The 105,942-nt window shown below is 47.4% G+C and carries 99 protein-coding genes and 1 pseudogene; 30 read left to right on the forward strand and 70 right to left on the reverse strand.

Going from position 1 to position 105,942, the window contains the following annotated elements:
- Nucleotides 1-139: 139 nt before the first annotated feature.
- Together AAC052_RS23210 and AAC052_RS23215 are read right to left on the reverse strand one after the other, a co-directional pair.
- Nucleotides 140-1,033 carry a hypothetical protein gene (locus tag AAC052_RS23210; protein WP_339815641.1) on the reverse strand — a complete coding sequence of 298 codons (894 nt, stop codon included), beginning with the start codon at nt 1,031-1,033 and terminating at the stop codon, nt 140-142.
- 49 nt (nt 1,034-1,082) lie between these two features.
- Entirely contained in the window at nt 1,083-1,520 is a 438-nt protein-coding gene (locus AAC052_RS23215; protein WP_339815643.1) for a MarR family transcriptional regulator, read from the reverse strand.
- Nucleotides 1,521-1,615: 95 nt separating this feature from the next.
- On the opposite strand from AAC052_RS23215, the gene AAC052_RS23220 reads away from it, so the two are divergent.
- Entirely contained in the window at nt 1,616-2,557 is a 942-nt protein-coding gene (locus AAC052_RS23220; RefSeq protein WP_339815644.1) for a glycosylase, read from the forward strand.
- Nucleotides 2,558-2,637: 80 nt separating this feature from the next.
- Here the strand turns inward: AAC052_RS23220 and AAC052_RS23225 are convergent, their stop codons facing one another.
- The 18 genes from AAC052_RS23225 to AAC052_RS23310 form a co-directional block, all read right to left on the reverse strand.
- Nucleotides 2,638-4,164, reverse strand: a complete 1,527-nt coding sequence (locus tag AAC052_RS23225) for a M20/M25/M40 family metallo-hydrolase (protein WP_339815645.1) — start codon at nt 4,162-4,164, stop codon at nt 2,638-2,640.
- Between the two features lie 96 nt (nt 4,165-4,260).
- Nucleotides 4,261-4,959, reverse strand: coding sequence for a ribose 5-phosphate isomerase A (gene rpiA / locus AAC052_RS23230; RefSeq protein ID WP_339815647.1), 699 nt, complete (start codon nt 4,957-4,959; stop codon nt 4,261-4,263).
- Between the two features lie 204 nt (nt 4,960-5,163).
- Nucleotides 5,164-5,847, reverse strand: a complete 684-nt coding sequence (locus AAC052_RS23235; RefSeq protein WP_339815649.1) for an SGNH/GDSL hydrolase family protein — start codon at nt 5,845-5,847, stop codon at nt 5,164-5,166.
- A gap of 35 nt (nt 5,848-5,882) precedes the next feature.
- Nucleotides 5,883-6,086 carry a helix-turn-helix transcriptional regulator gene (locus AAC052_RS23240; RefSeq protein WP_339793359.1) on the reverse strand — a complete coding sequence of 68 codons (204 nt, stop codon included), beginning with the start codon at nt 6,084-6,086 and terminating at the stop codon, nt 5,883-5,885.
- The gene (locus AAC052_RS23245) at nt 6,076-6,540 is read right to left on the reverse strand and encodes a hypothetical protein (protein ID WP_339815651.1); all 465 of its coding nucleotides are present in this window, start codon (nt 6,538-6,540) and stop codon (nt 6,076-6,078) included. Before AAC052_RS23245 ends, AAC052_RS23240 begins: the two co-directional genes overlap by 11 nt.
- 111 nt (nt 6,541-6,651) lie before the next feature.
- Nucleotides 6,652-9,663: a glycoside hydrolase gene (locus AAC052_RS23250; RefSeq protein ID WP_339815653.1), complete on the reverse strand. Its 3,012-nt coding sequence runs from the start codon at nt 9,661-9,663 to the stop codon at nt 6,652-6,654.
- 53 nt (nt 9,664-9,716) lie between these two features.
- Nucleotides 9,717-10,127, reverse strand: a complete 411-nt coding sequence (locus AAC052_RS23255; protein WP_339815655.1) for a hypothetical protein — start codon at nt 10,125-10,127, stop codon at nt 9,717-9,719.
- Between the two features lies 1 nt (nt 10,128).
- Nucleotides 10,129-10,923, reverse strand: a complete 795-nt coding sequence (locus AAC052_RS23260; protein ID WP_339815657.1) for an SDR family NAD(P)-dependent oxidoreductase — start codon at nt 10,921-10,923, stop codon at nt 10,129-10,131.
- A gap of 103 nt (nt 10,924-11,026) precedes the next feature.
- Nucleotides 11,027-11,869: an AraC family transcriptional regulator gene (locus tag AAC052_RS23265; protein ID WP_339815659.1), complete on the reverse strand. Its 843-nt coding sequence runs from the start codon at nt 11,867-11,869 to the stop codon at nt 11,027-11,029.
- A gap of 21 nt (nt 11,870-11,890) precedes the next feature.
- Entirely contained in the window at nt 11,891-12,319 is a 429-nt protein-coding gene (locus tag AAC052_RS23270; protein ID WP_339815661.1) for an SRPBCC family protein, read from the reverse strand.
- Nucleotides 12,320-12,454: 135 nt separating this feature from the next.
- The gene (locus tag AAC052_RS23275) at nt 12,455-12,805 is read right to left on the reverse strand and encodes a type II toxin-antitoxin system PemK/MazF family toxin (protein WP_317490605.1); all 351 of its coding nucleotides are present in this window, start codon (nt 12,803-12,805) and stop codon (nt 12,455-12,457) included.
- Nucleotides 12,795-13,025: a hypothetical protein gene (locus AAC052_RS23280; RefSeq protein WP_317490606.1), complete on the reverse strand. Its 231-nt coding sequence runs from the start codon at nt 13,023-13,025 to the stop codon at nt 12,795-12,797. The genes AAC052_RS23275 and AAC052_RS23280 overlap by 11 nt, the downstream gene beginning before the upstream one ends.
- Nucleotides 13,026-13,178: 153 nt before the next feature.
- Entirely contained in the window at nt 13,179-13,652 is a 474-nt protein-coding gene (locus AAC052_RS23285) for a hypothetical protein (RefSeq protein WP_339815664.1), read from the reverse strand.
- A gap of 175 nt (nt 13,653-13,827) precedes the next feature.
- On the reverse strand, nt 13,828-14,301 hold the full coding sequence (locus tag AAC052_RS23290; protein ID WP_339815666.1) for a hypothetical protein: 474 nt from the start codon (nt 14,299-14,301) through the stop codon (nt 13,828-13,830).
- Nucleotides 14,302-14,348: 47 nt separating this feature from the next.
- The gene (locus AAC052_RS23295) at nt 14,349-15,173 is read right to left on the reverse strand and encodes a DUF4349 domain-containing protein (protein WP_339815667.1); all 825 of its coding nucleotides are present in this window, start codon (nt 15,171-15,173) and stop codon (nt 14,349-14,351) included.
- Nucleotides 15,174-15,228: 55 nt separating this feature from the next.
- Nucleotides 15,229-15,723: a hypothetical protein gene (locus tag AAC052_RS23300; RefSeq protein WP_339815668.1), complete on the reverse strand. Its 495-nt coding sequence runs from the start codon at nt 15,721-15,723 to the stop codon at nt 15,229-15,231.
- A 120-nt stretch (nt 15,724-15,843) separates the two neighbouring features.
- A complete protein-coding gene (locus AAC052_RS23305; RefSeq protein WP_339815670.1) occupies nt 15,844-16,461 on the reverse strand; it encodes a Uma2 family endonuclease in 618 nt (205 codons plus the stop codon).
- A gap of 327 nt (nt 16,462-16,788) precedes the next feature.
- Nucleotides 16,789-19,728, reverse strand: a complete 2,940-nt coding sequence (locus AAC052_RS23310) for a glycosyl hydrolase (RefSeq protein WP_339815672.1) — start codon at nt 19,726-19,728, stop codon at nt 16,789-16,791.
- A gap of 178 nt (nt 19,729-19,906) precedes the next feature.
- Between AAC052_RS23310 and AAC052_RS23315 the strand changes: the two genes are divergently transcribed.
- From AAC052_RS23315 to AAC052_RS23350, 8 genes are all read left to right on the forward strand, one after another.
- Entirely contained in the window at nt 19,907-20,149 is a 243-nt protein-coding gene (locus AAC052_RS23315) for a DUF1059 domain-containing protein (protein ID WP_339815674.1), read from the forward strand.
- Between the two features lie 88 nt (nt 20,150-20,237).
- The gene (locus AAC052_RS23320; RefSeq protein ID WP_339815676.1) at nt 20,238-20,591 is read left to right on the forward strand and encodes a VOC family protein; all 354 of its coding nucleotides are present in this window, start codon (nt 20,238-20,240) and stop codon (nt 20,589-20,591) included.
- 101 nt (nt 20,592-20,692) lie between these two features.
- Complete coding sequence (locus AAC052_RS23325; RefSeq protein WP_339815678.1) at nt 20,693-21,013, forward strand: metalloregulator ArsR/SmtB family transcription factor; 321 nt, start codon at nt 20,693-20,695, stop codon at nt 21,011-21,013.
- A 10-nt stretch (nt 21,014-21,023) separates the two neighbouring features.
- Nucleotides 21,024-21,485 (forward strand): SRPBCC domain-containing protein, encoded by a 462-nt coding sequence (locus AAC052_RS23330; RefSeq protein WP_339815679.1) that lies wholly within the window; start codon nt 21,024-21,026, stop codon nt 21,483-21,485.
- Nucleotides 21,486-21,534: 49 nt separating this feature from the next.
- Nucleotides 21,535-21,936 carry a DoxX family protein gene (locus AAC052_RS23335; protein ID WP_317490617.1) on the forward strand — a complete coding sequence of 134 codons (402 nt, stop codon included), beginning with the start codon at nt 21,535-21,537 and terminating at the stop codon, nt 21,934-21,936.
- 242 nt (nt 21,937-22,178) lie between these two features.
- Nucleotides 22,179-22,757, forward strand: a complete 579-nt coding sequence (locus tag AAC052_RS23340; RefSeq protein WP_339815732.1) for a YdeI family protein — start codon at nt 22,179-22,181, stop codon at nt 22,755-22,757.
- Between the two features lie 4 nt (nt 22,758-22,761).
- A complete protein-coding gene (locus AAC052_RS23345) occupies nt 22,762-23,322 on the forward strand; it encodes a DUF4256 domain-containing protein (RefSeq protein ID WP_317490619.1) in 561 nt (186 codons plus the stop codon).
- Between the two features lie 227 nt (nt 23,323-23,549).
- Nucleotides 23,550-24,239 carry a heavy metal transporter gene (locus tag AAC052_RS23350; protein ID WP_317490620.1) on the forward strand — a complete coding sequence of 230 codons (690 nt, stop codon included), beginning with the start codon at nt 23,550-23,552 and terminating at the stop codon, nt 24,237-24,239.
- A gap of 72 nt (nt 24,240-24,311) precedes the next feature.
- On the opposite strand, the gene AAC052_RS23355 is transcribed toward AAC052_RS23350, so the two are convergent.
- Both AAC052_RS23355 and AAC052_RS23360 read right to left on the reverse strand, forming a co-directional pair.
- On the reverse strand, nt 24,312-24,596 hold the full coding sequence (locus AAC052_RS23355) for an antibiotic biosynthesis monooxygenase (protein ID WP_339815680.1): 285 nt from the start codon (nt 24,594-24,596) through the stop codon (nt 24,312-24,314).
- A gap of 73 nt (nt 24,597-24,669) precedes the next feature.
- Nucleotides 24,670-25,350, reverse strand: coding sequence for a DUF3667 domain-containing protein (locus tag AAC052_RS23360; protein WP_317490622.1), 681 nt, complete (start codon nt 25,348-25,350; stop codon nt 24,670-24,672).
- A 305-nt stretch (nt 25,351-25,655) separates the two neighbouring features.
- Between AAC052_RS23360 and AAC052_RS23365 the strand changes: the two genes are divergently transcribed.
- The 4 genes from AAC052_RS23365 to AAC052_RS23380 all read left to right on the forward strand — a co-directional run bounded on the left by AAC052_RS23365 (nt 25,656) and on the right by AAC052_RS23380 (nt 31,710).
- Complete coding sequence (locus AAC052_RS23365; protein WP_339815682.1) at nt 25,656-28,694, forward strand: amidohydrolase family protein; 3,039 nt, start codon at nt 25,656-25,658, stop codon at nt 28,692-28,694.
- A 25-nt stretch (nt 28,695-28,719) separates the two neighbouring features.
- Nucleotides 28,720-30,021: an amidohydrolase family protein gene (locus tag AAC052_RS23370; protein ID WP_339815683.1), complete on the forward strand. Its 1,302-nt coding sequence runs from the start codon at nt 28,720-28,722 to the stop codon at nt 30,019-30,021.
- Between the two features lie 264 nt (nt 30,022-30,285).
- Entirely contained in the window at nt 30,286-30,915 is a 630-nt protein-coding gene (locus AAC052_RS23375; protein ID WP_317490625.1) for a hypothetical protein, read from the forward strand.
- Between the two features lie 108 nt (nt 30,916-31,023).
- Nucleotides 31,024-31,710, forward strand: a complete 687-nt coding sequence (locus tag AAC052_RS23380) for a hypothetical protein (RefSeq protein WP_339815685.1) — start codon at nt 31,024-31,026, stop codon at nt 31,708-31,710.
- Nucleotides 31,711-31,769: 59 nt separating this feature from the next.
- Here AAC052_RS23380 and AAC052_RS23385 read toward each other — a convergent pair whose 3' ends face one another.
- From AAC052_RS23385 to AAC052_RS23460, 16 genes are all read right to left on the reverse strand, one after another.
- Nucleotides 31,770-32,204 carry a nuclear transport factor 2 family protein gene (locus tag AAC052_RS23385; protein ID WP_339815686.1) on the reverse strand — a complete coding sequence of 145 codons (435 nt, stop codon included), beginning with the start codon at nt 32,202-32,204 and terminating at the stop codon, nt 31,770-31,772.
- Nucleotides 32,205-32,224: 20 nt separating this feature from the next.
- On the reverse strand, nt 32,225-32,737 hold the full coding sequence (locus AAC052_RS23390; RefSeq protein ID WP_339815687.1) for a DOMON domain-containing protein: 513 nt from the start codon (nt 32,735-32,737) through the stop codon (nt 32,225-32,227).
- A gap of 41 nt (nt 32,738-32,778) precedes the next feature.
- Nucleotides 32,779-33,210, reverse strand: coding sequence for a MarR family transcriptional regulator (locus AAC052_RS23395; protein WP_317490629.1), 432 nt, complete (start codon nt 33,208-33,210; stop codon nt 32,779-32,781).
- Nucleotides 33,211-33,278: 68 nt separating this feature from the next.
- Nucleotides 33,279-33,902, reverse strand: coding sequence for a GyrI-like domain-containing protein (locus AAC052_RS23400; RefSeq protein WP_339815688.1), 624 nt, complete (start codon nt 33,900-33,902; stop codon nt 33,279-33,281).
- A 56-nt stretch (nt 33,903-33,958) separates the two neighbouring features.
- Entirely contained in the window at nt 33,959-34,522 is a 564-nt protein-coding gene (locus tag AAC052_RS23405; RefSeq protein WP_339815689.1) for an NADPH-dependent FMN reductase, read from the reverse strand.
- Nucleotides 34,523-34,602: 80 nt separating this feature from the next.
- Nucleotides 34,603-38,100, reverse strand: a complete 3,498-nt coding sequence (locus AAC052_RS23410) for an ABC transporter permease (protein WP_339815690.1) — start codon at nt 38,098-38,100, stop codon at nt 34,603-34,605.
- Nucleotides 38,101-38,165: 65 nt separating this feature from the next.
- Nucleotides 38,166-38,837 carry a DUF2461 domain-containing protein gene (locus AAC052_RS23415; RefSeq protein ID WP_339815691.1) on the reverse strand — a complete coding sequence of 224 codons (672 nt, stop codon included), beginning with the start codon at nt 38,835-38,837 and terminating at the stop codon, nt 38,166-38,168.
- 84 nt (nt 38,838-38,921) lie between these two features.
- Complete coding sequence (locus tag AAC052_RS23420) at nt 38,922-39,635, reverse strand: energy transducer TonB (RefSeq protein ID WP_317490634.1); 714 nt, start codon at nt 39,633-39,635, stop codon at nt 38,922-38,924.
- A gap of 187 nt (nt 39,636-39,822) precedes the next feature.
- On the reverse strand, nt 39,823-40,260 hold the full coding sequence (locus AAC052_RS23425) for a DUF5655 domain-containing protein (protein WP_339815692.1): 438 nt from the start codon (nt 40,258-40,260) through the stop codon (nt 39,823-39,825).
- A 6-nt stretch (nt 40,261-40,266) separates the two neighbouring features.
- The gene (locus AAC052_RS23430) at nt 40,267-40,842 is read right to left on the reverse strand and encodes a PhnA domain-containing protein (RefSeq protein WP_339815693.1); all 576 of its coding nucleotides are present in this window, start codon (nt 40,840-40,842) and stop codon (nt 40,267-40,269) included.
- A gap of 182 nt (nt 40,843-41,024) precedes the next feature.
- Nucleotides 41,025-41,504 (reverse strand): peptidylprolyl isomerase, encoded by a 480-nt coding sequence (locus tag AAC052_RS23435; RefSeq protein ID WP_317490637.1) that lies wholly within the window; start codon nt 41,502-41,504, stop codon nt 41,025-41,027.
- 117 nt (nt 41,505-41,621) lie between these two features.
- A complete protein-coding gene (locus tag AAC052_RS23440; RefSeq protein ID WP_317490638.1) occupies nt 41,622-42,377 on the reverse strand; it encodes a hypothetical protein in 756 nt (251 codons plus the stop codon).
- Nucleotides 42,378-42,766: 389 nt separating this feature from the next.
- A complete protein-coding gene (locus tag AAC052_RS23445) occupies nt 42,767-42,997 on the reverse strand; it encodes a DUF433 domain-containing protein (protein WP_317490640.1) in 231 nt (76 codons plus the stop codon).
- Between the two features lie 404 nt (nt 42,998-43,401).
- Nucleotides 43,402-44,211: a DUF4249 family protein gene (locus AAC052_RS23450; RefSeq protein WP_339815694.1), complete on the reverse strand. Its 810-nt coding sequence runs from the start codon at nt 44,209-44,211 to the stop codon at nt 43,402-43,404.
- 2 nt (nt 44,212-44,213) lie between these two features.
- Nucleotides 44,214-46,970, reverse strand: coding sequence for a TonB-dependent receptor (locus tag AAC052_RS23455; RefSeq protein WP_339815695.1), 2,757 nt, complete (start codon nt 46,968-46,970; stop codon nt 44,214-44,216).
- Nucleotides 46,971-47,405: 435 nt separating this feature from the next.
- Nucleotides 47,406-50,087: a valine--tRNA ligase gene (locus AAC052_RS23460; RefSeq protein ID WP_339815696.1), complete on the reverse strand. Its 2,682-nt coding sequence runs from the start codon at nt 50,085-50,087 to the stop codon at nt 47,406-47,408.
- Nucleotides 50,088-50,244: 157 nt separating this feature from the next.
- Here AAC052_RS23460 and AAC052_RS23465 point away from each other — a divergent pair, with 157 nt between their 5' ends.
- From AAC052_RS23465 to AAC052_RS23485, 5 genes are all read left to right on the forward strand, one after another.
- Entirely contained in the window at nt 50,245-50,991 is a 747-nt protein-coding gene (locus AAC052_RS23465) for a hypothetical protein (RefSeq protein WP_339815698.1), read from the forward strand.
- A gap of 235 nt (nt 50,992-51,226) precedes the next feature.
- Nucleotides 51,227-52,348, forward strand: a complete 1,122-nt coding sequence (locus AAC052_RS23470) for an MFS transporter (RefSeq protein ID WP_317490646.1) — start codon at nt 51,227-51,229, stop codon at nt 52,346-52,348.
- A gap of 58 nt (nt 52,349-52,406) precedes the next feature.
- The gene (fahA, locus tag AAC052_RS23475) at nt 52,407-53,681 is read left to right on the forward strand and encodes a fumarylacetoacetase (RefSeq protein WP_339815700.1); all 1,275 of its coding nucleotides are present in this window, start codon (nt 52,407-52,409) and stop codon (nt 53,679-53,681) included.
- 10 nt (nt 53,682-53,691) lie between these two features.
- Nucleotides 53,692-54,318: a GDSL-type esterase/lipase family protein gene (locus AAC052_RS23480; RefSeq protein WP_339815701.1), complete on the forward strand. Its 627-nt coding sequence runs from the start codon at nt 53,692-53,694 to the stop codon at nt 54,316-54,318.
- 1 nt (nt 54,319) lies between these two features.
- Nucleotides 54,320-55,219, forward strand: coding sequence for a flavin reductase family protein (locus tag AAC052_RS23485; protein ID WP_339815702.1), 900 nt, complete (start codon nt 54,320-54,322; stop codon nt 55,217-55,219).
- 106 nt (nt 55,220-55,325) lie between these two features.
- Here AAC052_RS23485 and AAC052_RS23490 read toward each other — a convergent pair whose 3' ends face one another.
- The 13 genes from AAC052_RS23490 to AAC052_RS23550 all read right to left on the reverse strand — a co-directional run bounded on the left by AAC052_RS23490 (nt 55,326) and on the right by AAC052_RS23550 (nt 67,249).
- On the reverse strand, nt 55,326-56,744 hold the full coding sequence (locus AAC052_RS23490; protein ID WP_339815703.1) for an HmuY family protein: 1,419 nt from the start codon (nt 56,742-56,744) through the stop codon (nt 55,326-55,328).
- 288 nt (nt 56,745-57,032) lie between these two features.
- Nucleotides 57,033-59,063 (reverse strand): TonB-dependent receptor, encoded by a 2,031-nt coding sequence (locus AAC052_RS23495; RefSeq protein ID WP_339815704.1) that lies wholly within the window; start codon nt 59,061-59,063, stop codon nt 57,033-57,035.
- Between the two features lie 2 nt (nt 59,064-59,065).
- Entirely contained in the window at nt 59,066-60,145 is a 1,080-nt protein-coding gene (locus AAC052_RS23500; protein WP_339815705.1) for a ChuX/HutX family heme-like substrate-binding protein, read from the reverse strand.
- On the reverse strand, nt 60,145-60,972 hold the full coding sequence (locus AAC052_RS23505; protein ID WP_339815706.1) for a heme ABC transporter ATP-binding protein: 828 nt from the start codon (nt 60,970-60,972) through the stop codon (nt 60,145-60,147). Before AAC052_RS23505 ends, AAC052_RS23500 begins: the two co-directional genes overlap by 1 nt.
- 10 nt (nt 60,973-60,982) lie before the next feature.
- On the reverse strand, nt 60,983-62,044 hold the full coding sequence (locus tag AAC052_RS23510) for an iron ABC transporter permease (protein WP_339815707.1): 1,062 nt from the start codon (nt 62,042-62,044) through the stop codon (nt 60,983-60,985).
- 27 nt (nt 62,045-62,071) lie between these two features.
- The gene (locus AAC052_RS23515; protein ID WP_339815708.1) at nt 62,072-62,989 is read right to left on the reverse strand and encodes an ABC transporter substrate-binding protein; all 918 of its coding nucleotides are present in this window, start codon (nt 62,987-62,989) and stop codon (nt 62,072-62,074) included.
- Between the two features lie 276 nt (nt 62,990-63,265).
- Complete coding sequence (locus tag AAC052_RS23520; protein WP_339815709.1) at nt 63,266-64,393, reverse strand: Fic family protein; 1,128 nt, start codon at nt 64,391-64,393, stop codon at nt 63,266-63,268.
- Between the two features lie 114 nt (nt 64,394-64,507).
- Nucleotides 64,508-65,149: a response regulator transcription factor gene (locus AAC052_RS23525; protein ID WP_317490657.1), complete on the reverse strand. Its 642-nt coding sequence runs from the start codon at nt 65,147-65,149 to the stop codon at nt 64,508-64,510.
- A 127-nt stretch (nt 65,150-65,276) separates the two neighbouring features.
- Complete coding sequence (locus tag AAC052_RS23530; protein ID WP_317490658.1) at nt 65,277-65,498, reverse strand: (4Fe-4S)-binding protein; 222 nt, start codon at nt 65,496-65,498, stop codon at nt 65,277-65,279.
- Between the two features lie 6 nt (nt 65,499-65,504).
- Nucleotides 65,505-65,888: an OsmC family protein gene (locus AAC052_RS23535; protein ID WP_317490659.1), complete on the reverse strand. Its 384-nt coding sequence runs from the start codon at nt 65,886-65,888 to the stop codon at nt 65,505-65,507.
- A gap of 5 nt (nt 65,889-65,893) precedes the next feature.
- Nucleotides 65,894-66,208, reverse strand: coding sequence for a GNAT family N-acetyltransferase (locus AAC052_RS23540; protein ID WP_317490660.1), 315 nt, complete (start codon nt 66,206-66,208; stop codon nt 65,894-65,896).
- Entirely contained in the window at nt 66,205-66,486 is a 282-nt protein-coding gene (locus tag AAC052_RS23545; protein WP_317490661.1) for a GNAT family N-acetyltransferase, read from the reverse strand. Before AAC052_RS23545 ends, AAC052_RS23540 begins: the two co-directional genes overlap by 4 nt.
- A 52-nt stretch (nt 66,487-66,538) precedes the next feature.
- Nucleotides 66,539-67,249: a pirin family protein gene (locus AAC052_RS23550; protein WP_317490662.1), complete on the reverse strand. Its 711-nt coding sequence runs from the start codon at nt 67,247-67,249 to the stop codon at nt 66,539-66,541.
- Nucleotides 67,250-67,506: 257 nt separating this feature from the next.
- On the opposite strand from AAC052_RS23550, the gene AAC052_RS23555 reads away from it, so the two are divergent.
- From AAC052_RS23555 to AAC052_RS23565, 3 genes are all read left to right on the forward strand, one after another.
- Complete coding sequence (locus AAC052_RS23555) at nt 67,507-68,184, forward strand: response regulator transcription factor (RefSeq protein ID WP_317490663.1); 678 nt, start codon at nt 67,507-67,509, stop codon at nt 68,182-68,184.
- Nucleotides 68,184-69,557 carry a HAMP domain-containing sensor histidine kinase gene (locus AAC052_RS23560; RefSeq protein WP_339815710.1) on the forward strand — a complete coding sequence of 458 codons (1,374 nt, stop codon included), beginning with the start codon at nt 68,184-68,186 and terminating at the stop codon, nt 69,555-69,557. The genes AAC052_RS23555 and AAC052_RS23560 overlap by 1 nt, the downstream gene beginning before the upstream one ends.
- A gap of 71 nt (nt 69,558-69,628) precedes the next feature.
- On the forward strand, nt 69,629-70,522 hold the full coding sequence (locus AAC052_RS23565; protein WP_339815711.1) for a hypothetical protein: 894 nt from the start codon (nt 69,629-69,631) through the stop codon (nt 70,520-70,522).
- Between the two features lie 86 nt (nt 70,523-70,608).
- Here the strand turns inward: AAC052_RS23565 and AAC052_RS23570 are convergent, their stop codons facing one another.
- Nucleotides 70,609-71,571 carry a hypothetical protein gene (locus AAC052_RS23570; protein WP_339815712.1) on the reverse strand — a complete coding sequence of 321 codons (963 nt, stop codon included), beginning with the start codon at nt 71,569-71,571 and terminating at the stop codon, nt 70,609-70,611.
- Between the two features lie 251 nt (nt 71,572-71,822).
- Here AAC052_RS23570 and AAC052_RS23575 point away from each other — a divergent pair, with 251 nt between their 5' ends.
- The 3 genes from AAC052_RS23575 (at nt 71,823) to AAC052_RS23585 (ending at nt 76,592) form a co-directional block, all read left to right on the forward strand.
- On the forward strand, nt 71,823-73,052 hold the full coding sequence (locus tag AAC052_RS23575; protein ID WP_317490666.1) for an MFS transporter: 1,230 nt from the start codon (nt 71,823-71,825) through the stop codon (nt 73,050-73,052).
- 154 nt (nt 73,053-73,206) lie between these two features.
- On the forward strand, nt 73,207-75,606 hold the full coding sequence (locus AAC052_RS23580; RefSeq protein WP_339815713.1) for an FtsX-like permease family protein: 2,400 nt from the start codon (nt 73,207-73,209) through the stop codon (nt 75,604-75,606).
- Between the two features lie 86 nt (nt 75,607-75,692).
- A complete protein-coding gene (locus AAC052_RS23585; protein WP_339815714.1) occupies nt 75,693-76,592 on the forward strand; it encodes a DUF4097 family beta strand repeat-containing protein in 900 nt (299 codons plus the stop codon).
- Between the two features lie 61 nt (nt 76,593-76,653).
- On the opposite strand, the gene AAC052_RS23590 is transcribed toward AAC052_RS23585, so the two are convergent.
- The 4 genes from AAC052_RS23590 to ssb all read right to left on the reverse strand — a co-directional run bounded on the left by AAC052_RS23590 (nt 76,654) and on the right by ssb (nt 80,016).
- Nucleotides 76,654-76,866 (reverse strand): hypothetical protein, encoded by a 213-nt coding sequence (locus AAC052_RS23590; RefSeq protein WP_317490669.1) that lies wholly within the window; start codon nt 76,864-76,866, stop codon nt 76,654-76,656.
- Nucleotides 76,867-77,101: 235 nt separating this feature from the next.
- Complete coding sequence (locus tag AAC052_RS23595; RefSeq protein ID WP_317490670.1) at nt 77,102-77,326, reverse strand: hypothetical protein; 225 nt, start codon at nt 77,324-77,326, stop codon at nt 77,102-77,104.
- A 36-nt stretch (nt 77,327-77,362) separates the two neighbouring features.
- The gene (locus AAC052_RS23600) at nt 77,363-79,591 is read right to left on the reverse strand and encodes a helix-turn-helix domain-containing protein (protein WP_339815715.1); all 2,229 of its coding nucleotides are present in this window, start codon (nt 79,589-79,591) and stop codon (nt 77,363-77,365) included.
- A gap of 77 nt (nt 79,592-79,668) precedes the next feature.
- Nucleotides 79,669-80,016, reverse strand: a complete 348-nt coding sequence (ssb, locus tag AAC052_RS23605; protein WP_317490672.1) for a single-stranded DNA-binding protein — start codon at nt 80,014-80,016, stop codon at nt 79,669-79,671.
- A gap of 210 nt (nt 80,017-80,226) precedes the next feature.
- On the opposite strand from ssb, the gene AAC052_RS23610 reads away from it, so the two are divergent.
- Nucleotides 80,227-80,601, forward strand: a complete 375-nt coding sequence (locus AAC052_RS23610) for a hypothetical protein (RefSeq protein ID WP_339815716.1) — start codon at nt 80,227-80,229, stop codon at nt 80,599-80,601.
- Between the two features lie 514 nt (nt 80,602-81,115).
- Here AAC052_RS23610 and tnpA read toward each other — a convergent pair.
- Nucleotides 81,116-81,577, reverse strand: a complete 462-nt coding sequence (gene tnpA, locus AAC052_RS23615; protein ID WP_339815717.1) for an IS200/IS605 family transposase — start codon at nt 81,575-81,577, stop codon at nt 81,116-81,118.
- 224 nt (nt 81,578-81,801) lie between these two features.
- Between tnpA and AAC052_RS23620 the strand changes: the two genes are divergently transcribed.
- Nucleotides 81,802-84,168, forward strand: coding sequence for an ABC transporter permease (locus AAC052_RS23620; protein ID WP_339815718.1), 2,367 nt, complete (start codon nt 81,802-81,804; stop codon nt 84,166-84,168).
- A gap of 3 nt (nt 84,169-84,171) precedes the next feature.
- Here the strand turns inward: AAC052_RS23620 and AAC052_RS23625 are convergent, their stop codons facing one another.
- From AAC052_RS23625 to AAC052_RS23665, 9 genes are all read right to left on the reverse strand, one after another.
- Entirely contained in the window at nt 84,172-85,002 is an 831-nt protein-coding gene (locus AAC052_RS23625; RefSeq protein ID WP_339815719.1) for a hypothetical protein, read from the reverse strand.
- Between the two features lie 178 nt (nt 85,003-85,180).
- A complete protein-coding gene (locus tag AAC052_RS23630) occupies nt 85,181-86,410 on the reverse strand; it encodes a hypothetical protein (protein ID WP_339815720.1) in 1,230 nt (409 codons plus the stop codon).
- A complete protein-coding gene (locus tag AAC052_RS23635) occupies nt 86,407-86,847 on the reverse strand; it encodes a Rieske (2Fe-2S) protein (RefSeq protein ID WP_339815721.1) in 441 nt (146 codons plus the stop codon). Before AAC052_RS23635 ends, AAC052_RS23630 begins: the two co-directional genes overlap by 4 nt.
- A gap of 2 nt (nt 86,848-86,849) precedes the next feature.
- Nucleotides 86,850-88,013 carry a di-heme oxidoredictase family protein gene (locus tag AAC052_RS23640; RefSeq protein WP_339815723.1) on the reverse strand — a complete coding sequence of 388 codons (1,164 nt, stop codon included), beginning with the start codon at nt 88,011-88,013 and terminating at the stop codon, nt 86,850-86,852.
- 154 nt (nt 88,014-88,167) lie between these two features.
- Nucleotides 88,168-92,430: a S8 family serine peptidase gene (locus tag AAC052_RS23645; RefSeq protein WP_339815724.1), complete on the reverse strand. Its 4,263-nt coding sequence runs from the start codon at nt 92,428-92,430 to the stop codon at nt 88,168-88,170.
- Nucleotides 92,431-92,441: 11 nt separating this feature from the next.
- The gene (locus tag AAC052_RS23650; RefSeq protein ID WP_339815725.1) at nt 92,442-93,257 is read right to left on the reverse strand and encodes an SDR family oxidoreductase; all 816 of its coding nucleotides are present in this window, start codon (nt 93,255-93,257) and stop codon (nt 92,442-92,444) included.
- A 3-nt stretch (nt 93,258-93,260) separates the two neighbouring features.
- A complete protein-coding gene (locus AAC052_RS23655) occupies nt 93,261-93,755 on the reverse strand; it encodes a dihydrofolate reductase (protein WP_339815726.1) in 495 nt (164 codons plus the stop codon).
- On the reverse strand, nt 93,752-94,663 hold the full coding sequence (gene fmt, locus AAC052_RS23660) for a methionyl-tRNA formyltransferase (RefSeq protein WP_317490682.1): 912 nt from the start codon (nt 94,661-94,663) through the stop codon (nt 93,752-93,754). Before fmt ends, AAC052_RS23655 begins: the two co-directional genes overlap by 4 nt.
- 9 nt (nt 94,664-94,672) lie before the next feature.
- Nucleotides 94,673-95,869, reverse strand: a complete 1,197-nt coding sequence (locus tag AAC052_RS23665; RefSeq protein ID WP_339815727.1) for a DUF1343 domain-containing protein — start codon at nt 95,867-95,869, stop codon at nt 94,673-94,675.
- Nucleotides 95,870-95,940: 71 nt separating this feature from the next.
- On the opposite strand from AAC052_RS23665, the gene AAC052_RS23670 reads away from it, so the two are divergent.
- Entirely contained in the window at nt 95,941-97,161 is a 1,221-nt protein-coding gene (locus AAC052_RS23670; RefSeq protein ID WP_339815728.1) for an ABC transporter permease, read from the forward strand.
- Here the strand turns inward: AAC052_RS23670 and AAC052_RS23675 are convergent.
- Nucleotides 97,158-97,901 carry a polyprenol monophosphomannose synthase gene (locus AAC052_RS23675; protein ID WP_317490685.1) on the reverse strand — a complete coding sequence of 248 codons (744 nt, stop codon included), beginning with the start codon at nt 97,899-97,901 and terminating at the stop codon, nt 97,158-97,160. The genes AAC052_RS23670 and AAC052_RS23675 overlap by 4 nt on opposite strands.
- A 102-nt stretch (nt 97,902-98,003) precedes the next feature.
- On the opposite strand from AAC052_RS23675, the gene AAC052_RS23680 reads away from it, so the two are divergent.
- Nucleotides 98,004-98,513 (forward strand): HAD-IIIA family hydrolase, encoded by a 510-nt coding sequence (locus AAC052_RS23680; protein ID WP_317490686.1) that lies wholly within the window; start codon nt 98,004-98,006, stop codon nt 98,511-98,513.
- 25 nt (nt 98,514-98,538) lie between these two features.
- On the opposite strand, the gene AAC052_RS23685 is transcribed toward AAC052_RS23680, so the two are convergent.
- Complete coding sequence (locus AAC052_RS23685) at nt 98,539-99,936, reverse strand: arginine decarboxylase (protein WP_317490687.1); 1,398 nt, start codon at nt 99,934-99,936, stop codon at nt 98,539-98,541.
- 569 nt (nt 99,937-100,505) lie between these two features.
- On the opposite strand from AAC052_RS23685, the gene rocF reads away from it, so the two are divergent.
- On the forward strand, nt 100,506-101,474 hold the full coding sequence (gene rocF, locus AAC052_RS23690) for an arginase (protein ID WP_339815729.1): 969 nt from the start codon (nt 100,506-100,508) through the stop codon (nt 101,472-101,474).
- A gap of 71 nt (nt 101,475-101,545) precedes the next feature.
- Here the strand turns inward: rocF and AAC052_RS23695 are convergent, their stop codons facing one another.
- Both AAC052_RS23695 and AAC052_RS23700 read right to left on the reverse strand, forming a co-directional pair.
- Nucleotides 101,546-101,710: a DUF1328 family protein gene (locus AAC052_RS23695; protein WP_152000934.1), complete on the reverse strand. Its 165-nt coding sequence runs from the start codon at nt 101,708-101,710 to the stop codon at nt 101,546-101,548.
- Nucleotides 101,711-101,915: 205 nt separating this feature from the next.
- Nucleotides 101,916-102,893 (reverse strand): DUF1593 domain-containing protein, encoded by a 978-nt coding sequence (locus tag AAC052_RS23700; RefSeq protein WP_339815730.1) that lies wholly within the window; start codon nt 102,891-102,893, stop codon nt 101,916-101,918.
- A 234-nt stretch (nt 102,894-103,127) separates the two neighbouring features.
- Here AAC052_RS23700 and AAC052_RS23705 point away from each other — a divergent pair.
- Nucleotides 103,128-105,942 (forward strand): annotated as a pseudogene (locus tag AAC052_RS23705) (hypothetical protein); the annotation flags it as partial.

A 105,942-nucleotide genomic window follows, 5' to 3' on the forward strand; every position in this document is an offset into this window, starting at 1 on the left:
AGGAACATGGAGGCAAAGTATTGCTGGCCACTTCTTGGATTACAACATAGAAGGGCTGGGGTGGAAAAACAGCTTTGAAAATAATTTATCTAATTTGTTTTAAATGCGCTTGCCCTAGTGGTTTTGTCAGGCCAACGGTTCAATTGCGTTTTTTTGGCGAAGCTCTGGCAAACAGCCACGCCATCACCATGCCAAGCACCACGCCTGAAAGAGAAGTTTCCAGAAGATGGGCCAGCCGCACAGGTTCGGGCATGATAGGGTTGGGTAGGAGCAGCTGACTGCAACCAACAATGCTAAGCAGAAGCGCAAGTACTATACCTTTACCCACCCAATTGCCCTTGATAGATCGAAACACAAGAAGGCCAATGAGTGTCCACAGTATACCTCTCAACATCTGAAAAGAATACAGATGTGAAGCGATATTCTCTTTCATCATGAACAGGAAGGAGGCTTTTTCGCTGCTGCCTGAATAGTAAATGCGAACCTCTTCAAACTGCCAGGCTATGAAGTAGCCGGCCAGAAAGTAGATCAAAGGCCAGATGACTATTGCCATCAGTGCTGTCATTGTTAAGGTGTTGGAAAGAGGCATCATCTCACCTTTTGACGCTAGTTGTTCCTCTTTTTTGAAGTTTCCTGTTACCCATACCGCAAAAACGGAAAACAGCACGGAAGAGATTGCGCCACCCGTCACCAGTGCCCAAATGCTGTTCAGTTCCATCTTGAGGCTGTCGTTGAACCAAAGCGTTTCAATTTGAGACATAAAATACTGAATGCTGAAAAGCGCAACGGCAAGAGTAAGCACCAGGTGCCAGCCCCGGCGGTGCGTGCGGTGAATAAAGTACATAATAGCGGCCGTATTAAGGCCGCAAATGAGTAGCATGATTGGCAGTCCATCATCTCCCGACCCGTTTGACGCATTCATCAGATCGCTTGGAAAGATGATATTGCCAATGATAAGACCTACGATCCAGAGCACAAGCATCAGGGTTGATAAGACGATCCAAATGGCAGTGGTTTTAACGTAGCTTTTCATAGACTATATTTGAAATAGTGGGTAATACAACTAATTGACTAAAAGAAAATCATTCAAAGTTTTTTGTTATTTGTTTTAACACCGACAGACTCACTGCTACGTCTTTTGCCGGTAAGCGCTGCATAGTTTGGACATAGACCTTACCTGAAGTAGCTACCATTTCTGTCTGCAATTCTTTTCCTTTTTTTGTCAGGTAAATGAGGTTGTTCCGCTTGTCGAGCTGGTCTGGTATTTTAACAATCAGGTTCCTGTTGATCATATTGTTAATAATTCGGGCAATGGTTGTCTTGTCTCTTCTCAACTCGTTGGCTATTTCCTGCTGATTGATGCCTTCCTTGTACCATAGCAGCGCCAGTATTGAAAACTGCTCAGGCGTTATATCGAACCCATCTTCCTCGAAAGCCATTGTGAGCCTCTTATGTAACAGCTTCGCCACTTCGCTGATCTGAAACAGTAGATTGTCTTCCAGGGAATTGGGTGCCTTCATATTAGTTGTATATGCATCTAATATAAAAGTATGAAAAAGAAGTTTATGGATCAATTATTCTAATTCACTCATAAAAATTAAATTCCTTGCTAATAATGAAGAAGATGAAAACTTATCAGCCATTGATTGCTATTGCCTGTGCGTTCTTGCTGAGTTGTGGCGGCTCAAATAGGCAACCAACAGAAGCCACCCAAAAGGAGGAGTCGCTAGAATTCCCAGCCGAACTGGTCGATTTCAGTGATTACCCTGACAATCCGATTTTTACCGGCACTGGCCAGCCCACCTGGGATGAGCACATCAGGGAACGGGGTTATATACAGAAGGAGGATAGCATCTACAAAATGTGGTATACAGGCTTCCAGACAGAGAACAAGACTTTGTCGCTTGGGTATGCCACTTCTGCTGACGGCATCAATTGGGATCGCTATCCTGGTAACCCAGTATTTGATGGGAGCTGGACAGAAGACATGATGGTCGTAAAAGCAGACGGCGTCTACCAGATGTTTGCTGAAGGCAGGGGAGATATAGCCCATCATCTTTCTTCGCCAGATGGTATTCGTTGGACGGATCATGGTTCGCTGGATATTCGGCAAGTGAATGGAGGGCCACTTAGTGAGGGGCCTTACGGCACGCCAACCGTTTGGCTTGAGAATGATGTGTGGCACCTATTTTACGAACGCAATGATTTGGGTATATGGCTGGCTACTTCCAAAGACCTTCAGGTTTGGACCAATGTGCAGGACGAGCCCGTGATAGAAATGGGGCCTGAGGTATATGATAAGTATGGTTTAGCGGTCAATCAGATTGTCAAGCACAACGGAATGTATTATGCCTACTACCACGGCACAGCCTTTGAAGACTGGCACGAGTGGTCAACCAACGTGGCGGCATCTAAGGACCTGGTGCACTGGACAAAGTATGAGGGCAACCCTATTATGGGGGAGAACCGATCCAGCGGTATACTGGTGCCGGATGGTTCAAAGTTTCGGTTGTATACCATGCACGACAAGGTGGAGGTGTTTTTTCCTAAGGATTAAAGAGGTTGGTCTCTGACTAAAGAGGTTACTCCGTGCAGAAGCGCAGAAAGTAACCTCTTTAATCTCTAACCTCTTTAATTTTAAAGCTCCATTGTCAAAATCGTCATGCACATTTTGATTCCCTGGCTGATATTGCCTATGCGGATGTTCTCGTTGGGGTTGTGTTGGTTGTTGTCCATGTTCACCATGGGCACAATAATGGCGGGGATGCCCAGGGTGTTAATCGCCGGAATGATAGGCACAGTGCCTCCCATGGTGCGAATGCTTACCGGAGGGGTGCCAAATTCTTTAGCGATAGCTGCCCGGAGCTTTTGACCGATGGGAGCCTCCATGTCGGTTCTGAAGGCATTGACAAAACCGTTGGTTTTGAAAGTGGCTATTTTTTTGTGAGTGAGCCGTTCTTCATCAGTCGGTGCCCGGTCCAGCACCAGAAATCCTTGTTTCTCAATATGCTTTCTGATCTTTTCAAGCTGCTCACCGCCGTCAGTTTCTGCCACGAGCCGCACATCGATATAAGCAGTCACTTGTTCAGGGATAATTGTTTTTAGGCCCGGCCCTTTCCAGGAGGTGTCGATGTGGCGGACGTTGAGAGACGGGTATTGCAGTGCCTCCTGATAATTATTCCCCACTTTCTCAGCTTTGTGTATGACCAATCCTTTTTGGATGTCATCATTGTCGTCGGGCACCTGGCTGAGGAGTGCAGTTACGGCTGGCGTCATTTCTATGCCGTCGTAATAGCCATCCACCAGCACTTTTCCGTTTTCGTCTTTCATACTGGCGAGCAAATGCGACAACGTAAAAATGGGATTGGGCACATAGTTGCCATAGTGACCGCTGTGCTGAGGCAGCCTGGCACCGTAGGTGGTAATGCTGCAAGTGGCGTTGCCCCGGCACCCGAAGGTTAGCGTAGGCTGGTTGGTAGGGTGAGCAGGCCCGTCCATGATGACCATATAGTCTGCAGCGTAATCTGCTTTGTACTGGTCGAGGGTGGAAAGAAAGGCTTCGGAGCCCGCTTCTTCCTGAGGATCGAAGATGATTTTGATGTTGACGCCCAATTTGGTTTTGGCCTTGTCGAGCAGCTCAACAGCAGTCAGCATCATCATGATAGGTGCCTTGTCGTCGGCTGCGGCCCGGCCGAAGATGCGCCACTCGGGGTCAATGGCACCATCCAGGTTTTTCCAATCGATAGTCGACCAGTTGCCCTGACTATCCAACTGTTTCAAAACCGGCGTAAAAGGATCTTCCTGGTCCCAGTTGGCGGCGTTGACGGGTTGCCCGTCGATGTGCAGGTAAAAGAGAATTGTCTTCGCTTTTTTGCTAACCGTTCGTTCTGCCAGCATGAGGGGCAGGGTGGAGGACTCCAGCATTTTCACTGTGAACTTCTGCTGTTCCAGTTCTTTTTTGACCCACTCATAGTTTTTCATGATGCCGTCACTGTCTGAGGCAACATTAGGCAGGCTAACGAACTCCCGGTGTTTTTTGAGGGTTGCCGGGAGCACTTCGGTGATAGCAGCGTCTATGCCTTTTTGAGCGGCCAGCTGAAAGTTTGCTGCGATGAGCAGGCATGCGCAAAATGCGGAGATAGCTGGAAAGCGGGATTTAGTCATGGGTTAGAAAGGGTCGGTTTCGGAAATTGAGCGTGTAAATTGGCGCTTTTTGTTCAAACACCCACTACTTTGATGGTCAACGGTTAACTATTGCTGTCAGGAAGAGACTACCTCAATATTGTATCCCATAAAAAGCCCGCTGTCCAGCACCCCGGGTATCAATTTGATCATCTTCTCAAGCCCTTCTCCAATATCGTTGAAGCGTACGTCCAAAATGAAGTTTCCGTTTTCGGTGATGACGGGCCCGTCTTTGCCGCCAGCCATCCTCAGTTGTATACTAACAGCCCCCAACGTTAGCAGGCTGCTTTCGACGCTGCTTAGTGCAAATGGAATCACTTCCACCGGCACCGGAAATTTCTCACCAAGCTTTTTCGCCAATTTGGAGGAATCTGCAAGGATGAAAGTTTTGGGTGAAGCAGCCATGATGAGCTTTTCTTTGAACATGGCTCCGCCTCTGCCTTTAATGAGGTTGCTCTTTGGGTCAATCTCATCGGCCCCGTCGAAGCACCAATCGGGCCGGGCGGTGTTGAAAGAAACAGTAGGGATTTGCTGTTGAGTGCAGGTGAGTTCTACCTCATGGGAGGTGGGGATGGCCTTGATCTGAAGGCCCTCGGTGGCCACTCGTTTTCCTATTTCGAGGATAGTGAGGTAGCTGCTGGAGCCGGAGCCAAAGCCTATGGTTTCGCCGTTTTTAGCTTTGGCAGCCACCATTGCCGCCAGGCTAAGCTTCGCCTCACGGTTATTCATGTTGGCACCGAAGTTCAGGTTGTTGATCAGTTTGCTTTTCCAGTCCATTCTATCTTTTTTATGTGTCGTACCTACGGCACTTGTCATGCGCCAGAGACCATGTCCTTACCGATATGCCGTCCCTATGGGACTGGACTGGTGCCTGAGCTCTCTGACCGATGTGCCGTCCCGATGGGACTTACTGTGACAACGGCAAGTGCCATAGAAGAGCGCTTTCAAAACAACCCAGGCCTGGTACGGTTGATGGTGCCACTACTTACTCTTCAAGGCCTTAGCAATCGCCGCCTCTGCCAGCGGTTCCATCACGTTATACCCTGCTTTCGTAGGATGCACGCCATCCCCGGCCAGTTCTTTAGGTAGTCCGTCCCTGTCATCGGCCATGGCTGAAAAGTAGTCTACATACACGATCTTGTTTTTGTCGGCATAGGCCTTGATCATTTTGTTGAGGGCCACGATTTTGGGCGCTGGTTCCATGCCTGGCTTCCACGGGTAGTCATAGGCCGGAAGCGTGGAAGAGAGCACTACTTTGATGCCATTAGCTCTCGCCAGTTCGGCCATGGAGTATATATTATCGGCAATCATTTCAAGGGTGGAAGGGCCTGTGTTGCCTGCGATGTCATTGGTGCCAGCGAGGATGATCACCACAGCCGGTTTCAGGTTGATAACGTCAGCCCGGAAGCGAACGAGCATTTGCGGTGTGGTTTGGCCGCTGATGCCCCTGTTCACATAGGGTTTGCCTTCAAAAAACTCTGGGTTCACCTTGCTCCAGCCTTCAGTGATGGAGTTCCCCATGAACACAACCCTGTTTTCCCCTTTGGCCGGTGGTGCCAGGGCCGCATTTTGTTCACGGTATTTGGCAAAGTTGGGCCAATCCTGGGCAAACGCCTGGGAAGAAAACAGCATGATGATCGTGAGCAACAGGGCATTGTTTTTCATAATATTGGTTCAGGTAGTTTTAGTGATGTCTCAATCTAAGCATCATTTTCGTCCAATTCCATAAAATCGTTGACAGGCGCTCCAAAAACTTTTGACATTTTCAATGATACCACTGTAGAGGGCACGTATTTTCCTTTTTCAATAGAATTGATGGTCTGCCTCGATACGCCAATTGCCTGGGCCAGGTCTTCCTGCGTGAGGTCTTTCTTTGCTCTTTCCACCTTGATGCTATTCTTCATCTTTGGCTAATTGATATTTGAAGTAACCATAGGTGGCATTGGAATACAAAAGCAATAGTGTAACAACAGCCAGATTTCCCCCGACCTCAGGAAAATGATAGGGTTGCCCGTTCCAAATGGTAGACGCCCACACCATCAACGGGAAAAGCAGCATGGCAGCGAAAGTAAATCGAATACCGTGCATCATCGCTTTGAACCTGAGCCCCAGAAACATCTCATCCTCATTCTTTTCTTTTGAGAAAAGCAGAAAAAACAGCCCGATGCTGAGAGGAACATGGAGAAAGAACAGGCCCCAGCCAGCCCAGAAAGCGGAAAAACGATCCAAGGCACCTGTCATCACAACGAGCGTAAAGATGAGCAGCACCAGGGGAATGCCTCCAATCAATAGTATCCAACCCCATTTTCTATAGGAGGGGGTTAATAAAAACGACTCAATTTGATCCAGATTTTTCATATTAAAGTAAAGTTAATTGAAATATGTAAACCTTATACGACCAAAAGTAAAGGTTGTTTTACATTTAGTAAAATTTTTATTTCTTTTTGTAAAGGCAGGTGATGGCTTGGCCTAGCGTATTTTGTTTGTTTTCTTAAATGCTGCCCAGTCGGCTGCCTGTTTGGCTACCACTTCAACATACTGTTTTACTGCTTTTGCCGTCGAAGTAGTGGGCGTCATATCATTTTCCTGAAGGATCGACATCAATCGGCTGAGTCTTCTGTCGGCTCCTATCATCTCCCGCTGCACTTGGCTTGCCGCAGCAGCCTGCGATTTGCTTTTTCCCTTGCCAGCTTCCAGGTTTTTACTCACCTTTTCCATTTCATCCAGCATAGCGAGACTCTTTTTCCTCGTTTCGTAGCAGGCCATCGAAAGGAAGAACTGCTTTTGCAGATCCACCTTAGAAGTTTTCACCCTGGGGTCCATTTTGATGGTAATTGGCTGACTGTACGATTTGCCGTCCACTGTTAGTTTCACGTTGTAAGTATCGGGCAGCACAAAAGGCCCGTCAGGTTCTGGCGCTGAGTTCTGATAGATGGCAGCGATGGAAAAGGAACCTGGTGTTTCAAGTTGAGTATAATGCATGTCCCATTCAAAACGGTTGAGCCCTGCCTTGCCGGAAAGGATTTTCTGAGGTCTCAGCCAGTAATGAGGGAAGTTCACCGGGGGCACCTCATAGGGCTTGTCGCTGCTGCTGTATTTTTTTACCAGCGTGCCATTCAGGTCAAAGACCTCCAGCGACACTTCTGATGCGTCGCCAGGCAAATAGTAGTTGATGATGGCACCGTCAGGTGGGTTTTGACCAGCGGGCTCCTCTTGGGGCAGCGGTGTGTCGGTATTCATGTTCCAGCGCACCCGGTAGGTGTCCTGGGGTTTGAACAGCACCGGCTGGGTTACAGCGGTAGTTGTCAACTGTCGCAGGGGAGTAATGTCGTCCAGTATCCAGAACGAGCGCCCGTGCGTGCCCACCACCACATCGTCGTCTTTGATGACAAGGTCACGAATGGAGGTGGCTGGCATGTTGAGGCGCAATGGCTGCCAGTTGGCACCGTCGTCGAACGACACATGCACCTGCGTTTCCGATCCAGCGTATAGTAAACCCTTTCTGATGGGATCTTCTCTTACCACATTGATGGGGTCGTTGGGCAAGCCTTTTACGATCTCCGTCCACGTTTTGCCGCTGTCGTGTGTTTTGAAAATATGGGGCTGCATGTCGTCGTTGCGAATGCTGTTGATGGCAGCGTAGGCTGTTTCCTTGTCGAAGTGGCCTGCGTCCATCAATGAAACCTTATCCCACGAAGTGACCTGAGGAGGCGTAACGTCTGCCCATGTTTTGCCGCCGTCTTTGGTTACGTGAATCAGCCCATCGTCGGTGCCTGCCCAAATTATCTCACCATCTACATGCGACGGGGCCAGTGTGTAGATCACACCCCGGCGGGGCATGGTTTTCATGCTTTCGTCGGTGTAAATGCCTACACTTTCCGGAATGTCCCAGGTGGCCCTTGTCAGATCGGGACTGATCACGTCCCAGCTGTCGCCACCGTTTTGGGTTTTGAACACTACATTGGCTGCAGAGTACAGTGTTCTTGGATCTGTAGGGGCAAAGAGAATAGGCATGGTACGGATGTAGCGATAGCCACCATCCCGCACAGGATCTGGCGACACATTTTGCACCTGCCCGGTATTTTTGTTGTATTTGCTTACCCGGCCGCCGTAAATGATGTTGGGATCAAGGGGATCGGCTGCCACGTAGCCATATTCTTCCACGCCCACGGGATGCCATTCCCTGAAAGTGATCTGGCCATCGTTGCCACGGCTGGCAATGCCCACCGAACCACTTTCCTGCTGACCACCGTACACATTGTAAGGAAAGTCGTTGTCGGTGCTGACATGGTAAAACTGTGCCGTAGGCTGATTGTACCAGCTGCTGAAAGTTTCTCCGCCGTTTACCGTGATAATTGCTCCCTGATCGGCTGCGATCAGGATGATGTCATGATTGATGGGGTTGATCCAAATGCGGTGGTAGTCGTCGCCACCCGGGGCTCCACGAAAGGCAGAAAAAGTTTTGCCGCCATCCACAGACTTCCATGTTACCACGTTAGCTGAATAGAGAATGTCGGGATTGGTGGGATCGACCTGGATTTCTGCGAAGTCATCTCCACGGCCCCATGGTCTTGGATCGTTGTTGATCAGGTACCACGATTCGCCTGCATCATCGGAACGGAAGATGCCACCTACGTCTGGAGCGTTCACACTGGCGTAGAGCCTTTTGTTGTCGCTCGGTGCTACCGAAATACCGATACGGCCAAGTCCTTGTTCATAAGTTGGCAAGCCTTTGGCCAGCTTTTTCCAGGTGTTGCCACCGTCGGTTGACTTGTAAAGCCCGCTGTTGGGGCCCTGCCAGGCAGCATTTTCCCATGGGCCCTGACGAGCCTGCCACATGGAGGCGTAGACTGTATTTGGATCTTGTGGGTCAATCAGCACCTGAATGGCACCTGTGTTTTCGTCCATGTACAGCACCCTGTCCCATGTAGTGCCGCCGTCTAGCGTGCGGTACACGCCACGCACCTCGTTGGGGCCGTAGGGGTGACCGAGCACTGCTGCAAACACCCTGTTTTCATTTTTCGGATCAATATCGATTCGCCCTATCTGCTGACCGTCTTCCAGCCCGAGGTGTTTCCACGTCTTGCCGCCATCGGTTGTTTTATACATGCCATTGCCTACGGAAAGGTCGGGGCGTTGCAAGCCCTCGCCAGATGCCACATAGAGCACGCTGGGGTTGGACGGTGAAACGGCAATGTCTCCCACAGATCCGGTAGGTTGGTCATCGAAAATCGGTACCCAGGTGCGGCCGTAGTCCGTGGTTTTCCACACACCACCGTTGTTCACGCCGATGTAGAACACATTGGGCTGCTGCGGCACGCCGACTGCACCCACGGTGCGCCCACCCCGGTGTGGCCCAATCATGCGCCACTTCATATCGCCGAATTTTTCCGGCTGATAAATTTGTGCGAACAGTTGAGCGTTCAGCAAGCAAAATATGCCCAGCAAAAGGGCTAGTATTGGTTTCGGTTGGTTTGACATGGCAGATTCGTTTAGTGTCGGAATCTACCAAAAAAGTTGAAAGTGTGGCAGCCTTAGTTGTTAAATGGCTTAGATCGGTATATCTGAATCATATTCAACAGCGTGTAGGCGAGCACCGCCAACGGAATGAAGGGTGGCTTTATCTTCAGCGGCAGCACATCGGCAGGTACATCGGGAAGAAGGTGAACATAGCATGCCACTATCATTATAATGCCTAGTGAGCCATGACCCACTAGCAGTGATACCTTTTTTGAGGCAGCAGAAAATGACAGGAGCCATGGCATGAGCAACAGCAATCCGGTGACGATTTCGCCGACAATACCCATGGGATAGGCAACAGAAGGCATTCCGGAAGTTTCTATTTGCGTGGCGTACCATGTTTGAAAGGGATCGATAAACTTCAGCAGGCCAAAGGCGAGGCTCATTGATCCGAGAAGGATGGAATTGGTTCTGATGGTTTTCATGCTAGTCGATATTGTTGTTCTTTTTAAACACTTTGGCCATCATTGCCCGTGAAAATGATGCCGGCACCACGGTGTTCATCATTCTGTACTTCAGGCCAGGCAACACCGAAGGCCGATTTTTCCTCAATCCCTCGAGTGCCTCACTTACGCATTGCTGCACCGACAGCGGTTTCATGGGCAGGTTGTCTTTTGTGAAGCCAAGCAACGGCAGCACCGGTGTTTCTGTGGGGCTGGTCACCAGCACAGTGATGTGGATGCCACTGGCCTTCAGTTCCGTGTTAAGGGCTTTGGCGAGGGCCTGCACCATCGCTTTGGTGCCCGACTCATTGGCCATGTAGGGAAGTCCATCAATGGCACCCATGGCTCCCGTGAGCAGAATCCCGCCTTTGCCTGCAGCCGCCATTTTCCGACCAAAATGGTGGGTCAATGCGATGTGGGAAAGCGCATTCAGTTGAATGGTGGCCATAAGGTGATCAAGACGAAATTTGAGGAATTTTCCGGGCTTGCCGGTTCCGGCATTTGATATCAGTAAACCGACGTTTAGACCATCGGTGCCTTCAATCACTTTTTCAACACCAGCCGTCGTGGAAAGATCAGCCTCAATTACCGTATAGTTGATGCGGTGTTTTTGTTTCAGCTCTTGTCCCAGGTTCTCAAGTAGCGGTTTTCGTCTGGCTACCAGGATCAGGTCAAATCCCCCGGCCGCCAGTTGTCTGGCAAACTCCTCTCCAATACCGGCCGAGGCGCCTGTGATCAGGGCCCATGGCCCGAACCGTTGTTTGTCTGTCTTCGTCATTGTTACCGTGAATTGTCATGTTCACAGCAAAAGTCCGGACTCTGCACCTGTTTGCTTTGTACAAAAAAGTCAATGAGTTGACTATTCCGGTCGGGAGAGCTGTTTAGGTTTTCGCTGAATTGCGGTAACCGGATGGGGATAACTGAAAAGCGGCTTTGAATGCCCTGGAAAAATGAGCAACGTCATTGAAACCGGTTTGGAACGCTATTTCGCTCACGCTTAAGGTACTTACACCGAGCAACTCTTTTGCTCGCTCCAGCCGCTTGGTGCGGATGTAGTTGGCTGGGCTTTGATGGAAGCTGGCCCGAAATGTTCGCTGGAAAGTGGATATACTCATGTTAGAAAGCCTGGCGAGGTCTTCCAGCGAAAGGTTAGAAAAAAGATGATTGTTGACCACGTCCCGGATGTTGACCTGTCGGGGGGTGAAAAGGTCGGAAAACAGCTGAAGCACCGAGTCGGCATTTTTAGTCTGTATCAGCAGCAGCACCAGCTCCTTTACTTTGAGTTCAAGCAGCTCATCGCTGACCAGGGAAGGGTTGTCGAAGTAGAAGTAAAGGTTTTCAATAAACTTCCCAATCAGCTGGTCAGGAATTACCTTTCTGAAAAACGAATTTGATTCCGAAGCCTTAACAAAAGACGGAATCTCATACTTATAAACGCTTCGGAGGATATCAGGATAAAGGTGCACAACAAGAATCTCGTATGTGTTCGAAGCTCCATACTTAAGCAAATCAGCAAAGTGGCTGCCGCACTTCAGCAGCACGGAGTCTTCCGGCTCCACAGGTAGCTGACCGGAGGGAGAATTGATCCTAGCTTCACCAGCGGAAAAATGGATAAAACAGGCTTCTTCGTGGAAGTCAACAGCAAATCGAAAAGGGGCCTGAATGACCACCTTTTCGATCAGACATTTGTTGCGATAGTCAAACTTTTCGTGACTGATGACCATCGTTATAGCTTAGCGAACTGCTTAGACACTTTCTGTGTGCTTCTTAAAGTTGTCAAGAATAGCCTGCCAGCCCCCTCTCTGCATTTCGATCGGGTTTTCTTTTTCAGGGTCAAAGGTTTCTACCACTTTGGTTTTATTGCCATCGGCAGTGAAAACAATGCTGACCTTGCGGCCGTCTTCCATGGTGTAGGCTATGCTTTCATGCGTTTTTACCTCGTCGTATATTCCGCCGAAGTCAAAGCTGAAGCTACCGTCCCTGGCGGCCATCGTAGTTTTGAATTTGCCCCCGGTCTTTGGGTCGTTTTCGGCAAAGGGGGCATGCCAGTCGTCGGAGGCATGGCACCATTGGGTGATGTGCTCAGGCTCGTTCCAGCAGGCCCAAACTTTTTCAATAGGAGCATTGACAACGGCTTCTATGGTGATAGGTGCAAGGGTTTTGTTATCGCTCATGACTTTTGTGTTTAAGTGAATGAATGATACAAATTTAGGCCATAGCTTCAAAGTGGAAGCTTGCTTAAACCGGCAAATTGGAGGGTGGATTGCGGCAGAAATCAAAATACTGAAGGAATATTAATTTGGAGAAAACTAGCCCCCTATATCAAGAACTATCTGCAAGTTTTTTTTAATCTCATTGATAACGCTTCCTGACAGGGTACCTAGTTTTTGCGTGAGCCTGTTATTATCAATAGCTCTTACTTGATCTATCATAACGTCGCTGTTTTTTTTGAGACCCGCATCGCCCTCTCTAAGGTGGACTCGTAGTATGTTTGCCTTTGGGCTAACTTGGCTGGTAATTGGGCATATGATAGTTGAAGGATGAGATAACTTGTTCAGCAAATTGGTTTGAACAACAAGAACCGGCCTGGTTTTACCGGCTTCAGTACCCATTCGTGGATTTAAGTCAGCCAGCCAAATTTCAAACTGATTAATCTCCATCTTCCAAATCTTCAAATTCCTTAAGTACCTTCATTGAGTTTTCCCTGACCAGAAAGGATTCTTTCGTAAGTGCTTTTTCAATAAGCAATCTCTTTTGAATGTGGTTGTAGTGATCTATTGCCTCATTGATGTAACGATTTCTGGGCAGCTTCAATTCGGATAGGATTTTCTCTGTTTCCATAGAGATATCATCATCAATTTTTAGTGAAACTGTCTTCATCTGGATTTTATTTGGTGTAGTAAAGCAAAGTCGGTTCTCTAGGTTTAGAAAGTCCCCCCTCTGGCATAAGCGGACGCTTGCGCTAGTTTGTATAACAAAAGTATATCATTTTAGTATATTAATTAAATATACCATAAAAGAGTTCAAGCCAGCTTACTCAATCACCACCATCTTCTTTTTGCCCTTTATTTTGAACTTTTCCCTGATGAATAGTCGGCCAATCAATCCTGCGCCAATCAGTGAGCCGCTGATGATCATGGTGTTTTTGTCGAACCGGCCTGTGTTGATCACATCGAGGGCCAGGTAACCAGCCCCGGCAATCATGGTTAGCTTCACAAACCTGTAGCCGAAAGCAAACCAGCCCCTGGTTTTCTGATCAGTATAAAGCACCTCAAAATCGTTGGGGTGCACCTCATAGCCATCGAACAATACCATGCCGTCTCTGAATCCTTTGATTTGGTCGGTTACTTTGAAGTCGTTGTCTTTGATGCGAAAAGCAATGACTTCGCCAGCAAAATACTGAGCCTCACGAGTATTGCTTTTATGGAACAGCAGGTAAGGCTGCTGAGCCCGGAGTGGGAAGCACAGGAGAGTAACGAGGGAGAGCAGTAGCAGAGTTTTCGGCATAGTTGGCAATGTAGCAAGAGATATTTATTGAAATGGCATTTCGATCCACTTGCCACCCATCGAAAGGACATTATCCTCCGGAAGCAGCCTTGTTGGTGTTTTACCGCTGACCTGCGGGCACGATTCCCACCAGGGCCAATACTATTTTCAGGGTGGGTGCAAGTGCCGGTGAATATCAGGCAATGACCACCAACTTCATTTTTCCCTTGATTTTAAAGACCCTTCTGAAGATGACATGACTTAAAACGCCGGCAGCAATCAGAGAGCTGCCCAGGATGATCGTGTTTCTGTCGGTTTCATAATTGTTCAGCAAATCGAGCCCCAGATAGGCAGCACCGGCAATAGAGCAGAGCCTCGACAGCTTGAACCGCAGGGCAAACCAGATAATGGTTTTGTCGTCCATATATAGGTGGGTGATGTCCTTTGGATCGACTTCATAACCATCGAAGAGTATCAGGCCGTCTTTAAAGCCTTTGATCTGGTCGGTTACCTTGAAATCGTTGTCGTTGATGCGAAAGGCGATCACTTCTCCTGCGTAATATTTGGCTTCCCTTATCCTGCTTTTATGAAACAACAGAAACGGCTGCTGGGCAAGGCATTCTGACGCAATGACAAATATAAAAAGCAGGGCAAGCAGGTGTTTGACCATGAGCCAAGACAAGATAAAAGAAGGGGAGCAAAAGCTCCCCTGTGGTTTTAAATATTTCGGCGCCCCCTTCTTATCCGCACTATGATTACGATTATGAGGATAATCAGCACAAAAGGCCATAACTCCACCGTCCAAACCATAAAGCCCAGGAACTTGGCCCAGCCTACGCCAAAGCCACTTCCTACTTTATAGAAAAAGCCAAAGCCCTCGGAGTCGGTCTGGTAGAAGTTGATCCAAAGTGTGGCAAACTTCACCCTGTTTTGCAGGTAGTTCATGCGGCCCTGCATCGATTCAATGTCCGTTCTCACCTGGCCCAGCTGTGCTTCGATGGCCACCATGTCGGTGACCGTTTTGGCTTGCTTAAGCAAATCGATATAGCGGGTTTCCAGCTCTTTTTTGGTTTTGAGCCGGGTTTCCACATCCACATACTCCTCTGTCACATCGATGGCGTTCACATTTTTGTTGTCCACCTTGCCGGCGTACGAAGAAATAGCCGCCATAAATACTTCGAACTTGTCGTCGGGAATGCGAACGGCCACGCTCTGCTCTATCATGCCTTCGTTCTTGTACATGTTTTCGTTGAAAACATAGCCGCCGTAAGCTGTGACTGCTGAGTCAAGGAATGTGCGTGTTTTTCCCACGTTTTCAGTTTTGAAACGCATGTTGCCTTCCCTGATGAGCTTGCGCTCAATGGTGTTGGGGGCGTCGCCAGAGTGCATTTGGGGAGCCTCTTCAGCAGCAGCCATCTTGCGATCGGCGGCAGGAGCCATTTCGCTGCTGAAACCCATGGGTTCGCCGCCGGAGTTGTTGTTGCCACATTGCGTGAATAAAAGTACCAGCGCCAGGCCGGTCAGTTTGATTGTGTTGTTCATCTTTATTTTGTGTTTGAGCAATCTCTGGCATTTTTCATGCCATGAGCCGTACCTTTTATTTTTTTATTTCCTCTGGCGACACTTCTCTCTGCACAGTGTATCCCCAGAAACCGATATTGCCAGTGCCTTCTTCCTGGCCTGTGTTGTCAAACCACCAATCCATGTCATTTTCTACGTCTTGAGGGCCGCCGTCGAGGATTTCAATAGTGGAGCCAGCGAAGCCGCTAAATTCCGTTACCTTCCACGACCACATGACATTTCGGAGCAAGTCTTTGTTGAGGTAGGTTTCCGTGCCATCGGTTGCCGCCACTTTAGCCACAACCAGCCTGTCCAGTGCTTCGTTGTTTCTATCAGCAACGATCGCCCTTGCCTTTGCAATGTCTTCGGCGCTGGAAAGTGGCAAGATGTAGGAGTCGCCCTTTTCGGCGCTAAGCTCAGTGACCAGAAAGAAGACGGTGGTTTCGTTTCTGGGAATGTCGTCGTCGGTTACTCCGCAGCCTGCAAGTGCTAGTCCGCTCAGAAGTAAGATGAAAAAGTGCCTGATACTCATAATGAATTTAATGTTTGAGCGATAGGACACGGGGAAGTGGAAAGGAGTTGGGGCCGCTAGTGAAAATAGGCAGCGCTTTACCTCATGGAATTACATCCAGGCAACACCACAACTGTTGATCTATTCGAAAATATCGCCCACTGTCAGGTTGATTGCGGAAAGCATGCCGCATTGAACATGATCGCTGCCGGAAAGTCTGGCGGCAGACAGGTAATGGCCTTCTGGGTTGAGAAGAAAAATCTCCACGATGTTGTCGTTAGGGAAAACCAACCAATACTCGTTGACCTTATGTTCCCTGTAAAGCTCGAATTTGTCTTTGAGATCTCTTGATGCTGTGGATCGAGAAAGGATTTCAATAATTAGGTCAGGGGCACCTACGCATCCTTTCTCATCGAGTTTGCTGGCGTCACACACGATACAGATGTCGGGCTGTACCACAGTGAATATCTTTTTGTCGTCATCTCCTGGGTTATCGGGCAGGCGGACGTCAAAGGGTGCATGGAATAGGTTGCATGATTTGTTTCTAATATGGGGGCCTATATGGCTTATAAGATTGGTGCTTATCAGTTGATGCCGTGTCATTTGACCAGCCGACATCTTGAAGATTTTTCCTTTGATGATCTCCACTCGTTCCTCGAAAGCCCACCGGAGATAGTCGGCATAGGAATAGGAGGCTTCGGGATCCAGTAAGGTGAAGTCTTCTATGCGTTCTTCGGGGAATGGGTATTCTTTGGGCATGGTTGAAATGCTCTAAGCGCCCTAAAGCCGGGCGGGCTCTTACTTTTTTTTAGACAAAAAGTAAGCAAAAGTCATGAAAAAATTAACGCACGGCCCAAAAACCCTCACCCCTCCACCATTTTTTCCCCTCCCTCCAGAGCGAGAGCTTCAGCGAACTAAGATTGTTAAAGAAAACTCAGTTGTGTTCCAAACCAATAGTGAAGTAGGTTTCCAAGACACTGGCTTGTTACTAGCTGTCAATGAGTTTCGTAGGTTAAAGAGAAAAGAAAAACTGGTTCAATGCGTCCCGCTTGGACCTTTTTCTTTTCTCTTTAACCTCTTTATTAATTAGCCCTTCCTCTCTGGCCGCTTTCTTGGCTCGTCTACTTTTAGTTTGGTGGTGGAAGTTTCTCCGCCCTGGCTAATGGTCACCGTGTAGGTGCCTGGTACCAGGTAGGTCTTGCCATTGTCAGCCTTTTTCACCGCTTTGGCTTTTTCTTCTCCCAGCTCTGCTTTCAGCGCTTCAACTTGTGCATCGGTCACTGTCAGGTCATAGTCATAGTAATTAAGTCCCTTTTCTGCTTTCACAGTGGCCTCGAATACCTTGGTGCCCTTGTCTGAGGTGAGGGTGAGTGCTACATCACCCCCAGCTTTCGCATAGAAGGGCAATGTTTGGCTCGGCTCATTCAAAGGTCTCCATTGGCTGAAGCCTGGCATGCCCCAGCGTTCGCTGTGGGTTACCTTGTCGGTGTCGAACAAGTGCAATGCTTTGGCCAGCACGTCGCCAGTCAGCATTTGCAGGTGGGCCACATTGCCAATGTAAATCGAACGGCCGTGGGTCCCAACGATCAGGTCTTTTTCCCTTGGGTGAATGGCCAGGTCGTGCACAGCCACGTTGGGCAGGCCACCATCAAAGGCCATGAAGCTGGCACCTCTGTCTACCGACACATAGAGGCCGTGGTCGGTGCCTACGTACAGCACATTTTCATTTTCAGGATCTTCCCTGATGATGTTCACAGACTCCTTGGGCAGGTTGGTGCCAAGCTTCTTCCAGGTAGCACCATAGTCTTCCGATACATAAACCAGCGCATCAAAGTTGTCCCAGCGGTAGCCGTTGAGCGAGGCATACACCCGGCTTTCTTTGTGTTTGGAAGGCTCCACATTGCTCACCCAGTAGTTCTGTGGCAGGCCACTCACAATCTTTGTCCAGCTGTAGCCACCGTCTTTGCTCACATGAATCAGCCCGTCGTCGCTGCCGGTGTAGAGTAGTCCGAAGCGTGTGGGGGACTCGGCAATCACAGTCAGGGTGCCGTAGCTTACATTGCCTTTTTTTCCGCCGTTGGTCAGGTCGCCGGAAAGGGTTTCGAAGTTGTCGCCCTGGTCCATGCTGCGGTGGAAGCGGTTGGAGCCCATGTAGAGCACGTCCTGGTTGTGGCGGCTGAGAAAGATAGGCGTTTCCCAGTTCCAACGGTAGGGCCGCTCGCCCAGCTCATGCGATGGCGTGATGCGCTTGCGGTTTCCGGTTTGTGAGTTGCCCCTTATGTAGTTACCAAACTGCAGTCCGGTGTAGTATGTCAGGTTGTCTCTGAAGTCGACCTGCACCTGCATGCCGTCGCCGCCGAAAATGGATTTAAACGGATACTGACCTTCTGCCTGCCAGCCGTTGCTATATTCGTAGTTGCTTGGCCCCATCCACACGCCGTTGTCCTGAAGGCCGCCGTACACATTGTAAGGCGTGGCCATGTCGTAGGTCACAGAGTAGAACTGCCCCAGCGGAATGGGGTTGCACTTGTTCCAGGTTTTGCCGTCGTCGTAGGAAATGTTGATGCCGCCGTCGTTGCCGAGAATCAAATGGCCAGAGCGGTTTGGGTTCACCCACAGGGCATGGTGGTCGCTGTGTACGTTGTCGTTGTCGAGCGACTCCCAGGTTTTGCCGCCGTCCAGTGAACGAACGATGGGCACACCCATGGTGTAGATGTGGTCAGGGTCTTTGGCGTCGATGCGCACCTGCCCAAAGTAGTAACCGTAGCTGTACACCAGGTCTTCGATGTAACCTGCGTGTGTTTTGAACCATGTTTTTCCACCGTCGTTGGAGCGGTACATTTCCCCGCCTTTCACTTCGGTGTCGAACAGGAGCGAATTGGCGTCTTCAGTGTATTCTACCAGGTCGAGCGGTTTTACCTTGCCTGCTTCCACGCCTTTCTTAATGTCGGGGGCATTGTACTTCTGCGGAAAACGGTTGGCGTCGAGGTAGGCGTTAATGTATTTGTTGTCGAGGGCCAGAAAGTCGGCTGTAGAGATGCTTCTCAGCAGGTCTTTGGACACCTTAGCTTCTTCCTCTTTCTTTTCTTCTTTGTCCCGGAAGTCCTGATTATCGAGCATGGCATACACGATGGACGGATTGGATAAAGACACTTCCAGGCCTATGCGTCCTACACCTTTGGTAGTAGGGAAGCCACTTGCTTCGGTATTGATTTTTGCCCAGGTACCGCCACCGTCGGTGCTTTTGTACAAACCGGAGCCTTCACCCGCACCGTCGAAGTTCCAGGCTTTGCGGTCTTTCTGCCAAAGGGCTGCGTAAAGAATGTCGGCGTTGGAAGGATCTTTTGCCAGCTCAATAGCGCCCGACTTGTCGTTGCTGAACAGTGTCTTTGTGTAGGTTTTTCCGCCGTCGGTGGTTTTGTAAACGCCTCTCTCGGCATTGTCGGAATAAAGGTGACCAAGGGCTGCCACCCAGAAGGTGTTGGGGTTGGTGGGGTGCAGAATGATTCGGCCAATGTGATGACTTTCTTCGAGGCCCAGGTGGATCCAGGTTTTGCCATTGTCGGTGCTTTTGAAGACGCCATAACCAGAATAAGAAGAACGGCTGGAGTTGTTTTCGCCCGAGCCAACGTAAATGGTTCCGGTGCCCCAGTCGACAGCTATGTCGCCTATCGACATCACAATTTCATTTTGGAACATGGGGTCAAAGCTGATCCCGTTGTTTTTTGTTTCCCATAGGCCACCCGAGGCATAGGCCACATAAAAATGGGTAGGGTCGGAGGGGTCTACTTCTATGTCATCCACACGGCCGCTCATTACGGTGGGGCCCACGTTGCGGAAGGGAATGTTTTTCACCAGCGAATTTTGCTGAAGTGTCAGCCTTTGCTGGTAGCCCTGCCAGCGCTCTGCGGCGGGTGTTGCTTTGGGCACTATTTCGGCGGGAGTAGCCTTTTTTCGCTGTGCCCATGCTGGTAAGGCCAGGAAAAGGGTTAGCGATAAAGCGATCAGTAGTTGTCTGTTGTTCATTTGAATCCTCTTTTTTTGCACTATTTAGCTAAAAGTAGGCAAAGGTGAAATGGGAATAGTGGTAAGTGGGGTGATGTTGAATGTGGATAGATGGGCAAATTGACTATCTTTAATCAGGTATCGACTACGGAAATGCGAAAAAAAGCTGTTTAACCCACACAATTACACAAACTGCCCCATGATGAAAACGATGACTTGCCGACAGTTGGGAGGCGCCTGCGACAAAGCCTTCCAGGCTGCCACGTTCGACGAAATAGCTCAACTAAGCAAAACCCACGGCACTGAAATGTTTAAAAAAGGAGATGCGGCCCACCTCGAAGCCATGCAGGTCATGAGCGAGCTAATGAAGTCGCCGGACAAAATGAAAGCCTGGTTTGAGGCAAAGAAAAGGGAGTTTGAAACGCTTCCTGATCATTTGTAAAACTGCACGGCGGCTTGTGCGCCTCGTTTCTTGATTCCAATCAAGTGCCCTTTTGGGAGGTAGCGTATAAATTGCCTGAAAAAAAGACATGCTCACTTCCGTTGTTCCAAAGCTTCCTTTTATCAATAAGCAGCTAACTGTTGATTTCTATGTCAATCAGCTGGGCTTTACGCTGCGGTCCGACTATGGCGACTACCTGATCATGGACAAGGACGGCGTGGAGCTGCACTTTTTTTCCTTCCCGACTATTGTGCCCGCCAAGTCCGATTTCATGATTTATGTGCGGGTAAGTGAGGGGATTGAAAAGCTCTACGATGGCTACCTGCATAGTATGCCTACCTTTCGGGTAACGCCTTTACTGACACAGCCCTGGGGACAAAAGGAGTTTTCGATCAGCGACCCAAATGGCACGTTGCTCACTTTTGGGCAGGCATGGCGTTAACCATTTTACCAACCACCAGTAGCTGACTTTTTTATTTTCTGAAAAAAATATTTGCGCAGTTAAATAGCTGCATGTATATTTGCAGTCAAATAGCTGCATAAATGAAAACAAGGCGAGATATTTTCCAGGCAATAGCTGACCCTACACGGAGGGCCATTTTATCGTTGGTGGCTTTGCAGGCCATGACCCCCGGTGCCATTGCTGACAGCTTTGAGTCATCGAGGCAAACTATTTCTAAGCACATACAAATTCTCACCGAGTGCCAGTTGCTCACGCAGGAACAGTCGGGCAGGGAGATACACTATCACTTCAACGCCAACAAAATGAAAGAAATAGCTGAATGGCTTCTGCCATTTGCACAGTTGTGGGACGACAGGTTTAATAAGTTGGAGGCCGTAATGAAACAACACAAACCCCAGTAAACAAGATTGTATGGAACGAAAAACAAAGATTCACGCCGAAGAGGGCAAGCAGGAATTGCTGATCACGAGAGAATTTGATTTACCATTGGAGCTGCTGTTTAAAGCCTATGTAGAGCCCGAAATTGTGGAACAATGGATGGGAACGAAGGTGCTGAAGCTTGAAAACAAAAAGCACGGCAGCTGGCAGTTTGAAACCACCGACCCTATGGGAAACAAGCATGGGTTTAATGGAACAATCCATGAGTTTGTGCCGGATCAGAAGATCACAAGAACATTCGAAATGGAGAATGCGAGTTTTGGTGTTCAACTGGAGTTTTTGGAGTTCGAGCAACTCACCGACGCCACCAGCAAACTCACCATACACGTCGTTTACAGGTCGGTGGTCATCCGGGACCAGATATTGCAGCTGCCGTTTGCGCAGGGTGTCAATATGGCCCACAACCGCCTGCAGGAAATAGTAGGCCAGAGCTAATCCCTGAAAGACATTAAAACTTACACCCGAACGCATAAAATAACTAATCATGACAGAGACACAACCATCTGCCGGAAAAGCAGGAAAAATCACTTACTGGATTGCCACCATTTGGCTCGCCCTGGGCATGACTTCAACTGGTATAGTGCAGCTGATAAAAATGCAGGAAGAGGTAGAGAAAATGGCTCAACTGGGTTACCCCAGCTACATCCTCACCATACTTGGACCGCTGAAACTTTTGGGAGTGGTGGCGGTGCTTGTTCCCAAATTCCCTCTGCTGAAGGAGTGGGCTTATGCTGGCTTTTTCTTCAATATGGTGGGCGCCATCTTTTCTCATGTAGCTGCCAACAGCGACCCTTTGGAGCTCTTTGGGCCAACGTTGCTGCTGGTGCTGACTGTGGTGTCGTGGTATTTCAGGCCGTCGTCCCGCAAACTTGTATCAGTTGCCTGAGCCGGTAGCGATATGTATGCCTCAGATTGTGTTTTTACTGCCTCTCACCGAGGGCAAACGCATTTAAAACTATTTAACTTTGAAATTCTTCTTTTTACCCTAGCCCTAAAGGGAAAGAAGAATTTCAAAGCTGTTTCACCCTTAAGGGCCGGGGTAGAAAAACAGCTTTGAAAATAATTTATCTAATTTGTTTTAAATGCGTTTGCCCTGGCCTCTCACCTAAATTTAGCCACATGAGCCATATGAGCCCCAGTATCGATGCTTTTTTCAGTAAAACTTCCCGCTGGCAGGAAGCCTTCCATCAATTGAGGAGGATTATTCTCGACACTGCGCTGGAGGAGGAGTTGAAATGGGGAAAGCCTTGCTACACGCTGCAGGGAACCAATGTGGTATTGATCCATGGATTCAAGGAATACTGTGCTGTGCTTTTTCATAAGGGGGTGCTGCTGGAGGACAAGCATGGCTTGCTGATACAGCAAACTGAGAATGTGCAGGTGGCACGCCAACTCCGGTTTACCAGTGCTGAGCAGGTAGCAGAGATGGAGCCGATCATCAAAGATTATGTTCTCGAAGCCATTCGGGTAGAAAAATCTGGCACTCAGGTAGCGCTCAAAAAAACATCGGAGTTCAATATGCCGGATGAGTTTCGCCAGACGCTGGATGAAAACCCAGCATTGAAAGCTGCTTTCGAGGCGTTGACACCTGGGAGGCAAAGAGGATACCTGCTGCATTTTTCTCAACCCAAGCAATCTAAAACCCGGGAAGCAAGGATCGAAAAGTATATGCAGCATATTTTGGATGGAAAAGGACTAAATGATTAGCCAGATGTCAAAAAAAGAACTATTACCAGCACAAAGCGAAGAGTTGCTCAATACCCTGAAGGCCCGCTTTGAGAAGCACATGAATCGCCATAAAGGGCTGGAATGGGCCAAAGTAAAAGCAAGGTTGGAAGCCAACCCGGGCAAGTTATGGGTGCTCGACGACATGGAAACAACAGGCGGTGAGCCCGATGTTGTTGGCTTTGATGACAACACAAAAGAGTACATTTTTTATGACTGCTCTGCTGAAAGCCCTAAAGGCCGGAGAAGCCTTTGTTTCGACCATGAGGCACTGGAGTCAAGGAAAGAACATAAACCAGCCGACAGCGCCACCAACATGGCCGCCAACATGGGGATAGAATTACTGACGGAGGAAAACTATCGGATGCTGCAAACCCTTGGAGAGTTCGACTTGAAAACCTCAAGCTGGGTGCAAACGCCTCCCGAGATCAGAAAGCTTGGCGGTGCCCTTTTTTGCGATCGTCGTTTCAATCATGTGTTTCTGTACCACAACGGTGCAGAGTCTTACTACGGCGCCAGGGGCTTTCGTGGTTCGCTGAGGGTGTGAATTAGTAGAGCCTATCCATTAGCGGCCGTGTGAGGTACGAGGCATTGAAATCGTCTGATGGAGGCATCTGCCTTATAAGTTGGGCCTCAAATCGTCAACTTCGCTTTTTTGTCTGATCGAATAGTGCATTCATCTACTTATTCTTGCGACCCCAAAGAAAAGCTGACTTTGAGATTCTTTTTTTAGTAATTTCGCAAAAAAAACAATCGTAGCTAGACGTCAGTGTTATGGGAAAGATCATCAGGCCAACCTATCCGGTTGAATTCAGTGTAGGGCTTCTTTTGCTTATTTTCGCTTTGTCTTCTTTTTTGGGCTCCCAGCTTTTTGAGGCTCCCTTCGGCGAACTTAAGGAAGACACCAGCGGGTATATAGGCATGGCTCTGGTGGGCCTTGCGGTCGTTATAATGGTATTGATCCTTTGGGAAGAATTCTTGTTCCCCATTACGGTAGTGCCCACCGAAGGGCAGGTGGTCTTCAGAAACCACCGAAACAAGCTGCTGACACAATTATTCATCTATTTCAGCATACCTGCAATTTTCGTTTTCATTTATGCCAACTACGAAGTAAATCAAGTTCGCTTCTTCATTTGGGCGGCCATTTGTGTCATTGCACCCGTTGCGGGGAAGCTAATTTCAGGGATCAATAACTACAATGATTTTTTGAAGCTGACCAATGAGGAGATCGCCTATAAAAACAATAGAAAAGAAGGCGTTTTTAAGGTAGCCGAGGTTCAGCACATTACACCTGTGAAAGACGAGAGGAATGTTCTTCACAAGATTCAGGTGCAGCTGACCAACAACAATCAGGTGATAATTGATCTGGATGAAATGGAGCTGGCCGACTTTTACAACTCGATTGATGAGGCGCTTAAAGCTCACTACGAAACTATTCTAAAGGAAGCCAAAATTTCTGCTTAAGCAGCGTATCAGAGGAAGACGTAATTCGTCGGCAGTGTTAGGCTACTGCCTTGTCAGCACCATATCGGTGGGTTACTTCTCCGCCACCAACCCCAGGTGATGAAACCTGGGTTCGCTCTCGCAGAGAGGGTAGAGGGTGTCCACAAATTGCTTGATATAGGGAGAGTCTTTATGCTTTTCGTCAGCATCCTCGCCTGTAAAGCACATGAGGTGCACAAACTCCTGGATATCATGATTGAACTGAAAGGACTGATAGGCCAGCGTGCCAGGCTCGTTATTTCTGATGTTATCTATAAAGCCACGTATCAGCTTTTCGGCTTCCTGCACGTGGCCTTTTTTTACACGAAATTGAACCATTACATAGAGCATCGTTGGCGGGTGTGTTAAGTTGAACTTCTATTCTAAAGATACAATTTTTTCTGCTGTCTTGTTACAACTCAAACTCCAGATAGGGTAGCAAGTTCAACATATCCAGTGTCAGGAAAGTCAAATGTGTCATAATGATGGTGCAGAGCTGGGCATAGGCTGTGGCCATGATCGACAACGTAACACCCATCCAGTTTTTCATCCGGAAAAAAGTGGTGTAAACCCAAATATTATAGAGAATTACGATCACGGTGTAGATAGTAATAATAGCCGCCTTGGCATCCGGGAATAGCTGAAGAAATGGGAACATGATGACAATGAGTGCCAGCTGCTGGGCGGTTACATAAATATTCATCACCAGGTGCTCCGAAAAATTATCGCCAATGGGTTTGAAAAAAAGCCAGGTAGAAAAGGTATAAATAGGGATGGCGATGATGTTGATGAGGGTAGAATACTCGTTGGCAAAGTCCCAGAAGCCGACGAAATGCATTTTGTACCAATGCCAGTCTTCAAAAAAGTTGTTTTCCTGAGCCACTTTGAAGATGCCGTAGCGGATGGAAAGAATGGTGGTGACAGCTCCAACCAACAACAAGAACTTGGCTGGCACATAAAGACTGAGCCGCTTGCCGTCGATATACCCCCTGATCGCTTGCCCGGGACGGATCGCCAGTTCTCTGAGGGTGCCAAACAGGCCGGTCTCGATATCGAGCGACGATTCGAATGACTCCGCCAGCAATGTTTTCATATCAAAGCGATCCACGCTAGCACTTTGTGCGCAGTTGGGGCAAAAATTACCCTGAAACACCGTTCCGCAGTTTTTGCATACCATCAGGAGCGAAAATAGCAAAACGGCCGCTTAACTATCACAGCGACGATATATTATGTGAGGCAAATATCGGCGGCATGACTTTTCGCCGGAAGGGCTCTATTTCATAAATAGACTAATAATTCCGACATTTTATCAACATAGCCACCTGTATAAATCCAGCCGCTATTTGATCCTCATCCTTGTATCTTCGCTCTCTTAGAAAACCAAAAAACATTGAGGACATGAAGAGATTAATACTCCTGTTTATGGGCGTAAGTATGGTCTTGTCTCCGGCACTGGCTCAGGAAAACTTTCCTGTGAATGGTGCCCAGGATAAACGGCTGAATATTTATGCTTTTACGAACGCCACCGTGGTGGTGGATTATCAAACAACATTAGCGAATGCAACATTACTTGTGAAAGACGGCTTCGTGGAAGCAGTCGGAGCGAGTGTTGCTATCCCCAAAGGCGCCATCGTCACTGACCTTGGCGGAAAATTTATTTATCCTTCTATCGTAGATCCCTACACCAGCTATGGCATGCCGGATGTGAAGCGGGGAAGGAGAAGCTTTATGGATCCTCCACAGCTTGATTCTGACCGCAAAGAAGCTTATGGCTGGAACGACGCCATCAAAGCTGACTTCGACGGAGCCAGCGAGTTTACCATCGATGCCAAAACAGCCGAGAAGTGGAGAAAGCAAGGCTTTGGCAGTGTGCTGGCTTTCAGGCCCGACGGCATTGTAAGAGGAAGCGCTACCCTGGTGACGCTCAGCGATGGCCCGGTGAACGAAGTGATTGTGAAAGAAAGAGCAGCTGCCAACTATGCATTCGACAAAGGTAGCTCCACTCAAAACTACCCTAACTCGATCATGGGCTATGTGGCGTTGCTTCGCCAAACCTATTACGATGCCCAGTGGTACACATCACCCCTCAACAAGGTGCAAACCAATGTGAGCCTTGAGGCATTCAATGCCTTGCAGGGCTTGCCACAAATTTTCGAAACTGATAACAAGCTGAGACTTCTCCTGGCTGACAAAGTTGGCGATGAATTCGGCGTTCAGTACATCATCAAAGGCTCGGGCGATGAGTACCAGCGCATCAACGAAGTGAAGGCCACGAAGGCTTCTCTGATCATTCCGGTGAACTACCCGGCTGCCTACGATGTGGACGACCCCTACGATGCATTGAATGTGTCGCTTTCTCAGCTGAAACACTGGGAGCTTGCTCCTGCCAACGCCGCAACGGTAGCCAAAAACGGCATCACCTTTGCCTTTACTGCCAGCGACCTGAAAGACCCGGCTGACTTTTTGCCAAACGTGAGAAAAGCCATTAAGTATGGCTTGAGCGAGCAGGAAGCGCTGAAAGCGATTACATACACTCCTGCATCACTTTTGAAGGCAGCCGACAAAGTAGGCAGTTTGAAAAAAGGCATGCTGGCCAACTTCCTGATTACTTCGGGCAACCTGTTTGACGAGAAAACAGCTATCTACGAAAACTGGGTGCAGGGCAATAAGTATGAGGTTACAGATATGAACGCCCCCGATTATGCCGGCAACTATGAGTTGAGCTACTCAGGCAGCAGCTATACATTGGAGATTTCAGGCAAAGCAGGTTCGCAGAAGGCTAAAGTGAAAGTGAACGACTCCACTTCTGTAGATGCAAAAACAACCATTGACGGACAGAACATCAGCCTCAGCTTCCAGCCTGAAAAAAAGAAAGAGGGCAATATCAGGTTAAGTGGCTGGTTGAACGGTAAAAACTTCAAAGGCGATGGTCAGCTGGAAAACGGTGACTGGATCAAGTGGACAGCTACTTACCAGAGTGCCATTGAAGAGAAGGAGAAGAAAGAGGACGGAAACAGCGACAAAGCTCCCGACCTTGGTAAGATCATGTATCCTTTTGTTGCTTTCGGTAACGAAGAGCTTCCAACAGCCAAAACATACCTGATCAAAGGCGCTACTGTTTGGACCAGCGAAGATGCCGGCAAGCTGGAAAGCACTGATGTGTTGGTACAAAACGGCAAGATTGCGCAGGTAGGCAAGGGGCTATCCGCTCCGGCTGGCGCAGTAACTATCGATGGTGCAGGCAAGCACCTGACACCAGGCATTATCGACGAACACACACACATTGCCCTTAGCGGCGTGAATGAGGGCTCTGAGGCTGTTACTTCTGAGGTTCGTCAGGAAGATGCGATTGACTCTGAAGACTCCGATATCTACCGTCAGCTGGCTGGTGGTGTGGTGGCTGCTCAGCTATTGCATGGCTCGGCCAACCCTATCGGCGGCCAGTCGGCCTTGATCAAATTCCGCTGGGGCGCTGCTCCTCAGGATCTTCTGATCAAAGGAGCCGACAAGTACATCAAGTTTGCTTTGGGTGAAAACGTGAAGCAGTCGAACAGACCGCCTACCAGCAATATTCGTTTCCCTCAAACCCGTATGGGCGTGGAGCAGGTAATGGCTGACGCTTTTACCAGGGCACAGGAATACGATAAAGAATGGAAAGCATACAATGCACTGCCAGCTAAAAGCAAGGCCGGAGCTAAAAAGCCACGCAAAGACCTTGAGCTGGACGCACTGGCTGAAATTTTGAACAAGCAGCGTTTTGTGACCTGCCACTCTTACGTGCAGCCTGAAATCAACATGATGATGAAAGTGGCGGAGCGATTCAACTTCCGTGTGAATACGTTTACGCACATTCTGGAAGGCTATAAAGTGGCAGATAAAATGGCCGAGCACGGTGTGGGTGGCGGTACTTTCGCCGACTGGTGGCAGTACAAATATGAGGTGCGTGAAGCCATTCCTTACAATGCGGCACTGATGACCATGGCCGGCGTAACCGTGGCCATCAACTCCGACGACGCTGAAATGGCCCGCCGCCTGAACCAGGAAGCTGCCAAATCGATCAAGTATGCCGACATGGGCGAGTTAGAAGCCATAAAAATGGTGACCATCAATCCAGCGAAACTGCTTCACCTCGACAGCAGAATGGGCAGCATTAAAGTAGGCAAAGACGCCGACCTTGTGTTATGGAACGAGCATCCGCTTTCAATTTATGCGAAGCCAGAGAAAACCATGGTAGATGGCATTGTGTACTTCGATATTGAGAAAGATGCACAAATGAGAGATGCCATTCAGGATGAAAGAGCCAGGATTATTGCCAAAATGAAGTCGGCGAAGGCTTCTGGTGCTCCAACGCAAAGACCAAGCCGTCAGTACAAGCACAGATGGGATTGCGAAGACGAATACCTTGGCGACATGATCAAAGCTTCGCAGGAAGACTAATCGTCCACTTTAAAAGCTAAACGAGATGAAAAAATTAAAATATATAATTGCTGCCTGTTTGCTGATAACAGCGCAGGCCAAAGCTCAGGTGCCTGAGCCTGTAGGGCCACAGGAAAAACCTATCCTGCTAATGAATGGCACGGCGCATATTGGCAATGGCCAGGTGATCGAAAACTCATTTGTGACTTTTGAGAACGGTAAAATCACCAACGTGGGCGATGCCACCGTTGTGCGGTTAGACATGACCAAGTTTGAAGTGATCAATATTGCAGGCAAGCATGTATATCCGGGCTTGATTCTGCCTAATACAGTGCTCGGTTTGGAGGATATTTCTTCGGTGCGAGCGTCTATTGACAGCGAGGAAGTTGGCGACTTGAATCCACATGTAAGGAGTCTGGTTGCTTACAATACAGATTCTGAAGTGATTGCTACGTTGCGCTACAACGGCATTTTGCTTGCGCAGAGCACCCCTCAGGGCGATCTGGTTACGGGCACTTCTTCCATTATGATGCTGGAAGGCTGGAACTGGGAGGATGCTCAGTACAAAGCCGACGATGCCATTCACCTGAACTGGCCTACCAAGACTTTTGCACCACGCTGGTGGATGGGCGAGACGGAGCCAAGAAAGAACCCTAATTACCAGTCGTCGATTGACAAGCTGGAAAAGTTTTTTGCTGACGCAAAAGCCTACAGCGAAGGACAGCCCGCCGTGACCAACCTAAGACTGGAAGCGATGAAAGGCTTGTTTACCGGAGCGCAGAAGCTGTTTGTTCATGCCGATAGGAGGGTGGAGATCATGGAGGGTATTCAGTTTGCCAAGGCAAGTGGTGCCACCAGCATCGTTCTTGTGGGCGGAACCGACGCAGGCAACTGCATCGATTTTCTGAAAGACAACAACATTCCGGTGTTGCTGACAGATGTGCACAGAATCCCAGGCAGAGAGGATGAGGACTATGACCTGGCCTACAAGCTGCCGGCCATTCTTTCAAATGCAGGCATCAAAGTAGGTTTGACGTATGAAACGCTTCATGGCTCAAGGAACCTGCCTTTCACAGCAGGAACAGTAGCAGCCTATGGCGGTATCAGCAAAGAGGAGGCATTGAAGATGATTACTTCTAACACTGCGCAGATACTGGGCATCGATGGCACGACGGGTACCTTGGAGAATGGCAAGGATGCCAATATCGTGGTGTCAGAAGGAGATATTCTCGACATGCGCACCAGCAAGGTGACCAGTGCCTTTATTATGGGCAAAGGCATCATATTGGATGGCAAGCAGCAAATGCTGTACGACCGCTTCAAGCGGAAGTATGAGTCGCAGAAATAGATCACATCTGTGATGTGAGTGAAGAGGCTGTCTCAAAAGCCCGACAATCGGAGAGGAATGTCACATTGAGCCTGTCGAAATGCTTAGGAGCGTTTAACGCCAAGGTTTCGACACCGACGTGGAACGAGCTCAACCTGACAGTCGATTTGGGCTTTTGAGGCAGCCTCTTTTTATACTTGATTGTAAGAAATAAATTTTTTATTCACGAACAGCAACTATTTTTGCGCCCGTTCGTCATTGTGATATTATTATCATTTTGTTAAAATGTTGAAGTTCGTTTCCGCTGCTATCCTTTTTGCATCGTCCTGGTCTGTTGCCCCGGACAAAACTGATGTTGCCAAAGAAGCCGGCTTTAAGCAGGTGTATGCCAGGGAAAACATCACCCTTCACGAGCGGCCTATAGTTAACAGATATGGTGTTGATGTTCGGGAGGTGAAAGCGGTCTTTACTGCCAAAAGTAGTTCTGCGGTGGTGGTAGAGATGCTGAGAAATGCGGATAAGGGAATACAGTGGAATATTGGTGCCGGTGCCTACGACGTGCTCAACAACGAAAAACTGACCTGGGTCACTTATATAGAGTACGACCTGCCCTGGCCACTGAACGACCACGATGCAGTGCTACGCCACTCCCTTATTGAAAAGGGTAATATTATTGAGGTGGCTATTGAAAGTGTGGACGACGTCCTTCCTTTGAAGAAAGGCGCCGAAAGGATGGAACAAGTACAGGGAAAATGGACGATCCGATCTTTGGGGTTTGACGTAGTCGAAATCAGCTATCAGGTCAGCACCAAGCCAAGCGCCGTACCACGGCTTATCACAGATCCCATCGTTCACTATCAAATGACCAAGTCGATGAGTGCGCTTAGAGAGCTCCTTGAGCAGGCGTCCATCTAATTGGTCTATCCAATATATTTTACAGCCCGTCATTGTAAATATACAGTTCAGCATTTCTTTGTGGTATAGCTATTTTCTGTTGAGTTTCTATGATGAAAAGGAAATACAATGGAAAAATTCATGCTCATTTCTCACGCCTCTGCTGGCGCAATGGTTTTACTCACGGGCCTGCTCAATTTCATCAATAAAAAGGGCGGGAAGCTCCATAAAAAGCTTGGAATCACCTACGTCCTTGGCATGGCGTGGATATTTGTCTCGGCTATTCTGATAATCACGTTCTACCGTTTCAGCGCCTTTTTGATGGTAGTGGGGGTGGTAAGCTTCTACGCCACTTTCACAGGCTATAGAGTAACCAAACGAAAGAAGCTGGGCGAGCACACCTGGGTTGATCTGGGTGCTTCGGGACTTACTATGGCTTTTGGTATGGGATTGGTGGGCTACGGATTCTATGTGGGAAGCGTGGCTGGATTTGGAGTTCCTTTGGCCATCCTTAGTTACATTTTCGGTTTTTTTACCGCTTTCGCCGCCTACAGAGATTTGGCTTTCTTACTAAAACCGAGGGAAGAGACCTACAAACTGTGGTGGTTGCGCCAGCACATAAGCGCCATTGGTGGGAGCTATATTGCAGCCATTACAGCTTTTGCAGTGCAAAACGGTGACCGTATCATGGGTGGCTCGCAGTATCAATGGCTGCTTTGGCTTATCCCGACCGTGATTTTTACGCCAGCGATCGTTTTCTTTCAACGAAAGCTTAAAACAAAGAAGGAACACATTACCGTATCTGCTGGGGCATAAATTGGAGGCTGCCTCAAGGCATTGACTATAAGCCAGTGGTAGAGACAGCCTCGCATTGTTTAAATCACGTTTGGCAGGTCAGCTACCAACTTCCACTTGCCTTCCCTGGTAAAAACCAGGAGCAGGGTAGAAACAAATGTCATCTTACTGCCCTTAAAGCTCACCAGAGCGCTGGCAGTATTTCCGTTGATGGTCACATTGGAAATAGTTACCTCTCTTTTGTCTCCACCAAATTCTTTGTTTTTGATTTTGGCCAGGTAAACCTCTCGAGGCATAATTGCAACTCCTTCTGCTCCAAAGAGCCTGTTCATAACTACCCTGAAGTGGGTGTCCAGTACTTCTTCAAGGATAATCGGATCTTGATAGTCGGCCGCCGTTGCGAATTGCATGATCGTCTTTTTCACCTCTTCCACGTCAGTTTCCTGCGCCTGAGCAATACTAAATACCATAGTACCAAATACGGTCATCATAATGTTTGAAATGTTAGTGTTCATGATTAGAAATTGTTTGAGTTTTATAATTGAATTGTTGTTTGTGTTCGCATGACCGAATGATGCTGGAAGTCATCTTCCAGGCTAAAGGCCATTAATAGTGTGTAGTGTGTGCCAGGCTCTAAATTCTTGCAGTAGGCGTCAATTGCCTCTACGGGCAAAGAGAACCTGATGACTGTCCCCTCTTCATTTTCCATGCCTTCAATAGCGTCGACCAATACGGGAGCTCCGAAAGTTTCAATGGGCCGATAGTCTCCCGGCTCGACAACAAAGTGTTCTTTCACTGTCGCCAAGTTGTTGGCCACCCTACCCATGATGAGGTAGGTGTTCTTTAGCTGATCCCCCTCATTGAAGCCGATGGCTACCCACCCGATTGTTGGAGCTTTCATTTCGAAATGCACCCGGTTGTTCCTATGGGTCCAGCTAACTTCCATTCCCTTTCTGCGAACAGTGTTGGGGGCGTTTGAAAGTCCGGAATCAAACAGCACGACAGCAATACCGCAAAGAATGCCAATCACTGTAACAATTATTTTCATGAATATCAATTATTGATATATCAATTGTTTAGTCAAATTTTTTATACCATATTCCCCTGGATTCTTAAAAGCATGTCCTTCAATTTACCGACCTCCTTTTTTGAGAACCCTTCCAGGCTTTTGGCCCGGTGACTTTGTACCATGTCCATATGCTTATTGATGAATTTTTGTCCTTCTTTGGAAACAGTAATCATGTATTGCCTTCTGTTACCTTCTATAGCTTCCCTTTGAATAAGGCCTTTCTTTTCCAGTAAATCCAGCATTCTGGTAATGGAAGCCGGATCTTTGATTGATTTCTCGGCCAAGTCACGCTGCGAAAGACCTGGATCTGCTTCGATCACTTTTAGCAATACCCATTGGTCGACAGTGATGCCCGCACCTCTCTTGTCCAACTCCTTTTGCGAGTATTGCTTGGCCAGCTTGTTAGTTTGGTCGAGCATAAAAAGCACAACTTGCGACAGATCATCTTTCATTATTGATGTATCAATTATTGATATTCAAATTTATAGATGATATGCTTAACGAGAAAGTTTTGAAAAGGTTATTTTATTGGCTCCCGTAAAATCGTCTTTAGCTTTTGGGCAGCTGTTTTCCTGAAGTCCGACAAATAGATCTCATGGTGCAGGCCGTTTCGTTTCAAGCCATTGGCTTCAATAAAACCCTGTAGTTTACCCAGGCTTTCGGGCTCTTTGTCAAACGGCCCAACGTGAAGGATTTGCACAACATTACCTTCGTTCATTTCGAAATACTTAACCTGTCTTGCCAGTTCCATTCCCTTTTTGCTAACAACATTGGATGCCGCAGTCGTAATATTCTCTTTTTCCACAAACTCTGGCAGCCTTATGAGCAGACGAAACATCCACTCTGACCTTGGGATTTTGGTAGGAGCGTCTGTCATGGATACCCCGCCATACTTATCCTCATCAAACCACCATTGCCCTTCCAGCTTTGGCACGACGAAGTCCTTTTCCGCAGCTTTCCAATCAAATTTAATGATGTAGGCGACCGAGTAGAGAGCCTCTATGCACTCAGCAAAACCTTTTGATGACGGATCGCCCTGGCCAGCAATGGAAAGATATTGCACTGGCGCTAGCGTGACTAGCTCAGGCTTTTGTTTGGCTGTATAATATGTTTTGTCGATTTTAGAAAGGTCAATCTTCGTCATTGCTGCGCTTCGTTGTTACAGGAAGCAAAAAGGCGCTGGTCGCTGACAACCTTATGTCAGTGTGAGTCAGTTTTTTTGACACATTTGTTAGCCAGCGACTGAAGAACTTTGGTAAGGAGAGTAGAAAGGGTGGGATCCGTAATTTTTCCTTCAAGTGAAAATCGTTGCCTGATGGCCGAAATCGTTGAGGTGGTACTTTCGTCAAAATCAGCGTTTTGGGCTTTCATTGTGAGGAGGAGCGTGGAGAGCGCATTTTCGCCGCCCATCATGGAAGGAGAGTAGCTAAATGCCGCCAATGGCTTGTGGTAAACCTCTCCGCTGCCCACGAGCCAGTCCAATGCATCTTTTAGCACACCAGGCATTCCAAAAGCATACTCTGGTGTGCAGATAATGACGGCGTCGGCTTGTTTCCAGAGATTTCTCCAGGCCAGCACTTGTTCGTTTGTCGTACTGTCCGATAGTTGTGGGTTGAAGTGGGGGATGTCGCCCAGCCCTTCAAAAACGGTGAATTGAAATCGAGAACCAGCCAGCTGCTCAATAGCTTGGAGGAGCCTCCCTGCGGTTGCGCCAGGGTTGATGCTACCTGAAATCGCCAATACTTTCACGGTCTTACTTTTCATAAACGCAAAAATGAATGTAGCCGACAAGTTGATTTGTCGGCTAAATGTCATGTCAACGAAAACTGTTCCGGATAGTTTGACTATTCGTATCGCAAGGCGTGACTTGGATTCACCGTTACCGTTTTTAGTACGGCGAGCGTCACGCTCAAGCTGGCGATAGCGAGGATAATAGTGATAGTAATGGCGTAGGGAAGCAGGCCGATGGGCACTCTATAGGCAAAGCCAGTCAGCCATTCGTTCATAGTGAAATAAGCAACTGGCAAACCGAGTACGAAGGCTATGGCAATCAGCTTCAGAAAACTGAAATTTTCCTGCCAAAGCAGATTGCCAACAGAAGCTCCGAGGATCTTTCTTACGCCCATCTCTTTGGTGCGCTGCACCATCATCAAATAAGCCAGGCCAACAAGTCCCATGGCGGCAAGCAATAGTGCGATGGCAGCGAACAGGTTGAAAACTTTTAAAGCCTGCTTTTCAGCTTCGTAAAGCTGCTGGTTCTTTTCATCGAGGAAATAGGCCTCGTAACCAAATTTATCGTCGAAGGTATCGTAGATATTACCGATATGAGAGACAGCCTGCTGAACATTTGCGCCCTCCAGTTTCACGAGCAGATAGTTGAGCTGGTTGTAGTTAATGGTAATTAAAAGTGGTCTGATGGGAACATGCATCGACTGGAAATGAAAGTCTTTTACAATGCCGACGACCATTCCATCTACGGTTGCGTTTTCGTCATCCCACATAAGGCGGGTGCCAATCGGATCCTCAAGCCCAAGATTTTTAGCTGCTGTTTCATTAATAATATAGCTTCTGCCCAGAGAATCGAGCCCATTCGACTTATCGAACCACCTGCCGGCCACCAGATCCAGCTCCAACGGCTTGTTGCCATCGAAGTCAGTGAAAATTTCAGACACATCCACATTCACATCCGGATGGCCGACTTGATACAATCCGTTTTGATTGAATTGAGTACCCGGAATATTTGAAACCGTACCCAAGTCCTGCACACCAGGTACTTTCCTTATTTCATTTTTAAGGGCTTCCACGCTTTCCTTTACTTCGTCAGACTTCAAGTCTACCACAAGGACCTGCTCGTCGCTATACCCAAGGGGGAGCCCTTCCATAAAGCGCACTTGCGAAATAAGAATGATACTTCCAAAAACAAGAATCGCCGAAACAGAGAACTGCACGACTATAAGCCCTTTCCTCAGCCCGGTACTTTTGGTACCGGTTACAAACTTTCCTTTCAAAATTTCTCCGGCCTTAATGCGTGACACCGTGATTGCCGGAAACACGCCTGACAAGGTGCCAATCAGCAAAGCCATGATCAGTCCCAAAAGCAGGTTGGCAGGTGATAAAAGATCTGAGTAGGTAAACGCCTTTCCTGTAAGCTGCTTAAAACTATCGAAGGTGATCAAACTGAGCCCCGTCGCCAACAAAAGTGCTGCCAGGCTCGTGGTGATATTTTCCAGAAGAAACAGGGCGGTAACTTGAGCCTTATCAGCTCCTAGTGTGCGTCTTACGCCGACTTCTTTGGCACGCTCAAAAGCCCGGGCTGTCGACAGGTTGATGAAGTTGATAGCAGCAATGGCTGTGATGAACGCAATGGCTGCAAAAAGAATATAGACATAGGTAATGTTGCCGTTGGCTTCAAGCTCCCACCTTATATGGGATTTCAGATGAATATCAGTGATCGGTTGAAGAGCGAACCGAAGCTCACCACTCTTGAACCCAGCATACCAGTTGTCCGAAATTTGGCCCTGTGCGTGCAGCCACAAGGGTATTTTGTTTTCGAGGGCAATGGCATCAGTGCCAGGCGTAAGCCGTACATAATTGAAATGCCCATAATCGCCCCAGCCGAACCATTGATCCCCCGGGTCGAGGTACTTAAGGGTAACGTATGAAACAATAAACTGAGGATGGAAGTGCGAATTGGCAGGTGCATCTTTCATGACACCCGTGATGATGAGAGGATGCCCCTCAGTGTCAACCTGAAGCATCTTTCCCAGTGGGTTCTCGTCTCCAAAGTATTTAGCTGCCAGCGACTGCGTAATGATCAGACCACCTACTTCTTTGAGGGCGACGTCTTCGTTGCCTACGACCAGTTCGAAATCAAATACCTGAAAGAAGGTTGAGTCAGCAGCATATCCGTCCGGCTCCCGAAACATCACATCCTTTTCAGGATTGCGGATGTACATGGATTGCTTGGTGAGGCCCGGCCCATAGAGGGGGGTAAGTGTAACCGCCGCTTCCACTTCGGGGAACTCCGCCACCATAGCCTGAGCCAATGGGTGCGGCGTCCTTGTTTGTGGATTGCCCGACATGAAGGCTATTCTGTAGATGTCGTCGGCATGCTCGTGAAACTTGTCGTACGACAGCTCATACCTGAGGTAGGTGGCGATCATCAGCGCACTAGCCAGGCCAAGCACCAGCCCGGCAACGTTTATAAATGTAAAAGCTCTGTTTCGAGCAAGGCTTCTGAGGTAGACTTTAAAGAAATTAGTAACCATGATGCTTGAGTTTTGTATTTGATCAAAAGTACCATGAGTTACGTGTGAAGTGCGTATGAGAGTATGATTCCGACGTTCGAGATCATCATGTCGAACGTCACGATCCCTGTATTGCGACGGCGTGAGGCTGGTGAATTTTTTGAAAACAGTGTTAAAAGAAGACTTTGACATGTAGCCTACCATTTCGCCAATCTCCTCAATTCTCAGTGCCTTGTTCTCTTCCTTGCGGAGCAACTTTTTAGCTTCCAGCACTCTGTGGTAGGCCATCAGGTCAAAGAAACTCATGCCCTTGGTTTCGTTGATCACCTGAGAAAGCTGATGTGGCGATGCGAACACTTTTTTGGCCAGTCCGGCCAGGGAGGCGTCGGGCTCCAGTGCATATTTCTTTTCTGTCAGCTGGTGATCGAGCGCATTCATGATCCTGTATTTCTCAGGCTGATCAAGAGTTGAGCTGCCGTACTTCTGCTCGCTTTTCAATGGCTCATGTGCGCCCGGCCCCGAAAAGTACCAGGCCGATTGCGTGGAGAGCGCAAAGGCGCAGATGATGAACAAAATCTGTGGCGATGCTAAGGGCCAGATTTCCCGCAGAACTATTGTTATAATCATGCCGGCCATCATCAGGAAGAAGAACTTCAGCCAGATGACCTTTTTGCTGCCGGAGCCAGGGGTATCGATGCCTTTGAGTCTGGAATAAAATAGATAAGTTTTGACAAGAGCGAAAGCTTCCCACATCAAATAGATGGCTGTCACAGGCCCGGCGACTGAAGGAATGATATAACCGACAATACCTATAAAAAGAGGAGGGAGCAGTTGGAGAGTGTATAATCTGGGAATTGGTTTGTCAAAGAAGGTCAGCAGCAAGCCACTGAAGAGAAATGGAGCTGGCAAAACCAGGTACATATTAAACTCTGGGTGGTAATAGAAGATTAAACTTAGGGCTGTTACCCAAACCCATGTGTAGGTGAGCCACTGTGCATAGGGGATGGCTCTTTTTCTCAGAGCGCCAAAAGCAAGCATCGTCATTTGCCCAATGGCGATCAGTAGAATAATTTCGGAGTATCCTAAATTTGACATTTTCTGGTAATGAATGGCATTCTTTTGTGAAGACAAGCAAAACTAGCCTCCATCTGCCATATTATCTATTCCTTACTTTTATTAAGGAACTCATCAAAGGGCTGTAATACTTTAAAGACTTTCGCAGCATGATCCAAAAAATCGCCAGCAACAACCTGGCTGTCGCTCGGCTTATGGGTAGCCAGAAAGCTCTTTTGCTTCAGAAGCGCTATTTCCGGGTGATCCGCTTCGTACCCTTTGGGAGTTGTTTTCAGGGCTTCTCCCTCAATCTGACCAAAAGTGGCTTTAAACTCTTTGCTATCGAGTATTTTATGAAGCTCTGCACCATTGTAGTCTATTTCCTGTCTGATGCTTTTTAGCCAGTCTTTCTCTGGCAGATAGGCACCGCCCGCCAGCATGGAGCCGCCTGGTTCCAGATGGATGTAGTACCCGGCCCTTGTATGGATTTCAGACCGTTTTGCCGCAGCTGTCACGTGTGCGCCAAAGTGAGTTTTGTAAGGAGACTTGTCTTTGGAAAAGCGCACATCTCTATAGATGCGGAAAACACAATCTTTGGCTTTGTGATGGCCTATTGTGGGATCAAACTCAACGATTTTTGCAATAAGGGCATCGATGAAAACTTCGAATTCAGCTTTTGCGGCTTCATACCTCTTCTTGTTTTCTGTGAACCACTCCCGGTTATTGTTGTCTTTGAGTTCTTTTAGGAATTGAAAAGTGGATTTGGATATCCCTGGCATAGCGATCAGCTTGGTTAGACGAATGGTTCTGATACATAAATCTAATCAAAGCTTTCAAAAGACAGAACTCACTTAAGCGTTATTCTAGTTAGTGTTCTTGACCTTTAGTGCCCGGTAGTAGTCTCTTATATTGAACGAGACAGGTAGCACCATTCTCACAAACACTGGTTGTCCGCTTTGCTTGCCGGGAGTCCATTTAGGCCCCTCTTTTATGAGCCTGATTGCCTCTTCGTTGCAGGTCTTGCACAGCCCACGCTGCACCTTGATGGCATCAATGCTGCCGTCTTTGTTAACTACAAACTGCAGGAATACCTTTCCTTCTTTCTTCTGCTGAAGTGCGTCGGGCGGGTAGTTCATGTTTTGCTCCAGGTAGGTAGTGTAATTTTTCATGCCACCTACAGGCTCCGGGTTTTTGTCAACTATAGAATACACTTTCAGATCCACACCACCTTCCATTACCTGTTCGCCCCATTCGCCCAAACTCGCCTCGTACACCTTTTTTGAGGCTTGCATCAGCGAATCCTTTTTTGCGGGTTCGGGCGTTTCTCTGGAAAGGCTTTCCAGACTTTTGCTTACTGCATAGTAGAGCTGGTTGTTGGTAAAGTAGTTGTTGGAGACAATGGAATCGAACATGGCGACTACCTGCTGCCATTTGCCTTGCTTGAAGGAGGTGACAACCGTATCGATGTGTTCCAGGGCCGGGCCGGGATTGGAGCCGTTGGAACCCGGCGACGAGGCTCCTGCTGTCTGGCCAAAAGCCAACGAGGGTATCCATAGCACGAGTGCTAAAAAGGTCATTTTCAACATTAATTACAAAGATAAAAGAATGAGTCAACTAAAGCATAGCCTTAAGCTTACAGGGGGAAGAATGCCAGCCGGGGTTGGTTTTCAGATATGGTTGAACATGTTTAAAAAATTGGCTCCCAGCTTTTACGTGATGAAAACCAGAAGGTTTTAAAAAGAATAAAAACTTTTTATGGAAAAATCACCAGTCGTTGAACTCCTTGTTCCCATAGTCCAGTGCCAGCTTCATGTATTTTTTCACCTCGTCGTTGATGTCGTCTTTATGCATCAGCCGTAGGTAGTGCTGATAAATCTCGATGCCGGGTACTTCGCCGATGCGATGGAAGCAAAGGTTGTCCTCGTATTTTCTGGGCAGGGTAAGGGCTACATCAATAAACTCTTTGCCCACTCGTGGTATGTACCCAAACCTTAGTTTCGTACCAAAACCAATCTGTGTTTTGGCAGGGTGCACCTCAAAGTCGCCAATTTGCTTGTACTGATCAATGAAGTAGTAAAAAAGCTCTACTATTTCCGGCTTTCGTCTTTCCAGAAAGCTCTCCAGCGTACGATCGTTGCAGGAGTGATATTGGTTTTCCCTGGAAAAGCTATGGTTACATAAGGGGCACGTCCACATTTCCATTAGCAGCTAAGACTTCTTTAAGAACTTTGTTAGTAACACCAGTTGTTGGCCGTTCACTTTGCCTTCGATTTGTTCAGCATTGTCGGCGACCAGCGAAATGTTGCGGACAGCCGTCCCACGTTTGGCTGTAAAGCCGCCGCCTTTTACATCCAGGTCTTTTACGAGCACCACTGTGTCGCCATTGGCCAGGGTCATGCCGTTGCTGTCTTTGTGGACAATGACAGCCTCACCATCTTGAAGAAGGGTGCTTTGTACCCATTTTAGTTCCTCCTCGTCCAGATACATCATGTCAAGCAGGTCCTGTGGCCAGCCTTCAGCTCTTAGACCATGAAGGATTCGATAGGCTTGTACCTTTACGGCTGGCACCTCGCTCCAGATGGTGTCGTTCAGGCACCGCCAGTGATTGGGGTCGGCTGGCTCACTTTCGTTGAGTTGGGCCTGACATTTACCACACACCAGGATGCTATTGTCGAGGGTTTCGTTCTCGCCAGGTGATACGAGATAGACAGAGAGGTTTTCTATGGCTTGGCAAAGCTCACACTTTGATTCACTTCTTGCTTCGAGTTCAGATGCTACGCTCATGGTATTGGTTTAAGAGAGCGCAAAAATAAGGATTTTAAATGGAAGGAGGCAGCCGTATGGACAGCTGGAATTTCAATAAGAACCGTCACCTCGAATCCCGAAGGAGAACCGACGTAGAAAGGGTCTCCCTTGAGGAAAACAGAGTCGGATCGAGGTGACGTTACTTAATATTGATTGGTTCGTTAATGATGGTGCCCACCCGGCCCATGCACATGGCCGTGAGCCAGTTCGTCTTTGCTTGCATCACGCACGTCGAGCACCTCTACTGAAAAGTTGAGTTCAACTCCTGCCAGGGCATGGTTGCCATCGATGGTAATGCCATCCATTTCCACTTTGGTGACAGTCACCACCTGCTGACCGTTTTTAGTGCCTGCATTGAACTGCATGCCTACTTCCACCTTTTGGTCACCAAAGGCTGTACGGGGCATTTTCTGGATCATTCGTTCATCACGAACGCCATAGCCTTTCTCAGGGCTCACTTTAATTTCTACTTTGTCTCCTTTTACTTTTCCATCCAGGCCTTCTTCCATTCCAGGAATCAGATTGCCAATGCCGTGAATGTATAGTAAGGGCTGATCGCCAACGCTTGAGTCAAGCGTGGTGCCTTCGTTGTCTTTCAGTGTGTAGTGGATGGAAACCACTTTTTCTTTGCCGATTTTCATTCGTTAACTTCAATTTGTGAATTAATAAAAGGTGAAAGGTAGGAAAAAAGTTTACATGAGGGCTTTTTTGAGGAGAGACTAGTTGGTGACAACTGACGCTTGATGAGCGAGAACCACTTAGTATTTATTCAGCGAATCGTAATAGTTGACGAGGGCAACCAGCCCTTCCCGGTTCTTTTTGAGCTTATTTTTTTTCGAGAAGCGAAGAAGCTCCTCATGATGACCGGGGAGCAGATTGATAAACTTCTTAAGTTTTCTGACTTCGCTCATGCCAGCATTTTCAGTTGTAAAGTAAAAGCGTTGCTCAAAGTCCTCTGCAAGAAATTTGAACCCCGCCGGAGTGCTTTCAGCTGCACTCAGATAGCTACTCCCGACAGGTACATAAATTGGCATCCTATGATTTGAACTTGCGGCATCATGCATGATACCAGGGTCCGGTTTGTAGATTTCCTTTGCGAGCAACTCATTCTGACCTCGTCTCAGTAATTCGAAAAAACCGAATCTGGTTACTCCTTTGAACTCAAATGCTTCGGAAACGAGTACCAGCTTTTCGATATGTATTTCGCTTGCGCCACTGGTGGGGCGAATCTCAAACACTTCATCGGCGCTCTTTATTTCTATTGCATCGTTGAGCTTATGATACCTCATCATCAATGTGTCTGAAGTAAGGTCGTTGCCAATCAGAATTACTCCTTTTTTGAACTGATCATCGGGGTAATATAAACCAGCAAAGTGTTGCTGGGGCTTCCCAATTGCCTTGTAGTAGGTGATATGACTTCTGTAGTCGACGATCTCTCGGTTCTGCACATCTTTGGATTGAGCGAGAACGGTGCAACTAACGCAGATAAAAATTCCGATCAAATGGGCTTTCATGGCAAGATTCTTAAAACTTCGTTGCGGAAGGTCAATATATTCTCTCTCGTATGGAACTAGAATCTATCACAGTGAGGTGGTTTGTAAAATCATGGCTAGACTCAATTAACTTAAGCAATATTTTGGCTGGGTCTTCTGGCAAGAATTCATTTAGCCGAAAATAAACCACACCATTTTTTGGTTTGTGGCCATGTTTGAAAACCAACTCGCCGTAGTCGCTATCGTGGGTGAGAATAGTTCTTTGCTCTAGTATCGCCAAAGTCATTACCCGATGGTCGTCGATTCCTTGAGAGGATTTGGCAATCCATTCGATGTCAACCCCCTTCGAGCGAAGGAATTTTACGCTTGGCCCGGAAAAATTTTCATTGGCTAAGAATTTCACTACAGGCCTAGGATCTAATTTCTACCAGTAATCCATCTTTGACGCAATCATTCAAGTAGGCGAACACTGCCTGTAAATCTTCTTTACTTAAGTGCGGATAGCTTTCCAATAGCATGTGCTCAGTCCACCCGTTTGCCAGCCGATCAAGAACGAACTCCACAGAAATGCGGGTACCCTTGATGGTGGGTTTGCCAAGTAAGATATTCTTATCAGAAACGATTCGATCTTGCCAGTTCATAGTTAAAGATACATAAAAGTTGGAATATTGGTTTCAGATAGGGAGTTGGAGATGTTTTCAAAAAGCTTGGTAGTAGTTGTGTCCTTCACAGAAAGTTGTTCCCTAGTGGGCAAAGGCCCTTGTGAGACCCTCTCATCAGTTGCTAAATCGATTTGCGATTGGAATTACCTTAAATTTGAATTCAACCGGTTGAAATGACTTTTCTTCAAAGGTTTGAAATAATTTCAAAAAGTCTTCCAAGTATAAGTTCTTTTCCGGATCCTCTCAGGGTTTTTCAGGATGGGGTATGGTACTCTACCCGGAGACTGTCTAGTACAAAGAGACAGATTGCGCCACAGTTTTACAATGTAAATGACAGTTAGAGAAAAGCGGCGTTATACCGACACTTTTTTCCCTCTGATAGACTAATTACTAGTTACGGTTATCTGGAGTGTGTCGGAACTCGTAGCGGTGAAAACCCCTTTTGCATTGGTTAAATTGGTTTGTGGCGCATTCAGGTTTTGAGAGCTTGTGCTGTTGTTTTGATACAGTGCCGCATATTCCGGGTTCAGGTGAAATATGATGATATTATGGCGACCGGTATATTGAAACTGTTGGGAATTAATTTGATAGGCGTCACTTTGAATAGGTTCGTTTCTGAAAACTCTGGAAGGAGGCTCTTCTCCGCCAAAATCGTTAATAGCAGTAGGGTTGTCGTCGATATTCTCCACCACCACAAGGTAGTACGATGCGTCATCGTTGGTCCAGCTTATCTCCACCGGATCTGGAAAAGTGAAGCCTGAACCCGACCCCGGCGTAAAGTTTCCAAAGCTGGGCACATTGATGCTGGTGGCTGACTGAGTAACATCCCGGGGACTTGATGGGACAGTTGTAGAACCTGTCACAACTTGGTCTTTGTATTGAAAAGACACATTGTATGTTGTGCCAGATTTAACTAACAAATCAGAGCTGAAGTAAATACCTTCACCAGCAGATTGAAGCTGATAGCTCGTCTGGTCATCAGAAATGGTAATGGCTAGTCCGTCAATGTCATCAGTACCCACAGTAATACTTGTATCAAGAGGCACCTGATGAGAAACTTTGAGGCTTAAAGTTGCCCCTTCCGTCAGGTAGGCTTCTACGACCAACTCATCTTTAAAAGACGGTGTGCTATCGTCGGTGCAGGCGAAAGTGAATGCGACAACTGCGATTAGAATTATTAATCTGGCTTTCATAGTTATCGGAGCTTAAGCGTTAAGGTTAGATTGGGGGTAATGCCCAAATAGGTCACATTTGTTTCGATAATTTCTGAGTCGACTATGCTGTATTGCTTGTACCACACATTGGTGTGGTCATATAAGTTGAAAATAGAAAATGAAAGCCCGCCAATTTCCCGTTCCCGATCGGCGGAGGAGAAGGTGTAGGTAGCTGCGAGGTCGAGTCGGTGATAATTGGGAAACCGGAGTGAATTCTTATCTGTTGTGGAAAAGTAGTCGCTGGTAGTGCCATCGAGTAATGTAATGCTATAGGCGCCTGATGGCGCTGTGTAGGGGCGCCCTGTGGCGTGGACCCAGGTTGCTGAGAAACTCCATCTCTTTATGCTGTAGATGGAAACTGCTTTGAACTCGTGGGTCACGTCCTGATTAGCCGGAAAGTAGTCGTCGGAGTATACTGCAAACTTATTCCTTGTTTGTCCCAGGGTATAGCTTGCCCATCCTGTAAAGTCGCCGTATTTTTTCTGCACTAAGAACTCTATACCTTTTGCATAACCGTCTCCATTGTAGAAGTTCTCTTCAAGGCTGATCTCTCTGGGGCTGGTATTAAATCTAAGAGAATACTCCGACAGGCTATGAAGTTGTTTGTAGTAGCCTTCAACGCTGAATAGCAACTTTTTAGTTTCATAGGAACCGCCTAATATATAATGCTCTGAGGAGCTTACAGGGATGTTTTCGTCATTTGAAAGAATCCAAAAATCTCTTGACCCTGAAAGTATATCTTCACGTGTGATCCGGTTGGCAAATTGGTAAAATCTGCCGGTTGAAGCTCTTACGGTAAATCCCGCTGTAAGTGAATAGGAGGCGCTCAACCTCGGCTCCAGGTAGGGTTTCCCGGTCATATCAAAATAGGAGAGTCTTGCCCCCGGCACGACTGTGAGCTTATTTTCCATCAGTTTCATTTTGTCCTGCAGGTAAAAACCTGCGACAAGCCCCCGATCGTTTTTGTCGAGGATAGTCGACGTATCGTTTTGGCTGAACGTATAGTCGATGAGCAGCTTGCTGGCAAATGCGCCAAACCCGAGGTGGTGCTCATTGGACAAGTCGTACGTGTAGTCTGACTTTAGCGAAAAATCCCGCAAATCGTTGTTTTCGAGGGTTCCGAATCTGACAGTTTGATCGTCGCCACTATCGTTTGAAATTGAAACTGAATTTGTTAGATCTCTGTCACTGAAATAATAAGAATAGGAAGCCAGTGTCGATCCGTATAACCTGTCGGTCCAGGTGCGATTCCATTTGAGACTAAGTCCTGTATTCCCATACTTGGTCAGGTCAGTGTTCGAAACTGAAAAGTCTCTCCCGCCGCCCTGGCCGCTACCGCCACCAAAACTTGGCAAGCTGCTATTATCGAGGTCGAAGCCATTGTCAAGTTTGTCGGTGCCATTAAATACACTGAAGGATATATTATCCTTAGGCGTTAGTTTGTACGTTATTTTGGTGTTAATGTCGTAAAAGAAAGAGGAGGCTTTGGTCTGGAAATTGGCAAAGCCACGACCACCGCCGGGCCCGCCAAATCCGCTTCCAGCCTGGGCATTGTTCGTAGTGCTGTTATCGTTGAATTTATCAAAAATCTTATTGTAAATGGGGCCTTTATAGGACCTTCTGGCCGCCAGCAGAAACGTAGTTTTTCCGCCAATAGGCCCCTCTATAAATCCATTTAAACCAAGAAGGCTTATTTCAGCACCTGCGTTAAGCGCTTTGTCATTGCCATCTTTTCCGGTAATTTCTGTCACGCTCGACAGCCTTCCTCCAAACCTGCTTTCAAAGCCACCCTTGTAAAGCTGGATATCTTTTAATGCGTTTGAGTTAAAAGCAGAGAAGAAGCCATAAAGGTGGTCAACCTGGTACACCGTGAAACCATCGTATAGAACCAGGTTTTGATCCGGAGTACCACCCCTGACGTATAAGCCGGACGATGACTCATTACTTGCAGATATCCCCGGCATTAGCTGAAGGGCTCGCATCATGTCTTTTTCCCCTACATTGGGCAATTTACTCATTTGTTTGGGCGACATTTTTAAGAGACTCAAACCTTCCGCAGCATCAATTTGCATGAGGTCTTCCCTCTCACTTTGTACCACTACTTCCTGCAACTCCGTTGAGGCTGGCTCCACCTCAATGATGAGCCCCGATTTGGGTAAACTGGGGTTGAGCCTTATCGACGTGGTGTTATAGCCGATGTACCGCACTTCAAGCAACACCGTATCAGAAGGGACGCCCACTAAAGAGAAGAAGCCGTTGGCATTGGTTTGAGTGCCCAGAAGTGATCCTTTTACGGCAATTGTGGCATAGGGCAGGTTTTCACCACTAAAAGCATCCTTGACATAGCCTGATAGGGTAAAGTTGAATGATTCAGGTGGTGCAGTTGACTCCAGATTGACCGATGATGAAACTTTGACGGCAGAGGTGTCAGCTTTTCTGTCATAAATATGAATTACTTGCTCTTGATCAATGACGTATTTGAGCTTGTATTCTTTACACAGCCTATCAAGAAATGCTTCCACCGAGGTGTTCATTCCACGAAAGGTGTACCAAACCGGATTCACCTCTTCGGCATGGTTGACAATATCAACATTCAGCTCAGCGGATATTTCATTAAGTATTTGCCCGGCTTTTCCTGTGTAAAGCTTGTTGCTCAGTTTTAGGTCGGCTAATGATAATTGAGCTGAGGCAATTAGGCGAATGGAAAGCAAAACAACAATTAGTAGTGTTTTCCTCATAGAATGGTTCAGGTTTTGTGTAGTTAAAAATGATGTGTCGATTTGCAAGAGTTATTGAATCACAACTCTGTGCAAATCGTACGTCAAGTTTTGGCAATCCGCTGCTTCAGAATCACCAAAAAAGTCAAATTTTTAATCTAAAAAACCCTTACTGTCTCAATTGGCGAACGTGCGATAATTTCCTAAAAATTATTTAGATCGCTGGAAATATTCAGCGAATGCGATGGTTAAAACAGCGTATGAAGCTTTTGCTTCAATCACTTGGTTTCACGCCGAATCGTACTGAGTGCTAAATTTGATTTTAACAATAGGGTGGTGTATAAGATCGCAGATGAATCTAAACCTACTTCATAAAATAAAAAACCGGGCGTCTCCACCCGGTTTCCATTATCATCTAAAGCCTCGAAGCCTAATCTCAAATCGTAAATCTGCGAATCAGAAGTTCTTCAACGCCTCTTCCAAACTCTTGATCTTCCCTTCGGCATCTGCCATCTTCTGCTTTTCCATGGCTACTACCTGCTCGGGTGCACCGGCCACAAAACGTTCGTTGCTGAGCTTCTTCATTACAGAAGCCAGAAAGCCCTTGGTGTAGGCCAGTTCTTCTTCCATTTTCTTTCGCTCAGCCTCCACGTCAATCTTCTCGCTCATAGGGATATAGAACTCGTCACCTTTGATCACAAACTGCGTGGCATTATCCACTTTGTCGGAGGTGAAAGTTACAGAGCTCAGGTTGCCCAGCTTCTGCATGATGGGCATGAAAGATTCGTATAATTCCTTCTTTTGTGTATTAATCAGCAGTTCCAGCGCCTCTTTGGGAGACAATCCTTTTGCATTTCTTGTGTTCCGGCACTGCCCCACCGCTTCAAATGCCCAGCTGGCCTGCTCCAGCAGCTCCGCATCAAATGGCTTTTTCTCCGGCCATTCGGCTACGATGATGCAGTCTTTGTCGCTTCTTTCTTTCATGGCATGCCACAGCTCTTCGGTAAGGAAAGGCATAAATGGGTGAAGTACCTTCATCAGGTCTTCAAATAACCTGATAGTGGCATCGTAAGTGGCTCTGTCAATCGGTGCCTGGTAGGCAGGCTTAATCATTTCCAGGTACCAGCTGCAATAGTCGTCCCAAATGAGCTTGTATACCGTCATGAGCGCATCGCTCATGCGGAACTTCTCGAAGTGGTCTTCCAGCTCTGCAAGGGCCTGGTTGAAACGACTCTCGAACCAGCGAATGGCCATTTCGTTGTCCTTGCCCGAAAGGCTGTCATCTATTTCCCAGCCACTTACCAGGCGGTAGGCGTTCCAAATCTTGTTGGAGAAGTTGCGGCCCTGCTCCACCAGCTTCTCGTCAAACAACAGGTCGTTGCCTGCCGGCGAGCTGAAAAGCATGCCGGTGCGCACCCCGTCGGCGCCGAAGTCACGGATGAGGTCGAGCGGGTCGGGCGAGTTGCCCAGCGACTTCGACATTTTTCGGCGCTGCTTGTCACGCACAATGCCTGTGAGGTACACATCTTTAAACGGACGTTGATCAGTATACTCATAGCCTGCAATGATCATACGGGCCACCCAGAAGAACAGGATTTCCGGAGCTGTAACCAGCGTGTCGGTAGGGTAGAAGTAGCCTAGGTCTTTGGTTTTTGATAAGTCGATTTTGCCTGTTGCCTTGTCGAAGCTTTCGTCGGCAAAGCCGCCAAAGGTCTCAGTAGGCCACAACCAACTCGACGCCCAGGTGTCCAGCACATCGGAGTCTTGCTTCAGCTCTTCAGCCTTCATTGCAGCATTGCCACTTGCCTTTTTGGCCATTTCCAAAGCTTCTTCAATGGTTTCGGCTACCACAAAGTCGTTTTCGCCTTCGCCGTAGTAGTAAGCGGGAATGCGGTGACCCCACCAAAGCTGCCGACTGATACACCAGTCACGCACGTTTTCCATCCAGTACGCATAGGTGTTCTTGAACTTGTTGGGATGCAGTTTCACCTCATCGTCCATCACCGCTTTGTAAGCACGGGTGGAAATATCTTTCATTTTAATGAACCACTGTAGCGAAAGCTTGGGTTCCACCACGGTGTTGGTTCTCTCGGAGCGACCTATTCTGGTAACGAACTCCTCTGACCCAACAAGGATGCCAGCAGCGTCGAGGTCTTTTACGACCATTTTCCTTACCACAAAGCGATCTCTGCCTACATAAGCAGGCACTTCACACTTTTCGTTCAATGTGCCGTCGAGGTCGATGGTGTCGATTACCTGCAGGTTGTGGCGCTGTCCAATCTCGTAGTCATTGGGGTCATGGGCAGGTGTTACTTTCAGGCAGCCGGTACCAAACTCCTTGTCAACGTAGTCGTCGGCAATGATCGGAATTTCCCTATTGATAAAAGGCACAAGGGCATGCTTGCCGATCAAATGCCTGTAACGCTCATCTGTTGGGTTGACAGCAATGGCAGTGTCACCCATAATGGTTTCTGGCCGCTGCGTCGCAATGACTACAAACTCATCGGGGCTGCCTTTGATGGCATATTTTACAGAGTAAAGCAGCGACTTCTCGCCGTCCTCCTTGTAGATTACTTCTTCGTTGGAAAGGGCAGTTTTGGCTTCGCAGTCCCAGTTGATCATGCGCAGGCCACGGTATATGTAACCCTTCTTGTGCAGGTCAACGAATACCCGGATTACCGCTTTATAGTAGTCGGGGTCCATGGTGAATGCCGTACGATCCCAGTCGCAGCTGGCACCCAGCTTTTTGAGCTGCTCCAGGATGATGCCGCCGTATTTTTCTTTCCATTCCCAGGCATACTTCATGAACTCGTCTCTGCCGATCTCCGATTTCTTGATGCCTTTTTCACGCAGCATGGCTACCACCTTGGCTTCCGTAGCGATAGAGGCATGGTCGGTGCCCGGTACCCAGCAAGCCTCAAAGCCCTGCATACGGGCCTTACGGATGAGTATGTCCTGAATCGTGTTATTGAGCATATGGCCCATGTGCAATACGCCGGTGACGTTTGGTGGAGGGATGACGATTGTGTAAGGTTTCTTGTCCGGATTGGGTGTGGCTTTGAAAAAACCTTGTTCCATCCAGTGCTTGTACCATTTGTCCTCTACCTGAGTCGGGTCGTATTTGGTAGCCAGTGCCATAAAGTGTCTGTATCTTCTTTTGTTGAAATTCGAGGGGCAAAAGTAATCAAAATCTGAAAGAATGAGGGTGTGACTCCCCCTGCTTTGTTAAACTTTCGAAGTTTATGGAGATTAGTGTTATCGACTTATATTTTTCCAGATGACTATGATAAACTTAATGCGGAAAGTATTGGTGATAGCCTTTTTGGTTTGCGACATTTTGGTGTACGCTCAGTCAGGTAATCACGGCGCTGAGAAGGCTGCCTGGATGAAGGCTGTGACGTCAGAGGAAGTCGACCTCGGCAAGAAATATACAGACAAGGCCATTGTGGTGCATGCTGATAGTGAGGGATTGAAAACCATAGATGTAGATAACATTTCCGACTTCTATAAAAACCGAAGGTGGGAAAGGGTGGAGTCATTGACTTCTATTGCAGCCTTTAACGCTAGTACGCACATTGGCTATGAGATAATCACTTTTAGAGCTAACAATGAAAACTATATTCAACTTGTCATCTGGAACCAAAAGGAGGGTAGGCCACTGAGGGAACTTGAAGTACTTGCGAAGTCTGAAAGCGAAGACAATGTAGGCCACGAGGCGATCGATGCGGCAAAAGACGAGTGGATTCGGGTTTGTAATGAGCACGATCCTTTGAAGTTGGTAGCCGAGCGGTATATGCCCGACGCTTTGTACTATAATCATAAACCGTTGGTTGTGGGCACTGAAGCGATAGCAAAAGAATACGGATATATGGGTAACTCCAGCTACCAATTGAACCTGACGCCGCTGGTAACTAAAACGGCGACCTCAGACCTGGCATTTGAAATTGGGCAGTGCTCGGGGAGTTACCAGGGGAAATATCTGTTGGTTTGGCGCAAGAGTGCGAAGAATGGCTGGCAGGTAGCGTTCGACTCGAATATTTGAGTTCTGATAATTAATGGGTTAACTTAGGCTGAGGAGCTTTTTGAATCCAGACGTGCCCTCCTGCTGGAAGCCTGGCGATGTTAATGTGTATAGTGGTCGCCACCTGGGCACTTAATTCATTGGGCTAAAATTTTCAAAACAAGAAATCCAATTGAAGGTTTCTTCACGTAAGTAGCTTCATAATGTTTCTTTGAACATTAGTAACCTTACAAAAACGAATTAATTAACAACTAAAATGGAATTAACTGCAACAGCACCTTCAACCTCTGGCGAAATTCAATGGAAGCAACTATGGAGCCTCGTAGCCCTTTATGCATCGGTCATTATCGGCTGGATTGCCTACTACAACTACCAGCCAATACTCCTTCATAAATACAATTTTACTGACCTCACTCTATTTCTTTTTATAGCTCAGGGTATTATTATGGTGGTTACCCCACCTATTGCCGGACTTTTGGGTGACCGGTTCAGAAAATCAAAGGGCAACAGACTTCCGATCATTAGTGCTGGTATCAGTGCTGCGGCCATGGTTTTTATGTCTGTGGCATTTACGCTGATCATGGATCCGGGAGAAACCTTTAAATGGATACTTCCTATCCTTATTGTATTCTGGCTGGCCTCCATGAGTATTTTCACCAGCCCTGCTATTTCTACGATTGACCTGTTTGCACCATCAAATAAATTACCAAGGGCGATGGCCATTATCACTATTGTGTATGGTGCGTTGTATGCTCTCGAGCCAGTGATTGTCGATCTGGTGGATTTCCTGGGAGCGCCAATTACTTTCGTTGTTGGAGGCATAATTACAGCCGGTTCAGGCTTCTTGATGAAAAAGAACATGGGCAATAGCCTGGACGGTATTGTGACTGACGTAAAGAAAGAGGACACAAAGAAATCTGACTATACTTATGCATTTATTGTCGGTTTGGCTTTTGGGGTGTCCACTACGATTCTTTTCAACTTGTTTCCAGGTTGGTTGGAGCCTAAAATAGGACACGTATTTGACGTAAGCAGTAGTGTGATTATTTCCATAGTGCTCTTCCTCTCAGCTGTATTCTCACTGCCGATAAGCCGAATGGTTGAAAAACGTCCAATTTACATTTCGTTGTTGATTAGTATCATAGCCATCTTTGCTATCATCTACGCCATTTACTTTGTAGAAAACTCATACGTAACCATCGTATTGCTTTTACTTTTCTCCTTCTTCTACAGCATGGTATCTGTATGTGGTCTTCCGGTGGCTTTGAGCGTGATCAACGACAAGAACAAAGTGTTTGGTGTGGGCATCTTCTTTAGCGGCTTTGAATTGCCCAACGGAATTCTCGAAGCGGTACTGGTGGCTCAGGGACTTTACTAATTAAGATTCCTTGATCATTCTTTTAACTTTGCTGTAGTTGAAAGAACAAGACCCAAAGATGATTATAACAGCAAACGATCCCTCATTAAAATCATGGGTAGAAGTCAGGCCAGGGTCTGACTTCCCCATTCAAAACCTTCCCTTCGGTATTTTTCAAACAGCGGACACCCAGCCAAGAGTTGGTGTGGCCATCGGCGACTATGTGCTTGACCTCAAAATGCTGGCCCACGAAGGGTTTCTGGAGGCGCTTCATATACCGGAATCGGTGTTCGCCCAACCCTACCTGAATGAATTGATGGCCTACGGAAAGGAAAAGATCACTGAGGTGAGGAACAGAATAGCCGACCTTCTCAATGTTGAAAATGAAGATCTCCAGGATGAGGAGGATTTGCTGGCTGACCTGCTGGTGCCGATGAAAGAGGCGAAAATGCTCATGCCGGTGCTGGTGCGGGACTACACCGATTTCTACTCCAGCAAAGAGCACGCCACCAATGTAGGCACCATGTTTCGTGATCCGGCTAATGCCTTGCTGCCTAACTGGAAGCACTTGCCGGTGGGCTATCATGGCAGGGCGTCGTCCATCATTGTCAGCGGGGAACCTATACGTCGGCCGAAAGGGCAGCGAAAAGATGGCGACAAAGACCAGCCGGTGTTTGGGCCGAGTGGGCGCCTCGACTTCGAATTAGAAATGGCATTTATCACCTGCAAAGAGAACAAGCTGGGTGAAAGCATTTCTACATCGGAAGCTGATGACTACATTTTCGGCTTTGTACTTTTCAACGATTGGTCGGCCAGAGACATGCAAGCATGGGAGTATGTGCCGCTCGGGCCGTTTCTTGCCAAAAATTTTGCGTCGTCTGTGTCGCCGTGGGTGGTGACCCTCGATGCACTGAAGCCATTTAGAGTGGCGGGCCCAACGCAGGAACCGGAAGTTTTGTCTTACCTGAAGGCCGAAGGTCTCAACAACTTTGATATCAACCTCGAAGTGGGGATTCAGCCAAAAGGAGGTGCCGAGAAAGTGGTGTGCCGATCCAACTTCAAACACATGTACTGGAACATCCGCCAGCAGCTAGCCCACCATACTATCAACGGATGCAATATCAATGTTGGCGATATGTATGCTTCCGGCACCATCAGTGGCCCAACGCCCGATAGCTATGGATCCATGCTGGAGCTGGCCTGGAAAGGAACGAAGCCCATTCCAATGCCGGATGGTAGCACAAGAAGCTTTCTTCAGGATGGTGACACGGTAACCATGCGTGGCTTTGCAGAAAAAGATGGGATAAGAATTGGTTTTGGTGAAGTAAAGGCTGAAATTTTACCAGCTACTTAAACGCTGTCCTATGAAATCCATTCTTCTTACACTTATGCTTGCAGGTTTTTTTATGGTTAAAGCCCAACCAATCAAAGTGGCTTGTGTTGGCGACAGCATCACTGAAGGTCATGGCATTGACGAGGAAGAAAAACGATATCCTCAGGTGCTGGGCAAGCTGCTGGGCAATGGCTATGACGTTAGAAACTACGGCATCAGCGGCCGAACGCTTTTGAAGCAAGGCGACTTTCCCTATTGGAACGAACCGAAGTACAAAGAGGTGTTGGCCTGGCAGCCTGATATTGTTGTTATCAAGCTGGGCACGAACGACAGCAAGCCACAAAACTGGAAATACAAGGGAGACTTTATTGACGAGTACCTGGAGTTTATCCAGTCATTTGCTTCGTTGCCCAGCCAGCCAAAAATTTACATTTGCCTGCCGGTGCCGGTTTACAAAGACGCTTTTAATATTACCGAGGAAGTGGTAAAAGGAGGCGTAATTCCCAGAGTGGAGCAAACGGCAAAAGAGGCCAAATTGAAAACGATTGACCTTTACAAGGCGTTGTCGGGGCATCCCGAAATGTTTCCTGACGGAGTGCATCCCAATGCCGCCGGAGCAAGCCTGATAGCCGAAGCTGTTTACAAGAAAATCAAATAACATGGATCAGCTGATGACCATTGACCCGAAGGATATAAGCGTTCCGGCTTTGCACGGGCTTATGCAGGGAGTGGTAGCCCCGAGGCCTATAGCATTTGCCAGCACAGTTGATAAAGATGGAAAGGTCAATCTCAGCCCTTTCAGCTTTTTCAATATGTTTAGTTCCAACCCACCCATTCTTATTTTTTCTCCATCAAGAAGGGTGCGGGACAATTCCACCAAACACACATTGGACAATGTGCACGAACATGGCGAAGTGGTGATCAACATTGTGAACTATGCCATGGTGCAGCAAATGTCGCTGTCCAGTACAGAATATGAGAAAGGCGTCAATGAGTTTATCAAGGCTGGGTTTACGGAAGTTCCTTCAGAAAAAGTGAAGCCGCCGAGGGTAGGGGAGTCGCCAGCAGCTTTTGAATGTAAGGTGAAACAAATCATTCCGCTCGGAGACCTGGGCGGTGCTGGCAATCTGGTGATTTGTGAGGTGTTGCTCATGCATTTCAAAAAGGAGATATTGGATGAGCAGGGAAGGGTGGATACAGAAAAGGTGGATGCAGTCGCCCGCATGGGAGGCAACTGGTATTGTAGGGCCCACGGTGAGGCATTATTTGAAGTGCCGAAGCCCCTCGAGACCAAAGGCATTGGGGTGGATCAGCTACCTGAGCGTATAAGGCTAAGTAATGTGCTTACTGGCAACGATTTGGGCATGTTAGGTAATGTGGAGCACCTGCCAAGCGATGCAGAGGTAAGAGAGTACCATAAGCACGAGAAGGTACAACTGCTGGTAGCGGAATACGAAAATGACCCAACTGGTTTTGAGGAGGCACTGCATCAGCTCGCCCAGCAATACCTGCATGATGGGTATGTGGAGATAGCGTGGAAGATTTTGTTGCAGATTTAGAAAGAGCGGAGAAAAGGAAAGCCGCCCCTTCCGGAACGGCCTTGCCTACTACTACATCCTACTTAAACTACTTGTTATTCAGTAAACTCTTAGCAGCCAGGATGCTTCAGTCAAGCAGTTCGTAGGCTATCTGCGGTTTCCCACGCTCGCCTCCCTGCATCAATGCAGTAAATTTCAGTTTGTAGTAGTTGCCACTTGTGTCTTTGATCACGTAGAACCTGTCCTCATATACACCCGGCTGACTTCCACCAGGCCCACCTGTTACTCGCCAGGTCGAGCCGATAGCAGTCTGGCTTTCACTGAATTCCAGGCTGGCTATGTCGCTGCTGCTGAAGCTCTCGTAGCTTTTAGTTTCCGTTACCACCATGGCCGTTTCTACTCCGGCTGTATTTTGCAATACGATGTCCTGGAAATAGTAAGGGATAGCGCCGCCGCCAAAATTGGTGGAATTCATAAAGCCCGTCCAGGCAATGTCCCACTTGTCTTTGGCTGGCTCTACGTCCACAATGCCGTCTTCAAAGTGTGCATAGACAAACTGCTGAGTTTCTACTTTGTCAATTTCGATTTCTTCAAAAGTGGTAGCGGAAATGTCGGCATACTGAAGAAGGTAGCCGTCTGCCGTTTGGCTTATCTTGATTTTCTTCCAGCCTCTTGCTTCACCAGGTGCGCCAGCAGTAGCGGCAGGCGCTTCTCCCCGGTTGATGATATACACAACATTTTCATCTGCACTAGCTGAAATTTCTGCAATGGCCGTTTTGTCCAGGTCACCGCTTGGATCATCAATCCAGCCAAAAGCATCGGTAGAAAAGGCGTTGATGCTCATGGCTGCTGCAAACCCAACTGTGTCGGTAGCAGTTACTTCTGCGAGATCAGTCTTTTCCAGTGCCTGGGCAAACATGGTTACCGATGAGTTGAGAATGACTTTGAAATCGGCTCCCGAATAGAAGCCAAGATCCCAACTGTCACGGTTCACTGCTGTTTGCCGGTTGGCGCTCAGGTCGATAAACACCTTGTTGGGGTAGGTAGCTCCTCCTCCTTCGATGTCGATCTGACCTTGTGCCGCCAATATCTCAGCAAAGCTGAGCGTCATGGTGGCGGTGGTGCCAGGCAAAAGCCCATCGGTAGAAGTTGAGAGGGTAAACGTGATCACCTCATCTCCGTCGAAAAGAGCTCCGTCAACCTTAGAAACTGTGAAGGATGCCTGCTCGGAGCCTTCAGCAACTGTAAGGGTGATTGCGTCGTTGCTTGCTGCGGGCGTGGTGGTGAACTTGGTTCCGTGGGCAATGTTTTCTCCGGAAAGCTCCACCGTTATATTAGCTGTTGCCACGTCCAGGGCTCGTGAAAATGAGAGAACCACCTCAAGTTCGCTTTCATCTTCAGTAATGCTTTGCTGAGCTGATGGGAAGTTAACAAGATTGTCAGGAAGCGCCGGTTCATCGTCGCCGCATGCTGTTAAAATGGCTGCCGAGCATATTGACAGGATAAAATATTTGGCTTTTATCCAATGCGTAATTGTTTGTTTCATCTGTATAAAATTTACTTTTTAGCGGCCAGATGGAATAGCCAAAACCTTTTGGAAGCGATAGTCGACTATTCTCCGACTTTATTCATTCCGCTGGGTATGGACTTTCCTTATGGCTATTTCATGTGCATATAGTTTTGTTTTTAAGGCCACATGGAATAGCCAACATCCTTTTGGAAATGAAAATGGGTTGTTTAACGACCTACCTCATTTCGTTGGGTATGACTATTCTTATGGCTACTTCACTGTTAATTTTAATTAGACTTATTATAAATAGAATTAGAAATTTTTTTACTTGTTCAGGTTGAAACTGAGCCCCAGAAAATAGGATCTTCCATAGCCAATAGGCCTGGCACCTCCCGTACTATGCGCTCCTCCTGTGTCTGTTGATGTGTTGTTTACATTCGTCACGTTGAAGAGGTTTCTTACTCCCAGCGTAGCACTCAGATAGCTGAATAGTTCCTTGCTGGTGGTAAAGTCCATCATGTGGTATCCGTCAATTTTGGTGAGCCGAATGGTTTCGCTGCCAGCGTCGTCAGTGCCAACTTCATAGTTAGGCAACGAGCCAGTATACTTATAGAATAGATTGAAGGTCAGCCCCGCAGGCCCCAGTTGATAGGTGGTTATCAGGTTCGCTTCAGGCGTCCAGGTGAATTCGGGAAGCTCGCTATCGTCTCCTATTAGTTGGTTGTATCGCCCTGTATAGGAAACCCCCACTTTTACTTCAAGAGCCTTGTCTGTATAGGTGGTGTTCCACATAAGTCCTTTTGTTTTAAACTTATCGACATTGATGTAGGTCGTGATCAAGCTATTGCTAGGTTTCTGTCCGTAGCTAATCATGTTGTCTACTGCGTTGTAAAAGCCATTGAGCGTCATTTCAACTCTCGATTTGGCTGTGCTCATCACCTTCCAGCTAAGTCCACCATTCACACTGTTAGATAGTTCGGCATCCAGGTCGGGGTTTCCTTCGATGGAATGGCTGGCGTCGTAGAAATTGAAGTATAGTTCTCTTAATGACGGCGCCCTGAAACCTCTCGCATAGGCAGCTCTCAGTACCAAATTATCGGTTAGCTGAAACTTGGTATTGATGGACGGAACTGCTGGCGGTGCCTGGTAAACGGAGTTTTTGATTACCCTAAACCCAGGCCTGATGCTTATTCTGTCTGTTGGGGTGTATTCACTGGAAAAGAAGAAAGCGTAGTCGTTCAGCCAGGGAGCGTCAGCACTGATGCGGCCCCCTTCTCCCTGTTCCAGGTTGATGTCGTAGCCTGGCTGAAATGACCATTGAGATGAAAGTTGATACTGGAAAGTGCCTCTGAGGCTAACGCCGTCATAAGAGGATACATCCTGCAAACCTGCGCTAAGAGCCAGCCTTACATTGCCAGTCTCCTGATCTACTGTGGTTGTCAGTGTGCGCCTGCTAAAATTGATAAGAGAAACAGCGCCGTTATAGCTCAATTTGTCAAATAGCCTGGTTTGGCCCTGTAGCTGGTGGTTAAACCTTTTGGTCATATACTCCTGATCAAGCGCCTCACCGCCATTGAAAGCGCCAGGGTTTTGTATAGACTCGTCCAAATAGTCGAGCTTGTAGAAAATGTTTGATTTATCATTTCTGAAGCCGACGAGACCGCTGGTTAGCCATTGGTTTTTTGGGTGCCATTGTTTGTCCCGGCCCTCGGCGTTACCCTGCCAGCCATAAAACTGGTTGTGACTCAGCCTGGCCTGGGTGTACACTTTGCCCAGCGTATAGCCTGCCCCGATGCTTTGATTGTGAACGCCCTTGTCGAATCCGTATTCCGATCCGGCAGACTCTTCCTGCACCCGGGCATCCAGTGAAAGCTTATCATTCTCCGGCTTTTTGGTAATAATATTGATGACTCCTGCCAGCGCATCGGCACCATACACTACCGACATGGGCCCTTCCACTATCTCAATCTTCTCAATATTGTTGACATCGACCTGATTAAGAGCGCCTGAGTTAGAGGTGCCCTCCCTCGTAATCAAAGGCATGCCATCTATCAACACTTTGATGTTTTGACCGCCCAGCCCTTGCAGTGTCATACTCGACTCGCCAAGTGCCATGTCCTGAGAAAACCTGACGTTGAGTTCTGTCTGCAGCACGTCCTGCAAACGATTAGCTCCTTGCGATTGGATTCTTTCCAAGGCAATAGTTCTCACCTGATACACTGACTTGCTGGCCGATTGCGGTTCGAACTGGCCTGTGATAACAATGTCGTCCATCACGTAGCTTTTCAGGCTATCCTGCGCCACGAGGCCGGAATGAACAACCAAAAGACAAGTGAAGAGAAAAACTACTCGCATCCCTATAGCTTTGTTAGTGAGTCGACTAGTTGTTTCCATGCCTCCAATTCAGGAATGCCTGGTTTTCTAAGGCCAAAAAACTGGGCAATCATATTATTCTCTCCATCGAATACTTCAATGCTGGTGACGTTACCTTCCGATGTGGGTTTCCGTACTACCCAGGCAGTTTGGCTGGCCTCCAGCTTCAGGTGCATATTGAACTCCGGGTCGAGGACATTGAGCCATTTCTCCTGGCCCTCGAGAAGACGGATCGTTTTTACCTTTCCTTGCTGTATTTGCAGGTTGCCTCTGTTTCCGGCAAAGATCATGATGGGAAGCTTGGTGCTTGCGGCAGTTTCGAGTACCTGCTGAAGGTTGTCAGTGCTTATGGGGTAACTGAAAGTGCCATTGGCAATTTCAAGCGCCTTGTAGCGATGCACATTGTGCCTTTTCAGCATGCCAAAGAAGTCGTGTGTGTCTTTCAACTCGCTCCACTCTTTAAGAAAGGCGGGCTTGTCAATAGCGTCCCCAAATGTGGGTTGGCTGTAAGGCTCCACCGTTTGCCCCGGCTCCTGGTTGTCGGACCGGTAGTCTTCAACAATTTTCAGAAAGGCGTCGTTGTTGCTTTTTTCCTGTAGGTAAATTTTGGTGATCGCCTCTCCGGCCTTATCGAAAATCTGCAAACTGGTGAGTGTTCTGTCGCCTTTGGTCATTTGGTGGGCAAACCCAACGTGCCAGGCGCTAAAGAAAACACGGGTTTCTATGGGGCCAATCACAGTTCCCATGGCTCTTTCGCCTTCGCCAAAAGTTTCCACTTTCTGGAACTTGCCCTTGTGCTCCAGTACACATGCATCGTTTCTGGTTAACGACATCACGTAGCCAAGCTCCGGTAGTCGTTTCAAAAAATCAGGCCAGCTTCGTTCAGGGGTGGCTTCCAGTCTCACACAGGCAGGGCCTACTTCTGTTGCCAAAAGCACTGCTTCGCTTACTCCCAGCTCCTGAGCAGCATTTCTGATTCTCACATTTGGTTGTGCGGCTTGAATCTCTGCCCAGGCTTTTTTTAATGCCTCAACATCAGTTTTATCGATTGCTAAGTTTTCCATTATCTGCTATTTATCGTTTCGTTCAAAAGGGGTGTAGTTTCAAAAGGGATGGAACCCATTGTGTATATCATAGGTATGTCGCTATTCTCACTGTAAATCAGCTCGACCGGGTATGAAAACGTATGCTCGATTATTTCTTTTCGGAGCATAAGCTGGCTGGGGCCCTGCCCCACTTCTTTCCCGTTTTTCATAAATAGAAAGTAGTCGGCATACTGAGCGGCAAGGTTGAGGTCATGTATCACAGCCGCTACTCCATATCCACGCTCCACGCACCTTTGCCGAACGATGTCGAGCAAGCCATGCTGCTGCGCTATGTCCAGGCTTGAGGTCGGTTCGTCGAGTAGGAGGTAAATTGGGTGCTCCTGCTGGTCGAGCAATTGAGCAAGTACCCTGGCCAGGTTCACTCTTTGCTGCTCGCCACCCGACAGTGTTTGATATACCCTATGCTTCAGGTGATAAACATCTGCCTCCTGCATTACTTCTCTCGTAATTTCTTCGTTTTGACTATTGGTTGTGCTGTGGGGGGTTCTTCCGAGCATCACCACTTCTTCAGCAGTAAAGGCCAGACTCAGGTGTGTTTTTTGGGGAAGCACCGCCCTGGTCAATGCCAGCTCCCTTGAAGTATAGGTGGACATTGCTTGATTGTTGATGCTTATTTCTCCTTCGTCAGGGAGTATGTCCCGGCATAGTGCTTTCAAAAGTGTTGATTTGCCGGCACCATTGGGGCCGGCAATGGCGGTAAACTTGCCCGGGAAAACGGCGACCGATACCTGGTCGAGTATTTTCTTATTGCCTACAGAATAACTTATATTTTTTCCCTGATACATGAGTGTTCGATTAAATCTGAATTCTTTTTTTTCTGGCTGAGGCAAGCATCCAGATGAAAAATGGCGTTCCCATTAGCGCCGTGATAATGCCGATGGGGAGCTCTGTAGGAGCAACAATTGTTCTGGCGATCATATCTGCTACTGTGAGTAAAATAGCACCCCCTATGGCTGAAGCCGGAAGTATCAGTTTGTGATCCGGACCAAACGCCATGCGCAGAATGTGTGGCACAACCAACCCTATGAACCCGATGGCTCCGGCCATGGCAACCGATGCACCCACTGCCAGCGCACTTAGTAAAATGATCCTGTGTTTGATTTTTTCTACTTCCACGCCCAGGTGGCGGGCTTCGGATTCTCCCAGTGCCATGGCGTTGAGTGCCTGGCTCTGCCCGATAAGGGCCACAGCAGGCAGCACGATAAGCCAGATGGCTAACCCTATTTTATCCCATGAGGCACCACTCAAATCGCCCATGCTCCAGAAAGTGAAGGAGCGCAACGCCGTTTCGTTAGAATGGAAGATGACGATGCCCATGAGGGCTGCACAAAGAGCAGTGATGGCTACACCTGCAAGAATGAGAATGGTGACGTCGGTTTGATACGCACCTTTGCTGAATTGATAGGCGATATAAGTGGCGGCAAGACTACCTGAAAAGGCTGCCACTGGTAGTAGCCACGTTGTAAGACCCGGAGTTAGAAATGCGGCGAACGTTGGGCCAAAAACCAGCACAACGACAGCCATCAAAGCGGCTCCGTTGGAAACACCAATAATGCCGGGCTCCACAAGCGGATTTCTGAAAAGACCCTGCAATGCGGCACCCGAAATTCCCAGGGCACCTCCAACCGCCACACCAAGCACCAGCCTGGGAAGACGAATCGACAACAAAACTGCTGAGTCTCTTGCGCTGACATCTGCCACATCGAGTCCCAGGTTGTGGAGGAGAATATTAACAATTTGGCCAACGCTGATGCCAAGCGCACCGACACGAAGCGAAATGAACATGGTGCACACAAGCAGCGCTACCAGGCTGCCGAGTATGGCAGAATTGGTAGTGAGCTTGCTTTTAGCTTTCATTGCCGGTAGGGTAGCCACTTGCATAGGTTAGTTGCTTTCGGCTACGTTGTGTGCTGCCAGCTCAGGGTGAATGCTAGTCGCCAGCTGAATAGCTGCCTTGCCCACGCCCGGCCCAAAGCCTGAAAGCCAAAGCCCGTCCATGGCAAGTATTTGCTCTTTTTCCCCGGCGGTCGTTTGCATCATCCCCTGAATCTGCAAAGCTCCCTCAATGCCGCCCAGGCTTTCGAGCCCACTGTCGAAAAACAAGATGTAGTCAGGATTGGCTGCGACCAGGGCCTCCGGTGTCAGTGGCTTGTAGTCGAACACTTCGTCAACAGCAAACTGCGCACCAGCCATTTTGATGAGCTCCTCTGCAAATGTGTTTTTGCCGCAGATACTCAGTGAACCGAGCCCCCGGGCATAGACGAACAGCATTCTTGGTTTTGTGGTGGTAAGGCTGATCATAGAATCCAACGAAAGAAGGTCTTTCTCTAGTGTGGCAACCAACTCTTTTGCCGCCTGCTCCTTGTTAATGATTTTGCCTATCTCAGCTATTATCTTTTTGGTAGAAGCGACGTTAAGTTCATGTTTGAACGTATGGACTGGCAAGGCTGTCGCTTGTAACTGAGTAACAACCTCGGCATTGATGTGGTCTTCCTCAGCTAATACAATATCAGCATCCAGCGACACAACGCCTTCGGCTTTGATGCCAGTGCGATAGCCTACCGAAGGCAGGGTTTGCAGGCTTTTTGGTCGGGTGCTGGTTTTGTCAGCGGCGATAACCTGATCGCAGCTTCCCAGTGCACAGACTATCTCAGACAAAGTCCCTCCAATACTGACTATTTTTAGTGAACCCTTTTCGGGAACTGAGTTTTCTATGCTCTCTGAGTTTGTATTTGCGGGCCCACATTGACTGAAAAGGAGCAGGCACGCAGCCGAAATGCTAAACAGATTGATATGTTTCATTTATTTAGAATCGTTTTAAATAATGGTAAATGTAGGCCGGGGAGATTGGGCTGTCAATCGCTTGATTGAGCTTAAATAACTGCTTCTTTAAGTACAGGAAGTGCTTGCAGTGGGGATTAATGATAGCTTGTTTAAGCTATTCGATGCTTTCGCAGCAGAAAGAAATCACATATCACTACGAACGAGTCAGTTGTGTGTGGTGTTTTTCGAAAATGTGTAGTGAAGGCGCCAGCCGGCTGAAGGATCTCAAATTGCTAAAAACAGGAGGTCAATAAGCTAGTAGACTGCCGTGCTTTCGTGGTTGATGTTTAGATAATACCTTGTTCCTTTTCGTGCCCCTGTTCTTTTGAGTGCCCCTTGCTCGACGAGGTTTTGCAAGTCTCTGGTAGCGGTAGAGGCGGTGGTTTGAGTAATACGAATGTAATTTTCAGCACTAATGCCGCCTTTAAAGCCGTTTATACCCTCTTTAAATATTCGCTCTATTACTTTCGTCTGACGTGGGTTTAATGCATTTGAAAACCGATGGAAAAATTTACCCTTTTCAATCAGGAAGTCAATTGTGCTTTGCGTGTGACTCTGCGCTTGTATAACCAGATGGCAAAAATATTCCAGCCATTGATCGATAGCTAAACTCGTGCTATTGTTTTGGAGAGCCTCATAGTATTCCTTTTTGTTGCTTTCTATAACATGAGAAATGGCAATGAGTGTAGGTTTTCCAAGCGCCTGAGAAAGTGCTTTTTCGGATATAGCCCTTCCTATTCTCCCGTTTCCATCCTCAAAGGGGTGAATGCTTTCGAAGTATAGGTGGGCTATCCCTGCCCGTATAAGTGGCGAGAGCGGGTCAGAAGCGGGTTTGTTTGTTGCATTGAACCATGCGATGAAGGTGTCCATTTCTTTTTTCACTCTTGAAGAGGGCGGGGCCTCATAGTGCACCTTGGGGTTGCCGAGTGCTCCTGACACCACTTGCATGGGATCCTCATGTGTTCTATATCTGCCAATATCCAACAGATCTCTTCTCCCGGAGGTCAACATTTCATGCCAGGAAAAGAGCTGATGTTCATCCAAGGGGGTGTTATAGGTCTTATATAAGTCGATCATTAGCTCAGCTATTCCCTCTTCAGCGGGAGTAATTCTCCGTTGATGATCAGTTTTGAAGCCAAATTGTCGTCGAATAGAAGACTGTAGAGACTCCCTATTCAAAAGCTCACCCTCGATTTCTGATGTTTTAAAAGCTTCATTACTCATTAAATCAACCTTCAGAACATCTTGGTCAGCCACACTGACATGCTTCATGCTTCCAAACATAATCCCCGCTCTGTGGAGGAAGTCTCGTTCGTAGGCTTCGTAAATATCAACTTTGTATTTGAATTGGGGCCACTCTTTGTGTTGCCAGTTCCAAGTCATGAGCTATATTTTTCTATTTATAGCTCAATATATGGGTATTTTATGAGCTATAAAAATTTTCTTATAGCTCATCCACATACAACTAGTAAGTTTAGTTTTGACTGATTGAGGAAATTAAACCGTAATAAGCTTCTCCCGTATCGCTTTTACGACGAGCTCCACCGGCGTCTTCACATTCATTTTCTTCAGGATGTTTTTGCGATGGGCGTGAATGGTATGAGGGCTGAGGTGCAGCTCCTCTCCAATTTCTTCTGTTGACAGGCCTTTGGCTATGAACCGGATAACCCCGATTTCTCTTTCAGAAAGCGTTTTCTCTGACTGCAGGTCGTCGGCTGCGTCGTTTTCGGCCAGGAAGGCTTCCATCACTTTGTTGCAAACGAATTTTTCCTGATGAATCGCAGCTTCCAGGGCGGCCAAAACCTCCCGTTGGCTGCAGTTTTTGGTGATGATGCCAATGGCACCGAATTTGATCAGCGGCTTTAAGTCTTCCTGATCGATGCGGGAAACAAGTAGGAGAGGGTATACTTGAGGGTTGTCAGCAAGCACTTCTAAGAGACTCGCTGGATCCAGGTCTTTCACCCCATATGGATTGACTATAAGGATGCCGGACGGAAAATTTTTCAGGACGTTGCTCAATGCAACACGGCTCTTGACCGTTTCTACCTGTACGGATTCAAAAGCTTGATGCACCAGGTATAATAACCCGGCAACGGACAACTCATGTGTATCAGCTACGATTACGTTAGGTGCAGACATCAGGCATTTTATCCTCAGTCTGCAAATAACAGCAAGTCCCTTGAGAAATTAAAGCTTATTTAGACTAAATATAAATAAATGATTTAACAGGTCTATTTTCAGGATGAAGTTACAGCACCAAACCGGTCTATTTGCTCGTCATTCTGTAGGTAAGGGCACCCGATGGACATTTCTTTACCTGCTCAATAATTTCTTCAGTCGTTCCGCCTTCAGGCTTTATCCAGGGACGTTCCTTGTAGTTGAAAACTCCGGGCAAGCCTCTCCAGCATTTTTCAGAGTGCTGGCAGTTTTCAGCCTGCCAAATGATGGTCACTTCGCCATTGCTATACTCTTTTATCTTGTCGGCCATATTGAATTATCTTATTCTGGTATCTATTGGGTTGGCTTTTGAAAGAAGCTTGTGGATGGGGCAGCTATTGGCAACAGAAGTCAGCCTTGGCAGCTGTTCCGGTGTATGTCCTTGCAGTACTACCTGCCGCCGGAAGGTGCCTATACCATCAATAGTTTCGTAAACCACGTTCACCGATTTCACCGATGCCTCCCACCCTTTGTGCTGGATATACATCTGCAACGTGATAGTGGTGCAGGCAGCAAGGCTTGCACAAACAAGTTCGGTGGGAGTAGGGGCGGTATCTCCCCCTCCTTTTTCTTCGGGTTCATCGAGCAATACTTCGTGCTGGCGAATTTTTGCACTCACCTGAAAATTTGTGTTGTTTGGAGTTGCTGTTGCTTCTGCCATGGGTGTTATTTAAATCGTGCTTGGTTTTTCTCATTCATCAAGTCATGGTACTCCTTGTGTTTTTTCAAAAATGCTACCACAAACGGACAGAGCGGTACCAGTTCGTGGCCTTCTTTTCTAATAATGTCCAGTGCTTCTTTCACAATTTTACTGGCCACACCTTTTCCTCTTAACGACGGATCAACCTCTGTATGAACAAGGAACATTTGATTAGTTGATTTCTTAAACGTGTATTCTATCACAGACAGAACACCATCAATCTCTAACTCAAACCTCTTTTTGTCGGGGTTATTGATAGTCTCATAAGCGTCCAGGTTCATAACACGTCTCTTAATTCGGGGTTCTTATCAAATACGGACCTGGCAAAGGGGCAAAGAGGGATGATGCTAATCTTCTTTGCTCTGGCATAAGCTACGGCGCTTTCTACCATTAGCCTACCTGCACCCTGACCACGCAATTCGCCGTCCACTTCGGTGTGGTCGATAATGATACGATCTGTGCCAGCCTTGCTATAGGTCATCTCGGCCATTTTGCGACCTTCGATTTCTATGTAGAATGATCCTTTTGAGTCTTCTTCCCGTTGTTTTACTTCTAGCATGGTTGTAAGATATTAAAAAGGCTGGCAGATCAATCCGCCAGCCGTAACTGATTTAGTTCATTGGCACTTCCATGAGCAACACCTCCGCATTGGTGGAAGCAGTTAGCTTACTCAGTTCGGTTTCCCACACTCCGAAGCCATCTCGTTTTCCCAGTTTCTGCCCGTCCACTTCTACATCGCCTTCCAGAATAAAGTAGTAGAGCCCATTGCCTTTTCCTTTTACCTGATAGTCGAGCGACTTGCCTGCGTCCAGTTTGGTCATGCTAAACCAGGCGTTTTGGTGTACCCAAACACCTTCATCATCCGCATTGGGCGACAACACCTGCTGCCATGCATTGTGTTTTTTGTCAGCGTCCAGGGTGATCTGGTCATAGCGGGGTGTCACATCCTTTTTGTTGGGGAACATCCAGATTTGAAGGAATTTCACTTCTTTGTCTTTGTGGAAGTTCTTCTCACTATGGTAGATGCCTGTGCCGGCACTCAGTACCTGCACATCTCCCTGCCTTATCACCTGTTTGTTCCCCATGCTGTCCTGATGCTCAAGGTCGCCTGACAATGGAATGGAGATGATTTCCATATTGTCGTGTGGGTGAGTGCCAAAGCCCATGCTACCGCTAACGGTGTCATCGTTCAAAACCCTTAAAACACCAAAATGCAATCTTTCAGGATCGTAGTATTGTGCAAAACTGAAAGTGTGATAGGAATTGAGCCAACCGTGGTTAGCATGTCCTCTCGTATTGGCTTTGTGCAAAATAGTTTTCATTTTTTGGTTCTCCTCTCAGAACTAAAGTTAGTTTTTAATCTCTTTTGTCCAATTTTCATACATTTATATGTATGTACATACAAATACGTGTTGGCAAGGAAAAAGTTGTTTTTAAGGGCGTTTTAATTTGTTGCTTACGCTTTTTTCATATCTCTGCATTGTAATCGGCTTTTAAAGAGTTGCAGAGGAGATTCATGTACTTTGCCGTGACTTTAGTGAGTTGGACTCATAGTAGTTCTTATCTTTAATAGATTTCTATGAACATACTACTGGTAGAAGACGAAGCAAAGGTAGCATCATTTATCAAGCAGGGGCTTGAAGAGCAGGGCTATGTGGTTGACCTGGCTACTGACGGGCAAATGGGCCTAACGTTATTTCTAAAGGGAGCTTACGACGTCGCAGTCCTGGATGTGATAGTCCCCTTTATCAGCGGGGTAGAACTTTGTCGGGCTATAAAGAACAACAAACCCTCACTGCCGGTAATCATGCTCACTGCTTTGGGTACCACCGAAGACAAAGTCAACGGTTTTGAGGCTGGTGCCGACGACTATCTGGTCAAGCCTTTTGAATTCAAGGAGCTTTTACTCAGGCTCAAAGCACTCACCCGTCGAAGCCAGAGAGAGGAAGTAGTCTCTCATGTGCTGACAGTAGCTGACTTGACCCTAGATCTCGACAAAAAGGTGGCTCACCGGGGGAACAAACAAATAGACCTGACTGCCAAGGAATTTGGTTTGCTCGAATACCTGATGAGGAATAAAGGCAGAGTGGTGTCAAAAATGGATATTTCAGAGAAGGTGTGGGACATAGATTTTGATACGGGCACCAATGTGGTAGAAGTATATATCAATATCCTGAGGAAAAAGATAGACAGAGACTTTGAGGACAAGCTCATCCATACCCGGATAGGGATGGGGTATATTTTTGAAAAAGCCTAATGCAAATCAGGGACAAGCTTACCTTCCTTTTCTTGCTGATAGTGGCGCTGATCATGGGCGCTTCTTCGTTAGCTATCTACTACTTATCGGCTCAGTACCGCAAACAAGAGTTTTATGAAAGGATAGAAAACAAAGCCAGAAATGTGGCCAAACTGCTTATTGAAGTAGAGGAGGTGGATGCAGAGCTGCTGCGGAAGATTGAGGAGAACAACCCGGTGAGCTTGCCAAATGAGGAGATTACCATTTTCGACTATCAAAATCAGGTGCTGTATAGTTCAGAAGGGGTGCAGACAGTGGAGGTGAATGAGGCTCTACTGAACAGGATCAGGCTTGAGGGGGAAGTCAGATTTGTATTCGGAAATCAGGAAGTGCTTGGAGTGCTTTTTACGGACCAATATGACAGAGTGGTGGTGGTGGCTTCGGCTACGGATATTTTTGGCTATCGAAAACTGAACAACCTGCGCAATGTGCTTTTCATCGTTTTCGGCGCAGGTCTGCTTTTTACCTTCATATCAGGGCGAATTTTTGCACAACGTACCCTAAGTCCTATTTCCCGGGTAATCGCCCAGGTCGACGCCATTGGTATCAGTAACCTGAGCAGCCGGGTAGACGAGGGAAATCAAACTGATGAGCTGGCGCAGCTGGCAGGCACATTCAACGACATGCTCGACAGGCTGGAAGAGGCCTTTAAGCTCCAGAAGAACTTCATTGCCAATGCCTCGCATGAGTTGCGAACGCCACTTACTGCTATTACCGGCCAGCTTGAAGTGACCTTGCTGAGCGACAGAACTGCCGAAGATTACAAGCGCACCGTAAATTCTGTTCTTGACGATATCAAGAACCTGAATTATCTGTCTAACCGGCTGCTCCTGCTTGCGCAGGCGAGCTCCGAGAGTGTTGAAAGCTCTTTCGGTTCCATCAGGGTGGACGAGCTTCTCTGGCAAAGCGCTGGTGAGCTCCAGAAAAGAAATCCATCATACAAGGTCTCAATATCGTTCAACGAGGATTTGGAGGATGATCAGATGACCATCGTAGGCAATGAGCAGCTGATAAAAACAGCTTTACTCAATCTGATGGACAATGGGTGCAAATATTCTGACCCTCATGAGGTGCAGGTAAGCGTTGAACCAGACGGAGGACAGCTGGTGTTGACTTTCCGGGATTTTGGCATCGGCATAGACGAAGAAGAGCAGGAGTTGATTTTCGAGCCTTTCCACCGGGGAAGCAACGCCCAAAACATCAAAGGCCATGGCATTGGGCTGTCGCTGGTGCAAAGAATAGTGAAACTGCACGAGGGCACGCTCACACTTATCTCAAAAAAGGGCAAGGGCAGCACTTTTACCCTAACGCTTCCGGTCGAGAAAAAAAATTAATGCCATTTTAATCTCGCACTAATAGGGCCTTTAGATGACCGCCGTACAATTGCATCATAAACATCAAAAGTATGAGCGAGTCATCATCAACATCGAGAATTAAAGTCACAGCTTATGTAATAGCCGGGCTTTTGTTTGTAAGCCTTTTTATTGGCGCCCACTATATCACTCTGAACAAGGAGGCGGTCGCCAGTCTTAACGAGGAGAAGCTTAAATCTGAAGCATTGCTTTCAGAGAAACTTCAACTTCAAAAAGAGATTGATAAGTTTAAAAAAGAGATAGCCTCTCTGACAGGCAAAAATGCCAATCTTGATCATCTCCTGGCTCAGGCGAACGATAACCTGGCTCAGAAGGAAGCGCAGCTAAGCCAGATCAAACGGAGCAATGGCTCTATTGCAGAACTGAACAGGCAAATAGCTGAGTTGAAAGCTTTGAAGTCAGGTCTTGATTCGCAGATTGCCAGCCTTAACGGAGAAATCAGCAAGCTTCGGGATGAAAACGGCAACCTGAGAAAAGAGAACGCCAATGCTAATGCTATGATTGCTCAGTTGGAAATGGACAACAAAGTCCTTACTGAAAACATGGGTCTTCTTACTGCTTTGACCGAGGATAACCTTGTGCTCGTCACCAAAAAGAATGAAAAATTAACGGTAAGAGCTAAGAAAGCCAAGAAAATCAACTTCGTGTTCGACGTGCCACAGAGTGCTCTTGGTGGCCTTGAGTTCAAAGTAGTGTCTCCTGGTTCAAAAGTTTATTCCAAAGCCGATGGTACTGTTTCACACCACCTCTTGCAGGGAGATGGCAACCCTGTCGCAAGCCTAGGAGTTTATCCGGGCCAGTTTGAGATGGTTCAACGGGTAGAAATGGTTTTTACACCTAAAGAAAAATTGACCACCGGAATTTACAAGATCGAGGTGTATAACAAAGGTACTAAGCTGGGTCGCATGCAGGTGAAGCTGGATTGACCCCAGAAAGATAATATAGGTTGATTAGGTTAGGTTCCTGATTGAAAAGCGCTGGGTTTCCCAGCGCTTTCTTTTTTCCCAGCCTGTTATTTTTCGGCTACCGGCATCCTCACCCAATAAATATCTCCCCTTCCATTGCCAGGGGAACTGATCTGCCCGACAAATCCTTCGTATGTTAGAGAGCCTTCCGTCTGATCGGATGATTTGACTTTTTCACTGGTAAAGAAAAGCCACTGGCCGTCGGGAGAAACGTAAGGGCAATAGTCGAGCCTGGGGCTGTTAATGGCATCACCCATGTTAACTGCCGGCTGCCACTTTCCTGCAGCATCTTTTCTGCTAATGTATAAATCGCCACCTCCCTGGCTACCTTCCCTTTGCCAGGATCCGAAAATGATAAACTGTTCGTCCGGGTCAACGAAGGCGTTGTATTCGTCGGTGGATGAATTGACCGTAGAGTCCAATGGCTCAGGTGCCGTGAACTTGCCATTTTCAAATTTGGAAAAAACGATATCTTCTCCTCCCATGCCACCTTCTTCCAGCCTGAGTGTGAAATAAAGGTTGCCGCTTTTGGCGACAGACGGGTAATACTCATGGCCATCGGAATTCACAGGCGCTCCCATATTTTTGGCTTCCGACCAGCTGCCGTCCTTTTGCTTTTCGACATACCAAATATCAAAGTCTTTGTCGGGCCCACTATCCGTTAGCGACCGCCTTGAGGCAAAATAAAGCTTCGACCCATCGGGCGAGAAGGCAGGTTCAATGTCATAACTATTACCAGAGAAAGAAGCAATCGCCGGGTCTTCCCATCGCCCTCCACTATACTTGCGCATTACTATCACACTCTTTTGGACGCCCACCAGAGAATAGTAGATTTCAGTTCCATCAGGGGAAATCGCAAAATCTCTTTCATTATTACCAGTTGAGACATTCGCAGGAGCAAACATTTCAGGAGTGGTGCCTGGCGTTGACTGGCCAAGGTATTCCCACGGCTTTTCAGGCTGGCCTTTACAACCGACGATCAGCGCAAAAAGAAGCAAATAGCGATTCATGGTGATAGATTTAGCGTCGTTAGGTTAATTCCTGCTGCGTTTCTTTCGGGCAGCCTTTCATAGAACAACCCACTGGCAATTGAGCCGTATTTGGGGCAAAGGTTCCTTTAATGTGCAGTCAGGCATCGTACACGCCGGAATGCCGCCATTCATTTCAACGCTTTTGAGAATTTTATTCCTGACATCTGCGTTAATTTGCAATTGATATGAAGGACGGCCAAAGTTTTGGGTGACATATTACAAGAAGATTGATGAACAACGGAGCAGTTGCGGCCACCATGGCCAACGAAACCACCAACAAAGCCACATTTTCCATTTTGGTGGCTCTTAGTATTTCACACCTGTTGAACGACACTATGCAGTCGCTGATCCCATCCATTTACCCGATGGTGAAGGAGAATTATCAGCTCACATTTAGCCAGATTGGCTTGATTACACTTACGTTTCAGCTGACTGCCTCCCTGCTTCAGCCTGTAGTGGGTGCATTTACAGATAAGCGGCCACAGCCATTTTCACTTGCTGCTGGAATGGGCTTCACCCTATTAGGGCTGCTGGGTATGTCTATGGCCGGAAGCTTCACTATGATTCTTGTGTCAGCGGCTTTTATAGGCCTGGGTTCATCTGTTTTTCATCCGGAAGCCTCCCGCATGGCGCACATGGCTTCCGGCGGCCGTCATGGAATGGCTCAGTCGTTGTTTCAGGTGGGAGGCAATGCGGGAAGCTCCCTTGGGCCGTTGCTGGCAGCGTTGATCATTGTCCCGCTTGGGCAATTTCACGTCATATGGTTTTCTCTGCTGGCCTTGTTGGCGATGATTATATTGGCCAACGTCGGCAAATGGTACAAGTTTCAGTTGGTGGTTAAGAGCAGGAAAGCCAAGCGAGCCGTTGCCGAGCCGGAGAAAATATTCGCCCTTCCGGTAAAGAAGGTAGTTTGGTCGTTGACTATTTTGTTATTGCTCATTTTTTCCAAGTATATCTATATGACCAGCATGAGCAGCTATTTTACTTTTTACCTGATTCAAAAATTTGATGTGTCGGTAAAAGCATCGCAGCTGTACTTATTTATGTTCCTTTTTGCTGTTGCTGCCGGCACCTTCCTGGGAGGCCCCATGGGAGATCGGTTTGGTCGCAAGTATGTGATCTGGTTCTCGATACTTGGCGCAGCGCCTTTTACACTGATACTGCCTTACGCCAGCCTGTTCTGGACGGGAGTATTAAGCGTAGTTATTGGACTCATATTGTCGTCAGCTTTCTCCGCCATTCTCGTTTATGCCCAGGAGTTGGTGCCTGGGAAAGTGGGCATGATTGCCGGACTGTTCTTTGGCCTGGCTTTCGGTACCGCCGGCATCGGGTCGGCCTTGCTCGGGGAACTAGCTGATAGAACCAGCATTGAATATGTTTTTGCTATTTGTTCTTTCCTGCCCCTGCTGGGCATTATAGCTGTGCTCTTGCCGGGCAGAAAGGAGCTCCAGGCTGGTTAATATTTGGGATGTTTGGCAGTGACCGGTACCGTCCGCTGGCGGGCAAAACAGCTTTGTAGCTGGAAATAAAATATTTGCAATTAATTGACTGTCAGTTAATTAAATTATGGAACGATGATTGCAAAAGCGCCGACAAAGTAAAACCACTATCACTATGTTGACGAACTTCTTGAAATCAGCACTCCGCAACAGCCTGCGGCACAGAGGCTACACACTGATCAATGTCCTGGGCTTGTCGGTAGGCCTGGGAGTGTTTTTGATCCTCATGTTCTATATCAGATATGAGCAAAGCTTCAACTTGTATCATTCGAAAGCTGATAAGATTTATAGAATTGTAGAAAGTGGGACTACTCCTGAAGCGGGAGAAGTGAAAACTATTTTCACGAACTGGGCCATGGGAGGGGCGTTGAAAGCTGAGTTTCCTGAGGTAGAGAACGTCGCCAGGGTGTTTATTTTTGGCGGTGCTATGCACACAATCGGCGAGAAGAAATTTCTGGAGCGAAATTATTATGTAGTTGAGAAGTCATATTTTGAGGTGTTTGACCACCGATTCACAGCAGGAAGCATCGCCCAGGATGTTGGAAACAATGGTGTGGACCTGATCTTGACTCATTCGGCAGCCAAAAAGTATTTTGGTGCTGAGAACCCTGTTGGCAAAATGATTGACTCTGACCGATTTGGCTCCTGTAAGGTGGTGGCTGTGATAGAGGATGTGCCAAAAAATTCAAGCTTTCAACCTGATTTCTTTTATCTCGCCGACATAAAAATGTGGAGCGAAAATTACCAAAGATATTTCGCAAGCTGGGAGCCTCGAAATTGCGGCACTTTTCTGGTGCTAAATGATCAGTCGGCGGTTGCCTCTGTCATGCAAAAGAAGGAAGCGTTTCTGAAAGACAACCTGGGAGAGCAGTGGGAGACAAGGGATTTTGAGTTGCAGCCACTTACGGATGTGCACCTCAGGTCTGTAGACATTGACACTCCCACGCAGCATGCCAAGGGTAATCAGCAATACATCATTATTTTCGGGCTCATTGCAGTTTTTGTGCTAGTCATCGCTGTCATCAATTACATCAACCTGGCCACCGCAAGAGCTATTTTCAGGCGTAAGGAGGTGGGTATTCGCAAAGTGGTTGGTGCATCGAAGGGGCAGCTGATAAGCCAATTTTTAGTGGAGTCGATGTTGGTTTCAACTGTGGCATTAATTGCCGCATTAGGGCTTATCGAACTGGCACTTCCCTGGTTCAATAGTCTTACTGAAAGAACTATCGAGATCCCTTATCTTCAGCAGCCTTTCATCCTTGTTGCAATCTTCAGTGTGAGCACTATAACGGGCATCTTTTCCGGCTTGGTACCTGCTTTTATTATTTCAGCGTATCAACCGGGCCAGGTGCTGGGCGGGCACTTTCAAAAGGTTGGTAATTTGATATCCCGAAAAGTATTAGTGGTCTTCCAATTCTCTTTGTCCATTGTTCTGATCATTGCTACCGCTGTGGTGTATAATCAAATGGACTATGTACAAAACCGGGATATGGGATTCGACAAAGAACGAAAAATGGTGATTGATATTAACTCAGGAAATGTCCGGAGAAGCTTCAGAGCCATGAAGAGCGAGTTTGCAGCGCACCCTGATGTTCTGAATGTGGCGGCAGTAAGCCGGGTACCTGGTGAGTGGAAATCACTGCCAGCTGTTTCTGTGACAAAGATGGCAGGCGAAGACCCCCAACTGATGCGTTTTATGGGTTTTGACCCTGATGCACTTGAGACGTTCGATATCAAATTAACGGTGGGGAGCAATTTTTCAGGTAACGACCAGTTAGATTCTCTCCATGTTTTACTCAATGAAAAAGCAGCTGCAATGCTCGGGGGTGAAGGCATCGTTGGTGAGAGGATTCAGTTTCACGACGGGGAAGAATCCATTACTTTCCAGGTAGTCGGGATCGTGGAAAACTTCAATTTCGAGTCCCTTTATCAGGAGATTGGCCCCATGGTGATTGGCCCGTGGAACAATGTGATAATGTCTATCGACTACTTCGTGCTCAACACCAAAGGCGACCCGTCTAATGTACTGGAACATGCAAGTGCTGTGCATGATAAGTTTGCTCCTGAGGGTTCCATCGAATACAATTTTCTTGACCAACAGTGGGAACGGTATTATAGGGATGATGTGAAGAGAGGAACCGTCTTTGCGCTGGCGGCGGGGTTGGCAATTTTTATTGCCTGTCTCGGCCTGCTTGGCCTGGCCAGTTTCGCAACCTCACTGCGGCTGAAGGAGTTTGGCATCAGGAAAGTGCTGGGAGCCTCCAACCAGCAGCTGGTCTACCTGATCTCAAAAGAGTTTCTGTTGCTGGTGCTGATTGGTTTCGCATTGGGCAGCCCACTGGCCTATTGGCTGATGGACAAATGGCTAAGCAGCTTCGCCTACGCAGAAGGGCTTTCGGTATCAACATTTGCAGTAACCGGACTTGTGGTTGCCCTGATAGCGTTGCTTACCGTTGGCTACAAGTCTTTGCAGGCTGCCCGCCGCAATCCGACCGCCTCTTTGCGAAATGAGTAAATAAGTGATGACAGTTTGACGTGCAACCTTTTTGGTCGACCTATGTCTTTTGTCATAAATAGGTTAATCACTCTAAGTCAAAAACTATGAAATTACTCAACAAACCAGGATTAACTGTAGCCTTACTGTTTATGGTGGTGGGAATGGCAACAGCACAGCAGAAGGTAGACAGAACGTTCAGTGGTATTAATAAAGTAACTATGAGCATTTCGTCCGGCGATGCCTTTTTTGAGAAATCTGCGGATGGTAAAGTATATGTGGCATTGGAGCATGATATAGACGACTATGAGCCTACTATAGAGCAAAAGGGGTCTACGCTCGTGATCAATGAGGAGAAGATGAAGAACCGGAGAAGCTGGAGTGGAGACTCAAAATGGACAATTAAGGTGCCGGATGAAGTTAACATCAGCTTCAATACTGGTAGCGGCGATGTGCAAATTAGTGGGCTGATGGCTGACCTAAGCACTAATTCGGGCTCTGGAAACACCAGAATTGAAAACTCGGATGGAAAAATCAGAGTGAACACCGGGTCTGGTAATATCAGAGCCAGAGAGTCTAAAGGAGATCTTACATTTAATGCCGGTTCTGGCAATATCGACTTGTACGCTGTCAATGCTGAAGTGAGCGCCAATGTGGGAAGTGGAAATGTGAGTGCTGAAAAGTTGACGCTTTTAGGAAAAAGCTCATTCAATTCGGGCTCTGGCGACGTGGAGGTGTCCTTAGCTGCCACGCCAGCTTATGATATATCGGTTAACAGTGGCTCAGGAGATTCAACGCTGGACTTTGAAGGGAACAAGATTGAGGGTGTGGTAGTGATGGAAGCCAATAAAGACAATGGCGATATTGACGCCCCTTTTGATTTTGACAGTACGGAGGAGGTAGGAAATGGTCGTAACACGACTGTGAAGAAAACAAAGAAAATAGGTTCTTCTGATGTAAGAATAAAAGTCAGCACGGGCTCTGGTACTGCCGAAATCAAAAGCTAAGCAGAAGTTTTTAATTGCGCTGGAGAAATGGATGTCAGGTCATGTGACCTGACATTTTTTTTTATGATTTTCTCAGGACATAGACTCCCCCAATAACCAGGAGCACTCCGAAACCAAGATAGATGTAGGCGGTAGTTGCGCTAGTTTCATTTTTAGCAGAAAGCTCCAACTTGCCCACTTTCAACGATGCCGATGAATTCTGGAGCTGGGTTACACCTTCATATCCCAGGTATACACCACCTGCGATGAGTAAAATACTGATAATTTTCTTCATAGCTATTGAGTTTGTAGGAGTTGCAAGGTACATAACGAACAGCGGATCACAAGAATTGTGCGGAGGATAGTCGCCGGAGAAAGCATTTAAGGGTTATTTGTCCTTTTTGCCTTTGGTTTTGGTCTGATTTGGTTCTTGTTTTTCAGGTCTGGGAAAAGCCTTGTATTCCTCCCGGAGTTCGGGACTGTCATTGAAGCAGACTGGGCTGGAAGGTTTTGGGCTAGTTTTTTTTCTGTTATCTTTCATATAGCTCATCACGAGTAAAACTTGAATTTCTCGTCTGAACACCAATTTGAGATTGAAGGGTTTTAAGTTTTTGACTAAGAGAGTGGTTGTCGCCTGTCACCATCTTTTTTAGAAACTGAACAACCACTTCATTTAATGTTGTTCCATGTTTTTCAGCATAAGCTAAACTCTTCTCATAGAGTTCGTCGGCTATCTTAATGTTTATACTCTTCATGATTCTTTGCGCTGAATATAAGATACCAAATTTTTCTCAATTCTGACTTTGATTCCAGAGGAAATGATTGAAAACGGCTCTAATGTCATTATAGCTATAGTCATCGCCTAGCTGAACCTTGATAGGAGTGGCGCTGAAATTCTCAGCCTTTTGAACCAATGGAAGTATTTTTTCCACTTTTTCTACTGGAACAAGATCAAAAATGGAGAGCTCTCCCGTCTTGATAAAATCGATCAGGTGGACTTCGATAGTGCCCACGGCCAATCCTCTTTCCTCGGCTATATCAGCAATGGACTTGCCCTTTTTGAACAAGTCCATTGATGTTTGCTTACTGTCGCCTACCTTGGCTTTGGGCAGCCGGGGAGGAGGCGGAAGCTTCTCAGCTACTTCCCTGTGATGTTTGTCGGCTTGCTGCAACACCTGGCTGCTGTCGATTCCCTCGCTTAAGCCTTTGGTTAGCAGCAGGGCCTGTTCAATCAATTGTTGCCGGGCAAGCAACTGCACCTGAAGTGCGTGTAGTTCTTTCAGGTACTTTTTTATACGCTGCTTTTTCATCATTGAAGCGATATGAGCTTTCAGGGGCTCGAAGACTTCTTCAGCCATTCGCTTATCGAAATAAGCCTGTGCAGCCGACATGCGTTCGTGGAGCTGAGCGTATCTGTCTTGCTCTGCGTGGGGCAACAAGCCTTGAAGTTGGGCCAGGAACTTATCCGCCACATCTTTGTGACCAAGCGTGGTTTGCACCATTTTACTGAACAACTCAACTGCTTCTTCTTTATTGGGCACCTGGCGGCCATCAAAGCCCTTGTAGAAATCGGTCACTTCCTGGCAAATAGGCTGCCATTGGAAGGTGGTCATCAATTTATTTTCGATGAATGTCTTTTGTTCTACTTTTAGCAGTGGAGAAAGCGATGCTTCGTTCTCAGACTGAGAGACAAACTCATTGACTTTTTCGTCGCTTAAGATGCTTTGAGGAGGAATAGCCGAGCGCAAAACCAGCCCTTCCATATTGGTCAGTCGGCTGAGGGCCACGTACACTTGCCCGGAGGCAAACGACTGCCCGGCGTCGATAATGGCTTTATCAAACGTCAAGCCCTGGCTCTTGTGAATGGTGATGGCCCAGGCCAGCCTCACAGGATACTGCTTGAACCTCCCCATAATTTTTTCGTCAATGCTGTTCTTTTCGCTATTGAAAGAATAGTGCATGTTCTGCCATTCTTCCTGCACCAGCCGTATAGTCGAATTGTCTTCCGGCGTCGAAACAATGATCTTGTCGTTGTCAATACTTTTGACGATGCCTATTTTACCATTATAGTACTGCCTTTCTTCTCCCTTGTCGTTCCTGATGAACATCACCTGAGCACCGACCTTCAATTGCAGAATCTCATCGGCAGGATAGGCCCTGTCGCTGAATTCACCTTCCACTGACGCTTTGAAATTGTAGGTCTTGCCAGGCAGCTTTAAGAGTTCTTCTTCGTTGATGGCATGCGCTTTATGGTTATGGGAGGTGAGAGTTATATAGTTTTCTCCTTCAGGAATTCTGAAGTCAGGAATGAAACGCCTGTTGAGCATGGCCAGCTGTTCTCTGGTAACGGTGTTGGTTCTGATGCCATTGAGTAGGCCAATGAAGTCCTTTTCCGTTTGGCGGTAAATCTTCTGCAATTCAATGCGCAAGACAGATGCTTCGGACATTACGTGGGCATCAAAAAAGAAAGGGCTTTTGTAGTGCTCCTCAAGCAAAGTCCACTCATGGTCTTGCACCACTGGCGGTAGCTGATACAGGTCGCCTATCAAAAGCACCTGCACGCCACCAAATGGCTCGTGAAATCGCCTGCGAAAATGACGAAGGATCTGATCGATGGCATCGAGCATGTCGGCACGCACCATGGATACCTCGTCGATGATCAGCAGCTGAAGCTCTTGCATCAACTTACGTTTGTTGCTGTGCATTTTCATTTTTTGAAACAGCGATAGCTTGTCGTGAGCGCCGTCGGTTTCCTGCCCCGTCCAATTGCGCTTGATAGGAAGGAAGGGCCCAAATGGAAGCTGAAAAAAGGAGTGCATGGTGACCCCGCCTGCGTTGATAGCGGCTACACCTGTGGGTGCCACTACCACATAGTTTTTCCCGGTGGTTTCTACAATGTGTTTTAAAAAAGTGGTCTTTCCCGTGCCAGCCTTTCCGGTCAGAAACAAGTGTCTGCTGGTATGGTTGACAAAAGAGGCTGCCAGCTGGAAAAGCTGATTGGATGTGTCTGAATTCTTCATGGAGATCGTGAAGTTAAGAAAGTTGTAAAAAGAAACTGGCCGATCAGTTGACCGGCCAGCATTTAAAGTTGATAGCATTATTTCGATGAGCTTCTGTCGCCCAGGAGGAGGAGCTCATTTAGCTGCACTTCGGTAATGTACTTCATGTTACCTTCTTTGTCTTCGTAGCTGCGGTGCACCAGCTTGCCTTCCGCCACCAGCTCCGAACCCTTGTCCGTGTACTTCTCGACTATTTCAGCCACCTTGCCCCAGGCCACTACCTGATGCCATTGCGTTTCTGTTATTTTTTCACCTTTCGCATTGCGATAGCTCTCATTGGTAGCCAGGCTGAACCTTGCCATTTTCTTTCCACTGTCTGTGGTGCGCACTTCTGCTTTGGCACCCATGTTTCCGATCAACTGCACTTTGTTTTTTAAAGCGTACATAACTGTAATTGTTTTGGTTAAAAATTTTTATCTCAGTCGGAAGGCGTTGGCTTAGTTGCTTTTGCCGAACCGACGATACAAAGGTGCAGGGAGCCAAAAACGAAAGCCGGTTTCTAGTCGTTTACATTCGATAGTAGTCGTTTGTAAACGTTTACAAACGTTTGTTTTCGGATAATATTGGTGTTATATTGGTGGGTAAACTATTTGATAATGAGTGAAATAGTAGATTCAAAAACCTGCCTGGCTTGTGGGAAACCTTTGCAGGGAAGGATTGATAAGAAATTTTGCGACGACTATTGCCGCAATACTTATAACAATCAAACGAAGTCGGCCAGCAACAACCTCGTTCGGAATATCAACAATGCTTTGAAGAAGAACAGGAACCTTCTGGAAGCTATCGTGCCAGAGGGCGAGGTGATGGCCAGGGCCCACAGAGACAAACTGACGCAGGGGGGCTTCCAGTTTCGCTACATGACGCATACCTATACGAACCGCAAAGGCAATATCTATTATTACTGCTACGATTATGGCTACCTGCCGCTGGAAAACGACTGGTTTTTGGTGGTGAAGGGGAGGGAAGAGTAGCTTCACTGGTAGTAACCTCGGATAAATCCAAGGTTATATGGATTGATCGTCGGTGTAGGTGGGTTTTGATTCTTCGGATCCACCCAGAATAAATTCAGGGTTTGGAAAATGGCTCGTGCCTACGGCACTTTGATTATGGTGATCTAATTGCCAGTGCCATCGGCACGGTTTTCTAGACAGCCTAGACTTTATTCGAGGCTGATTGGTGATAATGTGCAGCTTTGCAGAGGGTAACCTTGGATAAGTCCAAGGTTACGGGTATCGATCGTACCTACGGCACTTTGAGTATGGTAATCCAATTTGCCAGTGCCATCGGCACGGTTTTCTATGCAGGCTTGAATTTATTCAAGGCTGATTGGTAATGATGATGTGCGGATTTGAAGAGTGTAACCTGGGATGAATCCAAAGTTACGGTCATATGTCGTACCTACGGCACTTTGAGTACGGCGATGCAATTGATTAGTGCCATCGGCACGGTTTTCTACCTTGCTTGGAATTTATTCCAAGCGAAATGTCAAATTGGTTCTTTAAACAAATATTCCCTGTCATAATCAATCTCGAATCGTTCCAGAAATTCGATGTATTCTTCAATGAAGCCCTGTTTGTTGTGATGGGCTTCCTGGTTTTTGATGTAGTTGAACACATTGTTCACCTGTGATTGATTGTATGAAAACGCACCAAAGCCGCCTTGCCATTCAAAGCGCTGTGGGGTGAGCTTGTTGTCATTGATCCATTTCGATGATTTGGCCTTGGCAGACTTCATTACTTCGGAAAAGGCCAAAGACGGTTTTAACTGGAAAAAGCAGTGCACATGATCATCCACTCCATTGACAATGATGTTCTTGCATCCAGCCTCGTTGATCAGATTACCAATCACCCCCATTAAGTCAGCTCTCCATTCTTTTTGGATGAGCGCCTGACGAAATTTCACGGCAAAAACAGTTTGGATATAGACTTTATTGTAGGTGTTAGGCATAGGATTTTGCTATCACTGATGGTTTAAAATACAGATATCCTGATGATTGAACAAATAGATTGCCCGCAGATCTTCTAGTAACTAAATAGGCTTGTAACCTTTCTCCTCAACCTAAGTACTTACTCCAGGCCGAAGGGAGGGCGAGTAACGAAAGTTGCGTGGTTCCTGCAACCCTTTTCTTTCGGACTTGTCACTGGAAATGTACTAGTCAAAAACTCAAACCCATGCTCAAAAATTTTCTTATCGTTGCCATTCGTAGCCTTGGCAAAAACCGGCTCTATTCGATTATTAATATTTCAGGGCTTTCGGTAGGGTTCACGTGTAGCCTGCTCATCTTGCTGTGGGTAGCCGACGAAACCTCGTTCGACTCCTTTCACCCCAAGGCTGACAGGCTGTATCAGGTATGGGGAAACGCCGAGTTTGATGGTAAAATCAACTCGTGGCGGTCGGTGCCATTGCCGACTTATGAGGCATTGAAGGATGCTCACAGTGGCATCGCCAACACCACCGTGGCCGACTGGGGCGGCAACCACCTGCTTAAGGTCGGAGAAAAGAGAATGATGCAGCAGGGCTATTATGTCGGGGAAGAGTTTTTGGAAATGTTTGAGTTTCCACTGCTAGTAGGAGATGCTGCAACTGTGCTGGACGACCCGTCTTCAATTGTCATTACAACGTCTTTGGCCAAGTCACTTTTCGGCGATGCAGACCCAATGGGGCAGGTCATTCGGGTGGACGATAAGAGTTCATTGAAAGTAACTGGTATTCTCAAAGACATACCCAATAACTCTTCCTTTGAGTTGGAATACCTGATGCCCTGGAAGCACAGAGAAGCTATCAATCCCTGGGTAGTTGAAAACAAGACCAACTGGGGCAACTACTCTTTTCAGGTATACGTGGAGTTAGTGGATGCATCGAAGCGGCCGGAGGTGGTGGCTGGCATCGAAAATATGCTTTATGAGCATGGAGAAACAGAACTCATTACAAAGCTGTTTCTTCACCCGCTTTTGAAGTGGAGACTGTACTCCTCATTTGAAAACGGAAAGGTCACTGGAGGCATGAGCGACTACGTAAGGCTGTTTACAGCAATCGCTATTTTTATTCTTGTTATTGCCTGTATCAATTTCATGAACCTTTCCACCGCCCGCTCCGAACGCCGGGCCAGAGAAGTAGGAATAAGAAAGAGCCTTGGCTCGAGAAAGGGGCAGTTGATTGCGCAGTTTCTGGGAGAGTCACTCTTTCTGTCAATGCTCTCGTTTTTTATTGCTGTGATCATCTCTCTTTTGGTGCTGCCAGCTTACAACAACCTGGTAGAAAAGGAACTGGTGATTGACTTCACTTCATCTCAGTTCTGGATTTACTCAATCGTTGTGGTGTTTGTAACAGGTATACTTTCAGGCAGCTACCCGGCATTTTACCTCTCTTCATTTAACCCGGTTCGCACCCTGAAGGGGTCTTTTTCTGTGGGTAAAAGTGGTGCAACACCAAGAAAGGTACTTGTTATCATACAATTTGCTTTTGCCATTATGCTGATGATCAGCACAGTGGTGATATTCAAGCAAATTGAGCTGGCTAAGAACCGGGAGCTGGGTTATAAGCAAGAGAACCTGATCACCATTCAGAACAATGAAGAGATAGCGAAAAACTACTACATCTTCAAAGAAGAGCTGGAGCAGTCCGGTTATGTAGAGTCTGTAACTCGTTCTAACAGTGCCATTACTGATATCAACTCCAACAATTTTTTGGGCTGGCCTGGTAAGCCGGAAACGCAGCGGGTGATTTTCACAACAATTGCCTGCGAATATGATTACGCCAAAACCATGGGTATCGAAGTGTTGATGGGCAGGGACTTTTCGAAGGAATTTACGACCGACACTGCCTCCATTGTTATCAACAAAGCAGCTCTTGATTTGATGGGACTGGAAGAGCCGTTGGGCACACCACTGGACCTATGGGGCGGCAAAAGGAAGCTCATTGGTGTGGTGGACAATGTGATGATGGGTTCACCTTACGATCCTGTCAAACCTATGTTCATGATTTTGGATCCCAATTGGACGGATGCCATTACCGTGAGGCTAAAAGCTACGGATGACCTGCAAGCTTCGCTGGCGGTGGTAGGCGACGTATTTAACAAACACAACCCCGCCTACCCATTTGAATACACTTTTGTCGATGTGGAATTCCAGAAAAAATTCACTACCATCAATATGACTCAAAGGCTGGCAACCATCTTTTCCTTTCTTACCATTTTTATTACGGGGTTGGGACTGTTCGGCCTTGCCTCATTCACGGCAGAGCAGAGGATCAAGGAGATTGGGGTCAGGAAAGTGCTTGGCGCTTCGGTGTTCAGTTTGGTAGCACTAATTTCAAAAGACTTTACCAAGCTTGTGCTTATCGCTTTTGCCGTGTCTGCCCCAATGGCCTGGTTCCTGCTAAGCAAGTATCTGGAGCGCTATACAATTCACACCAACATCGATTGGTGGATATTCCCATTGGTGGGGGTTGTTGCTCTCGGCTTTGCATTGGCAATTGTGTCCGACCAAGCAAGGAGGGCGGCGTTGACTAACCCGGCCAGGTCGCTGAGGAGTGAGTAGGTACTATTCAAAAAAGCCGGGAATGCTTACTTGATCAATATACCAGAAACCGTATTGGTGCCTGAAGCCAAGTAATGCATTTCCGGCAAATGAAAACTCCTCACCATCCTGTGAAAATGCGGAATAAGCCAGGTCGACGACAACCCTGGCTTTCTTCTTCTTAAGGCTAAAATCAACTTCCGTGATTTCTTCTTTCGTTACTTCAAAGTCTTTCCATGCAGCCTGAAATAGTTTTATTTTATCGACAAACGTTTCTTCCGAAACCTTCGCCTGTCCACTTTGACGCAATTCCTTGCATAGGGTGTGGCTTGCAAATTCATTCCAGTCACTTTTGAGCAGCTGATAGATAAACTCCTCTGTATGCTGCGTTAGATCGTGGTTATGATTGGGGTAAAATTCCTCATAGATAAAGTGGCTCACCATGCCATCCATACGAACATCGTCCATTTCATAATGGAATAGCTCATCGACGATAAACTTGTAAATAACACGGTCATCATAGCCATCCATATAGTCGAGGCAAACGCCATGCTCGCCCATGTAGTCAAGGAGCTCATTGAGTTTTTCGGTAATCGAGCTGCTGTCAAGATTCGCTTCGGCTTCGAAAGGCGGCTCCCCGATGAATTTGTAGACAGAAATCTTTTTAGCGTTTTTGTGAAGCTCCTCGAAGTTCTGAATGTAGTGGAGCCATTGATTTTCAATAACAGGGCTCAACTCGTTTTCTGATCCCTCAAAAAATTTGGCACCTTGTTCTGCCATCATCTTCAGCTTTAAAATGTTATTTTCCTGCTGAATTATTTCTTCGGGGGTTAGTTCGTTTTTGTCTTCCTCCATTAGATAGAAATGTTTTCTAATTTAATCTAAGAAAAAATTTTGGAAGAGAAAGCCAAAATTGGAGACGTTCTAACTTTGTTGCCTTGGCAAAGTGCCGTGTTAAACCGGTGTCTCACACCGATACGCTTGGGGGAAGTGAGTCGTGCGATTTTTGCTCACTTGAAAGCCTGACTATAGGCTAAAAGTAGCTCGATACGCCAAGCTGAACGCCACTAATCAGGGCTGGTGGATTTCCCAGCAGATCCATCTGCTGCATGTATCTGAAATTGGCTCTTAGCACAGTTTGAGCGGTTGGTCGGAAACTGATCGCAGGCACGATGGCCCAGAGGTGCTCCGATATATTGCCATCAGTTTCCTGAAACTTTCCTGCGTTCCAATCTACATACTCCAGCCTGCAGGCAATATTTAGTACGGCATTGTTGAATCCCAGCATTGGCTGACTTAGCACGGGCTGAACGACGTCAATAAATCCGCCTCTCTGCTTGTTGCCGTAAGTCTGGCTGTAGGTTTCGGGCACATCTACCATCACCCAGGCCCATTCACCCACAATATACGTTTTGCTAAATGGCAGCGTGGTGTTGACGTCTACAGCCCACACATCCAGGCGTCTTTTGTCGTCAAGTACAAGGCCATCGTCTTCAAACTTGTTAAACACCCCGCCCATGTACGACAGGCCAATTTCTCCTACCATATTGTGCCTTAGCGCAAACTTACCTGTGACCAAAGGCTGCCCATTGCTGCTTTCTTCAAACCTGTCCTTACTGGCCTTTGAAGCAGGCAGGAAAGTTTTGTTTTCAGCATTGCTAATGATGGAATCGTCGAATCCGTTGGTTACATAAGCCTCGTAGCCAAAGGCCCAGTCATTCATATATTGCTTGCCATAGAGCCCAAAGCCGACATTGCTCCAGGTGGCGGGCAGCATTTGGGTCATGGCAACCGGGCGATCCACAAACTCCCATTTTGGGCCGTCGTGATTTTGGTTGAAGGCGCCTATTGGATTCATAACCACGCCTCCCCGTAAATTAACCAGGGGATGAAAGCTGAAATCCATAGCAGCAAATTCTATGGAGATTTCTTTGCCACCTTCCTCCAACTCCAGTTCCGACAGGAACTTTATCTTTCTATGGATAGTGGATGCAACAAACAGTGTCATTCTTGGTATGCGGAACGTGTGGCCGTCAGTCACACCGTCTTCACCCATGTACTGATAATCAGCTTCGACATACCCACCAAGAGAAACGGGCATTTTTCCCATCTGAAGAAATGGCCTGTTGTAAACGGCGTCCATGTTCATTCCTTTGGCCTTTGTGGTATCAACCGGTGACCGACGCAATAAGGTGCTGTCTATTTGGGCTTGTACAGCTAAACTTAGATTGAAAAATATCAGGGTAATGAAAATGGATTTCATGAGAGGTCAATTTTTAACATATCATTCTCCTTGTTAATGAGGAATCTTCTCAGGTTTTTGTCTGCCGGGCCGTTTTGTACAGCTCCGTTACTGGAGAATTCGCTGCCGTGAGCCGGGCATTGTAGCCTGTCGCCAAACACCTGCAGTTCTGTTCCCTGGTGTGTGCATCGCATGAGTACGGCACTGAAGTCCGTGTCCGAGAACCTGTAAACACAGATCGGATATTCCAGCTTTTCATTTTGCACCACCACATATCTCCTGAATGCCTTCTCTCCCTTCTTTTCTTCTTCAAAAGAGGAGAGGGGAACCAGTAAAGATGACCCGGTTATCTGACCGGTAATGTATTTTGTTCCGGCGCAGCTTTGCAGAAGGCTTAGGCCTCCCAGCATGCCCACACAGCCAATGCCACATGTTTTGATGAATTTTTTTCTATCCATGGCTACAGTGATTTAAGAAATTTGAGGATAGCGTCTTTGTCTTCTTTGGCCAGCAGTTCAAACTGCGTTTTAATGAATTGCCCCTCACCGCCATGGAGCAGGATAGCCTCTTCGATGCTTTGTGCCCTGCCGTCGTGCAGCAGAAAATAGCTGCCACCTTGTGAGACGGGTGAAAGCCCCAACCCCCAAAGAGGCGGCGTACGCCATTCGTATGTTTCAGCGGAGCCTTCTGTGTAACCATCATCAAGCCCGGGCCCCATGTCGTGCAGGAGCAGGTCGGTGTAGGGGTAGAATTTCTTGTTGGAAAGTGCTTTGATATTCGTTTCCGGTGTTGTCCACTCTTGAACATGGCAGCTGGCACATCCAATTGACGCAAACAGCGCTTTGCCTTTCACCACGTCAGCATTTGAGCTCGCCCGGGGTATGGGCTCCTTAAGCGTTTGAAGATAAAATACCAAATCGTGGACCACCTGATCGGACACTTCCGGATCGGTTGCCAAATGTGTGTGTGGGTCAACTGGCTCGAAGGTAGTAGTAACGCCGATGTCCTGGTTATAGGCGTTTACGGTTTGATGAAGAAGGTCAATGGCGGCGGCCTTTTTCCCGAACCTGCCAATGTACTTGCCGTCAATAGCTGCATGCGTTGCGCCAGGCTGAAAGTAGGGCGGAGGAGTGATGTAGTTGGGCACGCCCGAAATCCCATCTCCGTCGCTATCGTCGGGGTCAGCATTGGCAAGGATTTGCGCATCTGTCAACGCTTCAAGGAATCCGAGGCCAGTATTGGCGGGTGGAGTAAATCTGGAGAATGTGACTCCATCAGGAAGCTGCTCTGGCTCATACCCGGGCACGGCCCTGTTCTGCAACTGTGGCCCGCCTTTTCCAATGAATGGGTTGATTCCGGGTGCAGACTGCCCAAACCGAGTAAGGGTGGTAAAAGGGTGCCCTTTGCCATCTCCGGCGTGACAGCTCCCGCAAGATGTGGCGACAAATAAGGGACCAAGCCCGTTAGCCGACGAGAATACTTCTGCATTAAAGGCAAAATCACCGTTAAGGAATCTTTTTCGCTCAGAATTGGAAAGCCCTTCCACGGGCCCATCAAGCAGCGTGTTTTCTTCGGGCGCTTCAGGAATGATTTCCTGGCAGCCACTTAGGACAAGGCAAAACAAACATAAAAAGCATAAAGACCTAGTTAATTGCATTTCGACCAACCTTTATTAATTATTAGACAAATATACTTGTTTATTTTTTAAATACAATAAAATTAATTTAGGTTAATCTAAAAATATAAAAACAAAACTACCTTTTAGAGAACGGATCAGATTATTTTTTGATGAGCCGCTGTTGCCAGCTTTGCGATGCGGTTGATAGCCGGATAGTGTAAACCCCCTTTGGTAGCAAACCGATTGATATTTCAACAGATTGCCCTGGGCCTGTCGTCAAGGATCGCCTAAGAACCTCCTGACCAGCCATATTGATGAGGGACACAACAGCGTCATTTTGCTGCTTGAGAAGTTCAACAGCTATGGTCTCACTTGCCGGATTCGGGAATAAATTGAAGATGTCCACTGCAGTTTCTATCCCGGTTACTTCCAATACCTGGTACGCCATCGACACAGAATCCGCACAGCCTTCATCATTGTGGGCTATCAGCATCACGTCATAAATCCCAGCGGAATCGAATGCCAGCAGGGGCTGCTGAGAAATGTCTACAAGGCTTCCGTTGATCATCCATTCCCACGAAGTAGCGCCTGGCGACAGGCTTGTAAAAGTGGCAGTCCTTTGCTTTTTAAGGATGAGAACCTCAGGCTCAATAAGGAAGGCTGCAGAGAAGTCGTAAGGATATATTGAAACTTCAACAGGGTCACTTTCTATAATAGAGTCGATCCCTTTTACAATTAGCTTCACAGTGTCCGTCACGTTCAAAACGTCGAATCTGCTCCCCTTGTACAGTGGCTCCCCGGTGTTTGCTGAGGTAAAAAGAAAGTTGCTCCCGTTTTCTGGCGCCAGGGTGAAGTTTTCGCCGGGGCAAACCGGGCTATCGGACACTAACGGCAGCTCCGACTTGGTGAAGCTCAGTAGTTTTGAAACTGATGAAGTACACCCCTGTTCGTTGCTGGCCACCAGCCTGACGGTAATTTCGGTTTGCTCTGCCAAAATCAACTGGCTATTCATTGTGTCTCCTATGAGGCTATCCACTAAATACCATTGGTAGCCAACGGCATTGGAGCTTTGATTGACCAGAAGGATCGCCGATTCGAACTGAGTAGTATCAGGGAGATAGGTGAAGTCAACCATGGGTTGATTTAGCTGTACAGGAACCAGGACTTTGCGGCTTTCAAAAAGGCTGTCTGCATTAGCCACGTAAAACGAAGTGTCTTTATCAAGCAGTCCGGAGGTGAAAAAGGCACCTTCGAAGACTGCAGCCTTGCTCGTTGAGTCGGTATAAACTTTTATTTTTGTAGCATTTACAGCCTGAATAGTTGCGGAAGCATTGGCGCAAATTACTATGGCATCGATGACCGGCTGTGTCGCTCTGTTAGCCACCAAAACAGTTTTAGTGGCGTTGGAAACACACCCTGCTTTGCTGCTCGTTGTTAGTGTTACGTCATAGGTGCCAGGCTCGTTGAATTTTGCCTGAGCATTTTCTAAAGTGCTTTGCGAACCATTGCCAAAGTCCCAGGCCCAGCTCACTGCTTTTTCGCTTTGGCTGGCGAGGCTGATAGTGGGGCTAACACCTGGTTCAAGCAGAACAGTGTCTGAGCTAAGGCTGAAATTGGCGTCGAGGCCGTCCATGTTAACCTGCACAGAAAACAGGTCGCCAGTGTAGTTGTTGTCGGCGTTTCGCACGAAAAAGGTGGCGGGCGATTTGATGGTGTCTGTCAGGTAGTCATTTCCGTGAATCAGCAGCGTGTCCGTGGCTCCGGCGTCGGCAAAGAAATCAAAAGAAGTGCCACCGGACAGGCTGATGGTAACCGGAGAATCCTTACAGGCCAAAACCGTGGCGATGGTTCTCGGATTGTTTTGGAATTCAGCATACCTGAGTCGGGCTCGCTGCACGGCAGTAATGAACCCATTTTTTGACTCGGCAGTAATCCAGGCAAAAGCTACTTTTTCACTTTTAAAGGCACCAAGGTTCCCAAGCTTCACGCCATTCATTTGAGCAGTGTTATTGCCTACTCCGCTTTGGCCGGCAGTTGTTTTGACCATTTCTGCACTCAGCCAGGCAAACTTAAGCGAATCGGTAAGCAGCGAGTCAGTCACGGCTATGTTTTCGTTCAGGTTATCGATGTCGGCTGCATAAAAAGTTGGCGTATTGTTTGTGAGCAGGGCTATCCCGCCATAGATGTTGTCTTCGTCAATGTAGGTAATCCCGAGTCTTAGAGAGTCGACCCATTCGGTGCGGTTATTGTCGCCGCTGCCGATGCTCCAGTTGGTGAAGAGTCCGGCATGAAGGTTTTCTATAGCATCTGCGGAGGTGTTTGTGACCCGATACTCAGTGATCATAAAGTTTCTGTCGTCAGGAGAATCCCAGGACAGCGTTTTCTGTTCCACGAGCGTTGACAGGGTTTCACTGAGGCTTGCTGTAAAGCTGTTTTCGTAGTAATTGTCGGCAACTGTTCCTCCGAATAACTTGAGGTGCTTGTCAACGGAGAAATCATTATTCCTCGTTCCGAATACGAGGTTATTGGCAACGTTGTCAGCCAATGAGGCGCCGCTATTTCCCACCAGGAAGCCAGCATGGCTTACAACACGAATATTTTGAAATGTAAACCCATTGCCTGCCTTTAAAGAGTCTTTTGTATAGCCGAGATCCCCTTTCGAATTGATGGTGAGCGATAGATTGGCTGACGAGGTAGTGGTCGAATCCGGGTGAGTGGTGAACTCAAAATATTGGGTGTCGTTGTAACCGGAAGCTTTAACTTTGGCTTTGAAAATGACCCTGGAACCAGGAGGAGTACTTTCATCCAGAATAGCAGAAAAAGCGTAGGTGGTCGTATCAAATGTAGCCAGGTAGGGGGTAGTCCAGGTGTTGCCGCTCAATGTCACTATACTACTCAGTGGTTCGAGGGTAATCTCCAGACCAGAGGCAGGCTTGAGCCAGTTAATAGCTTCCAGCTCATAATGTACAGTGTCGCCAAAAAAAACCTTCTGCCCGGCCTGGGTATGCAAAGAATCTTTCACCAAACGCACCGAAGGAGAAAGCGTATCAGTCAGGGCGCTGTACATGTTGAGCATGCCCCGGCCCAGCAGGCCCTTGTACTGCGCATTGCCTGCCAACCCGTCCACCGATGTGCCTGTTATACGCAACTGCTCCATGATTTGAACGGCAGAGTACTTTGGAAAATAAGACCTCAGCAAGGCTGCCGCCCCCGCTACCTGCGGAGATGAAAACGATGAGCCATCTGCGGTGCCATAGGTACTATTGTTTCTTGTTGAATAGGCGGCGGTGCCTGGAGCTACCAGGTCGACATAGTAGCTATAGGTAGCGAAGGACGACTTGGTACCATCGTTAGTCGAGGCCGCTACGGACAATACGTGGTCGTAACTGGCAGGGTAAAAAGTGAGTTCGGCATTGGTGTTGCCGGCGGCAGCCACCACCACCACATCCCTTTCCAATACGGCGTAGTTGATAATATCTTGCGCCGCCTGGCTGTAATTGCCGGTGGAGCCCCAGCTCAAATTGATGACATCCATGCCCTGATTGGCAGCATAAATGATGGCTTCGTAGTTGCCAAATGACGTGTTATCCTCTGTTTTAAATGCTTTTAGGGGGACAAACTTAGACTTAAAGCCTGTTCCCGCCATTCCTTTGGCGTTGTTGGTTCTGGCTGAAGATAAACCGGAAACGTGTGTGCCGTGGTCTCCAAAATCTGATTTGGGGTCACTATCTCTATTGGCAAAGTCCCAGCCACGGTAGTCATCTATATAACCGTTCCCATCGTTGTCGACGCCATCAATGGGGTCATTGGTATTCAGGTGGATGTTACTGCTTAGGTCCTCGTGGGTATAGTCTGCCCCGGTGTCAATGATGCCAATGACAATGGTAGAGTCTCCAGTCGTAATCCCCCAGGCGTCATAAGCTTTGATAGACGACAGATAGGGCTGCTTGGGGCTCGCTGTGGCGGCATCTGGGTCGTTGGGTATCAGAAAGAGCTGCTCTTTGAAAACTGGCTCGGCATAAAGTACATTGTCATACCGAAGCAATTCGTTGATAGCTTCCAGCGCATTGCCTTCTGCCAACTCAACTTTGTACATGTTAGCCAGGTATTTACTTGGCCGCTGGAGTGTTCTTGCGCTTGCATTGGATGCAGGATCGAGGGCTTTCAGCTCCTTTATCGATATCTTCTGGCTGATGGTGAATGAGGTGATATCGGGAACAGCTTGTAACGTCCGTCCACCTGTTGAATAGCTGCCGTCTTTGAATTTAATGATGAGCTGATTGGGCTGGATATCCGATGCTGACTTGCCCGACGGTAGTTGGTATCTTCTGCTGGGTTGGGCACTGCTTGCCATGGGCCATAGGACCATGAGCAGCATAAAACTGCCCGGTAACAACACTTTATACCATTGGCTTACCTTCATTTCTTAAGCTGCTAACGCACCTTTACTTTTCGCACTATCTGTGAGAAAAGAGAAGGAAAAAACCGCTTCACATAAATACCCCCCACTTCTTTCACTCCTCCTATGTACACCTCTTCTTTTTCTTTTTCCACTGCTCTCACAATCGTCCTTGCTGCCGCTTCCGGTGCAATGCCATTTGCCTGAGCGTCATCCATCTCGTTGAATTTTCCCCCGTCGCCAGTAACTGAGTTGACGGAAATCTGAGTCCGGATAAATCCAGGGCAAATAATGGTCACCTTGATACTGTCGTCGTGCAGTTCTGCCCTCAGGCCGTCGTAGAAGCCATGCAGAGCATGTTTGCTGGCTGCATATCCTGTCCGATAAGGCGAGCTGATGATGCCCACAGCACTGGAGATCACGACATGGTGCCCGTTTTTTCGGCTGATCATGCCTGGAAGCAGTGCCTTGGAAAGGGCAATGGCGCCAAAATAATTGACTTCCATTACTTTGCGATCCACCTCCAACTGAGTGTCTTTGGCCAGTGAGCGCTGGCTGATCCCGCCGTTGTTTACAAGCACGTCTACCACACCAAACATAGCTTCCGCTTCTTTAGCTTTGGCTTCAAGACTTGCTGCATTGGCCAGGTCGACTGTCAGTATTTTAACATTTTCCTCCACCAGGCCTTGCACAGATGCTACACAAGCAGCTTTCACTCTTTCCAGTTCTTCCTGGCGGCGAGCCGACAGAATAAGTTTCGCTCCCTTTCTGGCCATTTCATAGGTAATCGCTTCCCCAATCCCTGAAGATGCGCCTGTGATCCACACTACTTTGCCTTTTACCTCAGCCATACGCTACTTTCTTTTTTTCCACCGGGTGAATGAATAATTATAAGGATTTTTTTCGTCAGAGGACATGTCTTTTCGACTAACTTCTTCCCAAATGTGTGTGTCAGGAAGAGGGTATTTGACATTTCCCTCCACAATTACATCAATTTCTGTGATATAAAGGATGTCAGAAATAGGCTGTGTTTGCTTGTAGACCTCCCCACCGCCAATGATATAAAGTTCCTCTTCCCCGGCTGCTGCTGCCAATGCAATTCCTTTTTCGATAGAGTCAACAACATGAGCACCCTCAAGGCTGAAGTTTTTGTCCCTTGTTACAATAATAAACGTTCTGCCAGGGAGAATTTTACCAAGCGACTCGAAGGTTTTCCTGCCCATGAGCACGTGGTGCCCCATTGTTTGATCCTTGAAGTACCTAAAATCCTTGGGCATATGCCATAGCATTTTGTAATCATTGCCGATGACGCCATTTTTTGCCACTGCCACTATTTGAGAAATAATCATATCCTGTTGCCTCTGAGAAATTCTTCAATATCCATCCTTTTCTTGCCTTCCATCTGCAATTCCTCGATGGAGATATATCCATCTGCAGTTTTAAGATATAGGTACGTCTTGCTGTCACTCATCATTTCTTTTTCGCCCTTTTGCTCGACTTTTCGTGCCTTGTAAACTTTCACAGTTTTGCCCATTAGGGTTGTCCAGGCGGTAGGGTAGGGCGATAGGCCTCTGATGAAGTCAACCACCTGCTCAGTCGGTTGTTCAAAGTTGATCTCGCAGGTTTCTCTGAATATTTTTGGCGCTGTGGGCGTATCTTCAAAAATTTCCTGCGGCTGTTCCTTGTAGTTACCTTCTGCAATGGCTTCGACAGTTTTCAGCACCAGTGCGGCTCCCTTGTTCATGAGTCTTTCATACACTGTGCCAACGTTGTCCTCATCGCTTATGGACTCTTTTTCCTGAAAAAGGATATCGCCAGTATCAATTTCGTGTTTCAGAAAAAAAGTAGTGACGCCTGTTTCTTTCTCGCCGTTGATAATGGCCCAGTTGATGGGGGCCGCCCCCCTGTATTTGGGTAACAGTGAGCCATGCAAGTTGAAAGTGCCTAAGGCCGGCATTTGCCATACTATTTCGGGCAGCATGCGGAAGGCAACTACTATTTGCAGGTTGGCGTCCAAGGCCTTCAACTCCGCTATAAATTCAGGAGCCTTAAGGTTGGTTGGTTGCAGGATGTTGAGCCCCTTATCTTCGGCATAGGCTTTCACAGCCGATACACCCAGCTTTTTACCTCTCCCTTGTGGCTTGTCGGGCGCTGTAATCACCCCAACAATATTCCACCCATTGGTTACTAAAATATCGAGACTTGGCACGGCGAATTCCGGCGTACCCATAAATACTATTCGAAGATCCTTTGTCATGAAGGCTGTTTATTCAAAATCATCATACAGCAGATGCTTTTTTCTTATCTGCTTGTATGCATCAAGCTTTTTCTGCCACGTGGCTTTGATCTCAGCTTCACTCATTCCCTTCTCAATTTGCTTGCGAAGGTCAGGAGTTCCCGCCAGAAGGGCGAAGTAATTATTAAAAAAACTGGAGTCGGCCGGCGTTTTCTTGTAAAATGAAATGAGGTAGGAGAGGTCTACGGCATTGGGTACGGGAGCTTGCCTCAGGTCGGTACCATAACAAAGTTTGTCCTGATGCTTGGGATCCATCGACATGCCCGGAATTGGAACGGGAGTAAATTGAAAGTCGCCAAACTCAGGCGAAGGGTAGCCTAATACTTCAAAGGGAAAGTGAGTGCCTCTGCCCAGGCTCATCATCGTGCCTTCAAAAAGGCAGATAGAAGGATACCAGGCGATGGAATGGTCGGTTGGTAGATTGGGCGAAGGGCTTACAGGCAAATTATAAGAGCTGCTATGTGTCCAATTCGCCAGCTTGATCACTTGCAAGTCGGCTTTAACGCTATTTTCCAGCCATCCCTCGTTGTTGATCATGGTGGCTAGCTCACCCATGGTAAGGCCATAGGCAATAGGAATGGGATGGAGACCCACAAATGACTTTTGGGCTTCTTCCAAAACAGGCCCGTCAATTACATTACCCAATGGGTTGGGCCTGTCAAGCACTATAAATGGCAGACCGTTTTCTGCGCAGGCTTCCATGGCATAGCTCATGGTGCTGGTGTAGGTGTAGAACCTGGCCCCTACGTCCTGAATGTCAAAAATCACTACATCAAGGCCTGAAAGATCTTCCTTTGTGGGCTTGTTGTGGCTGCCATACAGGGAGAGGATGGGGATTCCTGTTTTCGAGTCGACTTCATTTCCCACCTTATCGCCGGCGGGGGTGTCGCCCCGGAAGCCATGTTCTGGTGCAAATATTTTTTTGATAGCAATGCCTCTGCTTAGCAGCGAGTCAACCAGGTGCGTTTCCCCAAGCATGGTGGTATGATTCACTACCATACCCACGTTTTTATTTTGCAGAAGTGGCAAGTATTCTTCCATCTGCGCAGCACCAACTTTTATCTGAGAATCAGCTACCTCTTCCACTACGGCCTTTTTATCTTCTTGTTTTGCCGCATCAGAGCCGCAGGCAGTCAGCATAATGGTAAAAAATGCAATCCTAATCATAGTGTAAATGTGAGGCATGTCTTTATTTTTGTGAGGGTCGAAACTAATTCTGCTGGCAAAATTAATCATTTTTGAATCTTTCCTACTTTATATCGAAGCGAATAAACAAAGACCATGAAGGGTCATTTTCGGCCTCCATTGGCAGGATTGCGGTAGCAAGCATTGCTGTAGGCCTTGCCAGCGCTTTGGTGGCTTTTTTGATCCTCAGAGGCTTTCAGACTACGATCGTTGACAAGATATATGGTTTTGCGGGTCATATGCAGATTTCCCGGTATACTTTGAAATCCAACAATTTTGACGAGCCCCCCATTAGCCTCACATCCGACTTTTATACTCACTGGAAGGAATATGACTTTGTTACTCATGTGCAGCCTATCGGCTACAAGATGGGGATTCTTAAAACTGAGGAGGCAGTTTTGGGCGTGGTGTTCAAGGGAGTGACAAAAGATTTTGATTCAACCAGGTTTACGCCAAGCCTTGTAAAAGGTCATTTTCCGCATTTTTCTGACAGTACTTACTCTCTTGAAGTGCTATTGAGCCAAAGAATAGCAGACAAGTTGGAGAAGGATATTGGTGATGAAGTGATCATGTATGTCGTGCAAAACCCGCCCAGGTTCAGAAGGTTGTCGATTGCTGGCATTTATGAAACAGGTCTCGAAGACTTTGACGACAGAATGATTTTAGGGGATTTGGGCCTGGTACAGCGCCTCAACAACTGGCCCGACTCTTTAGTAGGTGGCTATGAGGTGTTTTTGCGTGACCCTTCTGATATGGAAGCCGCTGAAAATGAAATGTACGATGTGCTGGACTCGGATTTATACGCCGATACGGCTGACAATAAGTATTTTCAGATATTTGAGTGGCTGCAGATGCTGGACAGGAATGTCGCCATTTTTCTGGTACTCATCCTTTTTGTCGCCAGCTTCAATATGGTGTCTTTTCTCCTCATCCTCATTATGGAGCGCACAAACATGATTGGGGTGCTGAAAGGCCTCGGAGCCACGGACCTGACGGTAAGGCGAATTTTTTCGTGGAATGGCATGCGGCTCATTGCCAGGGGGATGCTGTGGGGCAATGTAATTGCCGGTGGGTTGGGGTTGCTTCAAAGTCAATTTCACATCATACCACTTGATGCTGCCAGCTACTACATGCACTACGTGCCTATTTATTGGGACTGGTGGGCGATTGTGTTGGTAAATATCCTCACTTTTGTGGTAGTGAACCTCACGTTGTTTATTCCGACAACAGTCATTATCAACATCAGACCTATTGCTGCTATTAAGTTTGACTAAGCTTCTACCCGCAGGTATTTCCTGAAAAGGCTATAAATCCTCATTTGAAGCACGCCCAGAACAGCTTCCTGAAAAATGCCTCGGGTCATTTTGGATTCTCCACGGCTTCGGTCAGTGAAAATGATCGGAATCTCCTTTATTTTGAAACCATATTTCCAGGCAGTGAACTTCATTTCGATCTGAAAAGCGTAACCAACGAACTTAATTTTGTTGAAGGGAATGGTTTCCAGCACGTGCCGGCGGTAGCATTTGAAGCCTGCAGTAGTGTCTGACACTGGTATGCCAGTGATGAAACGGACATATAAACTGGCGAAAATAGACATCATTACCCGGCTTATCGGCCAGTTCACCACATTCACCAGCCCGTCGACGTACCTTGAGCCAATGGCCACATCAAAGCCGTCTTTGGCACAGGCGTTGTAAAGCTTTTCAAGATCTTTAGGGTCGTGGGAGAAGTCGCAGTCCATCTCAAACATGTATTCATAGCCCTTATCCAACCCATATTGAAATCCGGCTATGTAAGCGGTGCCAAGCCCGTGCTTGCCCTCCCTTTCCAGAATATGAAGTCTGTCTGGCCAAATACTCTGCATGTGCTTAACAATAGCTGCGGTGCCATCCGGAGAGCCGTCATCCACGATAAGCAGGTCAAACTGCATGGACAAATCAAACACCGCTTCGATCATAAGAGCGACGTTCTCTTTTTCGTTGTAAGTTGGGATAATGACTAAACCTTTATTCACAGTTTTTGCTAGTGAACGCCAAACATATTAAAACCATTTCGTTTCTTGAATATATAAAGTGAATTTGCCGCTTTTTTAACGATTAAATACCGGGATCAGTTTATGAACAAGGCCATATTTCTTGATAGGGATGGAGTAATTAATGTTGAAAGGGGAGAGTATACCTTTAGACCTGAGGACTTTACCATCGAAAAGGGAGTGAAAGAGGCTTTGGAGATCTTAAAAGAAAAGGGGTACACAACGGTTGTCATCACCAATCAGGCCGGAATTGCCAAAGCTATCTATACAAAGGAGGACGTGGAGGCTTGTCATGCAAAAATGCATGAGCAATTGCCGGGGCTTATCGACGACGTGTTTTATGCACCCTACTACCCTCCGCTCTCGGAATCGCTGGGCCGAAAGCCGGGCTCCCTGCTCTTTGAAAGGGCACTTGCTTTGTATCATGTTGACCCGCAACAATCATGGATGGTGGGCGACAATGACCGGGACCTGGTGCCCGCCAGAAAGTTGGGAATGCATACGATTGGCATCGGGGTTGCAGAAAAGTTTCCCTCCGCCGATGCCTGCGTAAGCAGCCTTTTGGAGGCGGTCACCAACGTCATTATGAAATAGACTAGCGGTAGCAGAAGTTAGCTGGCTATTTGTAGCCAAGTATCTTCAGCATGCTGTCGCTCTCCTGCTCTTCTCTGAAAAGTTTGGTCGTTACCGTGCCTCGCTGGTCTCTGTCGATGATGATGTGCTTGGGGGCGGGAATCAGGCAATGCTGAATGCCGCCGTATCCTCCCAGGCTTTCCTGGTAGGCGCCGGTATGGAAGAAGCCGAAGAAAAGTGTTTCGTCGTCTTCAATCACTGGCAGGAACACCTCCGAAGTGTGAGCTTCTGAGTTGTAGTAGTCCATACTGTCGCAGGTAAGGCCACCGAGGTTTACTTTGTGGAAATTGTTGTCCCAGTTGTTGATGGGCAGCATGATGTATTTTTGGTTCAATCCCCACACATCGGGCAGATGAGTAATAAATGAACCGTCCATCATGTACCAAAGCTCCTTGTCGTTTTGCAGCTTTTGGTCAAGCACCGAATAAATCGTTGCGCCACTTTCGCCTACGGTAAACGAGCCATATTCAGTGAAGATATCCGGCACCGGCACATTGTTCTTATTGCAGATCCACTGGATGTTTTCAACGATTTGCTCAGCCATGTAAGGGTAATCGAATTCAAACGCCAGGGAGCTTTTGATGGGGAAACCGCCGCCGATGTCGATCGTGTCGAGTTCGGGGCAGGTCTTTTTTAGCTCGCAGTACATGTAAATGAACCGGCTAAGCTCCGACCAGTAGTAGGCAGTGTCTTTTATGCCGGTATTGATGAAGAAGTGAAGCATTTTGAGCTTCGCTTTCGACTTACCGTCCTTGATTCTGTTTTTGTAAAAGTCGATGATGTTGTTGTACCTGATGCCAAGGCGGGAGGTGTAGAACGCAAAGTTCGGCTCCTCGTCGGCAGCCACCCTGATGCCAATTTGAAACTCGTCAACGGTAACACCCGATTCATATTTATCAAGCTCTCCCAGGTTGTCAAGAATGGGCACACAGTTTTTGAAGCCGTCGTTGATCAGGTCGGTAACGTACTCCGTGTAGAGTGGCCTCTTGAAGCCGTTGCAAACCACAAAAGTGTCTTTGGATATCTTGCCTTTTTCAAACAGGTTCCTGACAATGGGAATGTCGTAGGCCGAAGAGGTTTCGAGGTGAATGTCGTTTTTAAGCGCTTCCTCCAGCACGAAGGAAAAGTGCGAAGATTTGGTGCAATAGCAATAAGTGTACTTGCCTCCGTATTTATGCTTGGCTATTGCATTATTGAATATTTCTTTGGCGTACTGTATTCGTTCACTGATTTTCGGGAGATAAGTGAGCTTGAGGGGTGTGCCATATTGTTCTATGACATCCATCAGGTTCACTTCGTTAAACAACAATTGATTGTTTTCTACTCTAAATTCCTCAGTGGGGAACTCAAAGGTTTGATCAATCAGATCGAAGTAGCTTTTCATCTAAATCAGTGCGGTTCTTGATTACATTTAATATACCAGGCGCTGCGCTATAAAAGGCACAGAAAAGCAAATATAAAGGTATAGGTCGGCCATTAACAACAGTATTGCCAAATGATCTGGGCTGGCAACGATTTTTTTATGTAATCACTTATTTTTCAGGTAATTAGTGCAAATGAAGAAAAGGTTAACATTTCAGGTGCGCTTTGAGGGTTCCCATGGGTTAGTCGTGAGTTTTGGAGACATGCGCAATTTCGTGACGTGTTTTTGCGAATTTTTAATATTTGATGCGATTTCGATGCTGGAAATATCTTAAATTGCACCGTGGATGAATATTATTGACATCCTTACCCTAATTTTATGTCTTGTTACATAGGTAAACAACTGGAACCCAACCAGGCGCTCAGAGTCAGAGCGTTGCCGTGCAGAATATACCTGCCCTACTATCATTTTTCGTATAACTAGCACCGCCTGATGCTGGAACGCCAAGCAGGTCTGCTTTTTTTGACATTGTAAAGCAACAGGCGTTCGTTAACTGGTTTTCAAAGCTTAAACAACATAATCCCATTATAATGAAAGAGATTTTGCTCATCGAAGTTAAGTCAGAACTCGGTGCAGGCACAAGAGGTGCCAGTTTGGGCATCGATGCTGTTAAAATTGCCAGCATCGATCTTCAGTCAGATTTTTTTGCAAGGTACGATTCAGTGAACGTGCGCACCGACAACAGCCCATTGTTCACCGGCTTCATTTCACCTTCGGCTAAGTATGTGAACGCTATCATTGGCGTGGAAAAGAGAGTGTGCAATGCTGTTTGTGAGGCGTTGGAGTTTGGTCAGCTGCCCATGGTGCTGGCTGGTGATCACAGCACAGCGTTTGGTACTATCGCAGGCGTGAAAAAGGCATTTCCGGACAAAAGACTCGGCGTGATTTGGGTAGACGCCCATGCCGACCTTCATACACCCTACACCACGCCGTCAGGCAATGTGCATGGCATGCCTCTGGCCATGGCGCTGGGCACCGACAACCGGGACGTTCAAACCAACGAACCACCAGCCGAGGTTGCTCATATTTGGGAGGAGATTAAAAAGATTGGAGTTGAGGGCCCTAAGCTGCACCCTTCTGATGTGGTGTTTATTTCAAAACGTGACACGGAAGCACCCGAAGACTACCTGGCTGAGAAATATGGTATGCGTAATTACACAACCGAGGAAGTAAGGAAATATGGCCCAAAGAAAGTAGCGGCCATGGCGTTGGAACAGCTCCGGGAATGCGATATGATTTATGTGTCGTTTGACGTAGATAGCCTGGATCCTTCTGTGTCGGTGGGCACTGGCACGCCCGTGCCTGGCGGACTTACCGTAGAGGAAGCAAAAGTGATCAATACCGAATTGGTCAAGAGCCCAAAGGTGCTATGCTGGGAAATGGTGGAGATTAACCCCACACTGGATTCAGAAAACAAGATGGCCGAAGTAGCTTTTGAGATTATGGAAGCAACAGCTAGGTCATTTGAGGATTCGAGGATGAAGCCGGTGTTGGTTTAGTGACGACCTAACTGAAATTGGTTTATCAAAAGGATGTGGCATCAACCACATCCTTTTTTCGTATGGCGTTGCTAAATGCCCCGCAAGAGTCGGAATAACAATGAAATAACCAATAACACTACGAAAATGTAAAACACAATTTGTGCTATACCTGCTGCGGCCCCGGCTATCCCGCCAAAGCCCAGAACTGCTGCAATCAATGCGATAATCAGCAGTCCGATAATCAATCTTAACATAGCTTTTAATTTTGGTTGAAAATAAAATGATCTCCCCAATGCTAACGGCTCAAAACAGCCTGGGTTGGGGATTGAAGAGTTATGTTGTTGATTATCAGGTAAATAAAATTTTATAAAATAGAAATATAGAAAGAAAATATTGAATATTTTCTTGTTGATACATTCTCTAAAATGGCTTCGATTCTACGGCAAAAGTCTGGTTCTTCTACTCTTTCAACCAACCCATACGAACTGCCCAATCACGCAGGTAAGCCTGTCGGAATTTGTTGACCGTTTTTGCTCCTGCTCTGTTGTTTTCGATAAGAGAATCAGCAGGATTGTCCGTCCAGTAGTGTTGGCCGTGGTAAGTTTTAACGAAAGAGCCTCCCCAGCTTTCTCCTTCCGGGTTGTCTATGTCGCCATTGAGAAAATAGAGCACCGATGGTGTGTCGCCCATCTTGATGTCTTTTTTCTTGTTCCAGAACAAGTCTCCCAGTGCGCCATGGCCTTTTACATGATTTTCAACAAAGGTGAGATTACCCATGCTATTGGTGGTGTCGCCGCCCATGTACATGCCCCGGAAGGTGGTGTTGTTTTCTATCCACCACAGGTCAGGGTGGTTGTGAAAAAGGTAATCTCTCGATTTTGGATCCTGCAATGTGTTCCACGACCCAATGGAATATACTCTTATGTTGCTTTTGATGGAAGGGTCGTGTTGTACCGCCTGGGCTACATCGGTGATCGATCCCCAAACAAGGACGTACAGCGGCTGGCCAGCGTTTTCTTTGGCCTTCTCTATGAGCCATGAAGCACCTTCGCTTAATGCTGTTGGGGCTTCTGTTTGGAGAGAATCGGTTGCCCCTTGTTTGGTGATGCTTAGCAGGTACTCCGGGGAAGGAAAGCGTGCCGAATGTTTTTTGAGCTTTTCAAAATCAGCGGCATAGGCTGCAATTGTTTCTTCTATGTGTTCTTTTCTCCCTGCATCAGGGGGCGAACTAATCAAGCCGAGGAGATTGAATTGGTCGGCATAAACAAATAAATGAACGAGAGACTGGTAGTCTTCGGGGTCGCTGCCGCCAATGTCTGTGGAAACAATGATGTTTGGCCGGTCAACTACAGGCCTGGTATCGTTGCAAGCTGAGGCAAGGGCCATTGTAGCCAAAAGCAGCAGTCGCATGGGATGGCTGGAGGTGTTTTTGGGCATTCTGGTAAATCTGATTTCTTTATGGAATGTCACAGCTAGGGATGAAAGAGAAAATAGAGTGATAGAATATAATTTATGCAAGAATTATTTGAGTATTTTTTATATAAGCGATACCTTTATCGATTGACTATCTTTTTTTTGAATACATTATGCCTCTTCTAGCTATTGGACAAACAGGTGTATGAACTTTAGTTGAGTTTGTCTTTAGGCTAAATTATATAAGTTTTACTCATTATGGCTGTTCGACCTAACCTAAAAGCAGCAGTGGGGCTGATATTGCTATTGCTATCAGGCACTGTTTCTGCACAGAATTTTTCTGCCGGTGTAAATACTGAGAACCCCAACCCAAGGGCGGTGTTGCACCTTGTTTCCCCCAACGGCGATCAGGGACTCCTTATTCCGCAACTTACCACTGCGCAAAGAACAAGCATGGCGGGCGGTCTCAATGCCCAGTCCAACGGATTGCTTGTGTATGACAACGAGCTGGGACTTTTCTACTTCTGGCTTAACAGTGGATGGATTGCTTTATCGGTGACTGATTCACAAACACTTTCAGTGTCAGGTACCAGCCTTTCAATACAGAATGGAAACGCCGTTGATTTGCAGGCCGCCGGTTTTCTTACTTCGGAAACTGATCCTACAGTGCCTGATGCCATCAAAGACGGCATCGACTGGACTGAGCTAACCAATATCCCGGCTGGCTTTGCAGATGGTGTGGATGAGGTGGGGAGCTCCGCAGGCGACGGAACGACCATTTTAGGTGACGGCAATGCCACTCCCTTTTCTGTAGGCGTGATAGACATATCGCAGGTAAACGGCTTGGCGACGATTGCAGCGAGTGGATCGTTCAACGACCTGGCTGATGTGCCTGCTAATTTGGATGTGGACAATACCGATGATCTTTCCACTTCTGCCGTTCCGGCCCCCGGCGATGTTTCAGGGAGCTTTGCGCTGGGGTTGGTGGTGGATCAGGTGGGGGGGCAGTCGGCTACAGCGATAGGCAATGCAGTATCAACGGTTGCCACAGCGCCGAATCTTGATATTGATGCTTCGGATGATTTTGATGGGGCTTATGGCAGCTTAACAGGCGTTAGTGTGGTGAATGCCGATGTAAATGCGGCAGCGGCAATAGCAGGAACGAAGATTTCTCCAAACTTTGGCACTCAGAATATTAGTACTTCGGGTTCAGTAACAGCTGGAAGTTTCGCCGGTGATGGCGGTGGATTAATTAACATCACAGCGACGAACTTTACTGGTAATCTGGCAGGTGATGTAACTGGCCCACAGGGAACGACTGTGATAGCCAACGATGCAGTAACGAGTGCAAAAATCCTCGATGGGACAATTAGCAACGTCGATATAGCAGATGTTGCAGCAGCGAAAGTAACCGGTTTGGGCACCGCCGCTACATTGAATGTGGGTACGGCTCCGAATAATGTTGTGCAATTAGACGCTACTGGTCTTCCGGGAGTGGATGGCTCTCAATTAATCAATGTTGCTGCCGTAAGCTTCACAGGTAATCTGGCAGGTGATGTAACTGGCCCACAGGGAACGACTGTGATAGCCAACGATGCGGTAACGAGTGCAAAAATCCTCGATGGGACAATTAGCAACGCAGATATAGCAGATGTTGCAGCAGCGAAAGTAACAGGTTTGGGCACAGCAGCTACATTGAATGTGGGCACGGCTTCGAATAATGTTGTGCAATTAGACGCTACTGGTCTTCCGGGAGTGGATGGCTCTCAATTAATCAATGTTGCTGCCGTAAGCTTCACAGGTAATCTGGCAGGTGATGTAACTGGCCCACAGGGAACGACTGTGATAGCCAACGATGCGGTAACGAGTGCAAAAATCCTCGATGGGACAATTAGCAACGCAGATATAGCAGATGTTGCAGCAGCGAAAGTAACAGGTTTGGGCACAGCAGCTACATTGAATGTGGGCACGGCTCCGAATAATGTTGTGCAATTAGACGCCACTGGCCTTCCGGGAGTGGATGGCTCTCAATTAACCAATGTTGCTGCCGTAAGCTTCACTGGTAACCTGGCCGGTGACGTGACTGGCCCACAGGGAACGACAACGATTGCCAACAATGCGGTAACGAGCGCAAAAATCCTCGATGGGACAATCAGCAACGTCGATATAGCAGATGTTGCAGCAGCGAAAGTGACAGGTTTGGGCACAGCAGCTACATTGAATGTGGGAACTGCTGCAAATGATGTTGTACAACTGGACGCTACCGGCCTTCCGGCAGTGGATGGTTCTCAACTAACCAACGTTGCTGCGGCAAGCTTCACCGGTAACCTTGGGGGTGATGTGACTGGTCCACAGGGAACGACTGTGATAGCCAACGATGCAGTAACGAGCGCAAAAATCCTCGATGGGACAATCAGCAACGTCGATATAGCAGATGTTGCAGCAGCGAAAGTGACAGGTTTGGGCACAGCAGCTACATTGAATGTGGGAACTGCTGCAAATGATGTTGTACAACTGGACGCTACCGGCCTTCCGGCAGTGGATGGTTCTCAACTAACCAACGTTGCTGCGGCAAGCTTCACCGGTAACCTTGGGGGTGATGTGACTGGTCCACAGGGAACGACTGTGATAGCCAACGATGCAGTAACGAGCGCAAAAATCCTCGATGGGACAATCAGCAACGTCGATATAGCAGATGTTGCAGCCACCAAAGTAACCGGTTTGGGCACCGCCGCTACATTGAATGTGGGTACGGCTCCGAATAATGTTGTGCAACTGGACGCCACTGGTCTTCCAGCCGTTGATGGCTCTCAACTAACCAATGTCGCTGTTACTACCATTACAACACCTTTTGATGGGGACGTTTTGACCTGGGATAACACGAATAGCCGTTGGGATGCCATTGCGCCAACAGTCACTGGCGATATGTTTGCAGGCACGTATGATCCTAATGGGATAGGACTGGATGCATTTGCCTTCCAGAACCAATATAGCCTTACCACACCTCTTGATGGTGATGTTTTGACCTGGGATAACACGAATAGCCGTTGGGATGCCATTGCGCCAACAGTCA

Source organism: uncultured Imperialibacter sp., from assembly GCF_963974565.1.
Taxonomy (GTDB): Bacteria; Bacteroidota; Bacteroidia; order Cytophagales; family Cyclobacteriaceae; genus Imperialibacter; species Imperialibacter roseus.

Excerpts from the sequence above, each read along its gene's own strand:
- AAC052_RS23210 (WP_339815641.1), bottom strand. The coding sequence starts at position 1,033 with ATGAAAAGCTACGTTAAAACCACTGCCATTTGGATCGTCTTATCAACC.
- AAC052_RS23215 (WP_339815643.1), bottom strand. The coding sequence starts at position 1,520 with ATGAAGGCACCCAATTCCCTGGAAGACAATCTACTGTTTCAGATCAGC.
- AAC052_RS23220 (WP_339815644.1), top strand. The coding sequence starts at position 1,616 with ATGAAGAAGATGAAAACTTATCAGCCATTGATTGCTATTGCCTGTGCG.
- AAC052_RS23225 (WP_339815645.1), bottom strand. The coding sequence starts at position 4,164 with ATGACTAAATCCCGCTTTCCAGCTATCTCCGCATTTTGCGCATGCCTG.
- rpiA (WP_339815647.1), bottom strand. The coding sequence starts at position 4,959 with ATGGACTGGAAAAGCAAACTGATCAACAACCTGAACTTCGGTGCCAAC.
- AAC052_RS23235 (WP_339815649.1), bottom strand. The coding sequence starts at position 5,847 with ATGAAAAACAATGCCCTGTTGCTCACGATCATCATGCTGTTTTCTTCC.
- AAC052_RS23240 (WP_339793359.1), bottom strand. The coding sequence starts at position 6,086 with ATGAAGAATAGCATCAAGGTGGAAAGAGCAAAGAAAGACCTCACGCAG.
- AAC052_RS23245 (WP_339815651.1), bottom strand. The coding sequence starts at position 6,540 with ATGAAAAATCTGGATCAAATTGAGTCGTTTTTATTAACCCCCTCCTAT.
- AAC052_RS23250 (WP_339815653.1), bottom strand. The coding sequence starts at position 9,663 with ATGTCAAACCAACCGAAACCAATACTAGCCCTTTTGCTGGGCATATTT.
- AAC052_RS23255 (WP_339815655.1), bottom strand. The coding sequence starts at position 10,127 with ATGAAAACCATCAGAACCAATTCCATCCTTCTCGGATCAATGAGCCTC.
- AAC052_RS23260 (WP_339815657.1), bottom strand. The coding sequence starts at position 10,923 with ATGACGAAGACAGACAAACAACGGTTCGGGCCATGGGCCCTGATCACA.
- AAC052_RS23265 (WP_339815659.1), bottom strand. The coding sequence starts at position 11,869 with ATGGTCATCAGTCACGAAAAGTTTGACTATCGCAACAAATGTCTGATC.
- AAC052_RS23270 (WP_339815661.1), bottom strand. The coding sequence starts at position 12,319 with ATGAGCGATAACAAAACCCTTGCACCTATCACCATAGAAGCCGTTGTC.
- AAC052_RS23275 (WP_317490605.1), bottom strand. The coding sequence starts at position 12,805 with ATGGAGATTAATCAGTTTGAAATTTGGCTGGCTGACTTAAATCCACGA.
- AAC052_RS23280 (WP_317490606.1), bottom strand. The coding sequence starts at position 13,025 with ATGAAGACAGTTTCACTAAAAATTGATGATGATATCTCTATGGAAACA.
- AAC052_RS23285 (WP_339815664.1), bottom strand. The coding sequence starts at position 13,652 with ATGCCGAAAACTCTGCTACTGCTCTCCCTCGTTACTCTCCTGTGCTTC.
- AAC052_RS23290 (WP_339815666.1), bottom strand. The coding sequence starts at position 14,301 with ATGGTCAAACACCTGCTTGCCCTGCTTTTTATATTTGTCATTGCGTCA.
- AAC052_RS23295 (WP_339815667.1), bottom strand. The coding sequence starts at position 15,173 with ATGAACAACACAATCAAACTGACCGGCCTGGCGCTGGTACTTTTATTC.
- AAC052_RS23300 (WP_339815668.1), bottom strand. The coding sequence starts at position 15,723 with ATGAGTATCAGGCACTTTTTCATCTTACTTCTGAGCGGACTAGCACTT.
- AAC052_RS23305 (WP_339815670.1), bottom strand. The coding sequence starts at position 16,461 with ATGCCCAAAGAATACCCATTCCCCGAAGAACGCATAGAAGACTTCACC.
- AAC052_RS23310 (WP_339815672.1), bottom strand. The coding sequence starts at position 19,728 with ATGAACAACAGACAACTACTGATCGCTTTATCGCTAACCCTTTTCCTG.
- AAC052_RS23315 (WP_339815674.1), top strand. The coding sequence starts at position 19,907 with ATGATGAAAACGATGACTTGCCGACAGTTGGGAGGCGCCTGCGACAAA.
- AAC052_RS23320 (WP_339815676.1), top strand. The coding sequence starts at position 20,238 with ATGCTCACTTCCGTTGTTCCAAAGCTTCCTTTTATCAATAAGCAGCTA.
- AAC052_RS23325 (WP_339815678.1), top strand. The coding sequence starts at position 20,693 with ATGAAAACAAGGCGAGATATTTTCCAGGCAATAGCTGACCCTACACGG.
- AAC052_RS23330 (WP_339815679.1), top strand. The coding sequence starts at position 21,024 with ATGGAACGAAAAACAAAGATTCACGCCGAAGAGGGCAAGCAGGAATTG.
- AAC052_RS23335 (WP_317490617.1), top strand. The coding sequence starts at position 21,535 with ATGACAGAGACACAACCATCTGCCGGAAAAGCAGGAAAAATCACTTAC.
- AAC052_RS23340 (WP_339815732.1), top strand. The coding sequence starts at position 22,179 with ATGAGCCCCAGTATCGATGCTTTTTTCAGTAAAACTTCCCGCTGGCAG.
- AAC052_RS23345 (WP_317490619.1), top strand. The coding sequence starts at position 22,762 with ATGTCAAAAAAAGAACTATTACCAGCACAAAGCGAAGAGTTGCTCAAT.
- AAC052_RS23350 (WP_317490620.1), top strand. The coding sequence starts at position 23,550 with ATGGGAAAGATCATCAGGCCAACCTATCCGGTTGAATTCAGTGTAGGG.
- AAC052_RS23355 (WP_339815680.1), bottom strand. The coding sequence starts at position 24,596 with ATGGTTCAATTTCGTGTAAAAAAAGGCCACGTGCAGGAAGCCGAAAAG.
- AAC052_RS23360 (WP_317490622.1), bottom strand. The coding sequence starts at position 25,350 with ATGAAAACATTGCTGGCGGAGTCATTCGAATCGTCGCTCGATATCGAG.
- AAC052_RS23365 (WP_339815682.1), top strand. The coding sequence starts at position 25,656 with ATGAAGAGATTAATACTCCTGTTTATGGGCGTAAGTATGGTCTTGTCT.
- AAC052_RS23370 (WP_339815683.1), top strand. The coding sequence starts at position 28,720 with ATGAAAAAATTAAAATATATAATTGCTGCCTGTTTGCTGATAACAGCG.
- AAC052_RS23375 (WP_317490625.1), top strand. The coding sequence starts at position 30,286 with ATGTTGAAGTTCGTTTCCGCTGCTATCCTTTTTGCATCGTCCTGGTCT.
- AAC052_RS23380 (WP_339815685.1), top strand. The coding sequence starts at position 31,024 with ATGGAAAAATTCATGCTCATTTCTCACGCCTCTGCTGGCGCAATGGTT.
- AAC052_RS23385 (WP_339815686.1), bottom strand. The coding sequence starts at position 32,204 with ATGAACACTAACATTTCAAACATTATGATGACCGTATTTGGTACTATG.
- AAC052_RS23390 (WP_339815687.1), bottom strand. The coding sequence starts at position 32,737 with ATGAAAATAATTGTTACAGTGATTGGCATTCTTTGCGGTATTGCTGTC.
- AAC052_RS23395 (WP_317490629.1), bottom strand. The coding sequence starts at position 33,210 with ATGAAAGATGATCTGTCGCAAGTTGTGCTTTTTATGCTCGACCAAACT.
- AAC052_RS23400 (WP_339815688.1), bottom strand. The coding sequence starts at position 33,902 with ATGACGAAGATTGACCTTTCTAAAATCGACAAAACATATTATACAGCC.
- AAC052_RS23405 (WP_339815689.1), bottom strand. The coding sequence starts at position 34,522 with ATGAAAAGTAAGACCGTGAAAGTATTGGCGATTTCAGGTAGCATCAAC.
- AAC052_RS23410 (WP_339815690.1), bottom strand. The coding sequence starts at position 38,100 with ATGTCAAATTTAGGATACTCCGAAATTATTCTACTGATCGCCATTGGG.
- AAC052_RS23415 (WP_339815691.1), bottom strand. The coding sequence starts at position 38,837 with ATGCCAGGGATATCCAAATCCACTTTTCAATTCCTAAAAGAACTCAAA.
- AAC052_RS23420 (WP_317490634.1), bottom strand. The coding sequence starts at position 39,635 with ATGACCTTTTTAGCACTCGTGCTATGGATACCCTCGTTGGCTTTTGGC.
- AAC052_RS23425 (WP_339815692.1), bottom strand. The coding sequence starts at position 40,260 with ATGGAAATGTGGACGTGCCCCTTATGTAACCATAGCTTTTCCAGGGAA.
- AAC052_RS23430 (WP_339815693.1), bottom strand. The coding sequence starts at position 40,842 with ATGAGCGTAGCATCTGAACTCGAAGCAAGAAGTGAATCAAAGTGTGAG.
- AAC052_RS23435 (WP_317490637.1), bottom strand. The coding sequence starts at position 41,504 with ATGAAAATCGGCAAAGAAAAAGTGGTTTCCATCCACTACACACTGAAA.
- AAC052_RS23440 (WP_317490638.1), bottom strand. The coding sequence starts at position 42,377 with ATGAAAGCCCATTTGATCGGAATTTTTATCTGCGTTAGTTGCACCGTT.
- AAC052_RS23445 (WP_317490640.1), bottom strand. The coding sequence starts at position 42,997 with ATGAACTGGCAAGATCGAATCGTTTCTGATAAGAATATCTTACTTGGC.
- AAC052_RS23450 (WP_339815694.1), bottom strand. The coding sequence starts at position 44,211 with ATGAAAGCCAGATTAATAATTCTAATCGCAGTTGTCGCATTCACTTTC.
- AAC052_RS23455 (WP_339815695.1), bottom strand. The coding sequence starts at position 46,970 with ATGAGGAAAACACTACTAATTGTTGTTTTGCTTTCCATTCGCCTAATT.
- AAC052_RS23460 (WP_339815696.1), bottom strand. The coding sequence starts at position 50,087 with ATGGCACTGGCTACCAAATACGACCCGACTCAGGTAGAGGACAAATGG.
- AAC052_RS23465 (WP_339815698.1), top strand. The coding sequence starts at position 50,245 with ATGCGGAAAGTATTGGTGATAGCCTTTTTGGTTTGCGACATTTTGGTG.
- AAC052_RS23470 (WP_317490646.1), top strand. The coding sequence starts at position 51,227 with ATGGAATTAACTGCAACAGCACCTTCAACCTCTGGCGAAATTCAATGG.
- fahA (WP_339815700.1), top strand. The coding sequence starts at position 52,407 with ATGATTATAACAGCAAACGATCCCTCATTAAAATCATGGGTAGAAGTC.
- AAC052_RS23480 (WP_339815701.1), top strand. The coding sequence starts at position 53,692 with ATGAAATCCATTCTTCTTACACTTATGCTTGCAGGTTTTTTTATGGTT.
- AAC052_RS23485 (WP_339815702.1), top strand. The coding sequence starts at position 54,320 with ATGGATCAGCTGATGACCATTGACCCGAAGGATATAAGCGTTCCGGCT.
- AAC052_RS23490 (WP_339815703.1), bottom strand. The coding sequence starts at position 56,744 with ATGAAACAAACAATTACGCATTGGATAAAAGCCAAATATTTTATCCTG.
- AAC052_RS23495 (WP_339815704.1), bottom strand. The coding sequence starts at position 59,063 with ATGCGAGTAGTTTTTCTCTTCACTTGTCTTTTGGTTGTTCATTCCGGC.
- AAC052_RS23500 (WP_339815705.1), bottom strand. The coding sequence starts at position 60,145 with ATGGAAAACTTAGCAATCGATAAAACTGATGTTGAGGCATTAAAAAAA.
- AAC052_RS23505 (WP_339815706.1), bottom strand. The coding sequence starts at position 60,972 with ATGTATCAGGGAAAAAATATAAGTTATTCTGTAGGCAATAAGAAAATA.
- AAC052_RS23510 (WP_339815707.1), bottom strand. The coding sequence starts at position 62,044 with ATGAAAGCTAAAAGCAAGCTCACTACCAATTCTGCCATACTCGGCAGC.
- AAC052_RS23515 (WP_339815708.1), bottom strand. The coding sequence starts at position 62,989 with ATGAAACATATCAATCTGTTTAGCATTTCGGCTGCGTGCCTGCTCCTT.
- AAC052_RS23520 (WP_339815709.1), bottom strand. The coding sequence starts at position 64,393 with ATGACTTGGAACTGGCAACACAAAGAGTGGCCCCAATTCAAATACAAA.
- AAC052_RS23525 (WP_317490657.1), bottom strand. The coding sequence starts at position 65,149 with ATGTCTGCACCTAACGTAATCGTAGCTGATACACATGAGTTGTCCGTT.
- AAC052_RS23530 (WP_317490658.1), bottom strand. The coding sequence starts at position 65,498 with ATGGCCGACAAGATAAAAGAGTATAGCAATGGCGAAGTGACCATCATT.
- AAC052_RS23535 (WP_317490659.1), bottom strand. The coding sequence starts at position 65,888 with ATGGCAGAAGCAACAGCAACTCCAAACAACACAAATTTTCAGGTGAGT.
- AAC052_RS23540 (WP_317490660.1), bottom strand. The coding sequence starts at position 66,208 with ATGAACCTGGACGCTTATGAGACTATCAATAACCCCGACAAAAAGAGG.
- AAC052_RS23545 (WP_317490661.1), bottom strand. The coding sequence starts at position 66,486 with ATGCTAGAAGTAAAACAACGGGAAGAAGACTCAAAAGGATCATTCTAC.
- AAC052_RS23550 (WP_317490662.1), bottom strand. The coding sequence starts at position 67,249 with ATGAAAACTATTTTGCACAAAGCCAATACGAGAGGACATGCTAACCAC.
- AAC052_RS23555 (WP_317490663.1), top strand. The coding sequence starts at position 67,507 with ATGAACATACTACTGGTAGAAGACGAAGCAAAGGTAGCATCATTTATC.
- AAC052_RS23560 (WP_339815710.1), top strand. The coding sequence starts at position 68,184 with ATGCAAATCAGGGACAAGCTTACCTTCCTTTTCTTGCTGATAGTGGCG.
- AAC052_RS23565 (WP_339815711.1), top strand. The coding sequence starts at position 69,629 with ATGAGCGAGTCATCATCAACATCGAGAATTAAAGTCACAGCTTATGTA.
- AAC052_RS23570 (WP_339815712.1), bottom strand. The coding sequence starts at position 71,571 with ATGAATCGCTATTTGCTTCTTTTTGCGCTGATCGTCGGTTGTAAAGGC.
- AAC052_RS23575 (WP_317490666.1), top strand. The coding sequence starts at position 71,823 with ATGAACAACGGAGCAGTTGCGGCCACCATGGCCAACGAAACCACCAAC.
- AAC052_RS23580 (WP_339815713.1), top strand. The coding sequence starts at position 73,207 with ATGTTGACGAACTTCTTGAAATCAGCACTCCGCAACAGCCTGCGGCAC.
- AAC052_RS23585 (WP_339815714.1), top strand. The coding sequence starts at position 75,693 with ATGAAATTACTCAACAAACCAGGATTAACTGTAGCCTTACTGTTTATG.
- AAC052_RS23590 (WP_317490669.1), bottom strand. The coding sequence starts at position 76,866 with ATGAAGAAAATTATCAGTATTTTACTCATCGCAGGTGGTGTATACCTG.
- AAC052_RS23595 (WP_317490670.1), bottom strand. The coding sequence starts at position 77,326 with ATGAAGAGTATAAACATTAAGATAGCCGACGAACTCTATGAGAAGAGT.
- AAC052_RS23600 (WP_339815715.1), bottom strand. The coding sequence starts at position 79,591 with ATGAAGAATTCAGACACATCCAATCAGCTTTTCCAGCTGGCAGCCTCT.
- ssb (WP_317490672.1), bottom strand. The coding sequence starts at position 80,016 with ATGTACGCTTTAAAAAACAAAGTGCAGTTGATCGGAAACATGGGTGCC.
- AAC052_RS23610 (WP_339815716.1), top strand. The coding sequence starts at position 80,227 with ATGAGTGAAATAGTAGATTCAAAAACCTGCCTGGCTTGTGGGAAACCT.
- tnpA (WP_339815717.1), bottom strand. The coding sequence starts at position 81,577 with ATGCCTAACACCTACAATAAAGTCTATATCCAAACTGTTTTTGCCGTG.
- AAC052_RS23620 (WP_339815718.1), top strand. The coding sequence starts at position 81,802 with ATGCTCAAAAATTTTCTTATCGTTGCCATTCGTAGCCTTGGCAAAAAC.
- AAC052_RS23625 (WP_339815719.1), bottom strand. The coding sequence starts at position 85,002 with ATGGAGGAAGACAAAAACGAACTAACCCCCGAAGAAATAATTCAGCAG.
- AAC052_RS23630 (WP_339815720.1), bottom strand. The coding sequence starts at position 86,410 with ATGAAATCCATTTTCATTACCCTGATATTTTTCAATCTAAGTTTAGCT.
- AAC052_RS23635 (WP_339815721.1), bottom strand. The coding sequence starts at position 86,847 with ATGGATAGAAAAAAATTCATCAAAACATGTGGCATTGGCTGTGTGGGC.
- AAC052_RS23645 (WP_339815724.1), bottom strand. The coding sequence starts at position 92,430 with ATGAAGGTAAGCCAATGGTATAAAGTGTTGTTACCGGGCAGTTTTATG.
- AAC052_RS23650 (WP_339815725.1), bottom strand. The coding sequence starts at position 93,257 with ATGGCTGAGGTAAAAGGCAAAGTAGTGTGGATCACAGGCGCATCTTCA.
- AAC052_RS23655 (WP_339815726.1), bottom strand. The coding sequence starts at position 93,755 with ATGATTATTTCTCAAATAGTGGCAGTGGCAAAAAATGGCGTCATCGGC.
- fmt (WP_317490682.1), bottom strand. The coding sequence starts at position 94,663 with ATGACAAAGGATCTTCGAATAGTATTTATGGGTACGCCGGAATTCGCC.
- AAC052_RS23665 (WP_339815727.1), bottom strand. The coding sequence starts at position 95,869 with ATGATTAGGATTGCATTTTTTACCATTATGCTGACTGCCTGCGGCTCT.
- AAC052_RS23680 (WP_317490686.1), top strand. The coding sequence starts at position 98,004 with ATGAACAAGGCCATATTTCTTGATAGGGATGGAGTAATTAATGTTGAA.
- AAC052_RS23685 (WP_317490687.1), bottom strand. The coding sequence starts at position 99,936 with ATGAAAAGCTACTTCGATCTGATTGATCAAACCTTTGAGTTCCCCACT.
- rocF (WP_339815729.1), top strand. The coding sequence starts at position 100,506 with ATGAAAGAGATTTTGCTCATCGAAGTTAAGTCAGAACTCGGTGCAGGC.
- AAC052_RS23695 (WP_152000934.1), bottom strand. The coding sequence starts at position 101,710 with ATGTTAAGATTGATTATCGGACTGCTGATTATCGCATTGATTGCAGCA.
- AAC052_RS23700 (WP_339815730.1), bottom strand. The coding sequence starts at position 102,893 with ATGCCCAAAAACACCTCCAGCCATCCCATGCGACTGCTGCTTTTGGCT.